86 protein-coding genes and 1 pseudogene (2 of these 87 cut by a window edge) are annotated in these 115343 nt (G+C 73.7%); 37 read left to right on the top strand and 50 right to left on the bottom strand.

The genetic code is table 11. The annotated features are described in order from the left end of the window. The 5 genes from OG994_RS05335 to OG994_RS05315 form a co-directional block, all read right to left on the bottom strand. Positions 1–626: the 5' portion of a bifunctional 4-hydroxy-2-oxoglutarate aldolase/2-dehydro-3-deoxy-phosphogluconate aldolase gene (locus tag OG994_RS05335; protein WP_240032730.1), read on the bottom strand. The gene continues 10 nt to the left of window position 1, outside the view; 626 of the gene's 636 nt are visible here — the first part of the coding sequence; the start codon lies at positions 624–626; its stop codon lies beyond the left edge, outside the window. Between the two features lie 5 nt (positions 627–631). Next, entirely contained in the window at positions 632–1780 is a 1149-nt protein-coding gene (dgoD, locus tag OG994_RS05330; RefSeq protein ID WP_328852392.1) for a galactonate dehydratase, read from the bottom strand. Between the two features lie 4 nt (positions 1781–1784). Beyond that, the gene (locus OG994_RS05325) at positions 1785–2600 is read right to left on the bottom strand and encodes a carbohydrate ABC transporter permease (protein ID WP_328852391.1); all 816 of its coding nucleotides are present in this window, start codon (positions 2598–2600) and stop codon (positions 1785–1787) included. Further along, the gene (locus OG994_RS05320) at positions 2597–3547 is read right to left on the bottom strand and encodes a carbohydrate ABC transporter permease (protein WP_204985113.1); all 951 of its coding nucleotides are present in this window, start codon (positions 3545–3547) and stop codon (positions 2597–2599) included. The genes OG994_RS05325 and OG994_RS05320 overlap by 4 nt, the downstream gene beginning before the upstream one ends. A gap of 75 nt (positions 3548–3622) precedes the next feature. Then, complete coding sequence (locus OG994_RS05315) at positions 3623–4912, bottom strand: ABC transporter substrate-binding protein (protein WP_120326397.1); 1290 nt, start codon at positions 4910–4912, stop codon at positions 3623–3625. 136 nt (positions 4913–5048) lie between these two features. Here OG994_RS05315 and OG994_RS05310 point away from each other — a divergent pair, with 136 nt between their 5' ends. After that, positions 5049–5807: a FadR/GntR family transcriptional regulator gene (locus OG994_RS05310; protein ID WP_240032731.1), complete on the top strand. Its 759-nt coding sequence runs from the start codon at positions 5049–5051 to the stop codon at positions 5805–5807. A gap of 64 nt (positions 5808–5871) precedes the next feature. On the opposite strand, the gene OG994_RS05305 is transcribed toward OG994_RS05310, so the two are convergent. Together OG994_RS05305 and OG994_RS05300 are read right to left on the bottom strand one after the other, a co-directional pair. Next, positions 5872–7032 (bottom strand): CapA family protein, encoded by a 1161-nt coding sequence (locus OG994_RS05305; RefSeq protein ID WP_120326399.1) that lies wholly within the window; start codon positions 7030–7032, stop codon positions 5872–5874. Between the two features lie 100 nt (positions 7033–7132). After that, positions 7133–9313, bottom strand: coding sequence for an amylo-alpha-1,6-glucosidase (locus OG994_RS05300; protein WP_328852390.1), 2181 nt, complete (start codon positions 9311–9313; stop codon positions 7133–7135). A gap of 281 nt (positions 9314–9594) precedes the next feature. Between OG994_RS05300 and OG994_RS05295 the strand changes: the two genes are divergently transcribed. Further along, positions 9595–9996 (top strand): hypothetical protein, encoded by a 402-nt coding sequence (locus OG994_RS05295; RefSeq protein WP_120326401.1) that lies wholly within the window; start codon positions 9595–9597, stop codon positions 9994–9996. A 160-nt stretch (positions 9997–10156) separates the two neighbouring features. Here the strand turns inward: OG994_RS05295 and OG994_RS05290 are convergent, their stop codons facing one another. After that, positions 10157–11755: a glycosyltransferase 87 family protein gene (locus OG994_RS05290; RefSeq protein ID WP_328852389.1), complete on the bottom strand. Its 1599-nt coding sequence runs from the start codon at positions 11753–11755 to the stop codon at positions 10157–10159. A gap of 78 nt (positions 11756–11833) precedes the next feature. Next, positions 11834–12295 (bottom strand): carboxymuconolactone decarboxylase family protein, encoded by a 462-nt coding sequence (locus tag OG994_RS05285; RefSeq protein WP_204985114.1) that lies wholly within the window; start codon positions 12293–12295, stop codon positions 11834–11836. Positions 12296–12518: 223 nt separating this feature from the next. Between OG994_RS05285 and OG994_RS05280 the strand changes: the two genes are divergently transcribed. Further along, positions 12519–13325, top strand: a complete 807-nt coding sequence (locus tag OG994_RS05280) for a sigma-70 family RNA polymerase sigma factor (RefSeq protein ID WP_328852388.1) — start codon at positions 12519–12521, stop codon at positions 13323–13325. A 14-nt stretch (positions 13326–13339) separates the two neighbouring features. On the opposite strand, the gene OG994_RS05275 is transcribed toward OG994_RS05280, so the two are convergent. The 12 genes from OG994_RS05275 to OG994_RS05220 form a co-directional block, all read right to left on the bottom strand. Beyond that, entirely contained in the window at positions 13340–13990 is a 651-nt protein-coding gene (locus OG994_RS05275; RefSeq protein ID WP_328852387.1) for a LutC/YkgG family protein, read from the bottom strand. Further along, positions 13972–15402 (bottom strand): lactate utilization protein B, encoded by a 1431-nt coding sequence (locus OG994_RS05270; RefSeq protein ID WP_120326405.1) that lies wholly within the window; start codon positions 15400–15402, stop codon positions 13972–13974. Before OG994_RS05270 ends, OG994_RS05275 begins: the two co-directional genes overlap by 19 nt. Then, positions 15399–16172, bottom strand: a complete 774-nt coding sequence (locus tag OG994_RS05265; protein WP_328853666.1) for a (Fe-S)-binding protein — start codon at positions 16170–16172, stop codon at positions 15399–15401. Before OG994_RS05265 ends, OG994_RS05270 begins: the two co-directional genes overlap by 4 nt. A 2-nt stretch (positions 16173–16174) precedes the next feature. Beyond that, positions 16175–17605: a rhamnulokinase gene (locus tag OG994_RS05260; RefSeq protein ID WP_328852386.1), complete on the bottom strand. Its 1431-nt coding sequence runs from the start codon at positions 17603–17605 to the stop codon at positions 16175–16177. Beyond that, positions 17602–17817, bottom strand: a complete 216-nt coding sequence (locus OG994_RS05255) for a helix-turn-helix domain-containing protein (RefSeq protein WP_120326407.1) — start codon at positions 17815–17817, stop codon at positions 17602–17604. The genes OG994_RS05260 and OG994_RS05255 overlap by 4 nt, the downstream gene beginning before the upstream one ends. A gap of 15 nt (positions 17818–17832) precedes the next feature. Further along, positions 17833–19866, bottom strand: a complete 2034-nt coding sequence (locus OG994_RS05250) for a bifunctional aldolase/short-chain dehydrogenase (RefSeq protein WP_328852385.1) — start codon at positions 19864–19866, stop codon at positions 17833–17835. 38 nt (positions 19867–19904) lie between these two features. Next, positions 19905–21086: an L-rhamnose isomerase gene (rhaI, locus tag OG994_RS05245; protein WP_328852384.1), complete on the bottom strand. Its 1182-nt coding sequence runs from the start codon at positions 21084–21086 to the stop codon at positions 19905–19907. Further along, positions 21083–21436, bottom strand: a complete 354-nt coding sequence (locus OG994_RS05240; RefSeq protein ID WP_120326410.1) for an L-rhamnose mutarotase — start codon at positions 21434–21436, stop codon at positions 21083–21085. Before OG994_RS05240 ends, rhaI begins: the two co-directional genes overlap by 4 nt. Positions 21437–21500: 64 nt before the next feature. Beyond that, entirely contained in the window at positions 21501–22586 is a 1086-nt protein-coding gene (gene rhaS, locus OG994_RS05235) for a rhamnose ABC transporter substrate-binding protein (RefSeq protein WP_328852383.1), read from the bottom strand. A gap of 34 nt (positions 22587–22620) precedes the next feature. Next, positions 22621–23703, bottom strand: a complete 1083-nt coding sequence (locus OG994_RS05230) for an ABC transporter permease (protein WP_328852382.1) — start codon at positions 23701–23703, stop codon at positions 22621–22623. Continuing rightward, positions 23693–24751, bottom strand: a complete 1059-nt coding sequence (locus OG994_RS05225) for an ABC transporter permease (RefSeq protein ID WP_120326413.1) — start codon at positions 24749–24751, stop codon at positions 23693–23695. Before OG994_RS05225 ends, OG994_RS05230 begins: the two co-directional genes overlap by 11 nt. Positions 24752–24827: 76 nt before the next feature. After that, positions 24828–26351, bottom strand: a complete 1524-nt coding sequence (locus OG994_RS05220; protein WP_328852381.1) for a sugar ABC transporter ATP-binding protein — start codon at positions 26349–26351, stop codon at positions 24828–24830. Positions 26352–26834: 483 nt separating this feature from the next. Here OG994_RS05220 and OG994_RS05215 point away from each other — a divergent pair, with 483 nt between their 5' ends. Beyond that, positions 26835–27866 (top strand): LacI family DNA-binding transcriptional regulator, encoded by a 1032-nt coding sequence (locus OG994_RS05215; protein ID WP_120326415.1) that lies wholly within the window; start codon positions 26835–26837, stop codon positions 27864–27866. 156 nt (positions 27867–28022) lie between these two features. Here the strand turns inward: OG994_RS05215 and OG994_RS05210 are convergent, their stop codons facing one another. The 3 genes from OG994_RS05210 to OG994_RS05200 form a co-directional block, all read right to left on the bottom strand. Beyond that, positions 28023–31886 (bottom strand): family 78 glycoside hydrolase catalytic domain, encoded by a 3864-nt coding sequence (locus OG994_RS05210; protein WP_328852380.1) that lies wholly within the window; start codon positions 31884–31886, stop codon positions 28023–28025. Positions 31887–31913: 27 nt separating this feature from the next. Then, a complete protein-coding gene (locus tag OG994_RS05205; RefSeq protein ID WP_328852379.1) occupies positions 31914–36581 on the bottom strand; it encodes a family 78 glycoside hydrolase catalytic domain in 4668 nt (1555 codons plus the stop codon). Between the two features lie 86 nt (positions 36582–36667). Further along, the gene (locus OG994_RS05200; protein WP_328852378.1) at positions 36668–39478 is read right to left on the bottom strand and encodes a family 78 glycoside hydrolase catalytic domain; all 2811 of its coding nucleotides are present in this window, start codon (positions 39476–39478) and stop codon (positions 36668–36670) included. A gap of 185 nt (positions 39479–39663) precedes the next feature. Between OG994_RS05200 and OG994_RS05195 the strand changes: the two genes are divergently transcribed. Beyond that, positions 39664–41256 carry a GMC family oxidoreductase gene (locus tag OG994_RS05195; RefSeq protein WP_328852377.1) on the top strand — a complete coding sequence of 531 codons (1593 nt, stop codon included), beginning with the start codon at positions 39664–39666 and terminating at the stop codon, positions 41254–41256. 25 nt (positions 41257–41281) lie between these two features. Here OG994_RS05195 and OG994_RS05190 read toward each other — a convergent pair whose 3' ends face one another. Beyond that, positions 41282–41617, bottom strand: a complete 336-nt coding sequence (locus OG994_RS05190) for a cupin domain-containing protein (RefSeq protein WP_328852376.1) — start codon at positions 41615–41617, stop codon at positions 41282–41284. A 70-nt stretch (positions 41618–41687) separates the two neighbouring features. Here OG994_RS05190 and OG994_RS05185 point away from each other — a divergent pair, with 70 nt between their 5' ends. Next, entirely contained in the window at positions 41688–42641 is a 954-nt protein-coding gene (locus OG994_RS05185) for a GlxA family transcriptional regulator (protein ID WP_328852375.1), read from the top strand. 72 nt (positions 42642–42713) lie between these two features. On the opposite strand, the gene OG994_RS05180 is transcribed toward OG994_RS05185, so the two are convergent. The 5 genes from OG994_RS05180 to OG994_RS05160 form a co-directional block, all read right to left on the bottom strand. After that, on the bottom strand, positions 42714–43805 hold the full coding sequence (locus OG994_RS05180) for an SRPBCC family protein (RefSeq protein ID WP_328852374.1): 1092 nt from the start codon (positions 43803–43805) through the stop codon (positions 42714–42716). A gap of 79 nt (positions 43806–43884) precedes the next feature. Next, positions 43885–45156, bottom strand: a complete 1272-nt coding sequence (locus OG994_RS05175) for an MFS transporter (protein WP_120326423.1) — start codon at positions 45154–45156, stop codon at positions 43885–43887. Between the two features lie 122 nt (positions 45157–45278). Further along, positions 45279–45842: a GerMN domain-containing protein gene (locus OG994_RS05170; RefSeq protein ID WP_328852373.1), complete on the bottom strand. Its 564-nt coding sequence runs from the start codon at positions 45840–45842 to the stop codon at positions 45279–45281. Further along, positions 45839–47194: a sensor histidine kinase gene (locus OG994_RS05165; protein WP_328852372.1), complete on the bottom strand. Its 1356-nt coding sequence runs from the start codon at positions 47192–47194 to the stop codon at positions 45839–45841. Before OG994_RS05165 ends, OG994_RS05170 begins: the two co-directional genes overlap by 4 nt. Next, the gene (locus OG994_RS05160; protein ID WP_120326426.1) at positions 47191–47859 is read right to left on the bottom strand and encodes a response regulator transcription factor; all 669 of its coding nucleotides are present in this window, start codon (positions 47857–47859) and stop codon (positions 47191–47193) included. The genes OG994_RS05165 and OG994_RS05160 overlap by 4 nt, the downstream gene beginning before the upstream one ends. Positions 47860–48105: 246 nt before the next feature. On the opposite strand from OG994_RS05160, the gene OG994_RS05155 reads away from it, so the two are divergent. The 5 genes from OG994_RS05155 (at position 48106) to OG994_RS05135 (ending at position 51704) form a co-directional block, all read left to right on the top strand. Beyond that, positions 48106–48411, top strand: coding sequence for a hypothetical protein (locus tag OG994_RS05155; RefSeq protein ID WP_120326691.1), 306 nt, complete (start codon positions 48106–48108; stop codon positions 48409–48411). Between the two features lie 74 nt (positions 48412–48485). Beyond that, on the top strand, positions 48486–49079 hold the full coding sequence (locus tag OG994_RS05150) for an STAS domain-containing protein (RefSeq protein WP_328852371.1): 594 nt from the start codon (positions 48486–48488) through the stop codon (positions 49077–49079). A gap of 34 nt (positions 49080–49113) precedes the next feature. Next, on the top strand, positions 49114–49410 hold the full coding sequence (locus OG994_RS05145; protein WP_328852370.1) for a BON domain-containing protein: 297 nt from the start codon (positions 49114–49116) through the stop codon (positions 49408–49410). Positions 49411–49415: 5 nt separating this feature from the next. Further along, positions 49416–49718, top strand: a complete 303-nt coding sequence (locus OG994_RS05140) for an STAS domain-containing protein (RefSeq protein ID WP_158610054.1) — start codon at positions 49416–49418, stop codon at positions 49716–49718. Between the two features lie 201 nt (positions 49719–49919). Then, positions 49920–51704, top strand: a complete 1785-nt coding sequence (locus tag OG994_RS05135) for a glycoside hydrolase family 15 protein (protein WP_328852369.1) — start codon at positions 49920–49922, stop codon at positions 51702–51704. Positions 51705–51731: 27 nt separating this feature from the next. Here OG994_RS05135 and OG994_RS05130 read toward each other — a convergent pair whose 3' ends face one another. The 5 genes from OG994_RS05130 to OG994_RS05110 all read right to left on the bottom strand — a co-directional run bounded on the left by OG994_RS05130 (position 51732) and on the right by OG994_RS05110 (position 58866). Further along, the gene (locus OG994_RS05130; protein WP_328852368.1) at positions 51732–52814 is read right to left on the bottom strand and encodes an enolase C-terminal domain-like protein; all 1083 of its coding nucleotides are present in this window, start codon (positions 52812–52814) and stop codon (positions 51732–51734) included. Further along, a complete protein-coding gene (locus tag OG994_RS05125; protein WP_407942564.1) occupies positions 52811–55900 on the bottom strand; it encodes an FAD-binding and (Fe-S)-binding domain-containing protein in 3090 nt (1029 codons plus the stop codon). The genes OG994_RS05130 and OG994_RS05125 overlap by 4 nt, the downstream gene beginning before the upstream one ends. Then, positions 55897–57663: a thiamine pyrophosphate-dependent enzyme gene (locus OG994_RS05120; RefSeq protein WP_328852367.1), complete on the bottom strand. Its 1767-nt coding sequence runs from the start codon at positions 57661–57663 to the stop codon at positions 55897–55899. Before OG994_RS05120 ends, OG994_RS05125 begins: the two co-directional genes overlap by 4 nt. 171 nt (positions 57664–57834) lie before the next feature. Next, a complete protein-coding gene (locus OG994_RS05115; RefSeq protein WP_328852366.1) occupies positions 57835–58287 on the bottom strand; it encodes a phage holin family protein in 453 nt (150 codons plus the stop codon). Positions 58288–58479: 192 nt separating this feature from the next. Continuing rightward, positions 58480–58866, bottom strand: a complete 387-nt coding sequence (locus OG994_RS05110) for a DUF6069 family protein (protein WP_328852365.1) — start codon at positions 58864–58866, stop codon at positions 58480–58482. A 130-nt stretch (positions 58867–58996) separates the two neighbouring features. Here OG994_RS05110 and OG994_RS05105 point away from each other — a divergent pair, with 130 nt between their 5' ends. The 7 genes from OG994_RS05105 (at position 58997) to OG994_RS05075 (ending at position 67087) form a co-directional block, all read left to right on the top strand. Beyond that, complete coding sequence (locus OG994_RS05105) at positions 58997–60169, top strand: sensor histidine kinase (protein ID WP_328852364.1); 1173 nt, start codon at positions 58997–58999, stop codon at positions 60167–60169. Beyond that, complete coding sequence (locus tag OG994_RS05100; RefSeq protein ID WP_328853664.1) at positions 60157–60819, top strand: response regulator transcription factor; 663 nt, start codon at positions 60157–60159, stop codon at positions 60817–60819. Before OG994_RS05105 ends, OG994_RS05100 begins: the two co-directional genes overlap by 13 nt. A 132-nt stretch (positions 60820–60951) precedes the next feature. Then, the gene (locus OG994_RS05095) at positions 60952–61332 is read left to right on the top strand and encodes a YccF domain-containing protein (protein ID WP_120326432.1); all 381 of its coding nucleotides are present in this window, start codon (positions 60952–60954) and stop codon (positions 61330–61332) included. Between the two features lie 433 nt (positions 61333–61765). After that, positions 61766–63313 (top strand): multiple monosaccharide ABC transporter ATP-binding protein, encoded by a 1548-nt coding sequence (gene mmsA / locus OG994_RS05090; protein WP_120326433.1) that lies wholly within the window; start codon positions 61766–61768, stop codon positions 63311–63313. Then, complete coding sequence (mmsB, locus tag OG994_RS05085) at positions 63310–64608, top strand: multiple monosaccharide ABC transporter permease (RefSeq protein ID WP_120326434.1); 1299 nt, start codon at positions 63310–63312, stop codon at positions 64606–64608. Before mmsA ends, mmsB begins: the two co-directional genes overlap by 4 nt. 49 nt (positions 64609–64657) lie before the next feature. Further along, complete coding sequence (locus OG994_RS05080) at positions 64658–65761, top strand: substrate-binding domain-containing protein (RefSeq protein ID WP_120326435.1); 1104 nt, start codon at positions 64658–64660, stop codon at positions 65759–65761. A gap of 93 nt (positions 65762–65854) precedes the next feature. Next, the gene (locus OG994_RS05075; RefSeq protein WP_328852363.1) at positions 65855–67087 is read left to right on the top strand and encodes an ROK family protein; all 1233 of its coding nucleotides are present in this window, start codon (positions 65855–65857) and stop codon (positions 67085–67087) included. 106 nt (positions 67088–67193) lie between these two features. Here OG994_RS05075 and OG994_RS05070 read toward each other — a convergent pair whose 3' ends face one another. Continuing rightward, positions 67194–68780: a DHA2 family efflux MFS transporter permease subunit gene (locus OG994_RS05070; RefSeq protein WP_328852362.1), complete on the bottom strand. Its 1587-nt coding sequence runs from the start codon at positions 68778–68780 to the stop codon at positions 67194–67196. Between the two features lie 435 nt (positions 68781–69215). On the opposite strand from OG994_RS05070, the gene OG994_RS05065 reads away from it, so the two are divergent. After that, positions 69216–69677, top strand: coding sequence for a DUF5709 domain-containing protein (locus OG994_RS05065; RefSeq protein ID WP_120326437.1), 462 nt, complete (start codon positions 69216–69218; stop codon positions 69675–69677). A 35-nt stretch (positions 69678–69712) separates the two neighbouring features. On the opposite strand, the gene OG994_RS05060 is transcribed toward OG994_RS05065, so the two are convergent. Then, the gene (locus OG994_RS05060; RefSeq protein ID WP_328852361.1) at positions 69713–70516 is read right to left on the bottom strand and encodes a DUF3152 domain-containing protein; all 804 of its coding nucleotides are present in this window, start codon (positions 70514–70516) and stop codon (positions 69713–69715) included. A gap of 143 nt (positions 70517–70659) precedes the next feature. On the opposite strand from OG994_RS05060, the gene OG994_RS05055 reads away from it, so the two are divergent. From OG994_RS05055 to OG994_RS05030, 6 genes and pseudogenes are all read left to right on the top strand, one after another. Continuing rightward, the gene (locus OG994_RS05055; protein WP_120326439.1) at positions 70660–71157 is read left to right on the top strand and encodes a SigE family RNA polymerase sigma factor; all 498 of its coding nucleotides are present in this window, start codon (positions 70660–70662) and stop codon (positions 71155–71157) included. Beyond that, positions 71154–71918, top strand: a complete 765-nt coding sequence (locus OG994_RS05050) for a hypothetical protein (protein WP_328852360.1) — start codon at positions 71154–71156, stop codon at positions 71916–71918. The genes OG994_RS05055 and OG994_RS05050 overlap by 4 nt, the downstream gene beginning before the upstream one ends. A 35-nt stretch (positions 71919–71953) precedes the next feature. Then, complete coding sequence (locus tag OG994_RS05045) at positions 71954–72376, top strand: acyl-CoA thioesterase (protein ID WP_120326441.1); 423 nt, start codon at positions 71954–71956, stop codon at positions 72374–72376. 68 nt (positions 72377–72444) lie between these two features. Next, complete coding sequence (locus OG994_RS05040; RefSeq protein WP_407942597.1) at positions 72445–73158, top strand: spermine/spermidine synthase domain-containing protein; 714 nt, start codon at positions 72445–72447, stop codon at positions 73156–73158. Positions 73159–73208: 50 nt separating this feature from the next. Continuing rightward, on the top strand, positions 73209–73694 hold the full coding sequence (locus OG994_RS05035) for a DUF2231 domain-containing protein (RefSeq protein WP_120326442.1): 486 nt from the start codon (positions 73209–73211) through the stop codon (positions 73692–73694). A 159-nt stretch (positions 73695–73853) separates the two neighbouring features. Next, a pseudogene (locus tag OG994_RS05030) lies at positions 73854–75377 on the top strand (LVIVD repeat-containing protein); the annotation flags it as partial. Positions 75378–75972: 595 nt separating this feature from the next. Here OG994_RS05030 and OG994_RS05025 read toward each other — a convergent pair. Continuing rightward, the gene (locus tag OG994_RS05025; RefSeq protein WP_328852358.1) at positions 75973–76656 is read right to left on the bottom strand and encodes a DUF305 domain-containing protein; all 684 of its coding nucleotides are present in this window, start codon (positions 76654–76656) and stop codon (positions 75973–75975) included. Positions 76657–76936: 280 nt separating this feature from the next. On the opposite strand from OG994_RS05025, the gene OG994_RS05020 reads away from it, so the two are divergent. The 3 genes from OG994_RS05020 to nhaA all read left to right on the top strand — a co-directional run bounded on the left by OG994_RS05020 (position 76937) and on the right by nhaA (position 83728). Then, complete coding sequence (locus OG994_RS05020) at positions 76937–81292, top strand: ExeM/NucH family extracellular endonuclease (protein WP_328852357.1); 4356 nt, start codon at positions 76937–76939, stop codon at positions 81290–81292. A gap of 158 nt (positions 81293–81450) precedes the next feature. After that, positions 81451–82260, top strand: coding sequence for an SDR family NAD(P)-dependent oxidoreductase (locus OG994_RS05015; RefSeq protein ID WP_328852356.1), 810 nt, complete (start codon positions 81451–81453; stop codon positions 82258–82260). A gap of 160 nt (positions 82261–82420) precedes the next feature. Beyond that, positions 82421–83728, top strand: coding sequence for a Na+/H+ antiporter NhaA (nhaA, locus tag OG994_RS05010; RefSeq protein ID WP_328853663.1), 1308 nt, complete (start codon positions 82421–82423; stop codon positions 83726–83728). 146 nt (positions 83729–83874) lie between these two features. On the opposite strand, the gene OG994_RS05005 is transcribed toward nhaA, so the two are convergent. From OG994_RS05005 to OG994_RS04990, 4 genes are all read right to left on the bottom strand, one after another. Then, on the bottom strand, positions 83875–84990 hold the full coding sequence (locus tag OG994_RS05005; protein WP_328852355.1) for a YeiH family protein: 1116 nt from the start codon (positions 84988–84990) through the stop codon (positions 83875–83877). A gap of 20 nt (positions 84991–85010) precedes the next feature. Next, positions 85011–85577, bottom strand: coding sequence for a cysteine dioxygenase family protein (locus OG994_RS05000; protein ID WP_120326447.1), 567 nt, complete (start codon positions 85575–85577; stop codon positions 85011–85013). A 92-nt stretch (positions 85578–85669) separates the two neighbouring features. Continuing rightward, positions 85670–86578, bottom strand: a complete 909-nt coding sequence (locus OG994_RS04995) for a LysR family transcriptional regulator (RefSeq protein WP_120326448.1) — start codon at positions 86576–86578, stop codon at positions 85670–85672. Positions 86579–86731: 153 nt separating this feature from the next. After that, positions 86732–87403: a TetR/AcrR family transcriptional regulator gene (locus OG994_RS04990; RefSeq protein ID WP_328852354.1), complete on the bottom strand. Its 672-nt coding sequence runs from the start codon at positions 87401–87403 to the stop codon at positions 86732–86734. Positions 87404–87464: 61 nt separating this feature from the next. Here OG994_RS04990 and OG994_RS04985 point away from each other — a divergent pair, with 61 nt between their 5' ends. Next, entirely contained in the window at positions 87465–88277 is an 813-nt protein-coding gene (locus OG994_RS04985) for an alpha/beta fold hydrolase (protein ID WP_328852353.1), read from the top strand. Between the two features lie 55 nt (positions 88278–88332). Here OG994_RS04985 and OG994_RS04980 read toward each other — a convergent pair whose 3' ends face one another. From OG994_RS04980 to OG994_RS04965, 4 genes are all read right to left on the bottom strand, one after another. Then, positions 88333–91089 (bottom strand): M36 family metallopeptidase, encoded by a 2757-nt coding sequence (locus tag OG994_RS04980; protein WP_328852352.1) that lies wholly within the window; start codon positions 91087–91089, stop codon positions 88333–88335. Positions 91090–91508: 419 nt separating this feature from the next. Beyond that, positions 91509–94283 (bottom strand): M36 family metallopeptidase, encoded by a 2775-nt coding sequence (locus OG994_RS04975; protein ID WP_328852351.1) that lies wholly within the window; start codon positions 94281–94283, stop codon positions 91509–91511. Positions 94284–94792: 509 nt separating this feature from the next. Further along, positions 94793–96091 carry an NAD(P)/FAD-dependent oxidoreductase gene (locus OG994_RS04970; protein ID WP_328852350.1) on the bottom strand — a complete coding sequence of 433 codons (1299 nt, stop codon included), beginning with the start codon at positions 96089–96091 and terminating at the stop codon, positions 94793–94795. A 135-nt stretch (positions 96092–96226) separates the two neighbouring features. Beyond that, positions 96227–97765: a metallophosphoesterase family protein gene (locus OG994_RS04965; protein ID WP_407942563.1), complete on the bottom strand. Its 1539-nt coding sequence runs from the start codon at positions 97763–97765 to the stop codon at positions 96227–96229. Positions 97766–97934: 169 nt separating this feature from the next. Here OG994_RS04965 and OG994_RS04960 point away from each other — a divergent pair, with 169 nt between their 5' ends. The 3 genes from OG994_RS04960 (at position 97935) to OG994_RS04950 (ending at position 100186) form a co-directional block, all read left to right on the top strand. Beyond that, positions 97935–98567, top strand: a complete 633-nt coding sequence (locus OG994_RS04960; protein ID WP_328852349.1) for a MarR family winged helix-turn-helix transcriptional regulator — start codon at positions 97935–97937, stop codon at positions 98565–98567. A 154-nt stretch (positions 98568–98721) separates the two neighbouring features. Then, on the top strand, positions 98722–99447 hold the full coding sequence (locus OG994_RS04955) for an ATP-binding protein (protein WP_120326456.1): 726 nt from the start codon (positions 98722–98724) through the stop codon (positions 99445–99447). 160 nt (positions 99448–99607) lie between these two features. Then, the gene (locus OG994_RS04950; protein ID WP_120326457.1) at positions 99608–100186 is read left to right on the top strand and encodes a Dps family protein; all 579 of its coding nucleotides are present in this window, start codon (positions 99608–99610) and stop codon (positions 100184–100186) included. 30 nt (positions 100187–100216) lie between these two features. Here OG994_RS04950 and OG994_RS04945 read toward each other — a convergent pair whose 3' ends face one another. The 3 genes from OG994_RS04945 to OG994_RS04935 all read right to left on the bottom strand — a co-directional run bounded on the left by OG994_RS04945 (position 100217) and on the right by OG994_RS04935 (position 106050). Further along, a complete protein-coding gene (locus tag OG994_RS04945; protein WP_328852348.1) occupies positions 100217–101122 on the bottom strand; it encodes a siderophore-interacting protein in 906 nt (301 codons plus the stop codon). Between the two features lie 303 nt (positions 101123–101425). Then, the gene (locus OG994_RS04940; protein WP_328852347.1) at positions 101426–103270 is read right to left on the bottom strand and encodes a CocE/NonD family hydrolase; all 1845 of its coding nucleotides are present in this window, start codon (positions 103268–103270) and stop codon (positions 101426–101428) included. Positions 103271–103527: 257 nt separating this feature from the next. Beyond that, positions 103528–106050, bottom strand: coding sequence for a M14 family metallopeptidase (locus OG994_RS04935; RefSeq protein ID WP_328852346.1), 2523 nt, complete (start codon positions 106048–106050; stop codon positions 103528–103530). A gap of 500 nt (positions 106051–106550) precedes the next feature. On the opposite strand from OG994_RS04935, the gene OG994_RS04930 reads away from it, so the two are divergent. From OG994_RS04930 to OG994_RS04910, 5 genes are all read left to right on the top strand, one after another. Beyond that, on the top strand, positions 106551–107447 hold the full coding sequence (locus OG994_RS04930; RefSeq protein ID WP_328852345.1) for a thioredoxin family protein: 897 nt from the start codon (positions 106551–106553) through the stop codon (positions 107445–107447). Positions 107448–107728: 281 nt separating this feature from the next. Next, complete coding sequence (locus OG994_RS04925; RefSeq protein ID WP_120326462.1) at positions 107729–108730, top strand: multicopper oxidase domain-containing protein; 1002 nt, start codon at positions 107729–107731, stop codon at positions 108728–108730. Positions 108731–108747: 17 nt separating this feature from the next. After that, positions 108748–112677, top strand: a complete 3930-nt coding sequence (locus tag OG994_RS04920; protein WP_328852344.1) for a ThuA domain-containing protein — start codon at positions 108748–108750, stop codon at positions 112675–112677. 62 nt (positions 112678–112739) lie between these two features. Then, complete coding sequence (locus OG994_RS04915) at positions 112740–114209, top strand: OmpL47-type beta-barrel domain-containing protein (protein WP_407942596.1); 1470 nt, start codon at positions 112740–112742, stop codon at positions 114207–114209. A gap of 32 nt (positions 114210–114241) precedes the next feature. Continuing rightward, positions 114242–115225, top strand: coding sequence for a hypothetical protein (locus OG994_RS04910; protein WP_328852342.1), 984 nt, complete (start codon positions 114242–114244; stop codon positions 115223–115225). 84 nt (positions 115226–115309) lie between these two features. Here OG994_RS04910 and OG994_RS04905 read toward each other — a convergent pair whose 3' ends face one another. Then, positions 115310–115343 carry the 3' end of a ribonuclease gene (locus OG994_RS04905; protein WP_120326466.1) on the bottom strand. It continues 158 nt past the right edge of the window, so 34 of the gene's 192 nt are visible here — the last part of the coding sequence; its start codon lies off the right edge, out of view; the stop codon is at positions 115310–115312.

Here is a 115343-nt window from a genome sequence, read left to right as displayed (position 1 = left end):
GCTCCCGAGACGGCCGAGAGGTAGGTGCGCGCCCGCGCCCGCAGCGCGTCCAGGTCGCCGCCGGAGGCGGCGTCGCCGACCAGCGGGCCGCCCACGCCGACCGCGACGGCGCCCGCGGCCAGGTAGGCCGGCACGTCGTCCAGGCCCACGCCGCCCACCGCGACGAACGGGATGTCGGGGAACGGGTCGCGCACCGCCTTGAGGTACGCGGGACCGCCCACCGAGGCCGGGAACAGCTTGACGACCGACGCGCCCATCCGCACGGCGGTGTACGCCTCGGTGGGCGTGAACGCCCCCGCGGCGACGGGGATGCCGCGGCGGGCCGCCTCGGTGATCGACTCGACGACGGCGGGGGTCACCACGAACTGTGCCCCGGCGGCCGCCACGTCGGCGACGTCACCGGCGGTGAGCACGGTGCCCGCGCCGACCAGCGACCCGGCGGGCGCCGCCGCACGCAGCGCCGCGACCGCCCGGGGCGCGTCGGGGGTCGTGAGGGCGACCTCGACGACGCGGACGCCCTCCTCCAGCAGGGCGGTCCCGGCGGCGATCGCCGCGGAGGTGGAGGTCCCCCGGATGATCGCGAGGATGCGGGCCGCGCCGAGTTCGGCAGTGAGGTTCAGGGTCATCTCGTTCACCATTCCGCGTAGGAGCCGTCGAGGTGCCGCCACGTCGGGCTGCGCCAGGCGTGGCCGCGCTTGTCCGCGGTGCGCACCGCGTGTTCGTCGATCTCGATGCCGAGCCCCGGCCCCGTGAGCCGCTCGACGTAGCCGTCCACGAACGTGAGCGGCGTCTTGTCGAGGCAGTAGTCGAGCACCTCGGCACCGAGGTTGTAGTGGATGCCGATGCTCTGTTCCTGGATGAGGTAGTTGGTGGTGGCGAAACCGACCTGGAGGCACGCCGCCAGGGCGATCGGCCCGAGGGGGCAGTGTGGGGCGAGCTGCGCGTCGTACACCTCGGCCAGCGCGGCGATCTTGCGTACCTCGGTGATGCCGCCGGCGTGCGACAGGTCCGGCTGCGCGACCGCGATGCCGGCCTGGAGCACGGGCAGGAACTCCTGCCGGTTGTAGAGCCGCTCCCCCGTCGAGACGGGTGTGCTGGTGGAGCGGACGAACTCGCCGATGAGGTGCGAGTTCTCCGGCACCACCGGCTCCTCCAGGAAGAACGGCCGGTACGGCTCGAGCAGCGGCGCGACCCGGCGGGCGTTGGCGAGGCTGAACCGCCCGTGGAAGTCGACGGCCACGTCCCGGTCCTCGCCGAGCACCTCCCGGGCGGCGGCCACGCGCCGCACCACGGCGTCGAGTTCCGCCACGGACGCCACCGAGCTCATCCGCCCCGACGCGTTCATCTTCACCGCGGTCAGTCCCGACTCCACGGCGGCGGCGATGTGGTCGCGCACCTCGGCGGGCTCGTCGCCGCCGACCCAGCCGTACACCCGGATCCGGTCCCGGACGGGGCCGCCGAGCAGCTGGTGCACCGGCGCGCCGAAGTGCTTGCCGGCGATGTCCCACAGCGCCTGGTCGAGCCCGGCGACGGCGCTGGCCAGGATCGGGCCGCCCCGGTAGAAGGAGCCCTTGGTCATGACCTGCCAGTGGTCCTCGATCCGCAGCGCGTCCCGGCCGACGAGCACCTCGCTGAGCTGCTCGACGGCGGTGCGGACGGTCTCCGACCGGCCCTCGCAGGTCGCCTCGCCCCAGCCCACGATGCCCGAGGCGGTCTCGACCCGGACGAACAGCCACCGGGGCGCCACGAGGAACGTCTCCACCCGTGCGATCGTCGTCATTCCGTCATCCCTTCGTGGCGCCGGCGGTGAGGCCGGAGACGACGTACTTCTGCACGAACAGCGCGATCACCATGATCGGCAGGGTGACCACGGTGGCCGCCGCCATGAGACCGCCCCAGTCGATGCTCGCGTAGCCGACGAAGTCGAAGATCGCCACCGGGAGCGTCTTGGTGTCGGCGCCGGAGAGCACGAGCGCGAACATGAAGTTGTTCCAGGAGAAGATGAACGACAGGATGCCGGCGGTGGCGATGCCGGGCACGGACAGCGGCATCGTGATGCGGCGGAACGCGCCGATGTGGGTGAGCCCGTCGACGAGCGCCGCCTCCTCCAGCTCGGTCGGCAGGCCGTCGAAGTAGCCCATCATGATGTAGACGATCAACGGCAGCGACACGAACATGTGGCTCAGGATCAGCACGGTGAACCCGCCGACCATCCGCAGGTTCGAGAACACGTAGTACCAGGGCACCAGGAGCGACACGCCGGGGATCACCCGGGCCATGAGCACCACCAGCGCCGACCGGCGCATGTTGAAGCGGCTCATCGAGTACGCCGCCGGCACCCCGAGGACGAGCGAGAGCACCGTGGCGGCGAACGCCACCCAGAGGCTGTTGCCGATGTACTGCACGTAGTTCGCCCGCTGGAGGACGTTGGCGTAGTTGTCCAGGGTCGGCGAGAACGAGAACGTCTTCGCCGTGTCGTAGATGTCCACGTTGGTCTTGAACGACGCCGCGATCATCCACAGCAGCGGCGCGATCAGGCCGACGACCACGACGGCGAGCGCCACCCCACGGAAGACCCGGTACGGACGGCTCGGTCTCATCGCTCCAACCCCTTCTTGCGGTAGGTCAGGGCCCACATCACCCCGATGATGATCAGGAAGAAGATGATGAGGACGGTCGAGGAGACGCCGTAGTCGTTGTAGTCGAAGCTCAGCCCGTAGGCGTACACGTTGAGCGTCTCCACCTCGTGGAAGGAGCCGCCACCGCGGCCCTTCGTGGCGTAGAGGATGTCGAAGGTCTTCAGCGCGTCGATGCCGCGCAGCAGGATCGCGACGATGACGGTCGGCATCAGCAGCGGCAGGGTGACGTGCCGGAACCGTTGCCAGGTGCTGGCGCCGTCGATGAGGGCGGCCTCCTGGGGCTCGTCGGAGAGCGAGGTCAGGCCGGCGAGCAGGATCAGCACGACCATCGGCGTCCACTGCCAGATGTCGATGAACATCGTGGTGGGCAGCGCCGAGTGCTGGCCGGCGAGCCACGGCTGCGGGCCGATGCCGAACCAGCCGAGCATCTGGTTGGCCATCCCGATGTTCGGGTCGAAGATCAGGCGCCACATCATGCCGACGGCCACGGGGGTGGCCACGAGCGGCAGCAGGATCGCCACGCGCACCCACCGCTCGCCACGGAACGGGCGCCACAGCAGCAGGGCGATGGCCATGCCGAGGACGACCTCGACGAGGAGCACGACGCCGGTGAAGGCGACCGTACGCCAGACCGCCGGCCAGAACCGGTCGGTGTCGCGGAGCACGTCGAGGTAGTTCTGGAACCCGATGAACTCGCTCTCGGCGCGGACCGAGCCCTCGGCGTCGGTGAGGCTGAGGTACCCGGTCCACACCACCGGGATGACGATCAGCACGGCGACGAACGTCATGGCGGGTGCCGCGAAGAGCCACTTGCGGTGCGCGTTGGCCCAGCGCGACCAGGCCGACCCCTCCGGCGGCACCGGACGGGCCTCGGGTGATGTCGTGACGGGGGTGGTGAGGGTGGACATGGGGGTCTCCGGGTTCGCAGGGCCAGGGACCGGCACGGTGGCGGAGCCGTCGACTCCGCCACCGTCGCGGTGGGGCTACTTCGACTCGTCGTCGAGGAACTTCTGGAACGCCTCGTTGGCCGCGTCGGCCGATGCGGCCGAGTCCTTGCCGGTGATCGCGTCGACGATCGGCTGGCCGACGATCTCCCGCGCCTCGGCGACCTTTACGACCAGCGGCCGGTCGTGGCCGACGCCGTTGGCGGTGCTGACCGTGGTGGCCTCGGCGAGGTCCTTCGGGTAGGTCGAGGTCGCCTCCGGGTTGGCCCACACCGAGGCGCGGGCGCCCGGCACGCCGGCCTTCTGCTGCGCCAGGGACTGCTCCTTGCCCGCGGCCCACTGGATGAACTTCCAGGCGTTGTCCTTGTTCTCCGAGGCGTCGTTGACGCCGAGCGCCCAGGAGGGGATGTTGTACGGCTTCGAGCCGGCCGGACCGGCCGGGAAGGCCGCGAAGCCGACGGTGTCGGCCACCTTGGACTTGGCCGGGTCGGTGGCGTTCTTGTAGAGCGAGTTGGCCTCGGTGTAGAAGGCGGCCTTGCCCTGGGTGAAGATGGCCATCGCCTCCGACCAGCTCATGTCGGTGCTGATGTTCTCCGGCCCGTGGTCGCGCAGCAGGCCGCCGTAGTAGGCGTACGCCTGCTTGGCCTGCTCGGTGTTGACCGAGGCCTTCCCGTTGGCGTCGACGAAGTCGCCGCCGAAGCTGTACAGGAAGCTGGAGAACTGGGTGACGGCGGCGGCCTTGCCGGTGCGGGCCACGAACCCGGCGACGCCCGGGTTGTCGGCCTCGACCTTGGCGGCCTGGGCCTTGAGCTCGTCGAGGGTCTTCGGCGGCGCGCTGAAGCCGGACTTCTCCAGCAGGTCCTTGCGGTAGTAGAGGACCTCCTGCTCGGTGATGATCGGGATGCCGACCACCTTGTCCTCGTACGTCGTGGCCTGGACCGGCGCGGCCTGGAAGTCGCCGAACTCGAAGGCGCTGTCCGACTTGGCCCGGTCGGTCAGGTCGGCGAGGTACTTGTTCTTGGCGAAGAGCTTGCCCTCCTGCAGGGGCCGGTACATCATCACGTCGATGTCGCTGGACCCGGCGTTCAGCTTGACGTTGTACTGGTCGGACAGCTGGTCCTCACCGAGCTGGGTCACCTCGACCTTGAGACCGGACTGCTTCTCGAACTCCGGCAGGGCCGCCTTGATGTTCTCCGTCCACACGTGGTTCACCAGCGTCACGCGCAGGGTGGTGGACCCGCTGTCGCCGCCGTCCCCGCCGCCGCAGGCGGACAGGCCCATGGCGACGACCACGGCAAGAGATGTGCCGAATATCGATCGACGTCGCACGCTTGTCTCTCCTTCTGTCGTGGTCGCGGCCTCGGCGGAGGCGCTACCTCGCTGTTTACATCCGCTTAACGACGGGATGCTAGGCGTAAAAAGCTGACTTATTCAAGGGGTTGATCCAACTGATATGATCCTTGGCGTGGAAGGGACCTCCTCAGGGGTTGCAGCCGTCGAGACCTCCCCTGTCGAGGGGCTGCACGCGCGCGTCCTCGAACATCTCGGCACCGCCATCTGCGGCGGCGAGCTGGCGCCCGGGTCGGTGCTCAACATCGACGACCTGGTGGAGCGCTACGCGGTGTCGCGCTCGGTCGTCCGTGAGGTGCTGCGCGTGCTGGCCTCGATCGGCTTCATCGAGACCCGCCGACGGGTGGGCGTGCTGATCCGCCCCGCGACCGCGTGGAACGTCTTCGACCCGCAGGTGATCCGCTGGCGTCTCGCCTCCAACGGCCGGATGGCCCAGCTCCGCTCGATCACCGAGCTGCGCACCGCCGTCGAGCCGCACGCCGCCCTGCTGGCCGCCACCCGGGCCACCCACGAGGAGGCGAGCGACCTCGTGGGCCTGGCCGCGAAGATGTGGGCCGCCGGCAAGGCCGGCGACGAGGACCGGTTCCTCCGCCTCGACATCGAGTTCCACCGGCGGGTGCTGCTCGCGTCCGGCAACGAGATGTTCCTGCGGCTCCAGGACCTGGTGGCGGAGGTGCTCACCGGCCGCCACAAGCACCACCTCATGCCGCACCACCCGCACGAGCAGGCCCTGCACCTGCACGCCGAGGTGGCCCAGGCGATCCAGCGACACGACGGCGAGCGCGCCCGGCGCGCCATGGCGCAGCTCCTGGAGCAGGCGTTCGACGAGATGCGGTCGCTGTGGGAGCAGTCCGCCGAGCCGGTCCGCGGCTAGACCACGCAGGCCGCCCCGGCGCGCGGGCCGGGGACCGGCCGGGCGCCCGGGACGGGCCCGCCGCTCAGTGCGGCATGCGCAGGCCGGCCGCCACGGCGCCCCGCAGGTCCACGTGGCCGGCGATCCGGCGGACGACGGCCGCGTACCGCGCACGCTGCCAGGCCGGCGACGTCGGGTTGGCGGCGGCGGCCGTCAGGTCCACGACCCGGGCCAGCGGCCGGTACTCCATCCAGGTCGGTAGGACGGTCACCTCCGTCACCTCCCAGCGGCCCCCGGCCGTACGCGTGAAGGTGAACTCGGGGACGACCGCATCCTGCGTCTCCTCCGGTGAGCCGTCGGCGAACCGGGCGGTCAGGTTGCCCATGCCGTAGGCGACCCACTTGCGGCCGATCTTCTCGAACGGCTGCACCACGTGCACGTGGTGCCCGACGATCAGGTCGATGTCCGGCGACGCCAGCAGTTCGCGGGCGAGGTCCACCTGGTCGGCGTTCGGTTCGTGCTGGTACTCCGTCCCCCAGTGCATCGAGAGGATGACGATCTCCGCGCCGGCCTCCCGGGCCCGCCGGGCCTCCGCCCGGATCGCGTCGGCGTCGATGAGGTTCGCCGCCCACGGTCGCCCGTCGGGCAGCGGGATGTCGTTGAAGCTCAACGTGTACGACAGGTGACCGACCCGCACGCCCTTGACGTCGAGGACGTTGGGGCGCCGGGCCTCCGCCGCGGTCCGGGCCGTGCCCGTGTGCCGCAGGCCCACCCGGTCCAGGTTGTCGAGCGTCCGGGCGATGCCCTCGACCCCGGTGTCCAGGGAGTGGTTGGACGCGGTGGAGCACGTGTCGAAACCCGCCCACGCCGCGGCGTCGGCCAGTTGCGGCGGCACGCTGAAGTTCGGCCAGCCGGTGAACGGCCCGTCCGGCTCGGCCAGCGGCGTCTCCATGTGACAGATGGCCAGGTCGGCGGCGCTCGCCCGGGGACGGACGGCGGCCAGCACCTGGGTGAAGTCGTGCCCGTCCCGGCCCGCGCGGCGGGCGTCGGCGGCTGCCTGCTCGCTCAACGGAGGGTGCACGAGCAGGTCACCGGCCGCCACGACCGTGAGGGTGGCCGGCGGCGCCGGGACGGCGGCGCCCGTGGTCGGGGCAGCCGTCCGGCGGGTGGGCTCGGGCGCGGGCGCCTCGCAGCCCGCCGCCAGCACGGCGGCCAGCAGTACCGCCAGAACGGGCTTTCTTCTCATAACGGAACATGATGCCGCGCCTTCCGCGCGCCACGGGACGAACGGGAAAACTCCCGGCCCGGCCCGCCGACGAGAGCCGGGAGGCCGCGCCGGGCGATGGTCAGCGGCGGTGCCGGCGGGCGGCCGCGGCCCGGCGGGCCGGGCGCCGGACCACGGTGATCCGGTCCCCCGTGGCCCGGACGGTGGTGCGCCCGCCGCGACGGCGGCGGACCGTGAGGTCCACTGTGCGGTCGCCGACCCGCACGCCCGTGAGCACCAGGTCGGGCAGCCACTCGGGCAGGTGCGGATCCACGAAGATCGTGCGCAGCGACGCGGCGGGCCGCAACGCCAGCATCGCCTGCACGAGCGCGATCACCGCGCTCGCCGACCAGGCCTGCGGCGAGCACGAGTTCGGGTACACGCCGGGGTGTGGATGGTCGGCGTCGCGGGGCAGGCCGCCGAGGGCCTCCGGGAGACGGTGGTCGGCGAAGAGCGCCGCCGCCGAGAAGGTGCCCTCGGCCAGCCGGTGCAGATGCTCCCAGCAGCCGTAGCGGGCCAGCCCGAGGCCGATGGTGCCCGCCTCGACCGGCCAGACGCTGCCGCGGTGGTAGCTGAACGGGTTGTACGCCGGGTGCGCGGCGGACAGCGTCCGCACCCCCCAGCCGCTGAACATGTCGGGCGCGAGCAGACGGTCGGCGACCGCCCAGGCGTACCGCGGCGGCACGATCCCGGTGGCGAGCAGGTGCCCGTCGTTGGAGTTGACGGAGCGCACGGGACGCTTGTCGGGGTCGAGGGCCATCGCGTAGCAGCCCTGGTCCGGCAGCCAGTAGGCCCGGTGGAAGCGGCGGCGCAGGGCCGCGGCCCGGGCCACGAGGCGGCCGGCGAGCGCGGCGTGCCCCGTGGCGGTGAAGACCACGGCGGCGTGCCGCAGCGCGGCGTACCAGTACGCCTGCAGTTCGCTGGTGGCGATCGGGTTCGGCACGACCCGCCCGTGCTCGTCCACGACGGCCGTGTCCGAGTCCTTCCACCCCTGGTTCTTCAACCCGGCGCGGGACCGGCGGTGGTACTCCAGGAAGCCGTCGCGGTCCAGGTCGGCGAACCGGTCGAGCCAGCCGAGCACCTGGCGGGCGGTCGGCAGCAGCTCCCGCAGCAGGTCCCGGTCGTCCGTCCAGGCGTAGTACTGGCCGAGGAAGACGAGGAAGTCCGGACCGGTGGACCAGTCGCCGTAGTAGGCGCGGAAGGGGTCGATCCCGAGCTGCGACAGCGGTCCCTGCCGGGCCTCGTGCAGCGGCTTGCCCGGCTCCTCGTCGCGCCAGTCGTCGATCCGGCGGCCGATGTGCCGCGCGGCGAGCCGGAGGCTGTCGGCGAGCATCGTCGGACCGGCGAGCAGCGCCTGCCAGGACGCGGTCATCGTGTCGCGCCCGAAGATCTCCTGGTAGATGGGCAGCCCGGCCATCGGTGCCGTGGGCCCGGCCGGTTCGCCGAGCGGCAGCACGCTGAGGTCGTCCACGGCGCACCGCCAGGCCGCCATGACGTCCCCGTTGCTGGTGGTGAGCCGGGTCAGTTCGCGGGCCAGCCGGGCCCGGGCGGCGGCCGCGCGACCGTCGCCACCGGTGGTGCCCGCGGCCGTGGCGGCGTCGGTGAACGCCGGCGGCGGGGCGGGAAGGCGCTCACCGTCGAAGACGGGCTCCACGAGCAGGTCCACCCGGGCACGCCCGCCGGCCGGGACGTCGAGGTCGCAGCCGAGGACGCCGTCCGCGTACCGGACCGGCGCGTCGCCCTCGGCGCGGACGACCACCGCGCGGTCCAGGTCGTCGCGCAGGTAGGTCAGGCGCAGTTCCTGCGCCGCCGCGTCCCACGCCACGCCGACGTCGCCGTGCTGCCGCCGGTCGCCCGTCTCCGCCTCCGTGGTGTCGGCGAAGTCCGCCGCGAGCGCGACCCGCACGCGCGTCGTGAGCGCCCGGTCGGCGAAGCTGAGCACGGTGAGCCGGGTGCGCAGTCCCGCGCCGACGAAACGCTCCACCACCAGGTACGCCGCCCGCGACGGCAGGCGCTCCCCGTCACCGAGTTCGGCGTACGAGACCTGCGCGTGCCCGCGTACCGTCGCCGTGCTGAACGGGACGGGCTCGCGGTCGTCCACCGTGAGCCGTTCCAGGCTGAGGACCCGGGTGTTGCGGGCGAAGAAGCCCTGGGGATCGCCGCCGGTGATCCGCCCGCGCACGTCGGTGACCAGGGTGCTCCAGCCGCTGGCCAGGTAGAGCAGGTCGGGGCGGACCCGCACGCCCCGCACCGCCGGCGTCACCGGCGCTCCCGGCCGCCGGCCGTACGACCGCGATCACCCCGCGCAGCGACTTCCCACGCCAGCACCATGCCCCCGGCCCCATCTCCACGGCCCGCCTCCCGGCGGCAACCGGCGACGCGGGCACGCCCGACGGCCGCGTCTACCCGCCGCGCCGGCCCGTACACGTGGGCGTTCCCGGGGCGCGTACCGGCCGAAGGGACGAGGGCGGACGCACCGGTCGGCACTTGATCTGGTCGAAGTTTTATGGTATTATGCCCGTTTCACGCTGGTAGCGTGGCGCCGTGACCGACACTCCCACCGCCACCCTCGACGGCCGCGTCCGTGCCTTCCTCGCCACCTTCTCCCGGGCCACCGACCCCGCGGGCGCCGCCGCGCACTTCGCCGACCCGTTCCTGCTGGCCGACGCCACGGGCGCCCGGCCCGTACCGCGCGCCGCGTTCCTCGCCGCCCTGCCGGCGCGGGAGCGCGCGTTCGCCGACGCCGGCCTCGACGCCCCCGTCCTGACCGGCGTCAACTGCCAGCGCCTGGACGACGCGTACGTGCTGGCACGCGGGGACTGGGACGCCTCCCGCACCGCCGGCGGCCCGCCGGTGCGGCTCTCGTCGTCCTTCCTGCTGCACGACGACGGCACCGCCTTCCGGGTCGTCCTCTACCTCAACCACGAGGGGCTGCCGGCCGCCTGAACCGGCCGGACGCAGGGCGCCGGCAGCCGGCCCTGACGGCGGCGGGCGCTCGACGGCCGGCCCGCGCGTCGAGCTGCCCGTGTCCCGGCGGCGCGTTGGCGCTGGGCGCGCCGCCCCGGCGGCGCGGACGTGTTGGCGAGCGCGGTCGACGGGTGGGGCGTCAGCCGGCGGCGGCGTCGAAGGCGGCCGCGAGTTCGTCGTCGAACGTGGCGATCGGGCGGCCGTCCACGTCGTACGCCACGAGACGGCCGTGGGCCATGGTCGCCGACCGGAAGGAGAAGAGTCGGGAGCCGGGATACGCGGCCAGCAGCGGGATGACCCGCGGCGCCCCACCCGGAGCCGAGTAGTACTCGAGGCGCGCCACGCTCGGCGAGACCACCCCGTTCACCCGCACCTTCGTCTTCTCGGTCCGGGTGCCGAAGGTGACCGGGTCTCCGCTGCCGTACGTGGCGCACTCGACCGCCCCACGACAGACGAAGAAGTAACGGGGGTTGGCAACGTCCTCCAGCGCGTACGCCTTGAAGGTCGGATCGGCGCCGGCGGGCAGCGGCTGCACGGCGAAGAACGCGAGGGCGGTCGCGGCGGCGACGCCCGCGCGCAGCGCGGCGCGACGGGTGCCGGAGCGGCGGGTCCGGGCGGCGGCCACCGCGACCCCGCCGAACCCGGTCAGGCAGAGCGCCACGACGCCGAGCGCGCGGGCGTTCTCGAACAGGAACTGCACTCCCGGTCGCATCGACACGGCACCGAGGACGGCTCCCAACGACACCACCATCGTCACCAGCAGCGCGGCGCCGGCCGCCCTGCGAGCCACCCCGGACGTGCCGATCAGCAGCATGGCGGCGAGCACCGGCCACACCTGGTGGTGGGTCCACGAGACCGGCGAGGCGGCCACGGTGGCGCAGCCGACGAGCACGGCGGCGTGCCCCGGACGGGCCTGCGCGGCGAGCCGCCGGGCACGCAGCAGTGCCACCACGCAGATCGCCGCCACCAGCGCGGCCCACAGCACCGGCAGCGACGCCCCGTCGACGCCCAGCCGCAGCAGCATGCCGTGCAGGGACTGGTTGCCGAGCGAGGCGAGGTTGCCGATGCGGCTGGTCTCGGCCACCGTCCCGGCCCAGTAGGTCCAGCTCTCCGCGGGCAGAACGGCCGCGGCGATCCCCGCGCAGGCCACGAACGTCCCGGCCGCCCGCGCCGCGTCGCGGTAGCGACCCACGGCGAGGAAGTAGACGACGAACAGCAGCGGGGTCAGCTTGATCGCCGACGCCACCCCGACCAGCACACCGCGCAGGCGCGGCGGGACGACGCCCATGCCGTCGAGCAACGCCAGCAACACGACGAAGATGCTGACCTGGCCGAAGCGCAGGTTGCTCTGCACCGGCGCGGAGAGCATCAGTGCCAACGCCACGGCCGCCACGACCGTCCGGCGACGCGACGGTCCGGACGCCAGCGCGGCGCCCACCGGCACGGCGACGGCGACCACCGCCGCGCACGTCGCCAGCATCCACAGCACCTGCACGACCGGCTCGGCCACGAGCGTGATCGGCCAGAGCACGAGCGCGGCGAACGGCGGGTAGGTGAAGGGGCCCCCGTTCTCCGCGACGTACCCGTACAGAGGGCGCCCGGCGCGCAGGTCGGACACGGCGCCGTAGTAGATGTGCAGGTCGGAGAGGCGGTCGTCACGCCGGAGGACGAGCGCCGCCGAGGCCAGCGCGACCACTGCGAAGACGGTCCACAACGGCCATACGCGTCGATCACCCATCGGGCCAGGATAGGGCTCCGGCGGACCGGGGCGGGGGCGGCGCGGAGCCGCCCCCGCCCCGGCTCCGCGGTGCCGGTCCTACCAGTCCTGCGGGGCCGGCTGCCGGGTGGTCACGTTGATCCGGTTGAAGAAGTTGGTGGTGGCCACCCAGAGCACGATCGCCGCCAGCTCCTTCTCGTTGAAGTGCCGCGCGGCCTCGGCCCAGATGTCGTCCGGTACGGCGTCGGCCCGGTCGGCGAGGCGGGTCGCGGCCTCCGCGAGCGCCAGCGCGGCCCGCTCCGCGTCGGTGAAGTACGGCGTCTCCCGCCAGGCGGCGACCGCGAACAGCCGCTCGTCGGTCTCCCCGGCCTTGCGCATCCCCCGGGCTCCGGCGTCGACGCAGGGGCCACACCCGTTGATCTGGCTGGCCCGCAGGTGCACCAGCTCGAGGGTGCTGCCCGGCACGCCGGCCGAGTGCGCCGCCTTGTGCAGCAGGTTGATGGCCTTGATCGACTCCGGGAGCAACCCGGCGGGATTCACGATACGGGGCTCGATGGTCATGGTGTCCGTCCTGTCCTCTAGGCTGGCCGGAGTCGTCGTGGTGCCGACGTCCCGGCGGGGTTCACAGGGATGTCGGGTGCCGGGCCGGCGGTGTGACAGATGTGGCCGCGGTCACATCGGCGCCTCCGGACGGCGATCGAGGTGAGGGATCCATGAACGACGACGACCTGCTGGCGCGGCACTTCGAGGAGCAGCGGCCCCGCCTGCGGCGGTGGCCCACCGGATGCTGGGCTCCGCCGCCGAGGCCGAGGACGCGGTCCAGGACACCTGGCTGCGCCTCAGCCGGGCCGGCACCGATGAGATCGACAACCTTCCCGGCTGGCTGACGACCGCGGTGGGCCGGGTGTGCCTGGACCGGTTGCGGGCGCGCGGCGTCCGGCCGGAGCAGCCGTGGGACGACGGCGGGGAGCCGCCGGGCCCGGTCGACGTCGAGCCCGCCGACCCGGAGCGGGAGGCCGTGCTCACCGAGTCGGTCGGCCGGGCCCTCCAGGTCGTCCTGGACACCCTCGCGCCCACCGAGCGGTTCGTGTTCGTGCTGCACGACATGTTCGCGGTCTCCTTCGACGAGATCGCCCCGGTCGTCGACCGCAGCGCCGCCGCCGTACGGCAGATCGCCAGCCGTGCGCGCCGCCGCGTCCAGCTCTCGGGGCACGTCGAGGTCGACCCGGCCCGTCAGCGGCGGGTCGTCGAGGCGTTCCTCGCCGCCTCCCGCGAGGGTCGCTTCGACGACCTGGTCGCCCTGCTGGACCCCCACGTCGTCCTGCGGGCGGACGTGGCGGCCACCCACCAGGCGGCGACCCCGGAGGCCCGCGGCTCGGCCGCCGTGGCGGCCTTCTTCAACGGCCGGGCGCAGGCCGCCGTGCCCGCGTACGTGGACGCCGCCCCGGGCGCCGTCGTGGTCGTCGACGGGCAGATCAGGGTCGCGCTCACCTTCGTCGTCGGCGACCGGATCCTCGCCATCGAGTCGGTGGTCGACCCGGAGCGGGTCGCCGCGCTCGACGTCGTGGTGGGCGAGCCGGCGTCGCGGTGACCGGCCCCCCGGGCTCAGCCCCGCGGGGCGGGCGGTAGGAGGACCACGTGCAGGTTCCGGGGGCCGTGCACGCCCTCCACCCGGTCCAGCTCGATGTCGCTGGTGGCGGACGGCCCGCTGATCCAGGTCAGCGGGCGGCGCGGGTCGAGCCGCGCCACGGCGTCCGGCACGCCGGCCACCACCTGGTCGGTGCGCAGCACGCAGACGTGCACGTCGGGCAGGAGCGTGATGATCCGGCGGCCCTGGTCGGGCGCCCCGTCGAGGACGACCGTGCCGGTCTCGGCGACGGCCACGGCCGCCGCGGTGACCACCCCGTCGACGGCGGCGATCTGCCCGGCGGTCAGGCCGTCGTCGGTCACCGCGTCGACGGTGCCGGGCAGCCAGCCCGCCGGCAGGCCCGGCGGGACCACGACCCGGCGCCCGCCGAGGACGGCGTCGACCACCCGCGCCACGGCGTCCGCCGGCTGGGCGGCCGCGTCCTCGTCGCACCGGTGCACGGTGGCCCGGTAGTCGGTGAGTCGCCGCACCAGCAGGTCGACGTCGGCGGCGGCGCCGGCCGGGCGGTACGCCCGCGGTACCTCGGCGGGCGCGGCCGGCGCGGCCCCGCGGGCGGCCCGCAGCCGGGCGAGGACCTCGTCCCGCCCGTTCACCGGCGTGCCCACCATTCCCGGAAGGTCCGCGGCGGCGGCTGCGGCAGGTCACGGCCGATGGTCCAGCCGGACAGCGGCGGGGGCAGGCCCCGGCCGCGGCGGCCCGCGAGGCGGCTGAGCCGCGCGCCGCGCTGCGCGGCCGCGTACAGCGCCGGCCGGTCCATGACGTACGCGGCCGCGGCCATCGCCGCCGCCTCGGCCCTCGGGTGGGGCGCCCGGTCGCGCAGGTGCACCAGCAGCTCCGGAATGTTGATCTTCACGGGGCAGGCGTCGTAGCAGGCGCCGCAGAGCGTCGAGGCGTACGGCAGCGAGGCGTTGTCCGCCACGCCGGTGAGCTGCGGCGACAGCACGGCGCCGATGGGCCCGGGATACACCGAGCCGTAGGCGTGCCCGCCGGCCCGTTCGTAGACGGGGCAGACGTTGAGGCAGGCCGAGCAGCGGATGCAGTGCAGCGCCTGCCGACCCACCTCGTCGGCGAGGACGGCGCTGCGGCCGTTGTCGAGCAGCACGAGGTGGAACGCCTGCGGGCCGTCGCCGGGGGTGACGCCCGTCCACATCGACGTGTAGGGGTTCATCCGCTCCCCCGTGGACGCGCGGGGCAGCAGTTGCAGGAACACCTCCAGGTCGCGCCACGTCGGCACCACCTTCTCGACGCCCATCACGGTGATCAGCGTCTCGGGCAGCGTGACGCACATCCGCCCGTTGCCCTCGGACTCCACGACGGCGAGGGTGCCGGTCTCGGCGACGGCGAAGTTGGCGCCGGACACGGCCACCGGCGTGGTGAGGAACGTCTGGCGCAGGTACCGGCGGGCGGCGGCCGCCAGCGCGGCGGGGTCGTCGGTGAGGCCCGGGTCGACGCCGGGCATGGCGCGCAGGAAGATCTCGCGGATCTCGGCGCGGTTGCGGTGGATGGCCGGCACCAGGATGTGGCTGGGGCGGTCCTCGCCGAGCTGCACGATCAGCTCGGCCAGGTCCGTCTCCACGGCCGTGATGCCGGCGGCCTCCAGCGCCTCGTTGAGCCCGATCTCCTGGGTCGCCATCGACTTGACCTTGATGACGCGGTCGCTGCCGGTGGCGGCGACCAGGTCCGTGACGATCCGGTTGGCGGCCACCGCGTCGGCCGCCCAGTGCACCGTGCCGCCGGCGGCGGTGACCGCCGCCTCCAGCTGTTCGAGCAGTTCCGGCAGCCGGGCCAGGACGTCGGCCTTGATGGCGGAGCCGGCGGCGCGCAGCTGCTCCCAGTCGGGCAGCTCGCGGATGACCGCGCCGGACTTCGCGCGGATCGTGGTGGTGGCGTGCCCGAGGTTGCGCCGCAGCTGCGGGTCGGCGAGGCCGCGCCGGGCGGCGGCGGGGAACGGCTCGTCGCCGCGCAGGTGGCCGACACCGCGCGGCGCGGTGGCCGGCATGCCGAGGAAGGTCCGGCTCATGCGGTCACCGCCGTCCGCTCCGCCGGCCCGGCCGGGCCGCTCGACTCCGTGGAGGCGAGGATCTCCGCGAGGTGCACGGTGCGGACGCCGGTGCGCAGCCGGGACAGCCCGCCGCCGATGTGCATGAGGCAGGAGGCGTCCCCCGCCGTGCAGACGTCCGCGCCGGTGGACAGGACGTGGCGCAGCTTGTCGGCGAGCATCGCCGTGGAGGTGTCGGCGTTCTTCACGGCGAACGTGCCGCCGAAGCCGCAGCACTGCTCGCCCTGCGGCAGCTCCACGAGGTCGAGCCCCCGGACCTGCCGCAGCAGCCGCAGCGGCCGGTCACCCACCCGCAGCATGCGCAGCGAGTGGCACGTCGGGTGGTACGTGACGCGGTGCGGGTAGTAGGCGCCCACGTCGGTCACGCCGAGCACGTCCACGAGGAACTCCGACAGCTCGTACGTGCGGCGGCCCACCGCCTCCGCGCGGCCGGCCAGCCGCTCGTCGCCGGCGCCGCGCGCCACCATGGCGTGCTGGTGCCGCACCGACCCCACGCACGAGCCGGACGGGGCGACCACCACGTCGTACGGCTCGAAGGTGCGCACGTGGCGGCGCACCAGCGGCAGGGCCTCGGCCTGGTAGCCGGTGTTCACGTGCATCTGCCCGCAGCAGGTCTGCCCCTCCGGGAAGACCACCTCGTGGCCGAGCCGTTCGAGCAGCCGTACGGTCGCCACGGCCGCCTGCGGGAAGAGCGTGTCGGCCAGGCACGTCACGAAGAGCGCGATCCGCATGCTCACCCGCCCATCCGGTCCTGCGCGGCGGCCCACGCCGCCTCGTCGCCGCGCGGCTCGTACCGCACGATCCGCTGGGTCTCGCGCAGCAGGGCCCGCAGCGCCGCCAGGTCGCCGTCGACGACGCCGGCGGCCCTCGCCTGCACCAGCACGTTACCCAACGCGGTGGCCTCGACGGGACCGGCGAGCACCGGCAGCCCGCAGGCGTCCGCCGTGAGCTGGCAGAGCAGCGCGTTGCGGGCGCCGCCGCCGACGACGTGCACGGCGTCGACGTGCCGGCCGGAGAGTTCCTGCGCCTGGCGCACGGCGCGGCGGTGCGCGAGCGCGAGGCTGTCGAGGATGCACCGGACGGTGGCGGCCGGCGTGGCCGGCACGGGTTCCCCGGCGCGCCGGCACGCGTCGGCGATCCGGGCCGGCATGTCCCCCGGCGGCAGGAACACCGGGTCGTCGGGGTCCACGACGGACCGGAACGCGGGCTCCCGGGCCGCGCGTCGCAGCAGGTCGGGCAGGTCGCTCCCGCCCCAGACCCGCACCGACTCCTGGAGCAGCCACAGCCCCATCACGTTGCGCAGGTAGCGGATCGTGCCGTCGACGCCCGTCTCGTTGGTGAAGTTCGCGCGCCGGCTCTCCTCGGTGAGCACCGGGGTGTCGAGCTCGACGCCGACGAGCGACCAGGTGCCGCAGGAGACGTACGCGAAGTTCGCGCCGGAGGCCGGGACGCCGACCACCGCCGACGCGGTGTCGTGCGAGCCGACGGCCACCACGTCGGGCTCGCCGGGCAGCCCCAGCTCGGGCAGCACCGGCCCGATGCGGGTGCCGGGTTCGCGCAGCGGCGGGAACAGCTCCGGCCGGATGCCCGCGTCCACCATGAGGTCGGTGGCCCACGCCCGGCGGCGCAGGTCGTACAGCTGGGTGGTGGAGGCGTTGGTGATCTCGGCGCCGACCTCTCCGGTGAGCCAGTACCCGATGAGGTCCGGGATGAGCAGCAGCCGGCGGGCGGCCTGCAGCTGCGGCGTGCCGGCCGCGGCGGCGAGCTGGTAGAGGGTGTTGAACGGCAGGTGCTGCAACCCGGTCGTGGCGTAGAGGCGCCCCTCCCCCAGGTGCTTGGCCGTCCGCTCGGCCACCCCGTCGGTGCGCGTGTCGCGGTAGTGCACGGGGTTGCCGAGCAGCGCGCCGGACGCGTCGAGCAGCCCGTAGTCGACCGCCCACGAGTCGATGCCGACGCTGGTCACCGGGCCGGCGGCGCGCAGCCCGTCGAGGACGCCCCGGTGCAGGGCGAGGATGTCCCAGTGCAGCGTCCCGGCGACCCGCACCGGCTCGTTGGCGAACCGGTGCACCTCGGTGAGGTCGAGCGTGCCGGGGCCGACACGCCCGACCATGACCCGGCCGCTGCCGGCGCCGAGGTCCACGGCGGCGAGGCGGACGCCGCTCACAGCAGCCCCCGCCGCGCCGCCCACACCACCGCCTGGATGGGCGCCGTCACGCCGAGGCGGTCGCAGACCGCCCGCACCCGCCGGCGGACGGTGCGCTCGGAGAGCCCCAACCGCCGGGCCACCGTCTCCACCGGCAGGCCGGCCGCCAGCAGGCGCAGCAGCCGCAGATCCTCCTCGTCGAGCACCGGACGTCCCACCCGCGTCGTCGTCATCGGCCACCCACCGGCTCAGCGGAGGAAGGCCGCGGCGACGCCGGCGTCGACGGGCACGTGCAGCCCCGTCGTGTGCGACAGCTCGCCGCTGGTGAGCACGAAGACGGCGTTGGCCACATGGTCGGGCAGCACCTCCCGCTTGAGCAGGGTGCGCTGGGCGTAGAACTCGCCCAGCTTCTCCTCCGGCACCCCGTACACGGCGGCGCGCTGGGCGCCCCAGCCGCCGGCGAAGATGCCCGAGCCGCGGACCACGCCGTCGGGGTTGACGCCGTTGACCCGGATGCCGTGGCCGCCGAGTTCGGCCGCGAGCAGGCGCACCTGGTGCGCCTGGTCGGCCTTGGCCGCGCCGTAGGCGACGTTGTTCGGGCCGGCGAACAGCGAGTTCTTGCTGGAGATGTAGACGATGTCGCCGCCCATGCCCTGGTCGACGAGGATCCGCGCGGCCTCCCGGGAGACCAGGAAGGACCCCTTGGCCATCACGTCGTGCTGCACGTCCCAGTCCGCCTCGGTCGTCTCCAGCAGCGGCTTGGAGATGGACAGCCCGGCGTTGTTGACGACCAGGTCCACCCCGCCGAACGCGAGCACGGCCTCGCGCAGGGCACGGGCCACGGCCGTGCCGTCGCTGACGTCGGCGGTGACGGCGACCGCCGCGTCGGCGTTCCCGATCTCGGCGGCCACGGTGGCGGCCGCGTCGGCGTCGCGGTCGGCGACGACGACGCAGGCGCCCTCGGCCGCGAGCCGGTGGGCGATGGCCCGGCCGATGCCGGAGCCGCCGCCGGTGACGAACGCGATCCGCGTGGCGAGGGGCTTCGGCTTCGGCATCCGCTTCAGCTTCGCCTCCTCCAGCGCCCAGTACTCGATGCGGAACTTCTCGGCCTCGTCGATGGGCGCGTACCGGGACACCGACTCGGCGCCGCGCATGACGTTGATGGCGTTGACGTAGAACTCGCCGGCCACCCGCGCGGTCTGCTTGTTGGCGCCGAAGCTGAACATGCCGACGCCCGGCACGAGCACGATGGCCGGGTCGGCGCCGCGCATCGGCGGGCTGTCCGCGCTCGCGTGCCGCTCGTAGTAGGCGCGGTAGTCCTCGCGGTACGCGGCGTGCAGCTCCCGCAGCCGCGCGATCGTCTCGTCGAGCGGCGCGGTGGGCGGCAGGTCGAGCACCATGGGCCGCACCTTGGTGCGCAGGAAGTGGTCCGGGCAGGACGTGCCGAGCGCCGCCAGCTCGGGGTGCCGGGCGCGGGCGACGAAGTCGAGCACGACGTCGCTGTCGGTGAAGTGGCCGACCTGCGGCCGGTCGGTCGAGGCGAGGCCGCGGACGACCGGCGCCAGGGCGGCGGCCCGCGCACGCCGCTCGTCGACCGGCAGCGGCTCGTAGCCCTCGACCACCGGGCCGAACGGCTCCGGCCGGCCGCGCTCGTCGAGGAACGCCTGCGCCGTCCGGATGATCTCCAGCGAGCGCTGCTCGCACTCCTCGCTCGTCGCACCCCAGGCGGTGATCCCGTGCCCGCCCAGGATGACGCCGATCGCCTGCGGGTTGGCCCGCGCCACGGCCGCGATGTCCAGGCCGAGCTGGAAGCCCGGCCGCCGCCACGGCACCCACACCACCCGGTCGCCGAAGATCTCCTTGGTCAGCTCGGGACCGTCGGCGGCCGTGGCGATGGCGATGCCGGCGTCGGGGTGCAGGTGGTCGACGTGCGCGGCGTCGACCAGGCCGTGCATCGCCGTGTCGATGGACGGCGCCGCCCCGCCCCGCCCGTGCAGGCAGTAGTCGAAGGCCGTCACCATCTCGTCCTCCCGGTCGACCCCGGGGTAGACGTCCACGAGGGCGCGCAGCCGGTCCAGCCGGAGCACGGCGAGACCGGCCTCGGTGAGCGTCCCGAGGTCACCGCCGGACCCCTTGACCCACAGCAGGTCCACGGGCCCGCCGGTGACCGGGTCGGTGTCGCGGCCCTTCGCCGAGGTGTTGCCGCCGGCGTAGTTCGTCGTGGTCGGGTCGGCGCCGAGCCGGTTGCTCCGCGCGATCAGCGCCTGAACCTCGGAATGCATCGTCCTCACGTCCCTGTGTCGCGTGTCGTCGGTGGTGGTCAGGCGCCCCAGCCGGCCTGCTGCCCGCCGGCGCGCTCGGCGCGGATGCGCGCGAAGTAGCCGGAGCGGGCGTACGCGGCGATGGGGTCGGGGTCCAGCCCCATGTCGGCCCGCAGCTCGGCGAGCATCGGGCGGACGTCGGTGTGGTACGCGTCCATGAGCACCGCGTTGGCGGTCAGCACGTCACCGGCGCGCTGCGCGGCGGCCAGCGCGTCCGCGTCGACGAGCAGCGCCTTCGCGGTGGCCTCCTGCACGTTCATCACCGACCGGATGATCGCCGGGATCTTCGGCTCGATGTTGTGGCACTGGTCGAGCATGAACGCGATCCCGGCCTCCGGCCGCAGCGCGTCGCCGCGGACGATCTCGTGCATGATCCGGAACAGCTGGAACGGGTCCGCGGCGCCGACCATGAGGTCGTCGTCGGCGTAGAAGCGGGAGTTGAAGTCGAAGCCGCCGAGCTTCCCGGCGCGCAGCAGGAACGCCACGATGAACTCGATGTTGGTGCCCGGGGCGTGGTGGCCGGTGTCGATGACGACCTGCGCCTTCGGGCCGAGTTCCAGGCAGTGCGCGTACGCGGTGCCCCAGTCGGGGACGTCGGTGGTGTAGAAGGCCGGCTCGAACAGCTTGTACTCCAGCAGCAGCCGCTGGTCGTCGCCGAGCCGGTCGTACGCCTCGCGCAGCGCGGCGGCCAGCCGGTCCTGGCGCGCCCGGATGTCGTCCTGACCGGGGTAGTTGGTGCCGTCGGAAAACCACAGCTTCAGGTCCCGCGACCCGGTGCGGTCCATGATGTCCACGCACTCGAGCAGGTGGTCGATCGCCTTGCGCCGGACACCCGGGTCCGGGTTGGTGACGCTGCCCAGCTTGTAGTCGTTGTCCTGGAACACGTTGGCGTTGATGGCGCCGAGCGTGACGCCCTGGTCGGTCGCGTACCGGGCCAGGTCCGCGTAGTCGTCGACGCGGTCCCACGGGATGTGCAGCGCCACGGTCGGGGCCACCCCGGTGAGCCGGTGCACCATGGCCGCGTCGGCGATCTTCTCGTACGGGTCACGCGGCACACCCTCCTGCGGGAACACCTTGAAGCGTGTGCCGGAGTTGGCGTACGCCCAGGAAGGGGTCTCGATGCGCTGGTTGCGCAGGGCCTGCGTGACCCGCTGCCGGGTCGGCGCGTCGGGGTGGGTCATGGAGTTTCTCCCGTCTGCGCGGCGAGCTGAGCCGCAAGGTTGAAGACCTCGTCCAGCGGCCGCATGGCGCGGTCGGGCGTGTCCTGGTCGAGGTCGAGGAAGAACGACGCCATCTCCGCCTGCCAGCGGGCGTTGACGTCGCGGGCCTGCATGGCGGCCTGGGCCGCCGCGAAGTCGTCGGTCACCAGGAACCCCACGAGCAGGCCGTCCTCCCGGAGGAAGAGCGAGTAGTCGTGCCAACCGCACTCCGCCAGCGCGGTCAGCATCTCCGGCCAGACCCGCTCGTGCCGGGCGCGGTACTCGTCCAGCCGGGCGGGATCGACCTGGAGGGTGAAGCAGACGCGGGGCATGGTTCTCCCGTCGGTGCCTCCGTCGGTGGTGCCGGCGCCGGCGCGCCGGCACCACCGGCGGCGGTCAGAAGTCGAACTGGTCGATGTTGTTCTTGTCGAAGACGGTGGGCGGCCCGAGGACGACCACGCCGTCCTTGCCGACGGTGTACTCACCGAGCTTGCCGGCCGTGAACTTCTCGCCCTCGGCGCCGGTGATCTGGCCGGAGGCCAGCGCGGCGCCCGCGTACGCGGCGAGGTAGCCGAGGTCCGCCGGGTTCCACAGGGCGAACGCGTCGACCGTGCCGTCCTTCACGTACTCGCGCATCTGGTTCGGGGTGCCCAGGCCGGTGAGCTTGACCCTGCCCTTGTACTGCGACCCGCTGAGGTAGCGGGCGGCGGCGGCCACGCCGACGGTGGTCGGCGAGATGATGCCCTTCAGGTTCGGGTACGACTGGAGCAGGCCCTGGGTCTCCTGGAACGACTTCTGGTCCTCGTCGTTGCCGTACGCGACGGTGACCAGCTTGATCTTGCTGTACTCGGGCTTCTTCAACTCCTCCTTCATCAGCTCGATCCAGGCGTTCTGGTTGGTGGCGTTGGCGGTCGCGGAGAGGATGGCGATCTCGCCCTCGCCGCCGATCTGCTCGGAGATGAGCTTGACCTGGTTCTCGGCGATGCCCTCGGCCGTCACCTGGTTGACGAAGATCTGCCGGCACTCCGGCTTGGTGTCGGAGTCGAACGTCACGATCTTGGCGCCGGCCGCCTTGGCCTGGTTGAGCGCGCCGCAGATCGCGTTCGGGTCGTTCGCCGAGGTGACGATCACGTCCATGCCCTGCTGGGACAGGGTGTTGATGTAGCTGACCTGCGACGAGGCGCTGGCCTCGGACGGGCCGACCTCCTTGAACTCGCCCTTGATCTCGGTGACCGCCGTCTTGCCGCCGTTGTCCGAGACCGTGAAGTAGGGGTTGTTCACCTGCTTCGGCAGGAAGGCGATCTTGAGGCCCTCCTTGATCGGCGCGTCCGGGTTGGCGGCGCCGCTGGCCTGGCTGCCGCCGCCGGATTCGTTGCCGGAGTTCTCCCGGGTGGTGCCGCCGCAGGCGGTGGCGGTGAGCAGCAGTGCGGCGACGGTGAGGCCGGTGGCCCCGACACGGAGTCTTCTGCGGTACGCGGACATCGCTATCCTTCCGGGGGATCTGGTGGTGGGGGAATCACCGCGCGACGGGGGTGGCGCGTTGTCGTCGGCGGTGCAGCCGGCCGCGGACGTCCGCGACCGCGTTGGGCAGCACGACGGAGGCGATGAGCAGCGCCCCCGTGACGATCGTCAACGCGTTGGCGTCGACGTCGGCGAGTTGCAGCGCGTTGCGCAGCACGCCGAGGAGCAGGACGCCGGCGACCACGCCGATCAGGCCGCCGCGCCCGCCGAAGATCGACACGCCGCCGAGCAGGACGGCGGTCACCACGGTGAGTTCGAGCCCCGTGGCGTTGTCGCCGCGGGCGCTCGCGTAGCGCAGCGTCCAGAAGACGCCGACCAGACCGCAGACCGCGCCCGAGGCCACGAACAGCCAGAACTTCGTCCGCGCCACGGACACGCCGGCGAAGGTGGCCGCCTGGTCGTTGTTGCCCATGGCGTAGAGCGCCCGGCCGGCCGGCGTGGCGTGCAGCACGACGCCGAACACGAGCGCCAGCAGCAGCACCGGGACGACCGCGGCCGGGATCGACGTGCCGGGGATGCTCCGGACGGCGGCGGCCGTCCAGTCGGCCGGGAAGTCGGCCACCGCCTGGTCGCCGAGGACCACGAAGGACAGTCCCCGGTACAGGGCGAGCGTGCCGATGGTCACGGCCAGCGACGGCAGCCCGAAACCGGTGACGAACACGCCGTTGACCGCGCCGAGCACGGCGCCGAGCAGCACCACGAGCACGCAGATCAGCTCCAGCGACAGCCCGCTGGACAGCCACATCTGACCCATGAGCGTGCTGCACAGGCCGACGGTGCTGGCCACCGACAGGTCGATCTCGCCGGTGATGACGATGAGCGTCATGGGCAGCGCGAGCAGGGCCAGCGGCACCAGGTCGAGCAGCAGGAACTGGACGTTGCGGCCGGTGGCGAAGTTCTGCACCGTCGCGCTGGCCAGCAGCGTGGCGACCACCAGCGCGGCCACGACCGCCGCGTCCCAGGACCCGAGCGCGCCGCGCAGCCCGGCCAGGCGGCCCGCCCCCCGCTCGCCGCCGGCGCCGGGCGGCTCGGCCTCGGCGCCGACGGGCGGCGCGGCGTACAGGCTGTCATGCGCCATGAGCGCTTCTCCCTCTGAGCCGGGCCGCCATCCGCACGGCCAGGAGCCGGTCCAGGCCGATGGCGGCGAGGATGAGCGCGCCGACCACGGCCTGCTGCCAGAACGGGTCGATGCGCAGGACGGCCAGCGAACTGCCGATCGTGGTGAGCAGGACGGCGCCGAGCGCCGCACCGTAGGCGCTGCCGCTGCCGCCGAAGATCGCCACGCCGCCGACCACGGCGGCCGCCACGACCTGGAGTTCCAGGCCCGTGCCGGCGGCCGCGTCGAGCGTGCCGAACCGGGCCGCGTAGAGCACGCCGGCGAGCCCGGCGAGCGCGCCGTTGGCGACGAACACCGCGAAGACCCGCCGGCCGACCGGGATGCCGGAGAGCCGCGCCGCCGCCGGCTCGGAGCCGATGGCGTACAGCTCGCGGCCGCTGCGGTAGGCGCGCAGGTAGTAGCCGACGACGGCGACCACCACGAGCGCCACCAGGAAGAGCACGGGTACGCCGAGCACCGTCTGGTTGCCCAGGCGCAGGAAGGACCGGGGCATGTCGGCGGCGTTGATCTGCCGCCCGGAGGCCCAGTAGTAGTCGACGCCGCGGAAGGCGTAGAGGGTGCCGAGGGTGATGACGAGTGCCGGCACCTTCGCCACCGCGATGAGCCCGCCGTTGACGACCCCGCACAGCGCGCCGAGCGCGACGCCGAGCAGGAGCGCCACCGGCCAGGGTGTGCCGGGCGCGGCAAGGAAGAGGGAGCCGGTCGCGAAGGCCACCAGGCCGAGGATCGAGCCGACGGACAGGTCGACGTTGCGGGTGACGATGACCAGCGTCTGCCCGACCGCGAGGATCACCAGGATCGCGCAGCCCAGCAGCAGGTCCTTGACGCTCTGCCCACTCAGGAAGCGCTCGTTGCGCAGCGTGGTGACGAGGACCAGCGCGGCGAGCGCGAGCAGCAGGCTCAGCTCGCGTACGGCGAGCAGCCGCTCGGCGAGGCCGCGGCGCCGCGGGTCCGGGCCGGTGGGCGGGTGGCCGTCGACGCGCTCCGGCGCCCCAGCAGTGACGCTCATGCCGCCACCTCGCTCCGCTCGGCGCCGGCACGAGACACCACCGCACCGTGCCGATGATTCACTCGCTGACGCTCGCTCATGCCTGTGCTCCTTGGCCGGTGGCGGCGAACATCACCGAGGTCTCGTCCGCCTCGGCGCGAGGCAGCTCGCGGACCAGGCGGCCCTCGTGCATGACGATGACCCGGTCGGCCATGCCGAGCACCTCGGGCAGCTCGCTGCTGATCATCAGGATGGCCAGCCCCTCGTTGGCCAGTTCGGAGAGGAGCCGGTGGACCTCGGCCTTGGTGCCGACGTCGATGCCGCGGGTGGGCTCGTCGATGATGAGGATCCGCGGTTCGGTGGCGAGCCACTTGGCGAGCACCACCTTCTGCTGGTTGCCGCCCGACAGGGTGGCCACCGGCGCGGTGAGGCGGGACGTCTTCACCTGGAGCCGCCGCGTCCAGCGCCGCGCCTCGGCCCGCTCGGCCCCGCCGAGCAGCAGGCCCAGCCGGCTCAGCGCCCGGCGCCGGGCCAGTGTCGCGTTGCGTTCCACCGACAGCTCCATCACGAGGCCCTGCTGGCGGCGGTCCTCCGGCACCAGGGCCATGCCCGCGGCGATCGCCTTGCGGGGGCTGCCCGGCGGCAGGACGGTGCCGGCCACGCGGACCTCGCCGGCGTCGTAGCGGTCCACGCCGAAGACCGCCCGGGCCACCTCGCTGCGGCCGGCGCCCACCAGCCCGGCCAGCGCCACGATCTCCCCGCCCCGGACGCTGAACGACACGTCGGAGAAGACACCGGCGCGCGTGAGCCCACGGACCTCCAGGAGCGTGTCGCGCAGCGGGGCGTCCTGCTTGGGGTAGAGCGAGGAGACCTCCCGCCCGACCATGCGCCGCACCACCTCGTCCACCGTGAGGTCGGCGGCGCGGTCGCTGGAGACCCAGGCGCCGTCGCGCAGGACCGTGATCCGCTGGCACAGGTCGAAGACCTCGTCGAAGCGGTGCGAGATGAACAGCACGGCGGCCCCGCGCTCGCACAGCGACCGGGCGACGCCGAACAGCCGTTCCACCTCGACGCCGGAGAGCGCGGCGGTCGGTTCGTCCATCACGAGGATCCGGGCGTCGAAGGAGAGCGCCTTGGCGATCTCGACGAGCTGCTGGTCGGCGATGGACAGTCCGCGCGCGGGGCGGGCCGGGTCGATCCGGACGCCGAGGCGGGCGAAGAGCCGCTCGGCGTCGCGGTTCATGGCCGCGGTGTCGATGCGGCGCAGGCCGCGCAACGGCTGCCGGCCCATGAAGATGTTCTCCGCGACGGACAGGTCGGGGAACAGGGTGGGCTCCTGGTAGATGACCGCGATGCCGGCGGCCCGGGCGTCGGCGGGGCCGCGCAGCTCCAGGGGCTGGCCGTCGAGGGTCATCCGGCCGGTGTCCGGCGCGTGCGCCCCGGCGAGGATCTTCACCAGGGTGGACTTGCCGGCACCGTTCTCGCCGACCAGGGCGTGCGCCTCGCCGGGGTGCAGCTCCAGGTGCACGCCGCGGAGCGCGGCGACGGCGCCGAAGGACTTCGTGACGCCGTCGAGTACCAGCAGCGGAGCGCTGTCCGCGCCCGGTGCGCCGGGGCTCATCCGATCCCCTCCTGAATCGTTTCATGAGTTGTGCATGGACGGTAGGGGCAGCCCTTCGGGACCGTCAAGAGTTTCCCGGCGATTTCCTCCCTGTTGCCGTCTGGACTCCGTGGACTCCGTCGCGCCAGCGGCGACGCCGCCCCGGTCGTGTGGCCGGAGTCGGCAACATCCACGATGTAGTGGCCTCAGCCGCGGCCGGAGTCGACAACATCCAGGATGTAGTGGCCTTAGCCGCGGCCCGTGCCGGCAACATCCAGGATGTAGTGGCCTCCGCGCGGACGGGACGCGCGTGCGCTCGTGAGCGCCGGGACGGACGCGGGCACGCCGGACGACGAGGGGCGACTGGATGAAACGTTTTAGGCGCTATACACTCCCGACGTCACCCGGCCGGGCCCGTCCCGCGGCGCGCGCGTCGCCGTCTCCGGGGATCACCGCAGGCCGCCACCGTCCGGGGGCCGTACGCACGGAATCGTCGAGGGAGCCATGGCAGCGGCAAGCATCAAGGAGGTGGCACGGCGCGCCGGCGTGTCCCTCGGCACGGTGAGCAACGTGCTCAACCGGCCCGACATGGTCGCCCCCGCCACCCGCCAGCGGGTGCTCGACGCCATCGCCGAACTCGGGTACGTGCGCAACGACTCCGCCCGACAGCTCCGCGCCGGGCAGAGCCGGACGATCGCCATCGTGGTGCTGGACGTCGCCAACCCGTTCTTCACCGACATGGTCCGCGGCGCGGAGCAGGTGGTCGAGGAGACCGGCGCCATGCTCATCGTGTGCAACAGCGGCGAGGACAGCGCCCGGGAACGCCGGCACCTCGAACTGCTGGAGGAGCAGCGCGTCCGCGGCGTGCTCATCACCCCGGTCGGCGACGGCCCCCAGCCGCACCTCGAGAAGCTCATCGACCGGGGCATCCCGGTGGTGCTCGTCGACCGCGGCGCGGGCCGCGCCAGCCGCTGCTCGGTGGCCGTCGACGACGTGCTCGGCGGCCGGCTGGCCATGGACCACCTGCTCGACCAGGGTCACCGCCGCATCGCGTACGTGGGCGGGCCGTTCTCCCTCGCCCAGGTCGCCGAACGCCACGCCGGGGCCGCCGCGGCGCTGGAGGAGCGCGGCGCCGGCGCCGAACTGCGGGTGGCCGCCACCACGAGCCTGACCGTCGCCTCGGGCCGGCGGGCCGCCGAGGACCTGCTGGCCCTGCCCGCCCGGCAGCGCCCCACCGCCGTCTTCTGCGCCAACGACCTCATCGCGCTCGGCGTGCTCCAGGAACTCACCGTGCGCGGCCTGCGCGTCCCGGCCGACGTGGCCATCGTCGGCTACGACGACATCGAGTTCGCGGCCGCCGCGGCCGTCCCGCTGTCGTCCGTACGCCAGCCGCGCGAACAGCTCGGCCGCACCGCGGCGCAACTCCTGCTCGAGGAGGCCGAGGCCGGCGCCACGCACCAGCACCGCCACGTCGTGTTCCAGCCGGAACTCGTGGTGCGCCGCTCCAGCGACCAGCCCCGCCGCCCGCGGCGCTGACCCCTGCCCCGCCGGCGCCCCTGCGCGCGGACAGGTCGAGAGGCCCGCGCGCATCCGGGCTGCGGATGACGCGGACCTCCCGACAACTTCAGGGAACGGCCAGCCGCCGGAGACGGCCGGGTCCGGCGGCCGACCAGGGCCGGCCGCCGGTGCGGGTCAGACCGCCGGCGCGGAGGTGCTCACGAAGCGCCAGGTGCCGGCGCCGACGGTGTGCACCAGGTAGCCGTCGACCATCCGCCGGGACTGTACGAGCCCGCCGGGCGACGCCTCGACGTCACCGGCCCGCGCCGCCGGCACGTGCACCTCGGCGGTGGCGCCCACCGGCACCTGCACGGTGAGCACGAACTCGCCGTCGCCGACCCGCCAGGCCGACGACGCCCGCCCGCGCACCGTGTCCACGGCCGCGGACGCCGAGGACACCTCGGCCCGGGCGTCGGGCCGGACCACGAACCGGGCCCAGCCGTCGGCGACCGGCCGCAGGCCCGCCACGTGCTCGTAGAGCCACTGCACGACCGTGCCGTGGAAGTAGTGCTGCCGGGAGCGGGTCGAGGTCGGCCACATCTCCCACATCGTGTCGGCGCCGTTCTCCACCCAGAAGCCCCAGCTCGGGTACGTCCGCTGCAACGCCACCCGGGCCGCCACGTCGGCGTGGCCGTGCGCGGTCAGCACCGGCAGCAGGACGCTGGTGCCGAGGCAGCCGGTGTTGAGGTGCCAGCCCCGGTCCCGGATGTCGGCCACCAGGTTGTCCACCACCGTGCCCACCATGTCCTCGGGCACCAGCCCGAACGCCAGCGGGACGGCGTTGGACGTCTGCCGGTAGCCGGGGTCGCGGTCGGTGCGGTACAGCCCGCGCGTACGGTCGAGGAACATCTCGTTCAGCCGGTCCCGCAGTCCGTCGGCCGCCGCGCGGAACCGGGCGGCCTGCGCGTCCTGCCCGATCATCTCCCCCACCTCGGCGGCCGACACGAGCGCCCGGTGCAGGTACGCCGTGGCGGTGAGCCGGGTGTCCTCCGGCGGGTTGCCACCGGTGCCCGGCGACAGGTAGTCACCGAGCGCGGTGACCGCGAGCCCGTCCCGGAGCCGGCCCAGCTCCCACTCCAGGTAGTCGGCCACGGCCGTCCAGTGCTGGTGCGGCAGCCGGTCGTCGCCGTACCAGCGGTGCATCTCCCGCAGCAGGAACGGGTAGACGGTGGTCCACTCGGGAGCCGGTGCCAGCTCCTGGTAGCCCCAGCCGCCGCTGGGCACGATCACCGGCACCTGGCCGGACGCGACCTGGGCGTCGCGCAGGTCGCCGAGCCACTTGGTGAAGAACCGCGACAGGTCCAGCTGCCCGGCCATGGTGGGGGCGGCCACCTGGGCGTCCCCGGTCCAGCCGTTCTTCTCGTACATCGGGGTGTCGGTGGGGATGCCGTGGAGGTTGTTGCGGACCGTGCGGCGCATCATCCGCTCGAACTGCTCGAACAGCGGCTCGCTGCACCGGAACTCGCCCACGTCGCGGACGTCGGAGTGCACCACCCGCATGGTGACGGTGCCGGCATTGGCCGCGCCGGGCAGCCCGTCGAGCTGCACGTACCGGAAGCCCTTGTACGAGAAGCGCGGTTCCCACACCTCCTCGCCGCCGCCCCGGGTCACGTACTCGTCGAGCTGGAACCGGGCGCTCTGCACGTTGCCGTTGGACGCCTCCACGGTCCCGTCGGCGCGCAGTTTCTCGCCGTACAGGATGCGGATCGTGGTGCCCGCCGGCGCGGTCACCCGCAGCCGTACCCAGCCGGCGGTGGTCCGGCCGAAGTCGGCGACCCAGACGCCCGCGCCCGGCGAGGTGAGCCGGACCGGCGCCACGGACTCGACCACCCGGATGGGTTCGTGCTCCTGCGCCCGCACGGTGCCGGCCGGCGCGTCGAGGACGCTCGCCCGTGCCCACTCGGCGTCGTCGTAGCCGGACGCCGACCAGCCCGGCAGCTCCCGGCGCGCGTCGTAGGTCTCCCCCGCGAACAGCGAGTTGGACACGGTGGGGCCGTCGGTGACCCGCCAGGAGTCGTCGGTGAGCACCTCCGTGCGCGAGCCGTCGGGGTGCTCGACCACGAGGCGTCCCAGCAGCCGCGGCTCGCCGTGCCACGGCGGCTGGTGCCAGCGCCACACGTTCCGGGTGGTCATGCCGTAGAAGCCGCGGCCCAGCTCCGCGCCGAGCACGTTGTGCCCCGCGCGGAGCAGGTCGGTGACGTCGTGCGTCACGTACAGGACGGTGTCGTCGTAGTCGGTGAACCCGGGGTCCAGCACGGCCGTCCCGACCCGCCGGCCGTTGACGTGCAGCACCTGGTAGGCGAGCCCCGCGGCGTACCACCGGGCCCGGGCCACCGGCTTGTCGAGCCGGAACGCGCGCCGCAGCAACGGCGCGGGCCGCTCCTCCACGGGCGGCTCGATGCCGCTGCCCCACGGCCCCTGGCCGTACGGCGCCAGGACCGTCACGGGCGACCAGGCGGAGTCGTCGTGCCCCGGCTGCTCCCAGCCGGACTCCACGGTGCCGGTGGTCCGCCAGCCCGCGCCGGTGACGAGCACCAGCTCGGCGCCGCCCGCGGTGCGGACGACGAGCTTCGCGATGAGACCGCCGGGGTTGACCGAGGCGCCGCCCCGGTTCGTGGCGATCGCGGCCAGCACCAGGTCACCGCCGACGGCCTGCCGGGCCGCCTGCGTCACGTCGGCGATCCGGGCGGTGCGCCAGCCGTCGGTCTGCGGCGGGGCGTGCAGCACCTGCCGCCCGCCCAGGTACGCCGTGAAGTCGTCGTCGGCGCTCATGATCAGCCGGGCGGAGGCCACCTCGGTCCCGCCCGGCAGCGCCAACCGGCCGCGGAACCAGCGCGGGCCGACGGGCGCGTTGCCCGTCGTCGCACCGGGCCCCCACACCCACGACGCGCCCGCGAGGTCGAGCGCACCCGGCTGCGGGACGGTGACCTGGGAACCCCACGGCCCCTGGCCGTACGGGGCGAGCACGGCCGCCGGCGTCCAGCCGGTGTCGTCGTACCCGGGCTCCGGCCAGCCGGTGCGCTCGCTGTCGGCGCTGCGCCACGAGCCGTCGGTGACCAGCACCGACCGCTCGCCGGTCGTGGTGGTGACCACGAGCTTGGCGAGCAGGCCGGCCGGGTTCACCGACGGGCCGGGACGGTTGGTGGCCACCACGGCGACGGTGAGCGCGCCGTCGGCCGCGCGGGCGAGGTCGGTGACGTCGGCGACGCGGGCGTTCTTCCAGCCGTCGGCCTGCTGCGGTGCGTGCAGCACCTGCCGCCCGTCGAGGTACGCCGTGAAGTCGTCGTCGGCGGTCACGACGAGGTGGGCGACCGCGATCTGGGCACCGGCGGGCAGCGCGAGCCGCGCCCGGAACCAGCGGGGGCCGGCCGGGGCGTTGCCGGCGGTGGCGCCGGGCGACCAGATCCAGGAGGCCCCGGCGAGGTCCAGCGGCGCCGAGGCGTAGTCCGGCTGCGCGCCGATCCAGCGGGCGGCGCCGAAGCCCTCGTCACGCAGGCCCGTCTCGAACCAGGTCGGGTCGCTCCACCGGGTGGCCCGGCCGGCACCGTCCCAGAGCCGCACCCGCCAGTGGTAGCGGGTCCGCGGCGCCAGCGGCCGGCCGCCGTACGCCACGCCGACCGACCGCGCCGACGTGACCCGGCCGGAGTCCCAGACGTCGGCCGCCCCCGGGGTCAGCCGGTCCGGCCGCGTGGCCACGAGCACCTGGTACGCGCTCTGCCGCGCGTTGTGGCCGGTGGCCGTCGCCGTCCAGGAGAAGCGGGGCGCGGTGACGTCGGTGCCCAGTGGACGGTCGGCGTACTCGGTGCGCAGGCGGTCGACCGTGAGCGGCCCGGCACCGGCGTTCGGCGGCGGTGCGGCCGCCGCGGGCTCCGCGCCCGCGCCCCCGAGCGCTCCCGCCGTGCCCCCGAGCGCCACGGCTCCGGCGCCGGCGGCGCCCCACCCGATCAGGGAGCGGCGGCTGACCTCCGATCCCGGGGATGGTCGTTTCCTCTGCGCCATCGGATCTCCTTCTTCGCTGTGGTGGGGTCAGGACCGCGCGCCGGCCGGCAGGGGCGCGGACCAGACGTCGGCGATCGACGGGTCGTAGCCGTCGCCGGTGTCCCGGAACCGCACCCGCACCACGCCGTCGCGGGTGGCGTCGGGCAGGTCGACGACGACCTGGTAGGTGACGGCGCCGGCCCCGCCCGCGGTGCGCTGCCAGGAGCGGGAGTGCGCCACGACGCCGTCGACGACGATGTCGTAGTCCTTGAGCTGCGCCTGGTCGTACGTCTCCACGGCGCGCAGCACGAACGGCGCGCCGGGCGTGACGGCCAGGTCGAACTCGAACCAGCCGCCGGGGTAGGTGACGTTGGTGTAGCGGCGGGTCAGGCCGGCCTCGGTGTTCGCGCCGGAGTGCTCCGAGGCGGTGAGCCCGTGTGCCCGCTCCGAGGCCGCGTCGCCGAGGTCCACGTGGTCGTAGGCGCCGGCCGGCGGGTTGGTGATCCGGACCGGGACGGCCAGCGGATGGCGCTCCGCCTCGGTGGCACCGGTGGCGACCGTGACCGCCGCGGGCCCTTCCGTCACCGCCACGGGAGCGGTGAGGGCCGTGGTCACGGTGGTCTGCGCGCCGGGCGCCAGGTCGTACGCGGCGGCGGGCGCGACCGCCCAGCCGTCCGGTGCGGTGGTCGTGAGCTTCCCGGTCACGGGCACGCCGGCCCGGTTGCGCAGGACGGTGGTGACCGTGGTCGTGGCGCCCGGGTCGACGGGGTCCACGGTGGCCGACACGATCTGCACGGCCGGCACGGTGGTGACCGTTCCGGACACGGGCAGGGTGGCGGTGCCGCCCCGGTACCGGTAGCCGGCGGTGCCGTCGAGGGTGACGGCGGCCGGCGCCTGCCCGGCGGGGATCCGCACGTCGTAGCGGTGGTGCACGGTGGCCTTCGGCGCGACGGTGGTGGGCCGCGCGCCGGCGGGCGTCACCGTCCAGCCGTCCGGTGCCCGCAGCGTGGAGGTCACCCCGGTCAGCGGCGTGGCGCCGCCGTTGGTGACGGTGACGGTCGCGCGGACCACCTCGCCGGGCAGGCGCTCGCCGACCGGCAGGTCGAGGGTGACGACCGCACCGACGAGGGCCGAGGACGCCGCGGAGAGCCGCTGGTCGACGCGCGTGAGGAGGGCGCCGAACCGCTCCGCGTGGGCCTCGGCCAGCCGGCCGACCCGGACCTGGGTACGCAGCCACCGGTCGACGTCGTCGGCGGTGGCCAGGCCCCGGTGCGCGTGGGTGGCGGCGGCGCGGGAGTCGCCGGCCAGGTACGCCGTGCGGGCCGCCGTCGTGGCGGTGGCGAGCTGGCCGGTCCGGGCGCGCAGGTACGCGGTCACGGGCTGGCCCAGCTCACCGGCCAGCTCGTCGGTGAGCGCCGTCAGCGCCGTGACCGCCTCGCCGGCCTCCCCCAGGTCGCCGAGCGCCCGGTCGACCGCGAACGAGTAGGTGCCCGAGCCGATCTCGTACACCGCGACGCCGCCGTCCATCCGGACGAACCGCACCCCGTCGGCCCGCTCCGCCGGCCGGCCGCCCTCGGTGACGGCGTGCCGCGTCGGCGCGGGGACGCGTACGGTCGCCGTGACGTTCGCCGGCACCCGCAGGCGCAGCCGCATGTCGCCCCGGTCGTCGAGGCTCCAGTCGCTGCCGATGTCGCCCTGCGCGGCCCGGTACGTGGCCCGGGCGGAGGTGAGGCCGCCACCCGGCTGGGGCGCGAACGTGAGGTGCGCGTACCCGGGGTTGGCGGGGTCGGGTTGGATGCCGGCGACGGTCCGGTACATCCAGTCGCCCACGGCGCCGTAGGCGTAGTGGTTGAACGAGTTCATCGACACGTCGCCGAAGCTGCCGTCGGGCATGATCGAGTTCCAGCGCTCCCAGATGGTGGTCGCGCCCCGGGCGATCTCGTAGCCCCACGAGGGGTAGGTGTCGTTGAGCAGCAGCCGGTAGGCGACGTCCAGGTGCCCGGTGTCGCTGAGCGCCGGCAGCAGGTCGGGGGTGCCGAGGAAGCCGGTGGACAGGTGCCAGTCGTGCCGGCGGACGTTGTCCACCAGCCGGTCGGCGGCCTTGGCGCGCAGCGGCTCGGGCAGCAGCCCCATGCCGATGGCCAGCACGTAGCCGGTCTGGCTGTCGCCCTGCACGGTGCCGTCGGCCGAGACGTACGCCTCGACGAACGCCTGCGCGACGTCCCGGGACAGCGCGGCGTAGCGGGCCGCGTCGGCGTCGCGGCCGATGGCGGCGGCCATCTCCCCCAGCAGCCGCATCGTGTACGCGTAGTAGGCGGTGGCGATGACGCCGGCGGGCGTCGGGTCGTCGAGGTTGAGCCAGTCGAGGTACGGCCCGGCGTTGGTGCGCCGGTTCCCGGAACTGGTGGTCTGCAGCCAGGACGCGTACCGGGTCATCGACTCGTAGTGCTCCTCGATCACCCGGGTGTCCCCGTACCGCTGCCAGAGCGTCCAGGGCACCGTGATCCCGGCGTCGGCCCACCCGGTCGCGCCGTCGCCGCAGCAGGCGCGCGGCGCCACGTCGGGGTACGCCCCGTTGGCCGACTGCGCGTCGCGCAGGTCCTGGAGCCACTTGGTGAGGAACGTGAGGCTGTCCATGTTGAACGTCGCGGTCTCGGCGAAGACGTTGATGTCGCCGGTCCAGCCGAGCCGCTCGTCGCGGGCCGGGGTGTCGGTGGGGATGGACAGGAAGTTGCCGCGCTGCCCCCAGGTGATGTTGCTGTGCAGCTTGGTCACCATCGGGTCGGAGGTCTCGAACTCGCTGGTGAGGTCCCCGTCGGTGTGCATGACCAGGCCGGTGACGGTGGACAGGTCGGGGGTGCCGGGGAGGTTGGTCAGCTCCACGTACCGGAAGCCGTGGAACGTGAACGTCGGCTCGTACACCTCCTCGCCGCCGCCCCGCAGTGTGTAGTGGTCGGTGGCGCGGGCCGAGCGGAGGTTGGCGGTGTAGGCGGTGCCGTCGGGGTTGAGCACCTCGGCGTGCCGGATGCGGACGGTGGTGCCGGTGGGCCCGGAGAGCTTCAGCCGCACCTTGCCGACCATGTTCTGCCCGAGGTCGAAGATCCACGTTCCGGGGGTGGGCTGGGTGAGGGTGCGCGCCGGCAGCTCCTGCACGACCCGCACGGGCGGGTCCACCTGGGCGACCAGCCGGTCGGTCGCGCCGGTGTCGTCGACCGTGGCGGCCGACCAGCCGGAGTCGTCGAAGCCGGGCCGGTCCCAGCCGGCCGGGAGCTTCCGCGCGTCGTACGTCTCGCCGTGGATCAGGTCGCTCTGGAGGAAGGGGCCGGGCGTGGCCCGCCAGGAGCCGTCGGTGCGGACCGTCTCGGTGCGCCCGTCGGCGTAGTCGACGACCAGTTGCGCGCTCAGGTGCGGGCGGTTGCCGTAGTGGTCGGTGCCGAACGAGGCGATGGTGCCCGAGTACCAGCCGTCGCCGACCAGGGCGCCGAGCGCGTTCTCGCCCTGGCGGAGCTGCCGGGTCACGTCGTACGTCTGGTACTGGACCCGCTTGTCGTAGTCGGTCCAGCCGGGCGCCAGCTCGTGGTCGCCGACGCGCTGGCCGTTGAGCGACAGTTCGTAGACCCCGAGCGCCGTGGCGTAGATCCGGGCGCGGGCGACCTCGCCGTCCACCCGGAATCCCCGGCGCAGCAGCGGGTTGGCGTCCAGGGCGGTGAGCATCGCCTCGGTGGTGCCGCCCACCCGCAGCCCGTCGGGCGTGGGGGTGCCGCCGCCGAACGGGTTCTCGCCGTCGGTGAGTGGGGCGGCGAAGAGGGTGTCGTCGCCGCTGGTCACGGAGAAGTCGGAGAAGACGGCGGTCTCCGCGCCGTCGGTGCGCAGGCCGACCGAGCCGCCGCGGTGGGTGCCGTCGCGGGTCACGTCGACCTGGGTGCCGTCGACCCAGGTGGTGATGGTGTCGCCGGCCGCCGTGATGCGCAGCGTGTGCGGGGCGGTCAGCTTGTCGGCGGGCACCACGGCGCCGAGCGGCACCTCCTTGAGCACGCGCCAGGCGCCGTCGACGCGCACGTGCGGGCGCAGCTTCGCGGCGCCGCCCACGATGGAGAGCTGCCACATGTACGCGTTGGCCGGCCCGTTGGCGCGCAGGTAGACGCCGGCGGCGTCCTTCTCCAGCCGCACCGTCGTCCGCACCGTGTAGTCGGACCAGGACTCGGTGGGCGACGGCATCCCGATCCAGTCGGCCTGCCAGCCCTGCGCGCCGCGTACGCCGGTCTCCCAGGAGGCGGGGGCACTCCAGCCGGAGGTGCGGCCCGCGGTGTCCCAGACCCGCACCTGCCACACGTACCGGGTGCGGGGCCGCAGTTCGGGGCCGCCGTACGGCACGAGGACGCTCTGCCGCGACCGGACCCGGCCGCTGTCCCACACGTCGGGGTCGCCGAGGCGGCCGGTGCTCGTCGCGACGCGGACCTGGTAGGACTCCTGGGCCACGCCGCGGGCGGCGGACTCGATGCGCCAGCCGAGGCGCGGCCGGGCCACGTCCAGGCCGATGGGGTCGGTCGCCCGCTCGGTGGTGAGGCCGGCCACGGTGAGCGCGGGCGGCGGGGCGGCCGCGGCCGTCTGCGTGCCGGCGGCCGCCGGTCCCGCCACCACCGCGGTCGGCGTCAGCGTGGCGAGCAGGAGCAGCGCCGCGGAGAACGCGAGGCGGCGCCGGGTGGTGCGCTTCATGTCTGGTCCTCACTCTTCGGCGGTCCGCGCGGCCGGGCCGCCCGCCACCCGCGCGGGTCGACGGGCGGCCCGGCCGCGGCGGCGGGTCAGCGGGGTTGGGCGGCCCGGTCGGCGACGGGGCGGAAGTGGGAGCGGCCGGAACCGACCTCGAAGACGGCACGGCCGTCCTCGACGCCGACGAACCGGGCCCTGCTCGGGCCGGACGCCCGGTAGGACTTCCCGTCCTCCAGCGGCAGGGCGACCCGGGCGGTGACGTTGACCGGCACGTCGAGGTCGACGTGCAGGCCCGAACCGGTGCGGCGCCAGTCGAGGCGCACCGGTCCGCGCTGGGTGGGTACGACCCCCGACGCGTGGTCGAGCCCCGTGGCCGGCGGCACGACGTCGACGCGGGCCGCGCCGGGGCTGGCGGTACGGACACCGAGCAGCGTCTCCTGCACGTCCACCACCGCCTGCGCGCCCCAGCCGTGCGACTGGCTGTAGTTGGTGCCGGGGTCGAGCGTCCACGCCTCCCAGGTGAAGGTGCCGCCCCGGGCGAGGATGTCGGCCCAGCCGAGGTCGTCGGGGTTGGTGAGCAGGCGCCGGACCGCGTCCGGACGGCCGGCCTCGGCCAGCGCCGCGAGCAGCCAGTGCGCCGTCATGGGCCCCTGCTTCATGCCCATCGACGCGAGGTGCGCGGCCAGCGCCGGCAGGTCGGCCCGCGGGGCCACGCCGTGGGCGATGGCGTACGACGTGGCGTGCTGACCGGCGTGGGCGCTCTGCTCGCCGGTGGCGGAGAGCCCGTCGACGTAGACGCCGTCGGCGCGGCGCAGCTTCGCGTTGATCGCCTCGGTGAGGGCGGCGGCGTGCCCGTCGTACGTGGCGGCCTCGGCGGCGGGCCGGCCGAGCGCCTCCGCCATCCGGGCGGTGGTGCGCAGCACGTCGACGCCCTGAGCGTTGATGGTGGTGCGGGCTGCGGCGCTCATGTCGTACCCGAACCGGCCCGGCTCGGGCCAGTCGACGATGCCGTAGCGGTACGCGCCGCTGCCGCCGGCCAGTTCCGTCACGAGGCCGGCGGTGGGGCCGGTGGCCGGGATGTGGCGCAGCACGTAGTCGGCGGTGTCCCGGATGGCCGGGTACGCCTCGGCGAGCAGCCCCCGGTCGCCGGTCTCGGTCCAGTACCGCCACACCCAGTCGACGAACATCAGCGAGTAGTCGGGGATGTCCCGCTTGCCGTCGCCGTTGGGGTAGACGGCGTTGTAGCGGCCACGGTCGCCGCCGGTGTTCCAGTAGCGGGCGGCCGAGCGGAGGAACTCGCGGATGGCCTGCTGGGTGGCGTCGCGCTCGCCGAAGGCGCCCATGGTGGCGTACGAGATGTTCGCGGCGTCCCCGAGGAACTGCCCCTTCTCGCGGGTGGGCGTGTCGACGAAGGCCTCCTGGACGGAGTACAGCGCAGAGCGGGTCATCATGGCCCACACCGCGTCGAGGGTGGCGTCCGAGCTGGCGAAGGTGGCCTCCTGCCCGGCCGGGACGTCGGTGTGCACCACGACGGCGGAGACGTCGCCAGGGGCGATGTCCTCGCCGGCGCCGGGGATCTCCAGGTAGCGGAAGCCGAGGTGGGTGAACGCCCGGAACTCCTGCGGGCCGTCGGTCTGGATGTACGGGAAGCTCATGTCCGTGCCCTGGGACAGCAGCGTGGACGTGGCGACCCGGCCGGTGTCGGTGAGCGTGTAGCCGGCCCGGATCGGCACCGCGCGCCCGGCCACGCCGGCGTCGAACCGTACGACCGGCCGGGCCGGGACGACCACGCCGAAGTCGGCGACGACGGTGCCGTCGTCGGCGGTGCGCAGCGCGACGGGGGCGACGGTCGTCTCCGTGAGCCGGGTCTCCTGGCCGATGAGGTGCGGGGCGGACGCCGTCGGGTGCGCGCCGACCACCTCGGCGGCGGCGAACGGGGCGCCGCTGTCGTCGTACCCCGGCAGCATCCAGCCGGTGACCTCCGCGCGGGCGTCCTGCCGCTCGACCCGGTCGCCCTCGCCGTTGCGGCGCTCGGCGTTCGCGACGAACCGGGTGTCCCGGGTGACGCGCCAGGAGCCGTCGGTGACGAACACCTCGCGGGAACCGTCGGCGTGCTCGACGACCAGCTTCATGAGCACGCCCCGCGCGCCGGCGGGGCGGCCCTGGCCGCTGCCGTACCAGTGGTAGCGCAGCCCGATGGCGAGCGGCGCGCCGGCGCGCACGAGGCGCGTGACGTCGGCGGCCTGGTAGTAGTCCTCGCCGGGGTAGCCGAAGGAGGTGCCGCGGTCGGCGCGGACCCCGTTGAGGTACAGCTCGTACGTGTGGTCGGCCGCCGTGTAGGCGCGCGCCCGCACGACCGGGCTGGCGTTGGGGCGTACCTCCGTGCGGGCCAGCGTGTAGTCGTCGGCCTCGGTGGTGGCGCGCCGGATCCAGCTCGCGCCCTCCCACTGACTGTCGGAGATGCCGGTCTCGAAGGCGCCGGTGGCGGTCGGGGACGGCCGGCCGGTGCGGTCCCAGGTGCGCACGCTCCACCGGTACGCCGCCCCGGCCCGCAGCGCCGGACCGGTGTAGGGCACGTAGGACTGCTGGTCGGAGGCGACCTTGCCGGAGTCCCAGACGGTGGCGCCGCCGGCGTCGGTGACGGTGATCCGGTACGCCGTCTGCGCCTCGCCGGGGTCGGCGTCGCGCGGGAGCCAGCCGAACCGGGGCGCGCCCTCCACGTTGAGCGGACGGGGGCGGTCGTCGACGGTGAGGGCGGTCGGCGCGTCCGGGGCGTGCCCGGGGGCGGCCAGCGCCGGGGGCGCACCGGCCAGCACGGTCCCGACGACGGTCGCGCCCGCCACGACCATGGCAGCCCGGCGTCGTCCGGGCAGGGGCCGGAAGTCGATGGTGCGAGGGGTCACGGTGCCTCCTCCGCCCTGTGAATCGTTTCAGGCAGGCTACGTGCTCGTCTCCGTCCTGTGAAGACGTCGCCTGTGGCCGGATCCGGCCACCACGGACGCACGACGGATCATGAGAGCCCTTCCCGTTCGGTGATCAAGGCCCTACGGTAGGTACCGGACGGTGCCGGGTGGGACGGGGGTGCCTCGTGGAGGAGTACGACTACATCGTGGTCGGTGCGGGCTCGGCCGGCTGCGTCCTGGCCAACCGGCTGACCGAGGACCCGGGCACCCGCGTACTGCTGATCGAGGCCGGCGGGTGGGACCGCAGCCCCTTCGTCCGGATCCCCAAGGGGTTCAGCCGGCTCATGGACGACCGGCGCACCGCCTGGCACTACCCCGCCGAGGTCGCGCCGGGCCGCCGGGAGACCTGGCAGCGTGGCCGCCTCGTCGGCGGTTCCAGCTCCATCAACGGAATGGTGTACGGCCGGGGCGACCGGCTCGACTACGACGCCCTGGAGGCGCTCGGCAATCCCGGCTGGGGCTGGGACACGATGCTGCCGATCTTCAAGAGGCTGGAGGACAACCCGCTCGGCGCCACGGAGACGCGCGGCGCCGGCGGCCCGCTGCGCCTGTCGACGGCCACCGGCACCGACGAGCTCTGCGAGGAGATCATCGCCAGCGGCGAGAAGCTGGGCTGGCGCCGGGTCGACGACCTCAACGCGAGCGACGGCGAGCGCATCGGCTACCTCATGGCGACCATCCGCGACGGCCGGCGCAGCAGCGCCGCCGACGCCTTCCTGCACCCGGTCCGCGACCGGCCCAACCTGACCGTCGCCACGCGGACCGTCGCCCTGCGCGTCCTGGTCGACGACGGCCGCGCCACCGGCGTACGGGTCCGCCGCGACGGGCACGTCGTCGACCACTTCGCCTCCGCCGAGGTGATCCTCGCGGCCGGGGCGCTCGCCACACCGCACCTGCTCCAGCTCTCCGGCATCGGCCCGGCCGACACGCTGCGCCGCGCCGGCGTCGACGTCCTGCTCGACCGGCCCCGCGTCGGCATGGGGATGCGCGAGCACCGGTCGGTGCCGCTCCAGTTCCGGCTGGCCGCGCGGGGCGGTTACAACCCGCTGCTCGGCAGCCCGCTCGGCCAGGGCCGGGCCCTGCTGCGCTACCTGCTCACCCGCGGCGGGCCGCTCGCGCTGCCCGTGTACGACCTGGGCGCGTACATCCGTTCCGGCCCCGAGGCGGACCGCCCCGACGCGCAGGTGCTGACGGCGCCCTTCTCGGCGGCCCCGCGACGGCCCGGCCGGGCGTTGGAACTGGAGACCGAGCCGGGGCTCATGGGACTGGTCACGGTGACCCGCCCGGAGAGCGAGGGCAGCCTCGCCATCACCTCGGCCGACCCGGCCGACCCGCCGCGGATCGTGGCCAACTACTTCCAGGCGCCCTACGACCGCCGGGTGGCCGTCGGCGCGTTCCGCCGCCTGCGGGAACTCTTCGCCACCGGCCCGATCGCCAAGCGGATCTCGGCGGAGACGCTGCCCGGTCCCGGCGTCCAGGACGACGACGAGATCATCGAGGCGGCGCTGGAGCACGGCTACTGCGGCTACCACGCGGTGGGCACCTGCGCCATGGGCCCGGACGACACGCACGTGGTGGACCCGCAGCTGCGCGTACGCGGGGTCGCGGGTCTGCGCGTCGCGGACGCCTCGGTGCTGCCGGTGCTCGTCTCGGGCTACCTCAACGCCCCCGTGATGGCCCTGGCCTGGCGCGCCGCCGACCTCGTCCTCGGCCGGTGACCCGGCCCGACCGCGCGGGGCGGGGTCAGCCCTCCGGATAGAAGAGGAACAGCGTGCAGCCCGTGGCGGTCGCGGGCACGTGCCAGGATCCCGCCGGGGCGTGCAGGAACGTGCCGGCCGGGTAGTCGCGTGCGCCGTCGTTGAAGGTGCCCGCGAGCACGTAGACCTCCTCGGGGCCGGGCTCGTGGACGTCCCGGCGCGGCCAGGAGGCACCGGCGTCCATCTCCAGCACGTTGGCGTGTGCGCCGGACGTTCCCCGCCACAGTGGCCGCAGCCGTACCCCCGGGAACAGCTCACGGACCGGGGCTTCGTCGACGGATACGGAGGTGTATCCCTCCTGGTCGAGGATTTCAGGGTGCATGCCCCCACCGTGCCGCCTCGGGACACGCCGCGACAGAGCCTGCGACGACAGCATGGGGTACTTTCCTGCCATGCATCGCGTCGTGGCCCTGGTGCGGCCGGTGCAGTCGACGTTCGAGCTCGGCTGCGCCGTCGAGGTCTTCGGCACGCCACGGGCCGGCATCCCCCAGCACTACGAGTTCGAGGTGTGCACCGAGACACCGGGGCCGGTGCCGACGACGGCCGGATACGAGATGTCCGTCTCGCGGGACCTGTCGGCGCTCCGCTCCGCGGACACCGTCATCATCCCGGGCTGGCTGCCGGTCGAGGCGCCGCTGTCCGACCGCGTACGCCGGGCGCTGCGGGAGGCGCACGCGCGGGGCGCGCGGCTCGTCACGATCTGCTCCGGGGTGTTCGCCCTCGCCCGCACCGGTCTGCTGGACGGCCGTTCGGCCACCACACATCCGGCACGGGCCGCGCAGTTGCGACGGGAGTTCCCGCGGGTGCGCGTGGAGCCGGACCGGGTCTACGTGGATCACGGCGACGTGGCCACCAGCGCCGGCGCGGGCGCCGGCATCGACCTGTGCCTGCACCTGGTCCGCAAGGACCACGGGGCCGCGTACGCCGCCGCCCTCGCGCGGCACATGGCCATGCCACCACACGACGCGCCGCGCCACGTGGCGTCCCCGCCCGGCGGGGACGCCCTCGACGACCTGCTGGAGTGGGCCTGTGCGCGCCTCGGTACGCCGTTGACGGTGGACGACCTGGCCGCCCACCTCGGTGTCTCGCCCCGCACCCTGGCCCGCCGTTTCGCCGAGCGCCTCGGGACGAGCCCGGGCACGTGGTTGCTCTCCCGCCGGGTGGCCGCCGCGCGCACGCTGCTGGAGGAGACGGACCTGCCGGTCGAGGCGATCGCGACCCGCGTCGGCCTCGGCTCCGCCGTCAACCTGCGCCGCCGGTTCCGCGCCCAGGTGGGTACGACCCCGGGCGCCTACCGACGCGCCGTCCGCACCCCGACCCGCGTCGATCATGAGGTTGGCGGGTGACGATCCGGGCGAACCGACCCGCCAACCTCATGATCAACGGGGACTGAGCGGGGACGGCGGCGGGGACGGGGGTTAGAGGCCTTCGCAGGGGCGGTCGCCGATCGTGCAGCTCTCGGGGCCCTTGGCGAACGCGGCGCTGTCCCGTACGTCGAACCTGACCGTCTGCGCTCCCCCGGCCGGCAGCGGCGCTCCCGTGAAGGTCACCGTCCGCCCCTCCTGCCGCCACTCGGCGCCGTTGACCTTGGCGACCTCGCTGTCGTCGGCGAACGTCACGACGAGCGTCCACCCGTCGCTCGCGACGGTGCCCGGGTTGGTCACCACCACCTCGGCGCTGTAGCCGAGCAGCCGCGAGGAGACGGTCTCGTAGCGGGCGCTCAGGGTCGGCGCGGCGGGCGGCGGCGCCGACGAGGCGGGCGTACGGGAGGGCCGGGGCGAGGCGCTCCGGCTGGGGCTGGGGCTCCCGCTCGTGGGCCGGGCCTGCCGCGTGGCCGTCGCCGCCGAGGCCGGGCGGGGCGACGCGGCCGCGGAGACGGAGGCGGTCGGGGTCGGCGTCGAGGTGGCCTGCGCGACGGGCTGCCGCGGGGGCTCCGGCCGCAGCGCCCACGCGGTCGCGCCACCGGCCAGCAGCACGCCGACGCCCGCCCCCACGAGGACGACGGCGCGGCGGCGCCGCCTCGGCTCGCCGCCGGCCCACGCCACCACGGGAAGCTCGGCCGTCATCCCGGCGTCACCGCGTCGCAGGTCGACCTGCTGGAAGGCGTACCAGTCGAGGATGGCCGGCAGCCGGTTGGTGAGCGCCTGCTGGTAGCTCTGCTCACGGGCGTCGCGCTGCTCCGCGCTCCACTCGCCCTCCTCGATCACCTCCCGCATGGACAGCCGGCAGCCCTCGGCGGTGGGCGTGAGCTCGCCGGTCAGGAGGCTGCGCCGGCCGCCCTCCCGGCAGCGCAACGTCATGAGTTCCGGTTCCCGCCGCTCGACCACCTCGGCCTCGACCGCGGCGTCGAAGCCGGGCAGCTCCGACGTGGCGAAGCGCAGCCGGCCCGGCGCGTCGGGCACCGCCGACACCTCGGTGAACCACCGGCTCAACAGCTCCGGGTCGGTCAGTGCGCGCCACACCCTGTCGGCGGGGTGAAACAGGTCGACCTGCGCGGCGATGTCGTTCACGGCGGGGACTCTACGGTCCCGGACGCCACCGGCGGGGGACGGGTGGCGCCACCGTGGACGCTCCGGCTCCCGCCGCGGCTCAGGCCCGCGCCGGGACTGCCGGCGGCTCCGGTACGGGCTGCGGCGTCCCGGCGCGACGGACCGGTGTGCACAGTCCGGCGAGCGCGATCAGCACGCAGCCCGCCCCGGCCACGAGGGTCACCGCGCCGGCACCGAACCGGCCGGCCGCCCACGTCAGCACGGCGGCGCCGGCGGGCCCCAGCGAGTAGTGGGTGCTCCAGAAGGCCGAGGTGACCCGCCCGAGCAGGTGGTCCGGCGTGATCTCCTGCCGCAGCGACATGGAGCAGATCCCGCCCACGCTGAGTCCGCAGAGGTACACCGCCGTGAGGACGGTGACGGCGGGCACGTTCCCCGCGAGCCCGACGCCCACGAGGGCGAGGCCGCAGGTCAGGTGGGCCCCGATCCACGAGACGCCGAAGCCGCGCCGGCGTCGCAGCGGCGCCACCAGCAGCGCGCCGGCGACGGTGCCGAGCGCCGCCAGGCCGAGCACGACGCCGACCGTGCCGTCGGAGCCGCCGAGGTCGTGCTTCACGTGGTAGACCAGCACGTCGGTGAAGCCGTAGGTCAGGAAGATGAACAGCGACAGCAGGACGGTGAGCGCCCGCAGCACGGGCTGGCGCCAGAGGAACCGCGCCCCGGCGAAGAACTCGGCCACCGGTCCCTCCCGCCGGACCGTCACGGCGTCGCCGTCGCCGCCGCGGCGGAACCGGATGAGGAGGAGCCCCGCGGCGGACACCGCGAAGCTGGCCGCGTTGATCGCCACGGCGGCCGAGGGCCCGAACCGGGCGGACACCACGCCGGCGAGCAGCGGCCCCGCCACGGCCGTCATGGCGTACGTGGCCTGCAAGCGACCGTTCGCCTCGGTGATCCGGTCCCGGTCCACCAGGTTGCGGACGGCGGCCACCGCGGCGATCTGGAAGACCATCCCGGCCGCCTCGCTGATCGGCAGGACGACGAAGAGCAGCCACACCTGCGGGCCGGCGAGCCAGGCCAGCGGGACGAGGCCGTAGAGCACGAGCCGGACCAGGTCCGCGGCGATCATCAGGGTGCGCCGGTCGTACCGGTCGACCAGGACGCCGCCGAAGACGCCCGCGCCCACCGACGCGGCCCCGGCCACGGCGGTGAGCAGGCCCATCTGCGCCACCGACCCGGTGGCGTGCAGGATCAGCAAGGGGACCGCGAGGTAGGCGAACGAGTCGCCCGCCGCCGAGAGCGACTGCGCGACCCAGTACGTGCCGAAGGTGCGGTCCCGCCACAACGATCGCCGGGCGGTGCCGGCACCGGGGCTCATGACGGCAGGCTACCGGGGGACGGACCGACTCGTGGCCGGGGGCCGCGTCGGCGCCCGGCACCGGGGGCGGGGCGTCGGCGCCCGGCATGAGCGGGGCCTCAGCGCCCCGGCACGAGCGGGCGTCAGCGCCCCGGCATGAGCGGCGCGTAGTCGGCGACGGTCAGCGGGTCGCGGGAGAACGAACCGTCGGCCCGGGGCACGTCCAGCGGCCGGCCGTCCCGGCGGAACGAGACCCGGTCCACGTCGTCGCGGGCGGTGAGCGTGCACACGATCTGGCCGAACGCGAACACCTCGTCGCTGCGCCCGGTCTCCTCACCGGCCGCGCGGACGTCCACCTCGGCCAGGGCGCCGTTCACCCGGGCACCGGCCACGACGACCGTTCCGGGCAGCGCGCTCGTGAGCCCCGCCTGCCGTTCCTTCTCCGTCGGCCCGGCCAGCAGGTGTTGGAGCTGGACCTCGACGCTCGGCAGGACGTCGACGCGGCGCACGGTCCGGCCGAGCTTGTCGTCGCGGACGAAGCAGAGCGTCTCCTCCACCCGTCCGGAGGCGGTGGTGGGACTCGCGGTCGCCGGGGTGGGGAACGGGCCCGGGGGCTGCGCGACCGGACGGGGCGCGTCGTCGACCGGCACGCCGCACCCGCCGAGGGCGAGGACGGCGAGCAGCAGCCCGGCTGACCGGCGGCTCACGGCAGCGCCTCCGGCAGTTCGACCCGGAAGCGGGCGCCGCCCCCGGGGCGGTCGTCCACACCGGCGCGTCCACCGTGGGCGGCGGCGTGCTGGGCGACGAGCGCGAGCCCCAGACCGGTCCCGTCGGTGCCGGCGCGGGAGCGGGCGGCCCGGCCCCGGACGAAGCGGTCGAAGATGACCTCACGGTCGGCGGCGGACACTCCGGGGCCGGCGTCGTCCACCTCCAGCACGCCGGTGTCGGGTGGGCGGGTGGACAGGCGCACGGCCACCGGCCCGCCGCCGTAGCGGATCGCGTTGTCCAGGAGGTTCAGCAGGATCTGCTCGACGCGCCGGCGGTCCACCAGCCACTCGGCGGTGGACCCGGCCACGACGCTCACCAGGCCGTCCGGGAGCCCCCGCGCCCGGCAGGTCTCCCGGGCGAGCGTCGCCACGTCGACGAGTTCCCGCTGGGCCGGCTGTTCGGTGCGGGCCAGCTCGATGAGGTCGTCGACGAGCCGCTGGAAGCGGGAGACCTCCTCGGCCACGAGCCGCGCGGCCGTGGCCGTACGGTCGTCGTGGCGCTCGCTGCGGCGGGTCAGGACGCTCGCCGCGGCGGCCAGGGTCTGCAACGGCGAGCGCAGCTCGTGGCTGACGTCGGCGGCGAAGCGGCGGTCCCGCTCGATGCGCTCGACCAGTTCGTCGACCATCCGGTTGAACGAGGTCGACAGGCGGGTCAGGTCGGGGTCGGTGGTGGTGTCCAGGCGCGTGGTGTAGTCACCGGCCGCGATCCGCTCGGCGGCGTCGGCCACCGCGGTGAGCGGACGCACGCTGTGCCGGGTGGCGTACCAGCCGAGCGCCGCGCCGGAGCCGGCCGTCATGATGGCCACGGCGGTGAGCGTCAGCGCCAGCACCTGGAGCGTCTGGGCGACCTCGCGCAGCGACGTGAGTTCGTAGTAGCTGGTCGTGTCCGACAGGGGGACGCCGACCAGCAGGGTCGGCTGCCCGGCGACGGTGATCCGCTGCACCCCGGCCTCCCCGCCACGGACGAGGCGTTGCAGCGCGTCGGGCACCGGGCTGGCGTCCGTCTCGGCGGTGCGCCCGTACCAGCGACCGTCGCGGTGCAGCAGCGGCCGGCGGCTGCTGCCGGTGTCGAGGGAGCGCAGCACCTCCACCACGTTCGGGTCGTCGGTGTCGAGGCCGCTGCGCACGACGGCCGCGTCGAAGTACGCCGCGCGCACCGCCGTCCGCTCGCGTTCCTCCAGCAGCGAGCGCCGCGTCAGGTCGTACGAGAAGAGCGCCATCGACGCGGCCAGCAGCAGCGCGCCGATCGCGAACCCGGCCGTGACCCGGGCGCGGAGGCCGAGGCGGGTCATCGTTGCAGCTTGTAGCCCAGGCCGCGGAGGGTCACGAGGTGGCGCGGGTTGGCCGGGTCCTCCTCGATCTTCTGTCGCAGCCGTCCCACGTGCACGTCGACGAGGCGTTCGTCGCCGGTCTCGTACCCCCAGACCCGCTGGAGCAGCTGCCGGCGCGACAGCACCCGGCCGGCGTGCTCGGCCAGCTCGCACAGCAGGCGGAACTCGGTGCGGGTCACCGGCACGACCTGTCCCCCGTGGCGCACCTCGCCCGCCTCCGGGCTGACCTCCAGGTCACCGAAGACCTGGCTGCTCACCGCGCCCGCGCGGCCCCGCCGGCGCAGGGCGCGCAACCGCGCCGACAGCTCCTTGATCGCCACCGGCTTCACCACGTAGTCGTCCGCGCCGGCCTCCAGCGCGGCCACGATGTCGTGCGTGTCGTCCCGGGCGCTGATCACGACGATCGGCACGTCGTCGTCGCGGCGCAGCTGCCGGATGCACTCGAACCCGTCCATGCCGGGGAGCATCAGGTCGATGAGCACGTACTCCGCCGGGTCGGACCGCTGCCGCCGCAGCCCCTCCTCCGCGGTCGCCACGCCGTACGCCCGGTAACCCTCCTCCTCGAGTGCGAGCAACAGCGCCAGCCGGATACGGTCGTCGTCCTCGATCACCAGCACGGCCGTCATACGGGCATCATCCCCGCTCACCGTTGCCGCGCCCAACCGCGGCCGCCGCCGACGGAATTTGTCACACAACTGTCATGGGATCGCGCGACCACCTCCACGGTCGTCACCGACGGTGGTAGTCGTGCCCGGCCGGTGGGCGGCGGCGGCCGCGCCGGCGGCGGTCGTGCCGGGCGGGCCGCGAACCACCCGGCGGCCGGCGGGACGGCGGTGGCCGCCACGCTCGGCGGGTGCGGCGAAGGAGGACACGTGAGCGGCACCGCACTGGTCAGCGCACTCGTCGTCGGGCTCGCCATCGGCGTGGCCGGCCGGTGGGCGGTGCCCGGGCGCCGCGCGCCCCTGTGGCTGACCCTCGCGTTCGGCGTGGCCGCCGCGCTGCTCGGCTCGATCGTGGCGCGGCTGGCCGGCGCCGACATCGACGCGCTTCCCACGCTGCGGCTGGCCGTCCAGACCGGCTGCGCCGCGGGCGCCGTGCTGCTGGCACTACTGACCGCCGGTCACCGCCGCGGCGCCTCCACCGTCCCGAACGCCTCCGGCGCCGGCCGCCGCCGCTGACGCCCCACCCCCACCGCAGGACACGGCCGTCCCCGCACCCCCGGGACCGGCCGGCGAGGACGAAAGGACCCGCGATGACAGTCGTACCTGCGGATCACCTGATGACCCTGATCTGCGACGGCTGTGGCGACTCGATCACCGGCGCGGCGCCGGTCCTGCCCGACGCCGAGGTCGTCTGGACGTTGGTCTTCTCCAACGGGTGGCTCGGTTCGCCGTTCGCCTCCGGGCCGCACCACTGCCCGCGGTGCAGCCTGCGTCTCTCCGAGGACGACGGGAGGGGCCCCGGCGGCCGCGCCGGCGACCGGGAGCGGGCGCTCGGGATCGACTATCTCGAGGAGGTCGGCGAGGAGCCGCCCGCGCTGGCGGAACCCGACCCGCCGGAGGGGGTGCGGCGGGCCCTGCGGGAGGCGGTCGACGACGGCGACCGCGTCCTCGTCGACCTCAGCGAGGTGGAGGTCATCGACTCCGTGGGGCTCGGCCTGCTCGTCCGCGCCCACCAGGAGGCCCGCCAGCGCGGCGCGCGGCTCTGCCTGGTCGCGCCGTCCCGTTTCGTCCTGACCGTCCTGCACACGATGCGTCTCGACGGGATCTTCCCCGTCGTGGAGAGCCGCGCGGCCGCCCCGCGCGGCCTGGCCGACTCCGCCCCAGCCCGCCCCCGACGTCCCTGAGCGCCCCGCCGCCCCCATGCCCACCGGAGGATCCATGCTGCCGCCCTGGCCCGACGACTCCCTGTACCGCTACCTGCAGGGGCCGGAACCGGAACCGACGAGCGACGACGCGCGGCTGGCCGCGCTCGTGGCCCAGCGGTTGGCCATCGACTGGACCACCCGCCACCAGCACATCGAGGTCGCCGTGCAGAACCGCGTGGTGATCCTCACCGGGACGGTGACCCGTCCGGAGGTCCGGCAGGTGGCCGGCGACCTCGCGTGGGACGTCCCGGGCGTCCACGACGTCTGCAACACCCTGCGCCCGCCCGGCCGCCGGCGCCACCGCGGGTGAGCGCCTTGTCCATCACCTCGGTGACCCGTTCGACGGGCACGGTGGTCCTGGTCCTGCGGGGGTCGGTGGGCACCGCCGACGTCGACTCCTTCCGGGCCGCGCTCGCTGACGCGCTACGGGCGCACCGCCCGCCCGAGCTGGAGATCGACTGCTCCGGGGTGTTCGAACTCGATCCCGGCGTCGCCGGGCGGATCGCCTCGACCATCTGGGCGGCGGCGCCCGGGGCCACCCGCGTCACCGTCGTCCGCGCGCCGGCCGCGCTGCGCCAGCAGCTGCGCCTCTGCGGCGGTGCGGGCCTGCTGGCCTGAGCCGCGAGGCGGTCGAGAGCGCGCCGGGTCAGCCGCGCGAGGGCTCCCCGGCCACCGCCGGGGCGCGGTCCCGGCCCGGCCCGGTCCACCTGCCGGCCGCGTCCACCTGCCCGTCGGGACCGCGGCCCGGCCGGGGATCGCGCGGCCGGTGTGGTGGATCGCGCGGCCGGCGGGGTAACCGGGCCACCGGGGGTGGGAGACGTGCCGTTCGACGAACGACGGTTCCCAGCGGGTGCCGGCGACGGCCCCCGCCCCCACGTGCTGCGGGAGTACGGCCTGCTCGCCGACGGGCACCGGGGAGCGCTGATCGGCCCGGAAGGGGACGTGTCCTGGCTCTGCGCCCCCGGCTGGGCGGACCCGCCGGTCTTCAGCAGCCTGCTCGGCGGGCGCGGCAGCTACCTGGTGTCGCCCGCGAACCGCAGGTTCGTCTGGGGCGGGCACTACGAACCGGGCTCGCTCATCTGGGTGAGCCGCTGGGTGACCACCGACGGCATCGTCGAGTGCCGGGAGGCCCTGCTGTTCCCTGGCGACGCACGGCGGCTGGTGCTGCTGCGCCAGATCCGCGCGCTGGACGGTGAGACGGCCGTCCGGGTGCGCCTGGACCCCCGCGCCGACTTCGGCCGGGAGCCGCTGCGCGACGTCCACCGGGACGGCGACCGGTGGACGGCCCGCACCGGCGGCCTGCACCTGCGCCACACCGGCGGGGCGGCCCTGCCGTCCGGCGACGCCGGCCAGCTCGACGGCGAGCTGCGGGTTCCGGCCGGCGGCCGCCACGACCTGGTGTTGGAGGTGTCCGCGGCGCCGCTGGACGGACCCGCCCCGGATCCGCTCGAATCGTGGCGGATCACCGAGCACCGCTGGCACGAGTCGGTGCCCCGGCTCGCCGGCGGCGCCCAGCGGGACGCCACGCTCGCGTACACCGTGCTGCGCGGCCTCACGGTGCCCCGCGGCGGGATGGTGGCGGCGGCGAGCACCGCGCTGCCGGAACGCGCCCTCGCCGGGCGGAACTACGACTACCGGTACGCGTGGGTCCGCGACCAGTCGTTCGCCGGCCAGGCCGCCGCCCTGACCGGCCGGTACGACCTGCTGGACGACGCCGTCGCCTTCCTGACCGAGCGGGTGCTGGCCGACGGCGACCGGCTCGCACCGGCCTACACGGTGACCGGCGGGCGGGTGCCGCCGCAGACCGAGCTGGCGTCGCTGCCCGGCTACCCGGGCGCGCCGGTGCGGGTGGGCAACTGGGTCGGCGGCCAGTTCCAGCTGGACGCCTTCGGCGAGGTCCTGCAGGTGTTCGCGGCGGCGGCCCGCCACGACCGGCTCGCCGACGACTCGTGGCGGGCGCTCACGGAGACCGCCCGGACCATCGAGAAGCGGTGGCGGGAGCCGGACTCGGGCATCTGGGAGCTGCCGGCCCGCCAGTGGACGCATTCCAAGCTGGCCTGTGTGGCGGGGCTGCGGGCCGCCGCCCGGGTGGCCCCGCCCGCGCTGGCCGGCCGGTGGGCGGCGCTGGGCGACGCGATCCTCGCCGACGCGGCCCGGCACGGGCGGCACCCGAGCGGGCGCTGGCAGCGGGCGTACGACGACGAGCGCGTCGACGCCGCGCTGCTGCTGCCCGGCATCCGGGGCGCGTTGCCGGCGGACGACCCGCGCACCGAGGCGACCCGGCGGACGGTCCTCACCGAGCTGGCCGAGGACGGCTACCTGTACCGGTTCCGGCCGGACGCCCGTCCGCTGGGGGACGCGGAGGGAGCCTTCGTGCTGTGCGGGTTCGCGGCCGCGCTCGCCGCGTGGCGGTGCGGTGACGCGGTCGGGGCCACGCGCTGGTTCGAGCGCAACCGGGCCGCCTGCGGGCCGCCCGGGCTGTACAGCGAGGAGTACGACGTACGCCAGCGGCAGCTTCGCGGCAACGCGCCGCAGGCGTTCGTGCACGCCATGATGCTGGAGGCGGCCATCACCCTCGGCCAGGCCGTGCCCTGCCGGCCCTGAGCCGCCGGGCGTGTCCCCCGCCCGCGCTCAGGCGACCCGGTACTCGTCGGCGCGCTCGGTGCGCAGCCGCAGGCCGTTGCCGGGACGGTCGAGCGGCACCGGCGCCGTGCCGCCGGTCGCCGGCACCGTGCCGTCGAAGAGCAGGGACTCGATGCGGACGTGGTCGTGGAACCACTCGAGGTGCCGCAGGTTCGGCGTGGCGGCGGCGACCGCGAGGTGCTGGTGCGGGGCGCAGTGCGCGGAGACCTCCAGCCCCGCGGCGGCGGCCACGGCGGCCGCCCGCAGGAACTCGCTGATCCCGCCGCAGCGGGTCACGTCGATCTGGAGGCAGTCGACGTACGGGGCCATCCGCTGGAAGTAGACGAGGTCGTAGCCGTACTCGCCCGTCGCCACGTCGGGCCGGACCCGGTCCCGGACCTGCCCGAGGCCGGCCAGGTCGTCGGAGCTGACCGGCTCCTCGAACCAGCGCAGGTCGAGGTCGGCGGCGGCCTGCGCGACCCGGATCGCCTGCTTGCGCTGGTACGCGCCGTTGGCGTCGACGTACAGCTCGGCGTCGTCGCCGATGCTGCGCCGGGCCGCCGCCATCCGGGTGACGTCCCGCCGCACGTCGCCGCCCCACGACTCGCCGATCTTGATCTTCACGCGCGGGATGCCCTGCTCGTGAACCCAGCCGGACAGCTGCCGGTGCTGCCGCTCGGCGTCGTAGGTGGTGAACCCGCCGCTGCCGTAGACGGGGACCGCGTGCCGGGCGACGCCGAGCAGCCGCGCCAGCGGGAGCCCGTGCCGGCGGGCCTTCAGGTCCCAGACCGCGCAGTCGGCCGCGGAGAGCGCGAGGCCGGCCACACCGGGCCGGCCGGCGTTGCGCAGTCGACTCCGCATGGCCGACCAGATCAGCGGCACGTCGTCCGGGTCGAGGTCGGCGACGACCGGCGCGAGCAGGTCCGTCACGATTCCCGCCACCGCGCGCGGCCCGTACGTCCAGCCGAGGCCCGTGTGCCCGTCGGCCTCGGCCGTGGCGAGCACGAGCGTCGTGCCCTCCCAGGCGAGCGTCCCGTCGCCCTCCGGCGCGTCGGTCGGCACCCGGTACGCCCGCGCGCCCAGCCGCGTCATCCGTCCCCGCGCCGGCGTGCCCGCGCCGCGAGCCCGGCCACCGGGCCGAGCGCCGCGAGGCCGACCGCGCCGGCGGCGAGAAGGCGCGCCGCTCGCGACGGTGGCGCGGGGCGTTGCGCCCACTCCCGTTCGGGCCGGGGCGGCACCCGGTCGGTGTGCAGGGCGGCGCGCAGCAGCTCGGCGAGGTGGATGGCGCCCCGCCCGCCGGAGTCGCCCTGCGCGATCTGCGTCCGGCAGCTGAAGCCATCGGCGAGGATGACGTCGGTGTCGGCGGCGTCGCGCAGGGCGGGCAGCAGCACGCGTTCCGCGCAGGCCTCGGACACCTCGTAGTGCCCGCGCTCGAAGCCGAAGTTGCCGGCCAACCCGCAGCAGCCCGAGTCCAGGAAATCCGCCCGCACGCCGGCGTCGGTCAGCACGGCCCGGTCGGCGTCGACGCCGAGCACCGCGTGGTGGTGGCAGTGCGTCTGGATGAGCGCGTGCGCGGGCAGGTTCGGCGGCCGCCAGCCCGGCGAGTGGTCGCGCAGCAGCTCGGCGAGCGTGACGGTCTGCAGGCGCAGCCGGCTGACGTCGTCGTCGTGGGGGAACAGCTCGTGGGCGTCGCTGCGGAACACGGCCGTGCAGCTCGGTTCCAGGCCGACGACCCGGGTGCCGGCCCGCAGGTGGGGTCGCAGCACGTCGAGGGTCCGCCGCAGCGCCCGCTTCGCGACGCCGAGCTGGCCCGTCGAGATCCAGGTCAGGCCGCAGCAGACGGGCCCCTCGGGTACGCGCACCCGCCAGCCGGCGGCCTCCAGCACCTCGACCGCCGCGCGGGCGACGCCCGGGTGGAAGTGGTTGGTGAAGGTGTCCGGCCACAGCAGCACGTCGCCGCGGGAGCCGTCACCGCCGGGGGCCCGTCGGGCGAACCACCGCTGGAACGTCTCCGCGGCGAAGGCGGGAAGCTCGCGCCGCCGGTCGATCCCGCCGGCCAGCTTCGCGAGGCGGCCGACGCCGGGCGCCTGGGCGAGCGCGTTGACCACGCCGGGGGCGAGCCGCGCGGCGGCCGCGACCACCGGCAGCCACCCCATCGAGTAGTGCGGCAGCGGGCGGAGCCGGCCCGCGTAGTGGTGGGACAGGAACTCGGCCTTGTAGGTGGCCATGTCGACGTTGACGGGGCAGTCCGCCTTGCAGCCCTTGCAGGCGAGGCAGAGGTCGAGGGCGTCGCGGACGGCGGTCGACCGCCAGCCGTCGGCGATGGTGCCGCCCCGGGCGGTCCCGTCGAGCATCTCGAACAGCAGCCGGGCCCGGCCGCGGGTCGAGTGCTCCTCCTCCCGGGTGACCATGTAGGACGGGCACATGACGCCGCCGTGCGGCCGGCGGCACTTGCCCACCCCGACGCAGCGCAGGACGGCCTCGCCGAAGCTGCCGCCGTCGTCCGGGTACGCGAAGACGGTGCGCACCCCGCCGTGGTCGTAGTCGACGCCGAGCCGCAGGTGGCTGTCGAGCGGGTACGGCGGCACCACCTTGCCCGGGTTCATCCGGTCGTCCGGGTCGAAGATGGCCTTGAACTGGCCGAACGCCCGCACGAGGCGCTCACCGTACATCTTCGGCAGCAGCTCCCCGCGGGCCTGCCCGTCACCGTGCTCCCCGGAGAAGGAGCCGCCGTACGAGACGACCAGGTCGGCGGCGCGTTCGAGGAAGGACCGGAACCGGCGGATCCCGTCGGCGGTGCGCAGCTCGAAGGGGATCCGGCTGTGCACGCAGCCCTGGCCGAAGTGCCCGTAGAGGGACGCCTGGTCGAGCCCGTACTCCCGGTACAGCCGGTCGAGGTCGCGCAGGTAGTCCCCGAGACGGTCGGGGGCCACGGCGCTGTCCTCCCAGCCCGGCCAGGTGTCCTGGCCGCCGGGGACGTGGGCGGTGGCGCCGAGGCCCGACTCGCGGACCTCCCACATCCGCTTCTCGTCGGCCTCGTCCGCGAACTCGTGCACCCGGGGGCCGCCCTCGCGCGCGACGGCCGCGATGAGCCGGTCGGCCGCCGCCCGGGCCTGCGCCTGGTCGTCGCCGCCTAACTGGATCATCAGCCAGGCGCCGCCCTCGGGCAGTTCGCGCAGCGCCGCCGGGTGCAGGCTCTTGCGCCGCTCGAAGTCGATCAGCTTGTCGTCGATGCCCTCCAGCGCGATCGGTTGGTGCTCCAGGACGCGCGGCACGTCGTCCCCCGCCGCCGCGATGTCCGGGTAGCTGAGGAAGACCAGGGACTGTGCCGGTACCACGGGCACCAGCCGCAGGCGGGCGCGCAGGACGGTGACCAGCGTGCTCTCCGAGCCGACGAGCGCCTGCGCCACGTTGAACGTCTTCTCGGGCAGCAGGCTGTCGAGGTTGTAGCCGGACACGCGGCGGGGAATCCTCGGGTAACGCTGCCGGATCTCCGCCGCGTACTCGTCGCGCAGCGCCCGCAGTTGCCGGTAGATCTCCGCCTGCCGCCCGCCGCGGCGCTGGATCTCGGCGTACGCCTCGTCGCTCGTCTCCCCCACCCACATCCGGGTGCCGTCGTAGAGCAGCACCTCCATCTCGACGATGTTGTCGACGACCTTCCCGGTGCGCTGCGCCGTGGAGCCGCACGAGTTGTTGCCGATCATCCCGCCGATCGTGCAGTGGTTGTGGGTCGCCGGGCGGGGGCCGTACTCCAGGCCGGTCGGCGCGAGCCGCTCGTTGAGTGTGTCGAGCACGACGCCGGGCTCCACCAGGCAGGTGCGCGCACCGACGTCGACCTCCAGGAGACGGTGGCAGTACTTGGACCAGTCGATCACGACGGCGGTGTTGGTGCACTCGCCGCCGAGGCTGGTGCCGCCGCCGCGCGAGAGCAGCGGTGCGCCGTGGCGGCGGCACACGGCGACGGCGGCCACGGCGGCCTCGACGGTCCGGGGTACGACCACGCCGAGGGGCACCTGCCGGTAGTTGGACGCGTCGGTGGAGTACGCGGCCCGCGAGCCGGCGTCGAAGCGCACCTCCCCGTCGACCTCGCCGCGCAGGTCGGCGGCCAACGCCCTGAGGTCGACGTCCCGCACCGGCTCGGGCGTCCGCAGGACCGGCGGGGGCAGCAGGCCGGTCATGACCGCAACTCGTTGATCTTGTCTCGGGCGACGCTGGCGAGCGTGGCCACCTTGCGGGGCTGACCGCGCAGGAACGCCTCGGTGAAGTGCTTCGCCTGCTCGTAGCGGACCTTGCCGGGCATCGGCGGCTCGTCCGCGTTGACGTCGCAGTCGACGAGCGCGGGACCGGGGTGCGCCAGCGCCTCCGCGATGGCGCCGGGCAGGTCCTTCGGGTCGGTGACCTTCACCCCGTAGGCGCCGCACGCCCGTGCCCAGGCGCCGAAGTCGGCCTCCGGCCGCAGGTGCCGCACGGCGTACTCCGGGTAGCCGAGGATGATCTGCTCCCACAGGATCTGGCCGTACGCGTTGTTGTTGTTGACGACCACCTTGATCGGCAGCTCGTTGCGTACGGCCGTGAGGAACTCCGCCATCAGCATGGCGAAGCCGCCGTCGCCCACGAACGCGATGACCTGCCGGTTGGGGTACGCGTGCTGGATGGCGATGGCGTACGGCAGGCCCGGCGCCATGGTGGCCAGGTTGCCCGAGAGGTAGTACTCGCGGTCGCCGCGGATCGTCCAGTGCCGGGCCGACCAGGTGGCGATGGTGCCGGAGTCGCAGGTCAGGATGGCGTCGTCGGCCGCCGCCTCGTCGATGCAGCCCATCAGGTACTGCGGTGCGATCGGGTGCCGCCGCGGGTCGCGCAGGCTCGCCATGTCGGCGCGCCACTCCCCCATCTTCCGCTGGTACTTCTCCAGGAAGGACCGGTCGGTCCGGCGGTCGACGAGGGACAGCAGGTGCCGCAGCGCGAGGCGGGCATCGGAGCAGACACCGGCCGTCACCGGCAGGCGCATGCCGATGAGGCTCGGGTCGACGTCGATCTGCACCACCCGCGCCTGCCCGGGCGACGGCAGGTACTTCCCGTACGGATAGGAGGTGCCGACCATCAGCAGCGTGTCGCACTCTTCCATCAGCTCCTCGCTCGGGCGCGTCCCGAGCAGGCCGAGGCCCCCGGTGGTGAGCGGGTGGTCGTCGGGCACCACCTGCTTGCCGGGCAGGGTCTTCACGATGGGGCTGGCCAGCGCCTCCGCCACGGCGAGCACCTCCTCGCGCGCGCCGCGGGCGCCCACCCCGACGAGCATGGCGATCCTGCTGCCCTGCCGCAGCACCTCGGCGGCCCGCGCGATCTCCTCCGGATCGGGCGACAGCCGCGGGTAGGCCATGTTCGCCGCGCTCTTGGGCGGCGTGCCGGGGCTGACGTGCCGGTAGGGGTCCTCGCCGATCGGCGCCACCTGGAGGTCGTTGGGGAAGGTCAGGTGCGCCACGGTCCGCTTCCCGAGCGCGTTGCGGATGGCCAGGTCCACCACGGCCGGCATCTGCTGCGGGTTGGTGACCATCAGGTTGTACGCGGCCACGTCCTGGTAGAGGTGCGTGGTGTGCACCTCCTGCTGGTAGTGGGAGCCGAGCACCGACGTCTCCTGCATGCCGGTGATGGCCAGCACCGGCACGTGGTCGAGCTTCGCGTCGTAGAGCCCGTTGAGCAGGTGGATGGCGCCCGGGCCGGAGGTGGCCGCGCACACGCCGAGCCGGCCGGTGGCCTTCGCGTAGCCGGTGGCCATGAAGGCCGCCGCCTCCTCGTGGTGCACCAGCACGAACCGCAGCTTGTCCCGGTGCCGGCGGAAGCCCTCCATGAGGCCGTTGATGCCGTCGCCGGGCAGGCCGAAGACGGTGTCCACCCCCCACTCGACCAGCCGCCGGGCCAGGCTCTCGCCAACGATCTCCTGCACGTCGTCCTCCTGGTCGTGGGACACCCACCGTCCGCCGTCGTACGCCCGCGGCGCCCTCGCGCGTCGGGGTGCCGCGGCTACCGCCATCTTCGGCGGCGCGGCGCGCGGATCGGCAGAAACGGGGTGAATTGCGCCCAGTCGGTGCAGGAGGTGCGGCGGCCGAGCCGGGACTCAGCGCGGCGACCGTCGGCCGGCGGTCGCGCCGGCCGGCAGCACCCGGGAGGCGGTCTCGGCCACGGCCCCGTCGACCCGGTCGGCGAGGCGGGCGGACCCCCCTCCCGCCGCGTGCAGCTGGTTGAGGCCGAGGCGGCCCAGGACGGCGGCGGCCGCCAGGTAGCCGGCCGTCATCCCCGCCGCCGCCAGCTTCTTGGGCAGGAAGGACTCCAGCATCCGGAGCACGGTCGTGGACGCCGCGCCGACGCCGAGCACGGCGCACGCTCCCGCCGTGCCGAGCAGCACGAACCCGACCCCGGCCGGGCGGAGCGCCCCGACCAGTTGGCCCCGCACCGCCCGCACCTCCGCCCGCACGACGTCGGCCACGCTCTCGGCCACGATCTCCACGAGGCGGTCGGGCGCGACGACCCGCCCGTCCGCGCCCGACCCACCTGCGACGGCGTCGCTCATCAGACCTCCCGTTGGCTCGTTCCGGGCCGCCTGCGTACCCGGCACGGCCGTCGGCATTCGGCCGCCTTCATGGCCCGGTACGACGAGCGCGAGATGGCGGCGATCGTCGACTACCTCGACAGCACCGTCCGCGTCCTGCGGGAACAGACGGCACGGCTCACCGCCGGCACGTGACGGCCGCCCGAACCGTCGTCACCGGGTCACCTCGCGGCCGGGCAGCCCGACGATGAGCACGACACCGACGGTCAGGTGCAGCAGCACGAAGGTCGCCACCGCGCCCGCGCCGACACCGCCCAGCGCTCCCACCAGGGAGATCAGCAGGACCACCACCGCGATCGTGGTCCACAGCGCCCGGGCCCGGGTGGTGACCCGCTCCAGCAACGCCAGCAGTCCCCACCCGGCCAGCGCGGCCAGGGCCGCCGCCACCGCCACCGCCGTCACCGACACCGCCCGCGTCGACGCCCCCGTGCGCGCCGCCAGGTCGATGCCGGCCCCCCACCGCACGGTCGCGTACTCCGCCACCGCCAGCACGACCGCGCCGGCCGTCACCGCGGACCGACGCACCAGAATCCTCGTCATGGCGGCAGTCTGTGTCCGCGGGCCGGCGCGGCACATCGCACCCGACGCCGCCACGGGTACGCCCACCAGGCCGCACGCCTCCTACCAAAGAAGGTGGTGGGGCGCGACGGCGCCCCGCTAGCCTGCGCCCATGCACGCCGTCACCCGGGCCCTCTGCCCACCCTGGATGCGGCGCCGGGTCTGGGTGGTCCTCTCCACCGTGGCGCTCGGCCTCCTCGTCGGGACCGGCCTGTACGCCAGCGTCGGCTCGGGCACGCCGGCGCTCGTCTGGGCCGACGTCACGCTGGCGGTGGTCGCCGTCGCGCTCGTACCGCTGGTCATCGCCCGGCCGTTGGCGGGCGGGGTGCTCGGCGGACTGCTGGTGGCCGTGTCACCGGTGGTCACCCCGGTGGCGAGCTTCGCGGTGCTCTTCACGGCCCGCCGCCGCCCGTTCCGGCAGGCCCTCGCGGTGGCCCTGCTGGGAGCCGCCGGGGAGGCCGTGCAGGGCGCGTGGCGACCCATGCCCGGCCTGTCGTACGGGTGGTGGTTCCTGTTGATGACGGTCGCCTTCGGGGCGCTGCTCGGCTGGGGCACCTGGGCGCAGGCGCGGCACGCCCTGCTGGAGGCGCTGCGCGACCGTGCCCGGCGCGCCGAGCGGGAGCAGGAGCGGCGGGTCGCCGAGGCGCGCGCCGCCGAACGGACCCGCATCGCCCGGGAGATGCACGACGTGCTGGCCCACCGGCTGTCACTGCTGGCCGCCGCGGCCGGTGCGATGGAGTACCGGCCGGACGCGCCGCCGGAGCGGCTGAGCGCCGCGGCCGGCGTCATCCGGACCAGCGCTCACCAGGCCCTCACGGAACTGCGCGAGGTGGTGACGCTCCTGCGCGGCGACGATCCGGACGCGCCGGTGGACGAACCGCTCGGCCAAACCCTCGCCGACCTGCCCCGGCTGGTGGAGGAGGCGCGGGCGGCCGGTCAGCGCGTCGAGATCGACGACGTGCGCGGGCCGTCGGTCGAGCCACCGGCGCGGACGGGTCGCACCGCGTACCGGATCGTGCAGGAGGCGCTGACCAACGCCCGCAAGCACGCCGACGGCCACGCGGTCACCCTCGCCCTCGCCGGCGCGCCGGGGTCGGGACTGCGCATCGCCGTCCGCAACGGGACCGGGGGCGGGCCCGCGGCCGGGGGCCCATCCCCGGCCGGCCCGGGCAGCGGGCTCATCGGTCTGGCCGAGCGGGCGGCGCTCGCGGGCGGCCGGCTGACCCACCACGTCGACGACACCGGCCGCTTCCACCTCGACGCGTGGCTGCCGTGGTCGAGGTGACGGGCCCGATCCGGGTCGTCGTCGTCGACGACGACCCGCTGGTCCGGGGGATGCTGACGATGATGCTCGACGGCGCGGACGGCATCGCCGTCGTCGGTGAGGCGGCCGACGGCGACGAGGCGGTCACCGCCGTGGACCGGCACACCCCGGACGTGGTGCTCATGGACATCCGGATGCCGCGGGTCAGCGGCATCACCGCCACCGAGCGGCTGCGCCGGCGCCCCCGGCCACCGGAGATCATCGTGCTGACCACGTTCGACACCGACGACCACGTGGTCCGGGCCCTGCGCGCCGGCGCCAGCGGTTTCCTGCTGAAGGACACGCCGCCGGAGCGGATCAGCCAGGCCGTCCACGCCGTCGCCGCCGGGATGCCGATCCTGTCGCCCAGCGTCACCCGCCGGCTCATGCGGCACGTCGCGTCCGGAGCCGAGGCCTACGAGGAGGCGCGGGCCCGGTTGGGCCTGCTGACCGAGCGTGAACGCGACGTGGTCGTGGCCATCGGGCAGGGACGCTCCAACGCCGAGATCGCCCGCGATCTGCTGATGAGCGTGACCACCGTGAAGGCGCACGTCTCGCACATCCTCACCAAGCTGGACCTCACGAACCGTACGCAGATCGCGCTGCTGGCCCACGACGGCCGGCTCGTCTGACCGTGCCGGGGTGAGCCGCCCGCCCCGGTGCCGGGGCGCGGATCCACCGGCCGCCGTCCGCCGCACCGGCCCGGTCCGGCACCGCGCATCCGGCGGCGGGGCGGCGTGGCGCGCGGCGGTCATGCTGGAAGCATGATCCGTTTCGTGCTGAACGTGCTGTGGTTGATCTTCGGCGGCGGCATCGTCCTCGCGATCGGCTACGGCATCGCCGCGCTGGTCTGCTTCGTCCTCGTCGTCACGATCCCCTTCGGCGTCGCCGCCCTGCGACTGGCGCTCTACTCGCTCTGGCCCTTCGGGCACACCCTGGTGCCGAAGCCGGGCGCCGGCCTCGCCTCCGGGCTGGCCAACGTCCTGTGGGTGGTGCTGGCCGGCTGGTGGCTGGCCCTGTCCCACCTCGTCGCCGGCGTGGCGCTCTGCCTCACGATCATCGGGATCCCGTTCGGCGTCGCCAACTTCAAGCTGGTCCCGGCCGCGTTCTGGCCGCTGGGCCGGGAGGTCGTCGCAACGCCCTGACCCTCGGGCGCCTCGGCCGCCGCGCCGGCGTGGCCGAGGCCACACCCACTGGCCCGGAGGCCCGCGAGTGGGCCACCCCACCCGCATCGACGCAGCCTGACGCCGTACGCTCCCTCGGCGTCGCCCCGCCCGGCCGGGCGCGCCGGCGTGGTCGGCGCGCGACCCCTCGTGCGGAACGGGACGATGGGCGTCACCGCATACCACACGCAACCACCGCCCCGTTACCACCTGTCACGAATGTGGCACGGATCGCACCCGGCGCCATGGTCGGCGGCTCGGGAAGGGGTCACTATTACCGGGTTGTTACGGAATTCGCAGGCTCCCCGCTTGCGAAGGATCCTCTGGTCCGAATAGGTTGCCGACGGCAACAAACCCCGGTCCGGGCCAGACTCGTTCCGGAGGCATCAATGACGATGGCGAGGTGGTACGAACGATGAGCGACGTGCCCATCCTCCTGGAGATGCGCTCCATCACCAAGGAGTTCCCCGGGGTCAAGGCCCTGTCCGACGTGAACCTGGTGGTGCGCGCCGGCGAGATCCACGCGATCGTCGGGGAGAACGGCGCCGGCAAGTCGACGCTCATGAAGGTTCTGAGCGGGGTCTACCCGTACGGCAGCTACGACGGCGCCATCTTCTACCGCGGCGAGGAGATGCGCTTCGGGGACATCCGGGCCAGCGAGCGGGCCGGGATCGTGATCATCCACCAGGAGCTCGCCCTCATCCCGCACATGTCGATCACCGAGAACATCTTCCTCGGCAACGAGCCCCGCAAGGGCGGCGCGATCGACTGGAAGGCCGCGAACCGGCAGGCGCTGGAGCTGATGGCCCGGGTCGGCCTGCGCGAGGACCCGGACACCCTGATCAAGGACATCGGCGTCGGCAAGCAGCAGCTGGTGGAGATCGCCAAGGCGTTCGCCAAGGACGTGAAGCTGCTCATCCTCGACGAGCCGACCGCAGCGCTGAACGAGGACGACTCGCAGCACCTGCTCGACCTGCTGCGCGGCTTCCGCGAGCGGGGCATCACCTCGATCATCATCTCGCACAAGCTGAACGAGATCGAGGCGATCGCCGACCGGATCACGATCATCCGCGACGGCCGGACCATCGAGACGCTGGACGTCAAGGCCGACGGCGTCAACGAGGACCGGATCGTGCGGGGCATGGTCGGCCGCGAGCTGCACAGCCGCTTCCCGGACCACACGCCCAAGATCGGCGAGGTCTTCTTCGAGGTCCGCGACTGGACCGTCCGGCACCCGATCTCCGCCGAGCGGCTGGTCGCCAAGCACTCGAACTTCGTCGTCCGCCGGGGCGAGATCGTCGGCTTCGCCGGTCTCATGGGCGCCGGACGCACGGAGCTGGCGATGAGCGTCTTCGGCCGCTCCTACGGCGTCTACGAGTCCGGCACGATCATCAAGGACGGCAAGGAGATCGTCCTCAAGACGGTGGCGGACGCCATCCACCACGGCCTCGCGTACGTGAGCGAGGACCGCAAGGCGATCGGCCTCAACCTGCTCGACGACATCAAGACGTCGACGGTGGCCGCGAAGCTCTCCAAGATCACCCGGCACGGTGTCCTCGACCAGGTCAAGGAGTACCGGGCGGCCGAGGAGTACCGGCAGAGCCTGCGCATCAAGACGCCGACGGTCGACGACGGCGTCAACACGCTCTCCGGCGGCAACCAGCAGAAGGTCGTGCTCGCCAAGTGGATGTTCACCGACCCGGACCTGCTGATCCTCGACGAGCCGACCCGCGGCATCGACGTCGGGGCCAAGTACGAGATCTACGGCATCATCCAGCGGCTCGCCGACCAGGGGAAGGGCGTCATCGTCATCTCCTCGGAACTGCCTGAGCTGATCGGGCTCTGCGACCGCATCTACACGGTGTCGGAAGGCACCATCACCGGCGAAGTCGCCCGGCAGGACGCGGACCCGGAGACCCTCATGAAGCTGATGACCTCCTCGAAGAAGATGCAGACACGATGAGCCGACTGAAGGACCTTCAGAAGAACCTCTTCGGAGGTACCACCTCCAACGCCCGTCAGTTCGGGATGATCTTCACGCTGGTCGCGATCGTCGTCCTGTTCCAGATCCTGACCGACGGCCTGACCCTGCGATCGGACAACCTGATCGCGCTGTTCCAGCAGAACTCGTACATCCTGATCCTGGCCATCGGCATGCTGATGGTGATCGTCGCCGGGCACATCGACCTGTCGGTCGGCTCCGTCGCCGCCTTCACCGGCATCCTGGTGGCGAAGTCGATGGCGGACTGGAACCTGCCCTGGCCCGTGGCGATCCTCTTCGGCCTCGCCATCGGCGCGGTCATCGGCGCCTGGCAGGGCTTCTGGGTCGCCTACATCGGGGTGCCGGCGTTCATCGTCACCCTGGCGGGCATGCTGCTCTTCCGCGGCGGCAACCAGTTCATCGGCAACGCGAACACGATCCCGGTGCCCGAGGGCTTCCGCGTGATCGGCTCCGGCTTCCTGCCGGAGACCGGGCCGAACACCGGCTACAACAACCTGACGCTGCTGCTCGGCCTCGCCGGCTGCATCGCGGTGGTGTGGCGGGAGCTGCACGCGCGGCGGGTCCGCCGGGAGATGAACGCCGAGCCGATCCCGATGTGGATCTCGATCCTGCGGATGGCCGTGATGGTCGGCGTGCTCGTCTTCGTGACGCTGCGCTTCGCCAGCGGCCGCGTCGGCACGAGCTTCCCGGTCTCCGGCATCATCCTGGTGGCGCTGGTGCTCGCGTACTCCTTCTACACCCGCAACACGGCGGGTGGCCGGCACATCTACGCGGTGGGCGGCAACTCCCGGGCCGCGGAGCTGTCCGGTGTGAAGCTCAAGCGGGTCAACTTCTACGTCATGATGAACATGTCGATCCTGGCCGCGCTCGCGGGCATGATCTTCGTGGCCCGCTCGGCGGCCTCCGGGCCGCAGGACGGCAACGGCTGGGAGCTCGACGCGATCGCCGCGGTCTTCATCGGCGGCGCGGCCGTCTCCGGCGGCATCGGCACCATCAGCGGCTCGATCGTCGGCGGTCTGGTCATGGCCGTGCTCAACAACGGCCTGCAGCTCATGGGTGTCGGCGCCGACCGCGTCCAGATCATCAAGGGCCTCGTCCTGCTGCTGGCCGTCGCGCTCGACGTCTACAACAAGCGCCAGGGACGCTTCTCGGTCATCGGAAGCATCACCCGCACCTTCCGGCGGGACACGCCAACGGCACCCCCGTCCTCCTCGGGGGCCGAGCGCGAACCCGCCAAGACCCCGGTCGCCGGCTGACGACCGCCGGACCGCAACCGCACCATCCTCACGAAAGGCAACCACCCCAATGCGCAAGTTCCTCGGCAAGTCGGTGGCCGTCGGTGCCATCGCCATGCTTGCCCTCACCGCCTGCGGCTCCGGCCGCGACGAAGGCTCCAGCGGCTCCGGAAGCGGCGACGCCAAGGGCTTCCCGGCCAACTCGCTGATCGGTGTCGCCCTGCCGGCCAAGACCTCGGAGAACTGGGTCCTCGCCGGTGACCTGTTCACCAACGGCCTGAAGGAGGCCGGCTTCCAGGCCGACGTGCAGTACGCGGGCGCGTCGACCACCGTCGCCGACCAGCAGGCCCAGATCACCGCCATGGTCACCAAGGGCGCCAAGGTCATCGTCATCGGCGCGACCGACGCCGCGCAGCTGTCGACCCAGGTCGCCGCCGCGCACCAGGCCGGCGCGAAGGTCATCGCGTACGACCGCCTGATCCTGAACACGCCGGACGTCGACTACTACGTCGCGTTCGACAACTTCAAGGTCGGCCAGCTCCAGGGCCAGGCCCTGCTGGACGGCATGAAGGCCAAGAAGCCGAACGGCCCGTACAACATCGAGCTGTTCTCCGGCTCGCCGGACGACAACAACTCGAAGGTCTTCTTCGAGGGTGCGATGAGCGTCCTCAAGCCGGAGATCGACAAGGGCAACGTGGTCGTGGCCTCGGGTCAGACCGACATCAAGCAGACCGCCATCCAGGGCTGGAAGGCCGAGGGTGCGCAGGCCCGCATGGACCAGCTGCTGACCTCGACCTACGGCAACAAGGAGCTGGACGGCGTCCTCTCCCCGAACGACACGCTGGCCCGCGCGATCATCACCTCGGTCAAGGGCGCCGGCAAGCCGATCCCGGTCGTGAGCGGCCAGGACTCGGAGGTCGAGTCGGTCAAGTCGATCATGGCTGGCGAGCAGTACATGACGATCAACAAGGACACCCGGAACCTGGTCAAGCAGACCATCGAGATGGTCAAGGCCCTCCAGGCCGGCAACACCCCGCAGGTGAACGACACCAAGTCGTACAACAACGGCGCCAAGGTGGTCGACACCTACCTGCTGCCGCCGGTCGCCGTCACCAAGGCGAACGCGGCTGAGGCGTACGCGAACGACCCGAAGCTCGCGCCGCTCACCAAGTAGGTACCGCAACACGACGTCGGGTCCCGGAGCTCTCCGGGACCCTTCGTCGTCCTGGCGAGCGATCGGACCCGCGGGAGACGAGAGGAGGCGCTGATGCACCGACTGCTGTCCGGTCTCCACCGGGGCGGAGGCGTCCCGTCCGTCCCGGCGCCCCCGGTGTCCGGCGCCAGCCAGGAGGAGATCCGCCGGCAGAACCTGGGCGCCGTGCTGCGGTACGTCCACGTGCACGGCCCCACCAGCCGGGCCGAGCTCACCGCGCGGCTCGGCCTCAACCGCAGCACCATCGGGGCCCTCGCGGCCGACCTCGCCGCCGCCGGCCTCGTCACCGAGGAACCGCCCGCCACCGTCCGCCGGGCCGGGCGCCCGTCGCTCGTCGTGAGCCCCCGGACCCGGGTGTACGCGCAGGCGCTGAGCATCGAACCGGACCGGCTGCGCGCGGCCCGCATCGGCCTCGGCGGGCGCATCCTCGACCTGCGGGAGACCGACCGCGACGCCGGGGCGTCCGCCCTCGACGCCGTCGCCCCGCTGGCCGCGCTCACCGAGGAGATGACGCGGGCCGTGGAGCCCGACGCGGTCCGCGCGGGCGTGGCCGTCGCGGTGACCGACACGAGCCGCGACCGCGACGGGCGGGTACGCATCGGCGGCCCCGACGAGGCCCTGCGCGCGGCGCTGGACGCCGCGTTCGCCGCCGGCCCCGCCGTCCTCGCCGGCGACCTGGCCGACATCGCCGGGCTGGCCGAACACGTCCGGGGCGTGGCCGCGGGCGTCGACGACCTCGTCTACCTGCACGGAGGCGCCGGCGTGAGCGCCGGGATCATCATCGGCGGCCGGCTCGTCATGGGGCACGGCGGCCGCAGCGGCAAGGTCGGCCACATGGTCGTCAACCCCGGCGGCCTGCCCTGCGAGTGCGGCTCCCGCGGCTGCTGGCAGACGGAGATCGGGGAGGCGGCGCTGCTGCGGCACGCGGGCCGCGACCCCGGCTCCCCCGACGGCGTACGTGAGGTGCTGTGCGCGGCGGCCGCCGGAGACCCGGTGGCCCGGGCCGCCGTCGAACGCGTCGCCGACTGGCTCGGCTTCGGCGTCGCGAACCTCGTCAACGTGGTCAACCCCGACACCGTGGTGTTCGGCGGCTCGCTCCGCGACGTCTACACGGCCGGGGCCGACACGGTGCGTCGCCGCCTCGACGAGCTGGCCCTGCCCGTCTCCCGCGAGCACGTGCAGTTGCGGCCGGCGGCGCTCGGCCGCGACGCCGCCCTGATCGGCGCCGCCGAACTGGCGTTCGCCCACCTGCTGGCCGACCCGCTGAACGTCGGGAATCCGGCCTGACCCGTCGCCGGCGGCCGGCGGCTGGCCACCCCGGCCAGCCCTCGGACCCCTCACGACGCGTCGGGGCCGCCGGGGTGACCCGGCGGCCCCGACGGGACGGGGTGCGTCAGTGGATGACGACCGGCGTCCTCGTCTCCTCGCCCTGCGGGCCGTCGAGCGGACGCGGCTGCTCACGCCGGCGCGACAGGAACGCGGCCGGGATGAACGTGAGCACGACCAGCGCGAACGCCACCCAGAACGTGCTGGCGAACGACTGGGCCGCGAAGTCGAGGCCGCGTTCGATGAGCTGCGACGGGACGGGGAACTGCTGGAGCAGCTCCGGCTTCTGCTGGCTGGCGATCGCCAGCCCGGCCTCGGTGACCGGCTTGCCGGTGACCGGGTCCGTCGCGCCCGGGATCTCCCGGGAGCCGTTCAGCTCGTTGGTGAGGATCACCGACATCACCGCGGCGCCCACCGAGCCGCCGATCTGCTGGAGGATGTTGACCAGCGTCGAGCCGCGGGCCACGTCGTGGGCCTTCAACGTGCGCAGCGCCGACGTCATGATCGGCATCATCGTGCCGCCCATGCCCAGGCCCATGACGAACAGCGACCCGCACAGCAGCACGTACGACGTGTCCGGACCGACCTGGGTGAAGGAGAAGAACCCGAGGACGATGAGCGCCAGCGCGAACGGCACCGTACGCCCGACGGGAACCCGGTCGGCCAGCGTGCCGGCGAGCGGCATCGTGAGCATCGCGCCGATGCCCTGCGGCGCCATCAGCAGACCGGCCGTGAGCGTCGACTCACCGCGCACCTGCAGGAAGTAGCTCGGGAAGAGCAGCCCGGCGCCCATGAACGCGATGATGAAGACGAACAGCGTCACCGTGGCGATGGTCAGGTTGCGGTTGGCGAACAGCCGCAGGTCGAGCAGCGGGTGCCGGGGCCGGAACGAGTAGATGACGAAGCCCACCAGCAGCGCGGCGCCGACCAGCATGGGCCCCCACACCTCCGCGTCGGCGAAGGTGCCGGCGTCGGGCAGCGTGGAGACGCCGTAGAGGAACAGCGCCAGACCCGGCGAGAGCATCAGCATGCCGAGGAAGTCGAAGGACTCCGACGGCTCCGGCGCGTCCTTCGGGAGCGCCATCTGCGCGTAGACGAGCGCGACGACGCCGATCGGCAGGTTGATGAGGAAGATCCAGTGCCAGCTCGCCACGTCGATGAGCCAGCCGCCGAGGATCGGGCCACCGATCGGCCCGAGCAGCATCGGGATGCCGAGCACGGCCATCAGCCGGCCCATCCGCTTCGGGCCCGCGGCCCGCGTCATGATCGTCATGCCGATGGGCATCAGCATGCCGCCGCCGAGACCCTGCAGGACCCGGTAGAGGATCAGCTGGCCGATCGAGTCGGCCGTGGCGCACAGCCCGGACCCGATGGTGAACAGCGCCAGGGCCACCATGTAGAGGCGCTTCGTGCCGAACCGGTCGGCGGCCCATCCGGCGAGCGGGATCACGGTGGCCAGCGCCAACGTGTAGCCGGTCATCGTCCACGCGACCCGCGCGTAGGAGGCGTCGAAGTCGTTCTGGAACGTCGGCAGCGCGACGCTCACCACCGTCACGTCGAGGATCGACATGATCGCCCCGAGGACGACGACCCCCGCCACCTTGAGGACCGCGGCGTCCAGTTTCTCTGGGGCCGCGACAGCTTGCTGGGACACACAATCTCCTGAGATCGGTCTGGGCCGGACGTGAGCGGTGGGGGTGGTGCCGCGCCATGTCGCGGGGGCGGCGCGCGGAGGGCGAACGCTCGCACGAAGAGTAGCCGCCGGCACCGACAGGACGCCCCCGGATTTGCCCCTCCGACCCGTCCGGTCCGGGCGGCCTTCCGGCTGGATACGCCGACGTTCGTCCGGATTTCTCCACGCGGTTCGTGGCCCGCACGTCGGCTGTGACGTCAATCTGATCGTGACATCGCACACAGGCCGGGCGGCCTGGTCGCGCTCGGCGCGCCGCCCGAGGCGCCGGCCACCCGCCGCCTCGGCCACCACCGACCCCGCCCCGCCGGGCTCGCTCGCCGACGCGGGTGTCCGATGGGGCGCGACGGGTCCTAGGCTGGCCGACGCCACCACAGGGTGTGACGAGGGGAGACCGTTGTGAGCCAGACCGACGACACCGCGCGCGTCGAGGAGTGGAACGTCGCCGAGGACGACGGCGTCCTCGACGCGTCCGACACTCTCGACGGGGATCTGGTCACCGATCCCCTCGACACCGGCATCGCCGCGGCCGACCACTGGGCCGGGGCCGACCGGTACGGCACGACGCCCGCCGAGGAGCGGGCCGGGGAGTCCCTGGAGCAGCTGCTCGCCCAGGAGGAGCCCGACGTCGACCCGTACGCCGAGCCGACCGACGACGAGGACGAGCTGACCCGGCGGGGCTTCGAGCGGGAGCGGCGCGCCGGCCGCCTCGTGGCGTACGACGAGGGTCTCGGCGAGGACGAGGAGCCGGACTCGGTGGCCTGGGACGCCGGGATCGACGCCGGCGGCGCCAGCGCGGAGGAGGCCGCCGTGCACCTGGTCGACGACCCGAACGGCCCGGGCGACGGCCCGCTGCGGTAGATCGCGTACCGGGCGGGGCCGCCCGCAGCCGGTCGTCAGCCGGGCCGGCCCCGCTCACGGGGCGGGATCGGATCGTCGTACGCGCCGGAGGGCCCGGTGTGGCGCTCGCCGTCGAGGTAGGGGTACGGGTTGGCCCGGCACCCGTGCAGGCCGAGCGTCTGCTGCTGCATGACCGGCGCCAGCCGGCCCCGCCCGGGGCAGCGCTCGTGCCCGTGGCCGAGCCGGTGCCCCACCTCGTGGTTCACCATGTACTCCCGGTACGTGGCGAGGTTCGCGCCGTAGCGCGGCACCCCCTTCACCCAGCGCGCCACGTTGAGCACCACCCGGTCGCCGTTGCGGCAGGAGGTGTAGCCGTCCGGCACGTCCTGACACAGTTCGTCGCGCGTACCGGGGGTGGCCAGGTAGATGGTGAAGTCGGCCGGCTGGCCGGGGCCGACCCGGCGCAGCGTCAGTCTCCCGCCGGCGGTCCACCCCCGCGGGTCGGTGAGGATCCGGGTGATCTCGGCCGCGAAGTCGGGCACCGGCAGGCCCCGGATGTCGCGCTCCACCGCCACCCGGTAGCGCAGCAGCTCACCCGTACGGCGGCGGGCCGGTGACTCGGCCGCGGCGACCTGCCACCGGTTGCTCCCGTCGGCCGGGTAGCTCACGGCGACGAGCCGGGAGGGGGCCGGCGCCGGTGCGGACGCGGACACGGTCACGGGGTCGACGACGCCGGCTGCCTGGCCGGCCGCGGCGTCCCCGGCCGCCATCTGCCCGCAACCGGCGAGCAGCACAGCCGACAGTGCCGCCAGCGCCGGCCCGACGCCCCGAGCGCGCCGGCGCGTAGTCTTCCCGGTCATGCGTCTCCCTCCGCCGTGCGCCACCGGTCGGTGGCACGCAGCAGAAGAGACGCGTGGGTCCGCCGAAATGTTGATCATCCGCGGGCTCAACCTTCCGGCCCCGCCACCCGTCCTGTTCGTCGTGGAGTGCGGAGAGGGCGGGCATGGCGCGGGGTGACGCGGAGTTCGTCGAGTTCGCCCGGGCCGCCTCCGGCCGGTTGGTGCACGCGGCCTTCCTCATGACGGGCGACCACCACCGCGCCGAGGACGCCGCCCAGACGGCGCTGGCCCGTACGTACGCGTCGTGGTCGCGGATCCGCGAGAACGACGCCTACGGGTACGCCCGCTCGGTGCTCGTCAACCACCTCGTCGACGGCTGGCGGCGACCGATCCGCGAGTACCCGACGGAGGACGTCCCCGACCGGCACGGCGACGACGTGGCCGACGAGGTGGCCACCCGGCGCTGGTTGCTCGCCATCCTCGGCACGCTCAGTCCCCGCGAGCGCGCCATCGTCGTGCTGCGCTACTACTTCGACCTCCCGGAGGCCCAGGTGGCCCGCGAACTCGGCGTCTCGGTGGGGACGGTCAAGAGCACGAGTTCCCGCGCCCTGGAGAAGCTGCGCGGCGTCGAGGCCGCCGCGCCGGAGGGGACACGCCGGTGAACGAGGCGGATCGGCTCCGCGCCGCGATGCGGGTCGGCGAGCGGAGCGGACACGGCGTACTCGACCTGGACGCGGTGCTGCGCCAGGGTCGCCGCCTGCGTCGACGCCGCCGGCTCACCGGCGCGGGCGCCGCCGCGCTGGCGCTCGCGGTCGTGGTGGGCTTACCCGTCGCGGTGCGCTCGGCCGGTGCGCCGCAGCGGCCGGCGGCGCCCGCCGCCCAGCCGGCCGCCGGCGCGACCGGCCACCCGTCCGGCCCGACCGCCGGCCCCACCGCCACGGCCGCACCCACCCCCGTCGCCACGGACGCGGCACCGCCCGAGCCGCTGGGCGACGTGGTGCGCAGCGGGATCCGGTACGGCGCCGAGGAACGGGTCTTCTACGTCGTCCCCGTCGACGTACCGCACCTGCCGGGGGTGACGATCGGGCTGATGGCGGGTCGCCGGACCGCCGACGGCGGGCTGGCACCGGACTTCCTGGTCAACGACGTCGTGGGTGACGACCGCCGGGACGGGTTCCACGAGATCGGCTACGACCAGTCGGGGCCGCACCCCACCCGGCCCCTCGTGCCCACCTTCGGGTACTTCGTGGGACCGGCCGAGCGGATCGTCGGCACCGTCGACGGCCGCCAGGTGGCGGCCCGGCTGGTCCGGTGGAGCGAGGATCCGCGAGTGGTGATCTTCTGGTTCGACCCGGCGGTGCTGCCTCCCGGCGTACGGCTGGACGGCATCGCCGCCCACGACGCCCGCGGCCGGCGGCTCTGAGCGCCCACCGCTCCCCCGCCGGTAGGCTCGGCCGCGTGGGAGATCCGTTCCGGGTGCGCGTCACCGTCCGCGGTTACGAACTCGACACCCAGGGCCACCTCAACCAGGCCGTCTACCTCCAGTACGGCGAGCACGCCCGCTGGGAGTGCCTGCGCGCCGCCGGCATCTCGCAGGACCGCCTCCTCGCCACCGGCGTGGGACCGGTGGCCCTGGAGGTCACCCTGCGCTACCTGCGGGAGCTGCGCGGCGGCGACGAGGTCGACGTGTCCTGCGCGTTCCGGTGGGGCGAGGGCAAGACGTTCCACATCGACCAGGCGTACACCCGCGCGGACGGCACCCCGGTCGCGACCCTGACCGGCGTCGGCGGCCTGCTCGACCTCGCGGCCCGACGGCTGGTGCCCGACCCGCGGGAGCGGTTCCGCGCGCTGGCCACCGACCCGGGGCCGCTCAACCTCTGAGCCCCGGACGCCCCACCGCCGCCGGGAAGCGGGCGAAAATGCCCCGGTCCCGCCCGCGCCGTCGCTAGATTGGGCCGGTGGCCGAGACGGTGACGGTGGTCGACCGGGTGGTGACGAGCCGCGGTGAGCTGGTGCTCCGCCACAGCGCCGGGCACTTCGAGATCATCAGCAACGGCGTGTTCCTCATGGACACCCGCGCCGGCGGGTCGGAGCGGCTGCTCGTCCGTGAGGCGCTGAAGCTCGTGCCCGCCGGGGCCCGCATCCTCGTCGGCGGCCTGGGGGTGGGCTTCTCGCTGGCCGAGGCCGTGGCCTCCCCGGTGCCCGCGGAGATCGTGGTCGTGGAGATCGAAAAGACGCTCGTCGACTGGCACCGGGGCAGCCTGGCCGGCCACAGCGGGCACGCCCTCGACGACCCGCGCGTGCGGATCGTCACGGCCGACATCGTCACCTGGCTGCGGGCGACCCGTGAGGTCTTCGACGCCATCTGCCTGGACGTCGACAACGGTCCGGAGTGGACCGTGTTCCCGCCCAACGCCGAGCTGTACGACGACGCCGGCACCATGCTGCTGCGCGACCGTCTCACCGACGGGGGTGTGCTGGCCGCGTGGAGCGCCTCGGCGGCCCCGGCGTACGCGGCCCGGCTCGCGGCGCTGATCGGTCCGGTCGCCGTGCACGAGGTCGCGGTCCCGCGCGGCGAGCCGGACGTCGTCTACCTGGCCCGGCGCACCGCCGACGGGGTGCGCGGCGGCGACCGTGGTGACAGGGGGCGCGGCCGACGGTAGGTTCGCGGGCGGGACGTGGTCGATTCCCCCTCACCCCCCGGGAGAGCCCGTTGTTCGAGGAGTTCATGGGCATCCCCGCCCATCCTCTCGTCCTCCACGCCGCCGTCGTCCTCGTGCCGCTGCTGGCCCTGCTCAGCGTCGGGTACGCCGCCGTTCCCGCGATCCGGCCGCACACCCGCTGGGTGCTGGGGCTGCTCGCCCTCGGCGCGCCCGTCTCGGCCCTGCTCGCGAAGCTCTCCGGGGACGCGTTCCTGGCGCGGCTCACGTCGGCCAACCGGGTGAGCCCCGAGTACGTGCCGAAGCTGGAGGCCCACCAGCGGCTGGGCGACCTGACGCTGTACGCCACCATCGGGCTGGCCGTCGTGACGCTCGCCGTGGTGTGGTTCCTCGCCCCGGCGGGCCCCGGCGTGGCGCGGCCCCGGCCGGCACTGGCCTGGGCGTTGCGGGGTCTGTCGCTCGTGGCCGCCGGCGTGAGCCTCTACTACGTGGTCCGCACCGGCGACTCGGGCGCCAAGGCGGTGTGGACCGGCCTCTGAGCCGATCACCCCGGCATCCACGGCCATTTTTTCGTCCAGCGCAAATATTTACATGATCCTAACCAGCGTGCAGGCGGTACGGTCCTTACTACCGCGGCGCGCACGCGCCCCGACGCGCGCGCTGCCACCACCGGGACGCACCGTGCGCGGAGGACACGCATGAATCGATCGGATCGCACGTCACGGCGGAGACGCCGCATTCTCGGCGCCGCGGCCACCGCGGCGCTTCTCGTCGCCCTGGTGCCGGGCACGGCATCGGGCCAGGAGGCCGAACCGGACCCGCGGATCGGGCTCGGGGCGGGCTGGCTGGACGCGCAGAGCGCCATCAGCAACCTCGAACTGCTGGCGCACCGCGACAAGCCGGCGGGCTTCGTGAACCCGGCCAACCCGGGCGACTTCGGCTTCGTCGCCTCGGACCTGGCCTTCGGCGGCACCCACGCCTTCGTCGGCAACTACAACGGCTTCAACGTCTACGACATCTCGCAGCCGGCGAACCCGACGCTGGTCACCAGCGTGGTCTGCCCGGGTGGGCAGGGCGACGTGTCGGTACACGGCAACCTGCTCTTCATGTCGGTGGAGGAGACCCGGGGCCGGCTCGACTGCGGCACGAATCCCGCCGCCGGCACCCGCTTCCAGGGCGTACGCGTCTTCGACATCAGCGACGTGGCGAACCCGGTGCAGGTCGCCGCGGTGCAGACCTGCCGCGGCTCGCACACCCACACGCTGGTGACCGACCCCGACGACAGCGCGAACGTCTACGTGTACGTCTCGGGGACCGCGGGGGTCCGTCCGGCGAGCACGATGGCCGGCTGCAACAACACGCCCGCCTCCGGTGACAACCCGGCGCGGTGGCGCATCGACGTCATCAAGGTCCCGGTCGCCGCTCCCGAGCAGGCCGCGGTCGTGAACAACCCGCGCCTGTTCGCCGACCCGGCCACCGGCGCGGTCGACGGCCTCCAGAACACCCCGCCGGCGCCAACGCACCCGTCGGGCGGTTCGTGGAGCCCGTCGCCGGTCACCGACGCCTGCCACGACATCACCGCGTACCCCGCGCTCGGCCTGGCGGCCGGCGCCTGTGAGGGCAACGGCATCCTGATCGACATCTCGGACCCGGCGAACCCCGTCCGCATCGACGAGGTCTCCGACCCGAACTTCGCGTACTGGCACTCCGCGACGATCAGCAACGACGGCTCCAAGGTCGTCTTCACCGACGAGTGGGGCGGCGGCACGGGCCCCCGCTGCCGGACGACCGACCAGCCGCAGTGGGGCGCGAACGCGATCTTCGACATCGTGGACCGCAAGCTGAAGTTCGCCAGCTACTACAAGCTGCCGGTTCCGCAGACGCTCCAGGAGAACTGCGTCGCGCACAACGGGTCGCTGATCCCCGTGCCCGGCCGGGACATCCTGGTGCAGGCGTGGTACCAGGGCGGCATCTCCCTGATGGACTTCACCGACTCGGCCCACCCGCGGGAGATCGGCTACTTCGACCGCGGGCCGATCAGCGCCAGCACGAGCGTCCTCGGCGGCTTCTGGTCGGCGTACTGGTACAACGGCCAGATCTACGGCAGTGAGATCGCCCGTGGCTTCGACGTCCTCGGGTTGAAGCCCAGCAAGCACCTGACCGCGGCGGAGATCGCCGCGGCCCGCGAGGTGCAGATGCCGGAGTTCAACGCCCAGCACCAGACCCAGGTCAGCTGGGCGCCGAGCTTCGCGGTGGCCCGGGCCCGCTTCGACCAGCTGGCCCGCACCTGCACCACCACCGTCACGAACCGGCACCACGGGCCGCTGACGGTCTCGGGCGTCACCTGCCTGTCCGGGGCCACCGTCAACGGTCCGGTCACCGTGCGGCCCGGCGCGTCGCTGCTCGCCATCGACTCGTCGATCTCCGGCCCGGTGTCGGCGGCGAACGCCGAGGCCGTGCACCTCTACGAGAGCACGGTCCGCGGCCCGGTGAGCATCACCGGTACGCGGGGCAGCGCCGCCGTCGTGAAGAGCGAGATCCACGGGCCGGCGGTGCTGACCGGCACCCGCACCGGCGCCGTCGAGCCGATCGTGGCCGACAGCACCGTGCGCGGCCCGCTCGCCTGCACCGGCAACTCGCCGGCGCCGATCAACCTCGGCGCCGCCAACGAGGTGTCGGGGCCGGCCAGCGGCCAGTGCGCCAGCCTGGACTGACGTACGCCGCGACGCTTGGGGAAGGGCCGCGTCCTGCCGGGCAGGGCGCGGCCCTCACCGCTGCGGGCGGACGACACCGCGGTCAGCGGTCAGCGGTCAGCGGTCAGCGGGCGAGCCTGGCCTGCAGCTCGCGCATGCTGCGGATCTCGATGCCCTGGTCGGCGTTGACCTCGCGCGCGAAGCGGTCGCTGGCCGGTTCGAGACCCCCGCCGGCCGCATAGAGCTGCTGCACCATCGTGAGCGCGCCCTCGTGGTGACGGATCATGAAGTCGAGGAAGAGCCGGTCGAACTGCGCGCCGCGCGCCCGCTGGAGCTGCGCCATCTGCTCCGGGGTGAGCATGCCCGGCATGGTGGCGTCGTGCTCGGCGTGGTGGGTGTGCGGCCCGGGGATCTGCTCGCCGCGCTCGGTGAGCCACCGTTGCATCTGCGCGATCTCGTCCCGCTGGGACGTCTCGATCCGCTTGGCGAGCAGCGACACCTCCGAGCTGGCGGCGCGGTCGGCGACGAGCGCGGTCATGTCCAGCGCCTGCACGTGGTGGGCGATCATCCGCTGCATGAACTGGGTGTCGGCCGGGGTGTGCGCCGGCGGTGGCGGCAGCTGGGACTGCTCGGCCGGCGAGAGCGTACGGCCGGCCTGGCCCGGCGCGCCGGGCTGGACGACCCTGGGCGCGGACGTCGGCTCCGTCGACCCGTCGGCGGTGAGCTGGACGACGGCGAACGCCGACGCGCCGAGGGCGACGGTGGCGGCCACGACGGCGACGACGACACGGCGGCGGGACGAGAACACGATTCGATCACCGTAGCCGAAACGGACGCGCCGGACGAGGGCCGGACGGACGACCCGCCCGCCCTGACGCGGCCCCCGGGCGAGCGCTCCGCGACGCGCGTACGGTCACAAGTCCCATCCCGACAGTGACCGAGCAGCGGCGCGCGATGGTCGCTCGTGGCCCGTGCCCGATGAGTGGCCCGTCCCGCTCGTCCATCCGGCGGCTGCCGTCCGGACACCCCCAACCCATATCCTCCGACGGTCCACTCCCATCGGAGGCCACAGTTTGATGTCCAGGCGCGTGAACAGACGACCACTCGGCGTGCTCGGCGTGCTGCTCGCCACCAGCGCACTGACGCTGGCCAGCGGCACGGCCGCGCTCGCCGGTCCGGCGGCGACGAGTCCATTCATCAGTGAGATCCACTACGACAACGCCGGCACCGACACCGGCGAGGCGATCGAGATCCAGGCGCCGGCCGGTTACGACCTGACCGGCTGGCAGATCGTCCTCTACAACGGCGCGAACGGCGCCGCGTACAGCACCCGGACCCTCAACGGGGCCGTGCCGGCCGCCGGTGTCGTCGTCGAGGCGTACCCGACCGACGGCATCCAGAACGGGTCTCCGGACGCCGTGGCGCTCGTCGCGCCCGGCGGCGCCGTCGCCGAGTTCCTGAGCTACGAGGGGACGTTCACCGCGTCCGGTGGCCCGGCGAACGGGCGGACCAGCGTCGACATCGGCGTGGCCGAGACGTCCACCACGCCGGTCGGCCACTCGCTCCAGAAGATCGACGGCACCTGGCGGGATGCGGCCCCGCACAGCTTCGGCAGCCCGAACAGCGACTCCGGCGGCGGCGACCCCGACCCGGCCCCGGGCTGCACGGTCACCGTCGACCACACGATCGCCCAGGTCCAGGGCACCGGCGACAGCACCCCGCTGGCCGGCACGCGGGTCACCGTCGAGGGCGTGGTGACCGCCGACCACCGCAGCGGCGGCTACAACGGCATCTACGTGCAGTCCGCCGGCAGCGGTGGGGACCGGCCGGTCGCTGCCGGCACCGCCTCGGACGGCATCTTCGTCTACCTGACGACCAACACCGCCAACCACCCCTCGGTCGCCATCGGTGACCGGGTGCGCGTGAGCGGCACGCCCAGCGAGTACAACGGGCTCACCCAGGTCACCATCGGCGCCAAGGCCGACGTGCAGGTCTGTGAGCACGACGCCCCACTGCCCGCGCCGGTCGCGCTGAGCCTGCCGCTGGACGACGCGGCCCGCGAGTCGGTCGAGTCGATGCTGGTGGCCCCGGTCGGCGCGTACACCGTCTCCGAGGTCTACAACACCAACCGGTACGGCGAGGTCGTGCTCGCCGCCGGCGACCGTCCGGCGGCCAACCCGACCGACGTCGCCCGCCCCGGCTCCGACGAGGCCCGGCAGGTGGCGGCGGCGAACGAGCGCGGCCGCATCCTCGTCGACGACGGCAGGACGACGAACCTGTCCAGCGCCGGGCTGCTGCCGCCGTACCTGTCGAAGACCAGCCCGCTGCGGGTCGGCGACTCGGTGGAGGCGTTCGGGCCGTCGGTGCTGTCGTACGGCTTCGACGAGTGGCGGTTCCAGCCGACCCTGCCGGTCAGCGCCGACACCGCCCCGCCCGCCCGGACCACCTTCAAGTCCACCAACCCGCGCACCCCCGCCCCGGTGGACGTCGGCGGCGACGTGCGGGTGGCCAGCTTCAACGTGCTGAACTACTTCGTCCACTTCGGCGGCGACGCCCGCGGTGCGGCCGACGAGGCCGCGCTGGGCCGGCAGGAGGCGAAGATCGTCTCGGCCATCAGCGCGCTCGGTGCCGACGTCGTGACGCTGGAGGAGATCGAGAACTCGGTCCGCTTCAACCCGGACGACCCGCAGCAGGCGCTGAAGCGGCTGGTCGCCGCCCTGAACGCCAAGGACGGCGCGGGTACCTGGGACTACGTCCGCACCCCGGCCGAGCTGCCCGCACCGGCGCAGCAGGACGTCATCACCACGGCGATCATCTTCAAGCCCGCCACGGTGCAGCCCAAGGGGCCGTCGCGCTCGGTGAACGACGAGACCGTGTGGTCCAACGCCCGTGAGCCGATCGCCCAGACCTTCACCGCGGGCAGGGTGTCCTTCGTCGTGGTCGCCAACCACCTCAAGTCCAAGAGCGGCACCGGCACCGGCGACAACGCCGACACCGGCGACGGTCAGGGCTCGTGGAACGGCGACCGGGTCCGGCAGGCCCGTGCCCTGGCCGCGTTCGTCGACCAGGTGAAGGCCGACAGCGGCACCGAGGACGTGCTGCTGCTGGGCGACTTCAACGCCTACACCCACGAGGACCCGATGCAGGTCCTCTACGACAAGCAGTACAAGGACCTGAACGACACCGGCAAGGCGACGTACGTCTTCGGCGGCGAGTCGGGCTCGCTCGACCACGCTCTCGCCTCGCCGTCCCTGGCGAGCCGGGTGACCGGCGTCGACGTGTGGCAGATCAACGCTGTCGAGTCGTACGCCTTCCAGTACGACGGGCTCGCCGCCTTCTACGAGCCGACGCCGTACCGGGCCAGCGACCACAACCCGATCGTGGTGGGGATCAGCACCGACGCGAAGCCGGTCGACCTCCAGTTGCTGACCGTCAACGACTTCCACGGCCGGCTGGAGTCCCCGGCCACCGTCGACAACCAGCCCGTGGGCGGCGCGGCCCAGCTCGCCGGGCTGGTCGACCAGTTGCGCGCGCAGAACCCGAACACCGCGTTCGTCTCCGCCGGTGACAACATCGGGGCGTCCACGTTCATCTCGGCGATCGACGGGGACAACCCCACGATCGACGCGTTGAACCGGATCGGCGTGGCCGCCTCGGCGGTCGGCAACCACGAGTTCGACAAGGGCATCGCCGACCTCACCGGCCGCGTGTCCGACCGCGCCGACTTCCCGTACCTGGGCGCCAACGTCTACCGGGGCGACACCCGCGTGCTGCCGGCGTACTCGGTCAGCACGGTGGGCGGCGTCGCGGTGGGCTTCGTCGGCGTGGTGACCAAGCAGACCGCGTCGCTGGTCAGCCCGGACGGCATCGTCGGCATCACCTTCCGCGACCCGGTCGCCGAGGCCAACCTGGTCGCCGGCCAGCTCAAGGACGGCAACCCGGCCAACGGCGAGGCCGACGTGGTGGTGCTGCTCGCGCACGAGGGCGCCGCGACGGAGCACATCGACTCCGCCGAGGCGCTGGCCGCCGACCCGGTCTTCGGCCCGTTCACCCGGGTCGACGCCACCATCGACGCGATCGTCAGCGGTCACACCCACCAGCCGTACGCCTTCGAGCTGCCGATCCCCGGCACGGACCGGCTGCGTCCGGTGGTGCAGGCCGAGGACTACGGCAAGCGGCTGGGCAAGGTGACGCTGACCTTCGACCCGGACGCCGGCCGGGTCACGGCCGCGGACGCGGCGCTGGTCGACGTGGTGGGCGCGCCGCAGGACCCGGCGGTGGCCGACATCGTGGCCGCCGCGAAGGTCAAGGCCGCCGAGCTGGGCAAGCAGCAGCTCGGGTCGATCACCGCGGACATCAGGCGGGCCTACACCGACGGCAACGAGGACCGGGGCAAGGAGTCGGTGCTCGGCAACTTCATCGCCGACGTGCAGCTCGCCGGCACCCGGGACGCGGGCCGCGGCGGCGCGCAGATCGCGTTCATGAACCCGGGTGGGCTGCGTGCGGACCTGCTGTACCGCACGGACGGCACGGTGACGTACGCCGACGCCTTCGCCGTCCAGCCCTTCGCCAACGACGTGGTCACCAAGAGCTACACCGGCGCCCAGATCAAGCAGGTGCTGGAGGAGCAGTGGCAGCCCGACGGCGCGTCCCGGCCGGTGCTGTGGCTGGGTGTCTCGAAGGGGTTCACCTACACCTACGACCCGGAGGCGCCGAAGGGCTCGCGGATCACGTCGATGAAGCTGGACGGGACGCCCATCGACCCGGCCGCCACCTACCGGGTCACGGTGAACTCGTTCCTCGCCGCCGGTGGTGACAACTTCGCCACCCTCGGCGACGGCACGGACCCGGCGACGACCGGCGACAACGACCTCACCATGCTGGTGAGCTACTTCGCCGCGAACTCGCCGGTCACCGCCGACACGCAGCCCCGGTCGGCCGTGGGGCGGCCCGGCCCGCAGTGCACCACGACGATCACCGGCCGCCACACCAAGCCGCTGGTCGTCACGGCGGGCCTGACCTGCCTGGAGAACGCCACGATCGCCGGCCCCGTGACGGTCGCTCCGGGCGCCTCGCTGGTGGCGACCGGCGGCGCCGTCAACGGCCCGATCTCGGCGGTCCGCCCGGTGCTCTTCGCGCTCGACGGCACGACGGTGGCCGGTCCGGTGACCGTCTCCGGCGCGACCGGCGGGCTGACGATCAGCGAGGGCAGGGTGAACGGTCCGGTGTCGGTCACCGCCAACAGCGGTGGGGTGCGGATCGACTCGGTCGTGGTCGGCGGACCGGTGACCGTGACCGGCAACTCCGGCAGCCAGCCGGTGGTCGTCGCGGCGAACACCGTCAGCGGGCCGCTGCACTGCTCCGGCAACGACCCGGCCCCGGTGAACGAGGGCCGGCACAACACGGTGAAGGGCCCGGCCACGGGCCAGTGCGCCCGGCTCTGACCGGTCGCTGATCCTCCCGTCCGCGGCCGGAACCGGTCGCGGACGGGAGGACTCCCACCGCCCGGGAGGCGGGGATGCCTCGGGCGGTCGCGCACCCGCGCCGGCACGATCCCCGATAGCCTCGGCCGCATGGTCCTCGACCCCGCCCGGGCAGCCCGGTGACGCCCCACCGCCCGCCCGCCACGGTGGTGCTCACCGGAGCGACGAGCGGGATCGGCGCGGCGGCGGCCCGGCGGCTCGCCGGGTCGGCCGGGCGACTGCTCGTCCACGGGCGCGAGGACGAACCGGAGATCCGGCCGCTGCTCGACCAGCTCCGCGCCGCCGGCCCCGCGGAGATCGTCTACGCCCGGGCGGACTTCGATCGCCTCGACGACGTCGTGGACCTGGCCGACCGCGTGGCGGACGTCACCGACCGGGTCGACATCCTGGTCAACAACGCCGGCCGCCCCGGCGCGCCGCGACGCCGGACCAGCGAGGACGGCTACGAGGCGACCCTGCAGACCAACTACCTCGCGGCCGTGCTGCTCACCGAGCGCCTCCTGCCCCTCCTGCCGCCGTCGGGGCGCGTCGTGCACGTGTCCTCGGCCACCCACCTCTCCGCCACCTTCGACCTCGACGACCCGCAGCTGCGCCGCGCGTACGCGCCGACCACCGCGTACGCCCGCTCGAAGCTGGCCCTGGTCGCCCACGCCGTGCGGCAGGCCGCGCATTACCGGCCCGCGATCGTGGCCGTCCACCCCGGCGTCATCAGCACCCCGCTGCTGCACGCGATGTTCGCCATCGGCGGGGACTCCCCGTCCCACGGCGGCGCGAACGTGGTCGAGGCCGCCCTGCGGGCCGACGTGCCCAGCGGCGCGTACCTGGACGAACGGCGGATCGCCGACCCGGCGCCGCAGGTCCGCGACGCCACCTTCCGGGACGGCCTGCACCGGCTCACGATGTCGTTGCTGGCGCCCTGGCTCGGCTGATCCGACGCCCGTCCGCCCCCGTCGATCACCGGGCGCACGCCGGACCGGCCCGCTCGCCGGCCGGGTGATGATCGGCGGTCGGGTAGAGTCGACTCCGGTGTGCCGGGAAGTCTGGTCGGCGGTCAGATCACCGACCCCGCCCGGAGGACTCCCCATGGCGATGCCGCCTGCCAACCGCACACCCCACCTGTTGAGCCGCGGCAGCTGGCCCGAGGTCCGCCGGATCGGCGACATCCTCCGTACGGAGACCGTCGGCGGGATGCTCCTGCTGGCCGCCGCCGTACTCGCCCTCGTCTGGGCGAATTCGCCCTGGTCCGGGGCGTACGAGCGGCTCGGTGACCTCCGGCTCGGCCCGGCCGGCCTCCACCTGGACCTCTCGCTGGCGCAGTGGGCGGCCGACGGCCTGCTGGCCGTCTTCTTCTTCGTGGCCGGGCTCGAGTTGAAGCGCGAGTTCGTGGCCGGTGACCTGCGGGAGCCCCGGCGGGCGATGCTGCCGGTGGCCGCCGCGCTCGGCGGCATGACGCTGCCGGCCGTGATCTACACGGCGTTCAACGCCCCTGCCGGCGGCGACGCGCTGGCGGGCTGGGCGATCCCGACCGCCACCGACATCGCGTTCGCCCTCGCGGTGCTCGGGGTGATCAACACGCACCTGCCCGCCGCGATGCGGACGTTCCTGCTGACGCTCGCCGTCGTCGACGACCTCCTGGCGATCGTGATCATCGCGGTGTTCTACACCAGCTCGCTGCACTTCGGGCCGCTGCTGCTGGCGCTGCTGCCGTTGGCGCTGTTCGGCCTGCTGGTGCAGCGGCGGGTGCGCTCGTGGTGGCTCCTGCTGCCGCTGGCCGCCGTGACGTGGGCCCTCGTGCACGCCTCCGGCGTACACGCCACGGTGGCCGGGGTGGCGCTCGCCTTCACCGTGCCCGTGCTGCGCCGCAAGCCGGGGCCGGGCCCCGGGCTCGCCGAGCACTTCGAGCACCGGTTCCGGCCCCTGTCGGCGGGGGTCGCGGTGCCGGTCTTCGCGTTCTTCGCCGCCGGGGTCTCGCTCGCCGGCGCGGGCGGCCTCGGCGCGGCCCTCACCGACTCGGTCGCCCTCGGGGTGGTCGTCGGGCTCGTCGTCGGCAAGGCCGTCGGCGTCTTCGGCGCCACCTGGCTGGTGCAGCGTTTCAGCCGGGCCCGCCTCGCCGAGGGCATCGACTGGTGGGACGTGTTCGGCCTCGCGCTCCTGGCGGGCATCGGCTTCACGGTGTCGCTGCTGATCGGCGAACTGGCCTTCGGCGCCGGCAGCGAGCGCGACGACCACACCAAGCTCGGCGTCCTCGTCGGCTCGCTGCTCTCGGCCCTGCTCGCCACCGTCGTCCTGCGCGCCCGCAACCGCCACTACCGCCGCCTGCGCGAGATCGAGGAGCGCGACAGCGACGCCGACGGCGTGCCGGACGTCTTCCAGGGCGAGCAGGCGGACCGCGCCTAGCGGCGGTCAGCCACGTGCCCGCCGGCCGGTGCCCGCCGGGGAACGCCCGGCCGGCACCGTGGTGTGATCGCACCGGTCCGGGTTACGACCGCGTGCCCGGCCCCCGCGCCAGCCTGTGACACCTCCGGCGCGCCCGCGCCCCGGGGTCAGGTCGTCAGCAGCACGCCGGCGTACGACACACCGGCGACGACACCCCACGCGCTGAGCCCGAGGAGGGCCGCCCGGCCTCCGGTGCGGGCCAGCGTGGGCAGGTGCACGGCGCTGCCGAGCCCGAACAGCGCCGCGGCGAGCAGGATCTCCTGCGCGTGCGCGGCACCGTCGAGCACGGTCCCGGGCAGCCAGCCGGTGCTGCGCAGCCCGATCATGGCGAGGAACCCGAGGACGAACAGCGGCACCGGCGACGGCTTCCGCCCGGCGACGCCCCGCGTCCCGGCGCGCCGCCCGAGGCCGAGCGCCACGACGGCGACCAGCGGGGCGAGCAGTGCCACCCGCATGAGCTTCACGAGGACGGCGTCGCCGAGAGCGGCCGGGCCGGCGGTCTGCGCGGCCGCGACGACCTGCCCGACGTCGTGCACGCTCGCCCCGACCCAGCGTCCGAACTGCGCGTCGTCGAGCCCCAACGGCTGGTGCAGCAGGGGGAGCACGGCGATGGCGAGGGTGCCGCAGAGCGTGACGAGGGCGACGGACGAGGCGGCGTCCTCCTCGTCGCTGCCGGTCGCCGCGCTGACCGCCCCGATCGCCGAGGCGCCGCAGATGGCGTAGCCGGCCGCGATGAGGAGGGGCTGGTCGCCGGGCAGGCCGATGCGGCGGCCCAGCCACCACGTGCCGGCGAACGTCGCGGCGACCACCGCGACCACCATGAGCGCCGACGGCCAGCCGAGATCGCGTACGTCCTGCACGCTGAGCTTCAACCCCAGCAGCACGACGCCCAGCCGCATCAGTCGCCGGCCGGCGAGGCTGAGCCCGGGCCGGGCCGCGCCGCGCACCCGGTCCCGGAGGCCCGGAAGGTGGGCGGCCGCGATCCCGAGCACGATGGCGGCGGTCAGCGCCGGCACGGCGGGCAGCGCCCGGTGCACCGCGAAGGCGACGGCCGTCCCGGCGGCCGCCGCCACGAGCCCCGGCAGCAGGCGCCGACCGGCGTCCGCGGACCGTCGTACGCGGCCACTCCGGCCGCCGTGCGCGGTGCCGCCGCCGTGGGCCGCGCCGTCCCCGCGGGCCGCCACCGGGGCGGGGTCGAGCGCGCTCGTCCTGGTCAGCGCCATGCCCGGCGTCCCCGCCGCGGTCACCGCTCCTCGGTCCGGTGGTCGTACACCCGGCGGACGCTCGACCCGAGGCGCGAGATGTCGGCACCGTAGATGTGCAGGGACACGGCGGTGCCGTCGCCGCCGTTCCACACCCGGTGGATGTCACCGGGCGGGGCGAAGCCGCACACCTCGCCCTGCCGGTTCACGACGTCCTGCGTCGCGACGAGCCGGGCGGCGACCCCGTCCGACACCAGCCGGTAGCGGCGCTCGTGCTCCTCGCCCTGGTGCACCCCCGTGACGCACCAGGCGACGTGGTCGTGGATGGCCGTGCGCTGGCCGGGGAGCCAGACGAGGGCCACGATCGAGAACCCGCCGTCGGGCTCGGCGTGCAGGATGTGCTGGCGGTAGTGGTCCGGGTCACCCTCGCACTGCCGCGCGGTGAGCAGGTCGGGCGCGCCGAGGTGCGGGGCGAGCCGCTCCCCCACCAGGTACGCCGTGAGGTCCGGCGGCAGACCACGGTCCACCACGTCGCGTACCTCCTCGACCAGGCGGGCGAGGCGGGCGGTGACCGTGGTGACGACGGGAGCGGCGGCCGGTGTGCTCATGACGACCAGCCTCGCCGCTCTGATCCATCACGTCCAACAACAGTTTCTTACATGATCCCAAGAGCTGCTTATGGATCACGCGGCGAGGCCGCTCAGCGGGCGTCGGCCCGCCGCCCGGCCACCGACGCCAGGGCCTCCAGCACCCGGGCCGTCGCGGGGATGCGCAGGTGCTCCCGCAGGACGTACGCCGACACCTGCCGCCGTGAGGCGGGCGCCAGCGGGCGGCCCCGGACCTTGTCCCGGCGCAGGAAGGACAGGGTGAGCCCGGGCATCATGGCGACGCCGAGGCCCTGCGCGACGAGCGCCTGCACCGCGAGGTTGTCGTCGGTGGTGAACACGATGTCGGGCGTGAACCCGAGTTGGGCGCACTCGTGCAGGAAGTTGGTGCGGCAGCGCAGGCAGCCGGCGATCCACCGCTCCTCGGCGAGGTCGGCGAGCTGGACGGCGCGGCGGCGGGTCATCGGGTGCCCGACGGGCAGCAGGACGGTGAGCTGGTCCTCCAGCAGCGGAATCTCCACCAGTTCCTCCGGCACCTCCTCGCGCAGGCCGGGGTAGGTGAAGGCGAGCGTCACGTCGCTCTCGCCCTGCACGACGCGGCGCAGCGAGTCGGGGGGCTCGTCCTCGAGCAGTTCGACCCGGATGCCGGGATGCTCGACGGCGAGCAGGGCCATGGCCTCGGGCACCAGGGTGGCGTTCGCGCTGGGGAACGCGCACACCCGCACCCGGCCGGTGCGCAGCCGTGCGATGGCGGCCATCTGCTCGCGGGCCACGGACATGCTGCCGAGGATGGTCTCGGTGTGGCGGGCGAGGGTCTCCCCCGCCTCGGTGAGCCGCAGCCGCCGGCCCACCCGCGTGAACAACGGCGTGCCGACCTCGCGCTCCAGCGCCTTCATCTGCTGGGTGATCGCCGGCTGGGTGTAGCCCAGGGCCTGCGCCGCCGCCGAGTACGACCGGGTCCGGACGACCTCGTGAAACGTCCGGATATGGCGCGAATCGAACACCGTCGGATCATAGGTCGCCGGCCCGCCGACAGCCCACGGTCGGTGACCAGGCTCCCACCGCGACGGCACCGGCGGCCGGCTGCACGGACTGCGCCACGGCGGCCCGGCTCGACGGACCGCGGCCCGGGTCGACGGACCGGCGGCCCGGATGGCTCAGGCCGGGTCCGGCGCGAGGAGGCCGCGCAGCAGGCCGCCCAGAGCACGGTCGAAGAGGTCGGTGGCCGGCGGTGCGGCGGGCGGCTGGGTGAGCGCCGCCACCAGGTGCGGGTAGGGCGTGAGGTCGAGGCCGGCGAAGGGGGACGCCCCGCCGGCCGTCCGCTGGCGGGCGAACAGGACGGCGATCCCGTTCATCATGGCGATGGCCTCGAACTTGGCGGTCGGTGGCGCCGGCAGCGGTGCCATGACCCCGAGGCAGGCGTCGAAGAACGCGAGCGTCTCGGGGCCGATGGCGGACGCGCGCTGGTTCAGTTCGGACAGCCACGGGTGGCGCTCGTGCAGCGCCCGTTGCGCGCGGGCCATCCGCAGCAGCGTGTCGAGCCAGTGGCCGTCCGGCTCCGGGTACGGGCGCAGTTCGGCCGCGACCCGGTCGGCCATCAGGTCGAGCAGGTCGTCACGGGACGAGAGGTAGCGGTAGAGGGAGGCGGCTCCGGTCTCCAGCCGCGCGGCGACCGCCCGCATCGACACCGCGGCCAGCCCGTCGGCGTCCGCGATGGCGATCGCCGCCGCCACGATGTCGTCCCGGCTGTGGGCCGGCGCCGGCCCTCGGCTTCCGCGTACGGGTCGTTGCCAGACCGATTCCCGGCGGCCGGGTGGTGCGTCGCTCACCGATTCACTGTAAACTGCAAACGTCGTTCGCAGTTTCGGCGCACGGGAAGGTGGAGCAGCCATGGAACGAGTCACCGCCCCGGACGGCGCGAAGATCGTGCTCCACTCCACCGGCACCGGCCCCGGAGTGGTCGTCGTGCACGGCGGCGGGATCACCATCGAGCCGTACCGGAGGTTGGCGAACGCCCTCGCCGACCGGTTCACCGTGCACATGTACAACCGGCGTGGCCGGGCGGACGCGCCCGCCCGCCGCGCGCCGTACACCATCGAGGACGAGATCGCCGACCTCGCCGCCGTGCTCGCGCACACCGGGGCACGCGCCGTCGTCGGGCACAGCTCGGGCGGACTGATCGCGCTGCGCGCCGCGCTCACGCTGCCGATCGCGCGCCTCGTGCTCTACGACGCGGCCGTCTCCGTCGACGGCGCCCGGTGGTACGACGTCGTCACCCCGGCCCGGGCCGCGCTGCGCGCCGGTCACACCGCGCGGGCCCTCGCGATCGTCGGCGCCGCGCTCAACCCGCAGCTGCCCACGTCACGGCTGCCGCTCGTCGTGCAGACCGCCATCTGCCGGCTGTTCCTGCGCACCCCCATCGGACGGGAGATGGGCGACCTGCTCGACATCACGCTCGACGAGACCGCCCAGGTCATCGCGCACCACGGCCCACCCGAGCAGTACGCGGGCACCACCGCCGACGTGCTCTTCGCCTACGGGCAGGCCGGCCCGCCGTACTACCCGACGATCGCGGCGGCCCTGGCGCCCGCCGTGCCACGGATGCGGGTACTGCCCGTGCCCCGCTGCGGCCACGACGGCATCAACCGGGCGCCCGCCCAGCTGGTCGGACCCGTCGCGGACTTCCTCGCCCCGGCGCCGTGACGGTCCGCCCGCACCGGAGGGAGCGCACGGGGGCTCCCTCCGGTGCGTGGTCGGATCAGTCGGTGAAGCGGAAGTACGCGCGGTGCTGGAAGCCGGTGTCGAGGGTCAGTACGAACTCGCGGCAGGTGCCGGCCCAGGCGGGGTCGGTCTTCCACGGGTAGTTGTACTGGCCGTTGGCGTTGACCGACATCCGGGAACCACCCGGATTCACCGCGGCCACCGGCGTGGGCCGCGGCGTGATCGACCCGTCCGGGTTCACCGTCCGCAGCGTGTCGCAGTCCACCAGCCGCGAGTACGGCGAACCCGCCGCCAGGATGTCCAGACCCCGGTTCGTGGCGAGCTTGAACTTCATCGGCACGGCGTCACCGGCCGCGACGGTGTTCAGCTCCGGCTGGGCGGCCCGGTCGAGGAAGTCGCCCCGGCACGACGGGTGCGTGTCGAACGCCTCGCTGTTGTCGTCCCGGCCCGTGGTGCCCTGCACCGCGCTGTAACCCAGACCCCGCCGAGCGAACGACGCCCACAACGTGCAGGCGTTCTCCCCACCCGTGAGCGCCGCGTCAGCCGCGATGATCGCATCCCGCCCGGTCACGAAGCCCGGACCACAACCCTGCATCTTCAACCCGTCGATCACGAGCTGGAGAGCGAGATTGTTGCCGCCCGTGTCCCATCCCTCGTAGACGTTCGGGTTGAACCCGTGCCGGTCCACGAGGTCCCAGGTCATGTCCCACAGCACGGCCGCCCAGCCGTGGCCGATGCCGTGCGGCGCGGCGAGCGACGTACCGTCGAGCCAACCGCCGGTCTTGATGCTGTCGTACGTGAACGGCTGGATCTCCATGTTCCGGGAGTACGGCCGCGGGCGGATGCCGCCACCCACCCGGCTGTCCTGGAACAGCGCGTACTGGCCGTAGCCGCGGGCCTGCTCGGGATCGTCGATGGCGGGGTTGAGCAGCGCGGTGATCGCGAAGAAGTCGCTCCAGCCCTCGCCCATCTGCTCCTGCCCCGTGAGGCAGTTGACCGTCGGGCCGCCGGTCAGCCGGTTGGAGACGCCGTGGCCGTACTCGTGGAAGATCGTCTCCGACCGGAACGAGGCGTCGCGCATCGCCGGGCGGGCCAGGTTGCGGTGCACCCGGCCGGTGGCCGGCAGACCGGCCTTGATGCTGGTCCCGTCCGCCTGGCTCACCATGACCGCCGGGATGCCGACCGCGGGGTTCATGGATCCGCTCATGACGACCGGTGCGCCCGCGGCGTTGTTGACGACCACCACCGCGCTGGCGCCGGCGGCCTCGGCGTTGACCACCTGGGTGTGGTAGTTGCAGGCGCTGCTCCGGTCGACTACGGCGATCGCCCCGGCCGGCAGGCTGTAGGCGGTGCAGCCGTCGCTGCCGTTCCCCACACCGTCGTCGGCGAGCACCAGCTGGCCCGCGAACCCGGCGCTGGTCGGCGCGGGGGTGAAGCGGGCGTACTCGGCCTCGTACGTGCCGGCGGCGGAGCCCCCGTCGACCGTCACGGCGTTCGGCAGCCCGAACTGGTTGCCCGGCCAGAGGAACATCTGCATGCGCGGACGACCGCCGTCGACGGCCGGGGTGGAGAAGTTGGCGTTGTTCTGGCCGGAGCCGTCGTGCGCCTCGCACTGCACGTCGTCGCCGCCGGCACCGCCCCGACCGTAGTTGTTGACCTGGAAGTTGCCCGACGCCTCGTCGAAGCCGTACCGGTAGGTCAGGTCGTGGACGATGTTGCACCAGTAGAACTGGTTCACCACGGCGGCCTGCGTGTAGGTCTGCGGGTGCTCGTTCAGGTCCGCCGGGAAGTTGAAGGTGAGGGTGGCTCCCCCGTCGGCCGGGCTGCCCGGGTCGATCTGGTTGTTGGCGTCCCGGTCGGTGTAGGCGTGCGCGTTGTTGCCCCGGGTGGTGGTGTACTCGGCGCCGGGGCTGCCGTCGGTGTCGTGCCAGCCGTACGGCGACGCCGTCCCGTCGGCCGGGTTCGTCACGAGGCTCTGCGGGCCGTCGTTCGGGTCGCCCTTCGGGAACTCGAAGACGCGGTAGCTCGACCCGTCCTCGGCCGGGTCGGGCGGGCGGACCGCCGTCATCGGCACGGCGGCCGCGGCGGCGGTCGTGCTGGGCGCCTCCCGTCGGCCCAGCGTGGCGGCCAGGTCGTTCGGGCTGTCCTGGTGGGTCCAGTCGTCGGCGTTCAGCAGCTTCCCGGTCTCGGCGTCCACCGTGGCGTTCCACAGGTGCACGTCGGAGGAGTCGTCGATCACCAACTGCCAGGCCGGACGCAGGCCCTTGTCCGTCGGCTGCCAGCCCAGCTTCGCCGGGATCGGCTGCTCGGAGATGCCGCTGCCGGACACCACGGTCCGCTGGGCGGCCCCACCGGCACGGCTCATCACGCGCGGGGCGACCGGGTCGGCGAGGTCCAGCGCGTCCGCGGCCGCCTTGACCGCGTCCACCGCGTCCAGCGACGTGCTCGCGCCGGCCGTTCCGGCCAGGCCCGGCACCAGGGTGTCGCCGACGAAGACGACGCTGCCGTCCCGGGCGACACTGACCGTGGCCGTGGCGCCGAACACCTCCCGCTCCCCGTGCCGCTGCGTGAGGTTCACGTGCGTCACGCCGGAGTGCCGGCTCGTGTAGCTCGACGCCACCACCAGGTCCGTCAGGTCCGCGGCACCCACGCCGTACCGCTCCGGGTGCGCCCGTAGGTACCGCATGGCGATCTCGGTTGGCGAGCCCTCGTTCGGGCCGGTGAGGAACGCCGACGTACCCGGCCCGGCCGGGTCGGGCTCGGCCCAGGCGGGACTGCCGGTGGTCGTCGTCACCGACGCCACCAGGACCGTGGACAAGGCGAGCGCCACCCGGCGTCGACCACGGCGAGGACGGGGAGATAGGGGCACCGCTGCTCCCTTCACAGGATGGACAGGACCGCACAGGGGCGGTGCCTCACGACCACAGCCCGCCACCCGCGTCCGCCGGGGGCGGTCACGTTCGGCGATCGGGCCGGTACGACATGAAGCGCATCGGACGCTACGGCGCGGCCGGCCACCGATCATCCGACGAGTGGCGAAACATTTCGATGGCTGGTCCTACGCGTGTCGCGGCGGTCGTACGGTCGCGGCCACCTTGGTGGCCCGCGTCCGGTGCGCGCACGAGCACCTCCCGATCGAGGCCGACCCGGGCCCGAGGGCCGTGTGTCGGTGGGTCGAACCCCGTCGGGAGGTGCTCGCCGCGGTCATCTCCGTCAGTCGGTGAAGCGGAAGTAGGTGCGGTACTGGAAGCCGGTGTCGAGGGTCAGTACGAACTCGCGGCAGGTGCCGGCCCAGGCGGGGTCGGTCTTCCACGGGTAGTTGTACTGGCCGTTGGCGTTGACCGACATCCGGGAACCACCCGGATTCACCGCCGCCACCGGCGTGGGCCGCGGCGTGATCGACCCGTCCGGGTTCACCGTCCGCAGCGTGTCGCAGTCCACCAGCCGCGAGTACGGCGAACCCGCCGCCAGGATGTCCAGACCCCGGTTCGTGGCGAGCTTGAACTTCATCGGCACGGCGTCACCGGCCGCGACGGTGTTCAGCGCCGGCTGGGCGGCCCGGTCGAGGAAGTCGCCCCGGCACGACGGGTGCGTGTCGAACGCCTCGCTGTTGTCGTCCCGGCCCGTGGTGCCCTGCACCGCGCTGTAACCCAGACCCCGCCGAGCGAACGACGCCCACAACGTGCAGGCGTTCTCCCCACCCGTGAGCGCCGCGTCAGCCGCGATGATCGCATCCCGCCCGGTCACGAAGCCCGGACCACAACCCTGCATCTTCAACCCGTCGATCACGAGCTGGATGGCCAGGTTGTTGCCACCGGTGTTCCACGGGTCGTAGACGTTGGGGTTGAACCCGTGCCGGTCGATCAGGTTCCAGGTCATGTCCCACAGCACGGAGGCCCAGCCGTGACCCACCCCGTGCGGGGTCGCCAGGGAGGTGCCGTTCAGCCAGCCGCCGGTCCTGATGCTGTCGTACGTGAACGGCTGGATGTCCATGTTGCGCGAGTACGGCCGCGGGCGGATGCCGGCACCGTGCCGGTCGTCCTGGTAGAGGACGTACGGACCCATGCCGCGTTGCCCGTCCGCCGAGTCGAATCTCGGGTCGAGCAGCATGGTGACCGCGAGGAAGTCGCTCCAGCCCTCACCCATCTGCTCCTGCCCCGTGAGGCAGTTGACCGTCGGGCCACCGGTCAGCCGGTTGGAGATGCCGTGCGTGTACTCGTGGATGATCACACCGGCGTCGAGGTCACCGTCCCGGATGCCCGGGTGGTCCGGGTGCTTGCGCACCGACCCGGTCACGTCACCGGCGGCGATGGCGGCCTTGATGCTGTTGCCGTCGGCCTGGGTCACCGCGACCGCCGGGATGGTGACCGGCGGGGTCGTCATGGCACCGGTGAGCACCGGCGCGCTCCCGCTGGCGTTGTGGGCGACCACCAGCGCCTTCGCGCCGAGGGACTGCGCGACCTGCGCGCGCTGGAGGTAGCTGCAGGCGGCGGTGCCGCCGTCGACCACGCTGATCCACTCGCCCGTCGGCACCGTGGCGGGGTACGTCCCCGTGGTGCAGCCGGTGCCGCCGTACACCAGCCGGCGCCCGGGCAGTCCCGCGGTGCTGGGGGCCGGGGAGAACCGCGACCAGGACGCGTCGAAGGCGCCGACGCCGTCCACGACGACCTGGTTCTGGCTGCCGAACTGGTTGCCCGGCCAGAGGTACATCTGCATGCGCGGGGCGCCCACGCCGTCGACGGCCGGGGTGGAGAAGTTCGCGTTGTTGGTGCCTCCGCCGTCGGCCGCCTCGGCGCGCACGTAGTCGCCGCCCGCCCCGCCGCGGCCGTAGTTGTTCGCCTGGAAGTTCCCCGACGCCTCGTCGAACCCGTACTGGTAGGTGACGTCGTGGATGATGTTGTTCCAGTAGAAGAGGTTGGCGGTGGCGGCGTCCCGGTAGCTCTGCGCGTGCTCGTCCAGGTCCAGCGGGAAGTCGAAGCTCAGGTTCGCCCCGCCGTCCGGGCTGCTGCCCGCGTCGGGCGCGTTGTTGTTGTCCTGGTCCTGGTAGGCGTGGACGTTGTTGCCCTGGGTGATCGTGTGCTCGGCGCCGGCGGCACCGTCGGTGTCGTGCCAGCCGTACGGCGATGCCGTCCCGTCGGCCGGGTTGGTCACGACGGTGCGCGGCCCGTCGTTCGGGCTCTCGGTCGGTCCGGCGAACACGTGGTAGCTGGACCCGTCCTGGACCGGGTTGCGCGAGCCGAAGGCCGCGGTGTTGAGCGTCCTCGACCGGTTGGGTGCCAGCCGGTCCAGGTTGTCCGCGACCTCCTTGACGTCCTCGTGGGTCGTCCAGTCGTCGGCGCCGAGCAGCTTGCCGGTCTCGGCGTCCACCGTGGCGTTCCACAGGTGCGCGTCGGTGGCGTCGTCGATCACCAACTGCCAGGCCAGCCGCAGTCCCTCGCCCGTCGGCTGCCACCCCAACCGGGCCGGGATCGGCTGATCCGAGATCCCACCGCCGGACACCACGGTCCGCTGCGCCGCCCCGCTCGCACGGCTCATCACCCGCGGGCTCGCCGGCTCCGGAAGATCCAACGCCTCGGCGGCCGCCTCGACGGCCTCCACCGCGTCCAGCGACGCCGCGCCGGCCGCGCGGCCGGCCACGCCCGGCACCAACGTGTCACCCACGAAGACGACGCTGCCGTCGCGGGCCACGTTCACCGTCGCGGTCGCCCCGAAGACCTCCAACTCCTTGTACCGCTGCACCAGGTTGACGTGTGTCACCCCGCTGTGCCGACTCGTGTAGCTCGACGCGACCGACAGGTCCGTCAGGTCCGCGGACCGCACGCCGTACCGCTCCGGGTGCGCTCGCAGGTACCGCATGGCGATCTCGTTCGGTGAGCCCTCGTTCGGGCCGGTGAGGAACGCCGACGTACCCGGCCCGGCCGGGTCGGGCTCGGCCCAGGCGGGGTTACCGGTGGCGGTCGTCACCGACGCCACCAGGACCGTGGACAAGGCGAGCGCCGTTCGACGCCGTCCACGGCGAGGACGGGGAGATAGGGGCACCGCTGCTCCCTTCACAGGATGGACAGGACCGCGCAGGGCGGCGCCTCACGACCGCCACCGCGGCCCGCTCCCCCGTCCGCGCCACCCATGCGGTCACGTTCGGCGATCGGGCCGGTACGACGTGAAGCGCCTCGGACGCTACGGCGCAGCCGGCCACCGTTCATCCGACGGGTGGCGAAACATTTCGATGTCTGGTCCTACGCGTGTCGGGGGGCTGGCGCTCCGACGCCCGCGGCCTGACCAGCCCGCTCGCGGGCAGGGTGCCCTGCCGCGGCGCCGCGGTCCGCGCGGTGGTCGTGCGGCCGGCGGGGCGCGGCTGCCGGCATGACCGACGAGACATCGGCCGCCTCGCGGTCGGGTGTCCGCCCACGACGGTCGCGGTCCCCTCGCCTCGCCGTACGGCCGTGCGCGGGGCACGTTCCCTCACTCCCGCCGCACGGGAGGGGCGGCGCCGGGCGTCAGCGGTGGACGCGTTCCGGTGCGGCCGTGTCCAGCGGCACGGCCGTGGCGGGAACCAGCCCGAGCTGCGTCACGGGCCGGGTGCCGAGCCCCGCGAACAGCCAGTCGGTGGCCGTACGGGCCCGGTTCGCCGGCAGCGAGAGCAGGTGGTAGCCGCGGGCGACGGCCCGTGCGAGCGGGCCGGACAGCGGCACGTGCAGCGGGTTCGCCGCGGCCTGCCAGCCGCCGAGGTCGACCACGAATCCCAGGTCGCGGTGGCGGTAGGGGCGACGTCGGCCCACCCCGTAGGAGGCGGCGATGTTGTCCGCCGCGAGCCGCCCCTGGCGTACGGCGTGCTGGGCCGTCATCGGCGTGATCTCGCCGGGGCGGGACGGGTCCGGCACGGCCGCGGCGTCCCCGCACGCGAGGATCTCCGGGTGCCCGGGCACGGAGAGGTACTCGTCGACGGTGAGGCGTCCCCGGGTGAGCGGCAGGCCGGTGGCCTCCACCAGCGGGTCGGGCCGGACCCCGACGCACCAGACGAGGGTCCGCGACGGCACGAAGCCGCCGTCGCTGAGCCGTACCCCGTGGGCCGTGGCCTCGGTCACCGACGTCCCCAGGCGCACCTCCACGCCCCGGGTGCGCAACACCCGCCCGGCCACCCGCGACATCCGGCGGTCCAGGCCGGGCAGGACGCGGTCGGCCGTGTCCAGCAGCAGCCAGCGGGGCGTCACGTCGCCGAGCCGGGGGTGCCGGCGGGCGATCTCCGCGGTGAACAGCTGGCCCTGCCCCGCGACCTCCGTCCCCGTGTAGCCGGCGCCCACCACCACGAACGTGCACCGGGCCTGCCGTTCGGCCGGGTCGTCGGCGGCGTCGGCCAGTTCGATCTGCTGGATCAGGCGTTCACGCAGGTGCACGGCCTCCGGGATGCCCCGGAAGCCGTGCGCCTGGTCGGCCACGCCGGGAATCGGCAGCAGCTTGTTGACGCTGCCCGCGGCCAGCACGAGCCGGTCGTACGCGAGTTCGCCCGGGCGGCCCTCCGGGTCCACGTAGGACACCGACCGCCCGGCGGGGTCGATGCCGTCGACCTCGCCGAGCAGCAGGCGGACGCCGGGCAGTGTCTGCGCCAGCGGCACGGCGACGCGGCGTGGGTCCAGCACACCGCCGGCCACCTCCGGCAGCAGTGGCAGGTAGAGGAAGTAGTCGGTGGGGTTGACCAGCACGACGTCGGCGGCGCCCCGGGCGAGCCGGGCCAGCCGGCGGGCGGCGTGGAAGCCGGCGAATCCGGCGCCGACGATGACGATCCTGGGCCGGGCCATGGCGGTGTCCCCCTCGACGGTGCTGCGGTCCCGTATGGACCGCTACCCTCCCGCCCCGCCCGGAAACCGACGAGCCCGCGTGATCCCGGCCGGTGTGTCGGCTCGCGATCGGCGGATGACCCGACCTCCCCCGGCTCAGCCGGGTTCGCGGCCGGCCGGCAGCGGGGACGGCGGGGACGACGGCGACGGCGACCCGGGCGCGCCCGCGCCCGTGCCCGCCGCCTCCACCGGGGCCTCGGAGTCGACCACCCGCCGGTCGAGGCTCACCTGCGCCAGCCCCGTGCCACCCACCCGGATGTCGTCGTACGCCTCGAGGCGGTGGTCCGGGCCGAGGTAGAGGACGGACATGGCCAGCGGGGTCGGCTCCTCGTGCTCCAGCCCACGCAGGCCCGCGCCGCCACTGGAACCCTGCACGGCGAGGCGGGTGCCGGGCCCGCCGTCCGGTGCGGGCAGGACGCGCACCTCCCGGCTGTGCGTGTGCCCGGCCAGGACCAGCGGCACCGTTCCGGCGAGCGGCTCGGCCGACGCGGGGTCGTGCACGAGGGCGATGTCGACCGGGGCGCCGGCGGCGCGGACGGTCTCGGCGAGCCGGGCGCCGGAGCCGGCGAGGCTGGCCGGCCCCTCCGCCCACGGGCCGGCGTCCGCCTCCTGCTTGTCGGGGGTGAACCGCGGGTCGCCGATGCCGGCGATCCGCACACCGGCGACCTCGGCGACGGCGTCGTCGAGGACCACGGCGTTCGGTTGCGCGGCGACGGCCGCCGCCGTGCCCGCCGAGTCGTGGTTGCCGCGGATGTAGACGTAGGGCACGCCCAGCTGGCCGATCGTCGAGACGTACGACGTCTCGGGCTCGCTGCCCCAGTCGGTGATGTCCCCCGTGTCGATCACGAGGCCGATGTCGAACTGCTCGACCACGGTGCGGATGACCGGCCAGGCGGCCGGGTTGAGGTGCAGGTCCGAGATGTGCAGGATCCGCGTGGTCTCCGGGGTGTCCTCGTAGACCGGCAGGCTGGACATGGTCGCGTACAGCTTGCCCACGTTGCCGACGAGCCGCTGCAACTGGTCGGCGTAACGGGCGTAGTCGTCGGCGATGCGCCGCGCGTCACCGACCAGGGTCGGCGCGTTGACCAGCAGTCCCTCGTACCGCGGCTCGGCGATGGCGCCGGGTCGCACGGTGAGCGCGGCGGCGCCGAGGGCGCCGCCGGTGATGGCCAGGGCGAGGGTTCCGGCCCACGCCGCCCGGCGGGTCGAGCGGAAGATCAGCGCGGCGAGCAGCAGGGTGACCAGCACCGAGACGGCGACCGTACGCAGGCTCAGCCGGACCAGCGCATCCCGGATGTCCCGCGGGGCGGAGGCGCCCGCCGCGGCGAGGCCGCCCGGTTCGTCGATGAGCGCCTCGGCACGCTGTTGGTCGAGCGAGTCGAGGCGGGCCGTGAGCCGGGCCGGCCCGGAGTGGGTGTCGAGGAAGAGCGAGCCCAGCGGCGGCACCGAGATCTCGCTGCCGCCGTCGGTCGACGGCGTCACCTGGAACTCGACCCGCAACGGGCCCACGTCGTCGGTCACCCGGCCGGCGAGCAGCGTCCCACCGGTCGCTCCGGCGAGGGCGACGAGGACGACGGCCAGGGCGACGAGCCCTCGCCGCAGACCGCGGACGGCACGGTGCGCCACAGCCCCCACCCCCTCCCCCTGGCGGCCGGAACGTGCATGGGTGCAGGCGTTCCGTGGCGGCCAAGAGTACGTCGCGTGAGTGGCGGGCGACCAGCGCCGAACGGCCGGACGAAGGCGGCTGACCAGGGGCGATGCTCGTCGCCGGGCCCGTTTCGGGCATCCGTGCCATCATGGCCCGATGGACCTGTACGTGCACCCTCCGCGCACGTCAACGGGGGCCGACGCACGACTCGTCGACAGCCTGGCCGCCCTGAGCCGGGCCCTCGTCGGCATCACCGCCCGTACGCTCGCCGACCTGGACGTGGACGTCACGCTGAACCAGTTGCGGACGATCGTCGTGCTCGCGTCCCGAGGGCCGCTGCGGACCGTCGACCTGGCCGCCGCCCTGCACGTCCACCCGTCGACCGTGACCCGCACCTGCGACCGCCTGACGCGCCGGGGCCTCGTCGTGCGGCACCAGGGCGCCACGGACCGCCGTGTCACCTGGCTGGCGCTGACCGAGAGCGGGAAGGATCTCGTGGGCGAGGTGATGCGGCGGCGGGCCGCGCACATCCGCGACCTCCTCCGGCGCCCGGACACCGGCCCGCACGGCACGGACCTGACCGGCACGGACGGCCGCCGGACCGGCGCGGACGGTGGCCTGGCCGGGACGCGTGGGTCGGCGGGCGCACTGGCCGAGGTCGCCGTGTCGGCCGACGCACTGGCCGAGTTCATCGACGGCTTGGTGGTCGCCTCCGGCGAGCCGACCGAGCGGCTGTGGTGGCAACAGTGGGAGCGCTGCGCGGAGCCGCCACCGGGGGTGGTCACCTGAGCGCGGCGCCACCCGTTCCCGGAGTACCTGTACGGGTGCAGGTATCGTACGGCCCCATCGGCGAAGGTCAGGCACGTTCGGGAGGTGAGGTGTTCCGCTCCCCCGACCCGGCGTCCCCGGCCGTGGCCGGCGTGCCGCGGCCGCCGCTGGCGGCATGACGGACGCGCCGTTCAGGTGGTCCGTACGCCGGGACTTCACGTCCGGGTCCACCACGGTGGCTCCCGCCGACGACGGCCGGCCCGGCCAGGGGCTGGTCGCCCTGCTCGACGACGCCAACCTCGACGCCCCCCTGACCCTGGTCGTCGACCTCGACGGCGTGCCGGAGAAGATCCTCATGTCGGCGGCCTCCCTGCTGGCCACCTGGGCGGCGGGCCGGACCGCCGGGCCGGAGCTGCGGCTGTCGGTGGACCCCGGGACGCCCGCCGGCCGGCTCCTGCCGGCGCTGCTCGGTCAGCACGCGATGTTCGCGACGGACGCGGACGCCCCACCGCGACGGCCGGCCCGGGTCCACCTGTACCTCACCAACGACCGGGAATCCCCCGCCGCCGGCCGGCGGCTCGTCGCCGACTGCTGCCACGCCTGGGGCTTCGAGGCGATCGCCGACCAGGCGCTGGTGGTCGTCTCCGAGCTGATCAGCAACGCCGTCCAGCACGCGGGCACGGATCTCGACCTCACCGTGGCGGACGTCGACGGCGTGCTCCGGCTGAGCGTCCGCGACCGCACGACCCGGCCGCCGCACCCGGCGCCGGCCGACGACGGGGGCCTCGCCGAGCGCGGACGCGGCCTCGCGATCGTCCGGGCGCTCTCCACCGGCTGGGGCTTCCTCACCTTCGCCGACGGGAAGACCGTCTGGGCCACCCTGGGCCGCCGGGACGGTTGAGCCACCCCGCGGGTCACCGCGCCGGCCTGTCACCCGGGTGATGCACCCCGCCCGCGAATCGGTCATCGGGGACCCGCCGCGCGCCTAGGCTCGTCTCCGGCGGCCGGGCGCGGCCGCCGCCGTGGCGGCACGGGCAGGTCAGGGACATCGAGGAGGCGGCGTGACGACCGGACAGCCGAGCAGCGCGGACAGCCAACCCCGGCTGCACCAGCACGGCCGGGAGATCCAGGCCTTCGGCAGCGTCCGGCAGCTGCCGGTCGGCCTCGCGTACGAGGCACGGATGTACTCGTGCGAACGGTTGAACCGCGTCCTCGCCGACACCCGCATCCTGTACGCGCTCTACAAGAAGTACCACTGGCTCATGCGGGGGCCGACGTTCTACCAGCTGCACCTCCTGCTCGACAAGCACGCCGGCGAGCAGCTCGAACTGGTCGACATGGTGGCCGAGCGGATCCAGACGCTCGGCGGCATCGCGGTCGGGGACCCGAGGCACGTGGCCGAGCTGACCCGGGTGCCACGCCCGCCCGACGGTGCCGAGGAGGTGCCGGGCATGCTGTCTCGCCTCCTCGAGGCGCACGAGATGATCCTCACCGACGCGCACGACGCGGCGGCCCGGGTGGCCGAGGGCGGCGACGACGGCAGCAACGACCTCCTGGTGTCGAACGTGATCCGCACCAACGAGCTGCAGACCTGGTTCGTCGCCGAACACCTCGTCGACACGCCGGTCGTCCGCGCCTGACCGTCGGCCGGGCCGGCACCGGGCGGGCGGTCACGCGGCGTCGGCGCGGCCCAGTCGCCAGTAACCCATGAACGCCACCGTCCGCCGGTCGAGGCCCCGCTCCCCCACCAGGTGCCGGCGCAGCGTACGGATGACGCCGGCCTCGCCCGCCAGCCACGCGTACACCGGCGCCGCCGGCACCGGGTCGGGCACCTCCCAGAGGATCTCGGCGTCCACGTCGACGTCGGCCACCGGCCCGGCGGCGGCCGGCGCGGGACCCTCGACGAGGTCCGCCGCGGCGGCGACGACGGCCGGAACGAGCCGGCTGCCGTACCCGCCGGCGCCCCGGGCCAGCCAGGTCACCTCGACACCGGGCGGCGCCACCAGCGGCAGCGCGTCCTCGGCGGTGGGCACCTCGATCAGCGCCCGGCCGGCCGCGTCCAGCGGCAGGCGTTCCAGGATGGCGCCGATCGCGGGCGCGGCGGTCTCGTCCCCCGCGAGCAGGAGCCGCCCGGTCGACGGCGGCCGGAACTCGATGCCTCCGTGGTCGCCCGTGTAGCGGGAGTCCGGACCGAGGATGGCGATCTCGTCCCCGGGACGGGCCGCGTGCGCCCACCGGGAGGCCGGGCCTCCGTCGCCGTGCAGGACCAGGTCGACGTCGACCTCGGCGAGGTGCGGCCGCACGGCCCGGACGGTGTAGGTGCGGATGGGGTGGCGCAGGTGGTCGGGCAGGGCCCGCCACCGGCGGTACCAGTCGGGGCCCTCCGGCAGGCGCACACCCTGCTGGCCGGGCAGCGGCAGCGCCAGCTTGATCCGCTGGTCGTAGCCGTTGTCGGCGAACCGGTCGAGGTCGGGTCCGGTGAACGTGACTCGCACGAACGACGGGCTGAGCCGGCGTACCGCCCGGACCTCGACGGCGAAGACGCGCCACGGCGCGATGGGCAGGGTCTGGGTCATCGTTCCTCTCTCGATCGAGTCGCGCCGTGCACCACGGCCGTTCTCTGATGACCCAGGTCGAGGCCGGCACCCCGGAGGCTCGGCTCCCGGCCGGTCGACGTCAGCGCGTTCGACATGAGGTTAGGCTAAGCTAAGCACTTGATGATCAGTCAAGGGCACGGTGACGTCCCCGTGAGGAACCACCCGAACGGCGGAGTCGCGCCGGGCGTCGTCGCCGGTCGCCGCCACGTGCGTCCCTCACCAGGGAGTCGACCCCGGTGAGGGACGCACGGGCGGCCTACGCCGGCCGGAGCGGGCGCCCGGTCAGAAGCCCAGGGCGTCCGTGCCGCCGACGACCGGAAGCACCAGCTTGCTGCCGTTCAGGTGCACCGTGATCTCACTGCCCACGGCGGCCGCGTCGCGCGCGGGCCGGTTCGACGACGGGTTGGCGTTGTAGTTGCCGGTGAGGACGAGGCCGATGCGGTGCCCGGCCGGGATCACGTGCTCGGACGGCAGCGTCGTCCACCGCACGTTGTACTGCGCGCCGGGCGTCAGCGGCTGGCTGCGCCGCAGGTCCGGGGAGTTCTTCACGTCGATGTGACCCCAGGAGAGGACCCGCTCGGGCGTGATCTCGACGCTGGTCTCCATCGGCTCGGCGCAGCCGGTCCGGTTGGCGACGTCCTCGGGCTCGCAGGACTCCTGGACCACGTCCAGCGGCTCCTTGCCCGCCACCGTGACGGTCGGGCCCGCACCGTAGTCGACGAGGAGGGCCGACATCAGCGCGGTGTCGGCCGTCGTCGACATCCGGACCGACAGCTCGGGCGTCCCGGACAGACGCAGGTCCCGCGCCAGCGGCGGGCTCACGTAGGCCAGCCGGCCCGGCTTGGCCTGCTCGGCGTTGCCGATCTTGACAGCCTGGGACTCGACCACGTCCACGAAGCTCTGCGTGGGGCCGCCGGTCGTGGGGTCGAGCGACAGCGTGCCGGCCGCGTCGGCCGTGGCCGGGCCGAGGCCCAGCGCGACCTCCTTGGCGCCCGCGTCCGGCCAGGTCGCGTGGGTCTCCCAACTGCCGTCCGGCCGCTGGATGTCGGCCATCGGCTCGTCCATGACGCCGTTCGGGATGTCGTACAGCCAGTAGTCCATCCACCTGTGCATGACGGCCTGCCACTCCGCGGGCCGGACGCTCATCGGGTTGACGTGGGCGCCCCGGTGGAGCCAGATCTTGCGCGGCATCTGGCGTCGCTCGACCTCACGCCACAGGTCGGCGAAGTGCATGGTCTTGACGTTGTAGTCGGTGAGGCCGTGCACCATGAAGACCGAGGTGCCGACCGTCTTGATCTTGTTTGCGTCCGGCAGGTAGCTCCGCTCCTGCCAGAACGGGGTGAAGTCGGAGGCGCTGGCCTCCTCCGCGTCACCCAGCCCGGTGATGACCGACTCGCAGGCCGGCGCCGACGCCGATCCCGGCAGCGTCCGTCCGACGGAGACGTAGTCCGCGAGGTACTCCGTGTACCGGAAGTCGACGTTCTCGCTCCAGGTGGACCACGCGACCCCCTGGTCGTTCACGTACCGGTACCAGCTGGAGATCGCGGCGATGGGCACCACGGTCCGCAGGCCGGGCACGCCCTGCGTGGCCACGGCGTTGGGCAGCGTGCCGACGTACGACACGCCCTGCATGCCCACGTTGCCGGTGCTCCAGTCGGCGACGGCCGCGCTGCCGTCGTGGTGGAAGCCCGGCGCGCGGCCGTTGAGCCAGTCGACGACGGCCTTGATGCTGGTCGTGTCCTCGACGCCGCCGGTGGTCGGGCATCCGAACGACCGGCCGGTGCCCTGCATCTCGACCTGGACGATGGCGTAGCCCCGCGGGACGAAGTACTCGTCCCACCAGCCGGGGAAGCCCCGGGTCCGGTCCGGCGGCGGATCGCCGGCGTCGCGGCCGAAGTACGGGCTCGCCTCCATGATGGTCGGCACCCGCATGCCGGCCGCCGTCTCGGCCGGCCGGATGACGTCCACCTCGATCAGGTCGCGGCGGCCGTCACCGTCGCTGTCCATCGGCGCCTCGACGTAGACGACCTCCTGGATGGCGTCGTCGTACGAGAAGACCGGCTGGGTCACGCCGTTCTCGATCACGATCCCGGGTGGTGCCGCGCCCGCCGCCACGGGCGCGCCCATGACCGCCACCCCGACGACCGTTCCCACGGCGACCAATCGCCGTACAAATCCCATGCCCCACCTCCGTCAGCTCCCGAGGCACATGATCGATACATCCTCGTCGATATTGATCATCGAGGTCAACGACCGGATGTAGCGAAGTCGTGCCGCTGCGCTACCGCTTCGCCCGTCAAATGACGTGACGCCGGCGCGCCGCGCGGCGGGACGGCCGAGGGCCGGGCACCCACACGGTGCCCGGCCCCCGCGCCGCCGTCAGGTCAGCCCTGGCCACCCAGGTACATCGCGTTGAAGAGCAGGCGGTAGGTGCCGTGCGACTGCGCCCGGTGCTGCGGCTTGAAGCCGATCATCACCACCTGACCGTCGCCCACCTCCGCGGTCACCACCGCGGCCTTGCCGCCGATGACATCCTGGCCGAGGAGGAAACCGCTCTTCAGCAGGTTGGTCTTCGGCCAGGTGGCCGCCACCGTGACGCCCTTGGCGCCCTCGGCGACCTCGAACGCCGGGCCGTCGGCGACGAACGCCGACGTGTCCCGCCCGAAGCCGGCGCCGACCGGGTCGTCGCCGTCGACGTCGAGGTTCAGCACCGAGCCCGGGATGTTGTACTCCGTCTCCGGCACCCCGTCGGTGACGTCCCGGACCGGCACGTCGAACGCCGCGATCGGCAGCTGGGCCGCCCGGTTCAGCGTCACCAGCGTGCCGCCGGCCTCGACGAACTTCCGGAGGTTGGCGACGCCGGCGTCGGTCATGCCGCCGGTGTACTCCGGCGGCAGCGAGCCGGCCGCCCGGCCGTTGCGCATCGAGTTGTACGTGGCGTCGGGCAGCACGATCGTGTCGAACCTCGCCCGCAGGTCGCCGGCGCGGACCGCGGCGTTCGTCAGCTTCTCGAACCCGAAGCCGAACTGCTCCAGGATCAGCCGGGTCCACCCCTCGTCGTAGTTGTTGAACCCGTCGTACAGGCCGATCCGGGGTGCCGCGAGCGCGGTCACCTTCGCCGGCTTCGCGTCCACCGCCGCGATGCTGAGGCCGAGCCTCGTGGCGAGGTCGGTCACCCGCTTGTCGGTGCCGGTCCCGCGCGTGACCAGGAACGTGCCGGCCGGCAGCTTGCCGGTCCGGGTGGTCACCTCACCCGTGCTGCGGGAGACCTTGTCGCCGGCCGCCAGCAGCGCGTTCACGGCAGTGGCACTGTCGTTCACCCGGGGGTCGAGGGCGTACGCGTACCGCGGCGCGCCCGCCACCACGCCCTTCGGCACAGTCGGCCAGTCGACCCGCACGGTCCTGGCCCGTACGGGCTCGTCGAGCTTGTCGACGGTGACGCCCATCTGGAACGACAGCGTGTAGCCGGTGATGTCGTACGGCGGCTCCAGCGGCCCGCCGGGGTAGAGCCGGCGGTCCGGGTACCGCTGCGGGTTGAGCAGGTCCAGGACCGCCGCCCGGTACGGCTGGCCCTCACGCACGAGGTAGCTGCCGGCCGGGTAGGTGCGCTCGCCCACCCGGAACGCGCTGACCGCCTTCTCGACCTGGATGTTGTTCCACCGCAGCTTGTCCACCAGCTTCGTGGCGGTCGGGAAGTCCGCCTGGTCGGCCGGGATCACGTAGGTCGTGCCGGCGCCGTTGCGGGCGCCGTCCCGGGCCATCTTCGCCACGCCGGTGAGCAGCGCCTCGCGGTCGTCGCTGGCGACCCGCAGCATCGCCCACGACGCCGTCTTGATGTAGTCGCAGCTCTGCGACAGGTGCCACTCGCCGCCCTTCCACGGGCTCGGGTAGAACACCGACGGCTCGCTGGTCGAGGTGCCGTCCGCGAAGGTCTTCGGGAAGGTCGCCGGGTCGTACACCCGCGGCGTCGCCGAGGCGTGCGCCGTCTCGGTGAGGATGCCGATCTGGTTGTGGTAGTACGGGGCCGTCCGGGCACCGCCGTTCCACCAGATGTCGTACGACTGACGCGCCAGCGCGCCACCCTTGTCCTCGCGTTCGAGTCGCTGCCCCATCGCGTCGCCCACGAGGTTCACGCCGCGGACCACCTGCGGGTGGATGTTCGGGTTCAGCGGGTCCTCGTAGGGCGGGATGCTGATCCGGGCCGGGAAGACGGCGGTCTGGTGCACGTTGTGCATGACCTGCGGGATCCACTCGTGGAACAGCTGGCGCCCGACGTTCTGCGTCTCCTGCAGGTTGAACATGTACCAGTCACGGTTGTTGTCGTGCCCGGCGTACTTCTGGTACAGCTCCGGGTAGTTGGCGTCCTGGTACGGCCCGCCCAGGTTCTTCCGGTACCACTCGGCGACCTTCGTGCCGCCGTCCGGGTTGACGTTCGGCACCAGCAGCGTGATGACGTTCTCCCGGATCGCCCGCGCCTCCGGCGTCTCGCTGGTCACCAGGTCGTACGCGAACTGCGGGGCGGTCTGGTGACCGGCCACCTCGGTCGAGTGGATGCCGAAGTCGACCCAGGCGATGGCCTTGCCGCTCTTGGCGAGGGCCTTCGCCTCCGACTCGGACAGTCCGTCGCCCTGCGACAGCCGTACCGACGTCTGCCGGTAGCGCTCGAGTTCCTTGTCCTTCAGGTTCTTCTCGGCGGAGACGATCGCCATGAGCTGCGGCCGGCCCTCGCTGGTCTTTCCGATCTCGACCAGCTTCATCCGGTCACTGGCCTTGTCGAGCTTGCGGTAGTAGTCGGCGATCTGCTCGTACGTCGCCAGCTTGTAGTCCGCGCAGGGCACCCAGCCGATCACGGACTCGGGCTTCGGCACGCGGTCCCGGGCGGTGGCGACGGCTCCCGACGTCAGCACCGGCGTACCGATCAACGCCAGTACGCACGCGACGGGAACCGCCGTCCGAGACAGTCTTCGTTTCACCTGACACCCCATTCACAGCACGTGGGACGACGGAAAGGGACCGACAGGGGCGGCCGCGCCAGATCGGATGAGCTCGATTCAACAGACTGCGATCGATGTGTGGAACGCGGACGCGGGCAATTGAGGAAATCTTGAGGCTGGCCGGGGCGGCGTCGGGGAGCTGGGTGGGGCCGTTTCCGGCTCGCGGAGCCGGGTGTCCCGCTACGCTGGGCGTGCGCCGGCAGGCCCCCACCGCGCGCGCCGGCCGACCGCCGGCCCGCCCGCGAGACCGCTGTCGCGTCCGCCCCACCTCACCCCTCACGACCGCACGCGCGCTCCCGGTCGCCCCCGCGACCCCGGCGTCTCCAGGTGACGGGAAGGATGTGGAGTCCCATGTCGACGGCAGCGCTGGCGCCGAACGTGCACGACGTCCGGGCCGCCGCCCGGTCGCCGCGATGAGCGACGACACCCCGCGGATCCCGCCGCTGGAGGTCGAGCGGTGGGTGAACTCCCCGCCGCTGACCCCCGAGGCGCTGCGCGGCCGGGTGGTGCTGCTCGACATCTGGGAGTACACCTGCGTCAACTGGATCCGCACGTCCCCCTATCTCAGGGCCTGGCACCGGGACTACGCCGACCTCGGCCTGAGCGTCGTGGGCCTGCACGCTCCCGAGTTCGCGTTCGGCCGGGACGCCGCCACCATCGAGCGGGGCGTCCGGGAGCACGGCCTCACCTACCCGGTCGCGCTCGACAACGACTTCCGGGTGTGGGAGGCCCTCGGCAACTTCGCGTGGCCGGCCCGGTACCTCTTCGACGCCGGCGGCAGGCTCGCGGCCCGGTGGATCGGCGAGGGCGAGTACGACCGGACGGAGGCGCGGATCCGCGAGCTGCTCGTCGACCGGGCGCCCGGCGTCGACCTGCCCCCGGTCACCCCGGAGGCCGCTCGGTTCGCCGCGACCGAGCAGCCGTCGTACGCCGACGTGACGGAGGAGACGTACATCGGCGCGGACCGGCGGGTGCCCGGCTCGGTACGCCTGTCCGGCGAGTGGCGGACGAGCGGTGACCACGTCGAGCTCGCCGGCGGCACCGGCGAGATCACCCTGCCGTTCAACGCCGGCGAGGTGAACCTCGTGGCCCATCCGGGGCCGTCCGGCCGGGCCGCCGTGCGGGTGCTGCTCGACGGGCGACCCCTCGACGGCGAGCGCGGCGCCGACGTCGACCCGGACGGGGTGGCGCGCGTCGACCGGGCCGCCATGTTCCGGCTCGTCGCCGGCGCGTCGCGCGGCGACCGGGTGCTGACGCTCGTCACCGACCAACCCGGATTCCGGGCGTACGTCTTCACCTTCGGCCCGTAGCGCGGCGACGGGCCCGCGCCGTCGGGACGGCCCCGCGCAGGAGCTGCCCGGCGGCGCCGCACGCCCGGTGCCCGCCCGTTCGGAGCTGTCCGCGTGAAAGCGGAAACCGGCTTTCCCCGCCAACGCCTTTACTTTCGTCGATGCCATAGATAGATTTTCGTCGTTCGACGAAAGTTCTGGGCTCCCCGAGAGAAGGTGGCACGAGGGCGCGCGATCCACCCCGCTCGACGATCGCCGCGCCCTTCCTTGTCGCGGGCCGGCCCGGTCGTGAACGGAGTCCTATGGACGACCCTGCCCTCAGCTCACCCCGTCACCTGTCCCGCAGATCCCTGATGACCACCGGCGTGCTCGCCGCCGGAGCGATGGGCGTGGCCGCGCCCGCGGTCGGCACTCCCCTCACCGGTCCGGCACGAGCCAGCGCCGGGGTCACGAAGCGAGTCACCCTCTACGCCGAGCAGCTACCGGGCGGGCTGTACGGCTACGGCCTGGCACCAGGTCAGGCCACCGTGCCCGGCCCGGTGCTCGAGATGTACGAGGGTGACACCCTGGAGATCACCCTGGTCAACACCACCAACCAGCGGCTGTCCATCCACCCGCACGGCGTGGACTACAGCACCGACTCCGACGGCAGCCCGCTCAACGCCTCCTACAACGATCCGGGCGAGACCCGCACGTACGTGTGGCGGTCCCGGGAGATGTTCGCGGCGTCGGGCCGGCGGTTCATGCCGGGCAGCGCCGGCTACTGGCACTACCACGACCACGCCATGGGCACCGACCACGGCACGGCCGGGGTGGCCAAGGGGCTGTACGGCGCGCTGATCGTCCGCCGTCGCGGCGACATCCTGCCCGAGAAGCAGTTCACCGTCGTGTTCCACGACATGACGATCAACAACCGGATGGCGCCGGACACGCCGATGTTCGAGGCGAACCTGGGCCAGCGGGTGGAATGGATCGCCATCGGGCACGGCAACCTCTTCCACACCTTCCACCTGCACGCGCACCGGTGGGCCGACAACCGCACCGGAATGCTCGAGGGCCCCAGCGACCCGAGCCAGGTGATCGACAACAAGGACCTCAACCCGGGCAGCTCGTTCGGCTTCCAGGTGCTGGCCGGCGAGGGCGTCGGGCCCGGGGTGTGGATGTACCACTGCCACGTGCAGAACCACTCCGACGGCGGAATGGTCGGGCTCTTCCTGGTGCGCAACGCCGACGGCAGCATGCCGCCCGGCGCGGAGGAGGCGATCCACCGGTTCCGGGGCCACACCCACCAGCACGGTCGATGACGGAAGGGTGCACGGCGATGACCAGAAACGTACGACGAGCGCTCGCCGCGCTGGCGGCGACCGCGACCCTGCTGCCGGCAACCACGGCGGCAGCCGCACCACGGACCGCGCCGCAGGCGGCGCCGGACGACCCGACCAGGGTCCTCGTCTTCCACGGGCCCGCGGCGCAGCAGCAGGATCCCGTGGCCCGCGCGGTGGCGGCCATCAGGGACCTGGCCGCCGACCACGACATGGCGGTCACGGTCAGCACGGACCCGAAGGTGTTCACCCCGGCCGGCCTCGCGAGCTACCGCAGCGTGGTCTTCCTCTCCGCGACCGGCGCCGAGCTCAACCGTGAGCAGGAGTCGGCGCTGCAGACCTACATGAAGGACGGCGGTGGCTTCCTCGGCATCGCCGACGCCGCCCGCGCCCAGGTCGACTCCACGTGGTTCACCGGCCTCATCGGCAGCCGCCCGGCCGGCGCCATCCCGGTCGCCGAGCCGGTGGCCCGGGTGACCGCGAGCGGCGAGAACCCGCCCAACGAGACGAAGGAGAAGCTGACCGACGGCGATTCCGGCACCAAGTGGCTCGCCCGGACGCCGACGGCCTGGGTCGCCTACGAGCTGAGCGCGCCCAAGCGGATCACCGGGTACGCCCTCACCTCGGCCAACGACTCCCCCGGGCGCGACCCGAGGGACTGGACGTTGCAGGGCTCGGCGGACGGCCAGAGCTGGACCGACCTCGACCGGCGGACGGGGCAGACCTTCGCCGAGCGCTTCCAGACCCGCCGGTTCGACATCGCCACGCCCCGGGAGTTCACGCACTACCGGCTCAACGTCACGGCGAACAGCGGCGAGCCCCTGACCCAGCTCGCGGACCTGCGGCTGTTCACGGACAACGCGATCCCGCCGCAGCGGCCTCCGGTGAACCGGGCAGTGGTCGACATCGTGGACCGGCACCACCCGGCAACCGCGTCGCTGCCCATGACGCTCACCCGGTCGGACCGCTGGGACAACTGGGACCCGAACCCCATCGGCACCGTCCACACGGTCGCCCAGGTGGAGGAACGCCACTACGACCCGGGCCCCGGCGCCAACGGTCCCTTCCACCCGGTCTCCTGGTGCCGGGACTACGAGGGCGGCCGATCGTTCTACACCGGCATGGGCCACACCGAGGGCAGCTACGGCGAGGACGCCTTCCGCGCGCACCTGGCCGGGGCCCTCGACTGGACGACCGGCCGCGTCCGCGGCGACTGCCAGGCGACGATCGCCGCGAACTACCGGATCGAGCGGCTGACCGCCGCCAACCAGCCCGGCCAGCTCGACCAGATCGGCGAGCCGCACGGGCTGACCATCGCGCCGGACGGCACCGTGTTCTACGTCGGCAAGGCCGCCTGCCCGACCGGCCCGATCCCCGACTGGGACGACCCGGACGTCGGCCTGGGCTGCGGCACCATCCACTCCTGGGATCCGCGTACCCGGCAGGTCAAGCTGCTCACCACCCTTCAGGTGATGGGCAACCGGGGCAGCGGCTCGGAGCTGGTGAAGAACGAGGAGGGGCTGCTCGGGATCGTGCCCGACCCCGCGTTCGCCGACAACGGATGGCTCTACGTGTACTGGATGCCGCACGAGTCGATCGACCGGGAGAAGCGGATCGGGCAGCGCACCATCTCCCGGTTCACCTACGACCGGCAGGCGCAGACCATCGACCAGGCCACGCGCAAGGACCTGCTGCGGTTCCCGGTGCAGATCCACAGCTGCTGCCACGCCGGCGGCGGGATGGCCTTCGACGCCGAGGGCAACCTGTACGTGGGCTCCGGGGACAACAACTCCTCCGAGGGCTCGCAGGGCTACTCCGGCAACAACTGGACCCGGGAGTACGCGGGCATCTCGTTCCAGGACGCCCGCCGCACCTCGGGGAACACCAACGACCTCGCCGGCAAGATCATCCGGATCCACCCGGAGCCGGACGGCACGTACACCATCCCGGAGGGCAACCTGTTCCCGCCGGGCACCCCGAAGACCCGGCCGGAGATCTACGTGATGGGCGTACGCAACATCGCCCGCCTCCAGGTCGACCCGGAGCGCCAGTGGCTGACCGCCGGCTGGGTGGGCCCGGACGCCTCGTCGCCGAGCCCGGAACTGGGTCCGGCCAAGTACGAGACGGCCACCATCATCACCTCCGCCGGCAACCAGGGCTGGCCGTACTGCATGGGCAACCGGCAGCCGTACCGCGACCGCAGCAACGCCGACGCGAGCGTGCTCACCGGCTGGTACGACTGCGACAACCTGCGCAACGAGTCCCCGCGCAACACCGGCCTGGTCGACATCCCGCCCGCGCGGGACAACATGATCTGGTACTCCCCCGACGGCGGCGGGCCGGTCTTCCCGGAGCGCGCGGACGGCAGTGGCATCCCGACGTACGTGGCCGCCGACGCCACCTACACCCAGCCGTACCTGCGGGGCGGCGGGCAGGCCGTCATGTCCGGTCCGACGTACCACCGCGACCGGGTCGACACCGGCAGCGGCGTCGCCTGGCCGGAGCACTGGGACGACAAGTGGCTCATCGGTGACCAGTCGAACGCCAACAACCGGGTGGCCGTCACCGTCGACCCGGCCGGCGTGCCGCGCGCCGAACCGCCGGTGTTCGCCGAGTCGCTGCGGGCCATCATCCCCGGCGGCAACGGCGACAACCGCCTGCAGAGCTGGATGGACGCCAAGTTCGGGCCGGACGGCGCCCTCTACATGCTCGACTACGGCGGCGGGTTCTTCAGCCTGCACCCCAACCAGAAGCTCGTCCGTGTCGTCTACACGGGTGGGGCGCCGACTCCGGCGCCGGCCGCGAACGCGGTGGCCGTCCAGAACAAGCCGTTGACCATGGCCTTCACCGGCTCCCGCTCGGGCGGCGTCAGCTACCGCTGGGAGTTCGGCGACGGCGCGACGTCGACCGAGGCGAACCCGCGGCACACGTACGCCCGGGTCGGCACCTACCCGGCGAGCCTGACGGTCCGCTACGCCGACGGCGAGACGGCCACGGTGCGGACCACGGTCACGGTGGGCTGCGCGGTGCCGGACCGGCGGGAGACCGTCTGGCTCGGCGACACCGACACCGGGGTGCCGAGCCGCACGGTCGGGCAGGGCTGCACGGCCAACGACCTGATCGACGACGAGAGCACCTGGCCGAGCCACGACGCCTTCGTGCGGCACGTCACCACGGTGGCCCGCGCGTTGCAGGACGACGGCCTGCTCACCGGCCGCGAGGTCGGCACGCTGACCCGCCTGGCCGCCGGCTCGCCGATCGGCCGGGAGGGGCACACGGGGTACGAGCCGCTCTTCGACGGCACGGCCGGGTCGCTGCGCGGCTGGCAGCAGGCGCCGTCCGGGTCGTTCGGCATCCAGCCGGACGGGTCGCTGCGCTCCAGCGGCGGGCTGGGCATGCTCTGGCACACCAGGGAGCTGGCCGACTTCTCGCTGAAGCTCCAGTTCCGGGACATCGCGCCGGGCACGGGCCGCGCCAACAGCGGGGTCCTCACCCGGTTCCCCGATCCGCGGATCCCGCTGGAGGAGCGCCCGCCCGGCAGTTGCGGCACCGTCGGGTCGGCCCGCACCTCACCGGCGTGGGTGGCCATCTACTGCGGCCACGAGATCCAGATCTACGACGGTGAGAGCGGCGAGCCGCAGAAGACGGGCTCGGTCTACAACTTCGACCCGGTGCCGCTCGCCCAGGCCGGCGCCACCCCGAAGGAGCAGTGGAACGACTACGAGATCCGGGTCGTCGGGCAGCACTACACGATCGTCCGCAACGGCGTGGTGATCAACGAGTTCGACAACACCCCGGGCAAGCAGTCCTCGCGGGCCGGTGACCCGCCGACCGACCTGCGGCAGTTCCTCCGCGGCTTCGTCGGGCTGCAGAACCACGGCGACAACGACCTGATCGAGTTCCGCAACATCCGCGTGCGCGAACTCTAGGAGACGGCATGAACAGACGACTGACAGCGGTGCTGGCCGCCCTCCTGCTCGCGGTGCTCCCGATGGCCGGTGGGTCGGCCACGGCCGCCCCGCGCGTCGCCGAGCAGGTGCTGACCTGGACCGCCGACGACGACATCACCCGCTACAAGTCCGCGCCCACCCAGGCCGTGGCCGGCCAGACGACGATCGTCTTCGAGAACAGCGCGGCCACCGGCAACACCACCGGTATGCCGCACACGTTGACGTTCGACACCACCACGGAGGGCTACAACCACGACGTCACCGTGAACATCCTCGCCAACCCGTACGACCCGAGCGACGGGCGGCACGAGGTGACCGTGACCCTGAGCCCCGGCCGCTACCGCTACTTCTGCGCCATCCCCGGCCACGGCCAGATGGTCGGTGAACTGGTGGTGACCGACGGCGGCGGCACCGACACCACCCCGCCCGAGGTGGCCGCCACGGTCACCGGCGACCGCGACCAGGACGGCAACTACGTCGGCGCCGCCACGGTGACCGTGACGGCCACCGACGCGGGGTCGGGGGTGGACACCGTCGAGTACCAGGTCGACGACACGAGTTTCCAGCCGTACACCGCGCCGGTGCGGGTCACCGCCGTCGGCGACCACTCGGTGCAGTTCCGGGCCACCGACCACGCCGGCAACACCAGCGAGGTCGGATCGGTGTCGTTCCGGGTCGTCGAGCCCGGCGAGGAGGACACCACCCCGCCGGTGGTGACCGCCGACCTGGCCGGCGAGACGGACGGCGACGGCAACTACGTCGGTACGGCCACCGCCACGCTGACCGCCACCGACGACCGGTCCGGGGTCGCGTCGATCGAGTACTCGCTCGACGGGGCCGCCTTCACCGCGTACACCGCGCCGGTCGTGGTCGACGAGCCGGGGACGCACATGCTGCACTACCGCGCCACCGACGTCGCCGGCAACACCTCGGCGGAGCGGATGGCCCACTTCACCGTGGTTCCCCCGCCGGTGGAGGACACCACCCCGCCGACGGTCTCGGCCACGGTCACCGGGGAGCGGGACGAGAACGGCGGGTACGTGGGCGTCGCGACGGTGACGGTCACGGCGACCGACGACGACTCCGGTGTCGCGCGCGTCGAGTACGCGCTCGACGCCGGTGGCTGGACGACGTACGCCGGGCCGCTCTCCGTCCGCGCCACCGGCGCCCACACCCTGCGGTACCGGGCGACCGACGCCGCCGGGAACACCTCCGCCGAGCAGTCGGTGACGTTCACCGTGGTCTCCGACGGCACCGACGCCTGCCCCGGGTCGGACACGCGGGACACGGTGGTCATCGACGGTGACGACACCGGGGTGGCCAACGTCGACACCGGCAACGGCTGCACGATCAACGACCTGATCGACGAAGGCGCCGCGTACCCGAGCCACGCGGCCTTCGTCCGCCACGTCGAGACGGTCACGGCCACCCTCGTGACCGCCGGCACCCTGACCAAGCGACAGCAGGGCGCCATCGTCCGGGCCGCGGCCCGATCGGACATCGGCGCATGACGTATCGAACCTCACCCACAGGGAGTACCGCGATGCCCAGACGTACCGTCACCAAGCTGGCCACCGTGAGCGCCGTCGTCGCCGGCTCGTTGCTGGTGGTGGCGCCCAGCGCGCACGCCGACCTGGTCACCCACTGCGTCGGCACCGGCGGCGCCGTGACGGTGCCCAACGACCTGCTGGTGCCCGCCGGCAAGTCCTGCACGCTCACCGGCACGACGATCACCGGCAACGTGAGCGTCGCGGCCGGCGCGAACCTGGTGGTCGTCGGGGGCAACGTCAGCGGCGAGGTGCGCGTCGCCGCCGACGGCTACCTGGACGCCACCGACACCACCATCGGCGGTCAGGTCGTGCTGGCCGCCGGCGGGTACGGCGCGTTCCTCAGGGACGCGCGCACCGGCGCCGTGACCGTGCGACCGAAGGGTTCGGCGACCATCGACAGCTTCCTCTTCGTGGAGGGGTCGACGATCGCCGGCAACGTCGTCGTCGGGGCCGGGGAGGTCCGGCTCGACCGCAACACCCAGGTGGAACGCAACGTCAACAGCACCGGCACCTACTACACCGACGTGCACGACTCGTTCGTCGACGGCACCCTGTCGGTGCTCAACAGCAGCACCGGGAGCGTCGTCTGCGGCAGCGCGGTCCGCGGGCGGGCGACCTTCGCCGGCAACCTGGGTGGCGTGCAACTGGGACCGAACGGCACCCTCGACAGCTGCGCCTCCGGCGGCTACTGGGGCCGGGACGTGAGCATCAGCAGCACCACGGGCGGCGTCACCGTCGACGACAACATCATCGACGGCCAGTTGGCCCTCACGGCCAACGACCCGGTCGCCCAGGTGGCCGCCAACAACCGGATCCGCGGTGGCGTGACCGGTGACCAGGCGGGCGCCACGACCACGTCCCGGACGGCCCGGGCCGCGGCCGCCGCCGACCGGGAGGACGCCGGAGAGCAGCGGGCGCAGGCCCGCCGCGCCTCGGCGGTGCAGGAGGCCGCCGCGGCCGGCGTCGCGCGGCTCTGAGCTGCCGGCTCCGGGCCACCGGCGAGCCGCCCGTGGCCCGGAGCCGCATCCGCCCGCGATCAGGAAGCCGCGAGTATCGAAGGGCTACGCCTCGGGTACGCCCGGGCCGACCTCGCCG

Origin of the sequence: Micromonospora globbae (assembly GCF_036184225.1) — a bacterium.
GTDB classification, from domain to species: Bacteria; Actinomycetota; Actinomycetes; order Mycobacteriales; family Micromonosporaceae; genus Micromonospora; species Micromonospora globbae.
Note: the sequence above shows the minus strand (reverse complement) of the source record. Positions and strands in the feature narration are given on the sequence as shown.

Excerpts from the sequence above, each read along its gene's own strand:
- dgoD (WP_328852392.1), bottom strand. The coding sequence starts at position 1,780 with ATGACGACGATCGCACGGGTGGAGACGTTCCTCGTGGCGCCCCGGTGG.
- OG994_RS05325 (WP_328852391.1), bottom strand. The coding sequence starts at position 2,600 with ATGAGACCGAGCCGTCCGTACCGGGTCTTCCGTGGGGTGGCGCTCGCC.
- OG994_RS05320 (WP_204985113.1), bottom strand. The coding sequence starts at position 3,547 with ATGTCCACCCTCACCACCCCCGTCACGACATCACCCGAGGCCCGTCCG.
- OG994_RS05305 (WP_120326399.1), bottom strand. The coding sequence starts at position 7,032 with ATGAGAAGAAAGCCCGTTCTGGCGGTACTGCTGGCCGCCGTGCTGGCG.
- OG994_RS05290 (WP_328852389.1), bottom strand. The coding sequence starts at position 11,755 with ATGGGTGATCGACGCGTATGGCCGTTGTGGACCGTCTTCGCAGTGGTC.
- OG994_RS05285 (WP_204985114.1), bottom strand. The coding sequence starts at position 12,295 with ATGACCATCGAGCCCCGTATCGTGAATCCCGCCGGGTTGCTCCCGGAG.
- OG994_RS05280 (WP_328852388.1), top strand. The coding sequence starts at position 12,519 with ATGCTGGGCTCCGCCGCCGAGGCCGAGGACGCGGTCCAGGACACCTGG.
- OG994_RS05275 (WP_328852387.1), bottom strand. The coding sequence starts at position 13,990 with ATGGTGGGCACGCCGGTGAACGGGCGGGACGAGGTCCTCGCCCGGCTG.
- OG994_RS05270 (WP_120326405.1), bottom strand. The coding sequence starts at position 15,402 with ATGAGCCGGACCTTCCTCGGCATGCCGGCCACCGCGCCGCGCGGTGTC.
- OG994_RS05265 (WP_328853666.1), bottom strand. The coding sequence starts at position 16,172 with ATGCGGATCGCGCTCTTCGTGACGTGCCTGGCCGACACGCTCTTCCCG.
- OG994_RS05255 (WP_120326407.1), bottom strand. The coding sequence starts at position 17,817 with ATGACGACGACGCGGGTGGGACGTCCGGTGCTCGACGAGGAGGATCTG.
- OG994_RS05250 (WP_328852385.1), bottom strand. The coding sequence starts at position 19,866 with ATGCATTCCGAGGTTCAGGCGCTGATCGCGCGGAGCAACCGGCTCGGC.
- rhaI (WP_328852384.1), bottom strand. The coding sequence starts at position 21,086 with ATGACCCACCCCGACGCGCCGACCCGGCAGCGGGTCACGCAGGCCCTG.
- OG994_RS05240 (WP_120326410.1), bottom strand. The coding sequence starts at position 21,436 with ATGCCCCGCGTCTGCTTCACCCTCCAGGTCGATCCCGCCCGGCTGGAC.
- rhaS (WP_328852383.1), bottom strand. The coding sequence starts at position 22,586 with ATGTCCGCGTACCGCAGAAGACTCCGTGTCGGGGCCACCGGCCTCACC.
- OG994_RS05230 (WP_328852382.1), bottom strand. The coding sequence starts at position 23,703 with ATGGCGCATGACAGCCTGTACGCCGCGCCGCCCGTCGGCGCCGAGGCC.
- OG994_RS05225 (WP_120326413.1), bottom strand. The coding sequence starts at position 24,751 with ATGAGCGTCACTGCTGGGGCGCCGGAGCGCGTCGACGGCCACCCGCCC.
- OG994_RS05220 (WP_328852381.1), bottom strand. The coding sequence starts at position 26,351 with ATGAGCCCCGGCGCACCGGGCGCGGACAGCGCTCCGCTGCTGGTACTC.
- OG994_RS05215 (WP_120326415.1), top strand. The coding sequence starts at position 26,835 with ATGGCAGCGGCAAGCATCAAGGAGGTGGCACGGCGCGCCGGCGTGTCC.
- OG994_RS05210 (WP_328852380.1), bottom strand. The coding sequence starts at position 31,886 with ATGGCGCAGAGGAAACGACCATCCCCGGGATCGGAGGTCAGCCGCCGC.
- OG994_RS05205 (WP_328852379.1), bottom strand. The coding sequence starts at position 36,581 with ATGAAGCGCACCACCCGGCGCCGCCTCGCGTTCTCCGCGGCGCTGCTC.
- OG994_RS05190 (WP_328852376.1), bottom strand. The coding sequence starts at position 41,617 with ATGCACCCTGAAATCCTCGACCAGGAGGGATACACCTCCGTATCCGTC.
- OG994_RS05185 (WP_328852375.1), top strand. The coding sequence starts at position 41,688 with ATGCATCGCGTCGTGGCCCTGGTGCGGCCGGTGCAGTCGACGTTCGAG.
- OG994_RS05175 (WP_120326423.1), bottom strand. The coding sequence starts at position 45,156 with ATGAGCCCCGGTGCCGGCACCGCCCGGCGATCGTTGTGGCGGGACCGC.
- OG994_RS05165 (WP_328852372.1), bottom strand. The coding sequence starts at position 47,194 with ATGACCCGCCTCGGCCTCCGCGCCCGGGTCACGGCCGGGTTCGCGATC.
- OG994_RS05160 (WP_120326426.1), bottom strand. The coding sequence starts at position 47,859 with ATGACGGCCGTGCTGGTGATCGAGGACGACGACCGTATCCGGCTGGCG.
- OG994_RS05150 (WP_328852371.1), top strand. The coding sequence starts at position 48,486 with ATGACAGTCGTACCTGCGGATCACCTGATGACCCTGATCTGCGACGGC.
- OG994_RS05145 (WP_328852370.1), top strand. The coding sequence starts at position 49,114 with ATGCTGCCGCCCTGGCCCGACGACTCCCTGTACCGCTACCTGCAGGGG.
- OG994_RS05130 (WP_328852368.1), bottom strand. The coding sequence starts at position 52,814 with ATGACGCGGCTGGGCGCGCGGGCGTACCGGGTGCCGACCGACGCGCCG.
- OG994_RS05125 (WP_407942564.1), bottom strand. The coding sequence starts at position 55,900 with ATGACCGGCCTGCTGCCCCCGCCGGTCCTGCGGACGCCCGAGCCGGTG.
- OG994_RS05115 (WP_328852366.1), bottom strand. The coding sequence starts at position 58,287 with ATGAGCGACGCCGTCGCAGGTGGGTCGGGCGCGGACGGGCGGGTCGTC.
- OG994_RS05110 (WP_328852365.1), bottom strand. The coding sequence starts at position 58,866 with ATGACGAGGATTCTGGTGCGTCGGTCCGCGGTGACGGCCGGCGCGGTC.
- OG994_RS05105 (WP_328852364.1), top strand. The coding sequence starts at position 58,997 with ATGCACGCCGTCACCCGGGCCCTCTGCCCACCCTGGATGCGGCGCCGG.
- OG994_RS05095 (WP_120326432.1), top strand. The coding sequence starts at position 60,952 with ATGATCCGTTTCGTGCTGAACGTGCTGTGGTTGATCTTCGGCGGCGGC.
- mmsA (WP_120326433.1), top strand. The coding sequence starts at position 61,766 with ATGAGCGACGTGCCCATCCTCCTGGAGATGCGCTCCATCACCAAGGAG.
- mmsB (WP_120326434.1), top strand. The coding sequence starts at position 63,310 with ATGAGCCGACTGAAGGACCTTCAGAAGAACCTCTTCGGAGGTACCACC.
- OG994_RS05080 (WP_120326435.1), top strand. The coding sequence starts at position 64,658 with ATGCGCAAGTTCCTCGGCAAGTCGGTGGCCGTCGGTGCCATCGCCATG.
- OG994_RS05075 (WP_328852363.1), top strand. The coding sequence starts at position 65,855 with ATGCACCGACTGCTGTCCGGTCTCCACCGGGGCGGAGGCGTCCCGTCC.
- OG994_RS05060 (WP_328852361.1), bottom strand. The coding sequence starts at position 70,516 with ATGACCGGGAAGACTACGCGCCGGCGCGCTCGGGGCGTCGGGCCGGCG.
- OG994_RS05055 (WP_120326439.1), top strand. The coding sequence starts at position 70,660 with ATGGCGCGGGGTGACGCGGAGTTCGTCGAGTTCGCCCGGGCCGCCTCC.
- nhaA (WP_328853663.1), top strand. The coding sequence starts at position 82,421 with ATGCCGCCTGCCAACCGCACACCCCACCTGTTGAGCCGCGGCAGCTGG.
- OG994_RS05005 (WP_328852355.1), bottom strand. The coding sequence starts at position 84,990 with ATGGCGCTGACCAGGACGAGCGCGCTCGACCCCGCCCCGGTGGCGGCC.
- OG994_RS05000 (WP_120326447.1), bottom strand. The coding sequence starts at position 85,577 with ATGAGCACACCGGCCGCCGCTCCCGTCGTCACCACGGTCACCGCCCGC.
- OG994_RS04985 (WP_328852353.1), top strand. The coding sequence starts at position 87,465 with ATGGAACGAGTCACCGCCCCGGACGGCGCGAAGATCGTGCTCCACTCC.
- OG994_RS04970 (WP_328852350.1), bottom strand. The coding sequence starts at position 96,091 with ATGGCCCGGCCCAGGATCGTCATCGTCGGCGCCGGATTCGCCGGCTTC.
- OG994_RS04960 (WP_328852349.1), top strand. The coding sequence starts at position 97,935 with ATGGACCTGTACGTGCACCCTCCGCGCACGTCAACGGGGGCCGACGCA.
- OG994_RS04955 (WP_120326456.1), top strand. The coding sequence starts at position 98,722 with ATGACGGACGCGCCGTTCAGGTGGTCCGTACGCCGGGACTTCACGTCC.
- OG994_RS04945 (WP_328852348.1), bottom strand. The coding sequence starts at position 101,122 with ATGACCCAGACCCTGCCCATCGCGCCGTGGCGCGTCTTCGCCGTCGAG.
- OG994_RS04940 (WP_328852347.1), bottom strand. The coding sequence starts at position 103,270 with ATGGGCGCGCCCGTGGCGGCGGGCGCGGCACCACCCGGGATCGTGATC.
- OG994_RS04930 (WP_328852345.1), top strand. The coding sequence starts at position 106,551 with ATGAGCGACGACACCCCGCGGATCCCGCCGCTGGAGGTCGAGCGGTGG.
- OG994_RS04925 (WP_120326462.1), top strand. The coding sequence starts at position 107,729 with ATGGACGACCCTGCCCTCAGCTCACCCCGTCACCTGTCCCGCAGATCC.
- OG994_RS04920 (WP_328852344.1), top strand. The coding sequence starts at position 108,748 with ATGACCAGAAACGTACGACGAGCGCTCGCCGCGCTGGCGGCGACCGCG.
- OG994_RS04915 (WP_407942596.1), top strand. The coding sequence starts at position 112,740 with ATGGCCGGTGGGTCGGCCACGGCCGCCCCGCGCGTCGCCGAGCAGGTG.
- OG994_RS04910 (WP_328852342.1), top strand. The coding sequence starts at position 114,242 with ATGCCCAGACGTACCGTCACCAAGCTGGCCACCGTGAGCGCCGTCGTC.